The organism is Micromonospora sp. NPDC051196 (assembly GCF_040682415.1).
In the GTDB taxonomy this organism is placed as follows: domain Bacteria; phylum Actinomycetota; class Actinomycetes; order Mycobacteriales; family Micromonosporaceae; genus Micromonospora.
The window spans coordinates 855,966-971,308 of the sequence record NZ_JBFBAY010000001.1; the positions used below are offsets into that span (position 1 = coordinate 855,966).

Annotated in this window: 103 protein-coding genes and 6 pseudogenes (2 of these 109 cut by a window edge); 76 read left to right on the forward strand and 33 right to left on the reverse strand. The window is 70.9% G+C overall.

Annotation, left to right across the window (positions count from 1 at the left end):
• The 5 genes from AB0M35_RS03935 to mutM form a co-directional block, all read left to right on the forward strand.
• Positions 1-154: the 3' portion of a YceD family protein gene (locus tag AB0M35_RS03935; protein WP_363741105.1), read on the forward strand. It extends 410 nt beyond the left edge of the window; only the last 154 of its 564 coding nucleotides appear in the window; its start codon lies off the left edge, out of view; it ends in the stop codon at positions 152-154.
• A 5-nt stretch (positions 155-159) separates the two neighbouring features.
• A complete protein-coding gene (rpmF, locus tag AB0M35_RS03940) occupies positions 160-333 on the forward strand; it encodes a 50S ribosomal protein L32 (protein WP_091435485.1) in 174 nt (57 codons plus the stop codon).
• Between the two features lie 129 nt (positions 334-462).
• The gene (locus AB0M35_RS03945; protein WP_363741908.1) at positions 463-1,413 is read left to right on the forward strand and encodes a phosphate acyltransferase PlsX; all 951 of its coding nucleotides are present in this window, start codon (positions 463-465) and stop codon (positions 1,411-1,413) included.
• Positions 1,410-2,273, forward strand: coding sequence for a ribonuclease III (rnc, locus tag AB0M35_RS03950; RefSeq protein WP_363741107.1), 864 nt, complete (start codon positions 1,410-1,412; stop codon positions 2,271-2,273). The genes AB0M35_RS03945 and rnc overlap by 4 nt, the downstream gene beginning before the upstream one ends.
• The gene (gene mutM, locus AB0M35_RS03955; RefSeq protein ID WP_363741109.1) at positions 2,266-3,123 is read left to right on the forward strand and encodes a bifunctional DNA-formamidopyrimidine glycosylase/DNA-(apurinic or apyrimidinic site) lyase; all 858 of its coding nucleotides are present in this window, start codon (positions 2,266-2,268) and stop codon (positions 3,121-3,123) included. Before rnc ends, mutM begins: the two co-directional genes overlap by 8 nt.
• 58 nt (positions 3,124-3,181) lie before the next feature.
• On the opposite strand, the gene AB0M35_RS03960 is transcribed toward mutM, so the two are convergent.
• Together AB0M35_RS03960 and AB0M35_RS03965 are read right to left on the reverse strand one after the other, a co-directional pair.
• Positions 3,182-4,012 carry an endo alpha-1,4 polygalactosaminidase gene (locus tag AB0M35_RS03960; protein ID WP_363741111.1) on the reverse strand — a complete coding sequence of 277 codons (831 nt, stop codon included), beginning with the start codon at positions 4,010-4,012 and terminating at the stop codon, positions 3,182-3,184.
• 156 nt (positions 4,013-4,168) lie between these two features.
• Positions 4,169-5,524, reverse strand: a complete 1,356-nt coding sequence (locus AB0M35_RS03965; protein WP_363741113.1) for a CAP domain-containing protein — start codon at positions 5,522-5,524, stop codon at positions 4,169-4,171.
• A 370-nt stretch (positions 5,525-5,894) separates the two neighbouring features.
• On the opposite strand from AB0M35_RS03965, the gene AB0M35_RS03970 reads away from it, so the two are divergent.
• The 3 genes from AB0M35_RS03970 (at position 5,895) to AB0M35_RS03980 (ending at position 10,572) form a co-directional block, all read left to right on the forward strand.
• Entirely contained in the window at positions 5,895-6,089 is a 195-nt protein-coding gene (locus tag AB0M35_RS03970) for a hypothetical protein (protein WP_013732083.1), read from the forward strand.
• A 248-nt stretch (positions 6,090-6,337) separates the two neighbouring features.
• The gene (gene smc / locus AB0M35_RS03975) at positions 6,338-9,952 is read left to right on the forward strand and encodes a chromosome segregation protein SMC (protein ID WP_363741115.1); all 3,615 of its coding nucleotides are present in this window, start codon (positions 6,338-6,340) and stop codon (positions 9,950-9,952) included.
• Positions 9,952-10,572 carry an HAD-IA family hydrolase gene (locus tag AB0M35_RS03980; RefSeq protein ID WP_363741117.1) on the forward strand — a complete coding sequence of 207 codons (621 nt, stop codon included), beginning with the start codon at positions 9,952-9,954 and terminating at the stop codon, positions 10,570-10,572. The genes smc and AB0M35_RS03980 overlap by 1 nt, the downstream gene beginning before the upstream one ends.
• A 10-nt stretch (positions 10,573-10,582) precedes the next feature.
• On the opposite strand, the gene AB0M35_RS03985 is transcribed toward AB0M35_RS03980, so the two are convergent.
• The 5 genes from AB0M35_RS03985 to AB0M35_RS04005 all read right to left on the reverse strand — a co-directional run bounded on the left by AB0M35_RS03985 (position 10,583) and on the right by AB0M35_RS04005 (position 15,768).
• The gene (locus AB0M35_RS03985; RefSeq protein WP_363741118.1) at positions 10,583-11,110 is read right to left on the reverse strand and encodes a DinB family protein; all 528 of its coding nucleotides are present in this window, start codon (positions 11,108-11,110) and stop codon (positions 10,583-10,585) included.
• A gap of 108 nt (positions 11,111-11,218) precedes the next feature.
• Complete coding sequence (locus AB0M35_RS03990) at positions 11,219-11,707, reverse strand: universal stress protein (protein WP_363741120.1); 489 nt, start codon at positions 11,705-11,707, stop codon at positions 11,219-11,221.
• A 4-nt stretch (positions 11,708-11,711) separates the two neighbouring features.
• Positions 11,712-13,328 carry an MDR family MFS transporter gene (locus AB0M35_RS03995; RefSeq protein ID WP_363741122.1) on the reverse strand — a complete coding sequence of 539 codons (1,617 nt, stop codon included), beginning with the start codon at positions 13,326-13,328 and terminating at the stop codon, positions 11,712-11,714.
• Positions 13,329-13,517: 189 nt separating this feature from the next.
• Positions 13,518-13,958 carry a MarR family transcriptional regulator gene (locus tag AB0M35_RS04000; RefSeq protein ID WP_363741124.1) on the reverse strand — a complete coding sequence of 147 codons (441 nt, stop codon included), beginning with the start codon at positions 13,956-13,958 and terminating at the stop codon, positions 13,518-13,520.
• Positions 13,959-14,064: 106 nt separating this feature from the next.
• Entirely contained in the window at positions 14,065-15,768 is a 1,704-nt protein-coding gene (locus AB0M35_RS04005; protein WP_363741126.1) for an alkaline phosphatase D family protein, read from the reverse strand.
• 150 nt (positions 15,769-15,918) lie between these two features.
• Between AB0M35_RS04005 and ftsY the strand changes: the two genes are divergently transcribed.
• From ftsY to AB0M35_RS04110, 21 genes and pseudogenes are all read left to right on the forward strand, one after another.
• On the forward strand, positions 15,919-17,109 hold the full coding sequence (gene ftsY / locus AB0M35_RS04010; RefSeq protein ID WP_363741127.1) for a signal recognition particle-docking protein FtsY: 1,191 nt from the start codon (positions 15,919-15,921) through the stop codon (positions 17,107-17,109).
• Between the two features lie 6 nt (positions 17,110-17,115).
• Positions 17,116-17,979, forward strand: coding sequence for an aminoglycoside phosphotransferase family protein (locus AB0M35_RS04015; RefSeq protein WP_363741129.1), 864 nt, complete (start codon positions 17,116-17,118; stop codon positions 17,977-17,979).
• A 218-nt stretch (positions 17,980-18,197) separates the two neighbouring features.
• A complete protein-coding gene (locus AB0M35_RS04020) occupies positions 18,198-19,523 on the forward strand; it encodes an ammonium transporter (RefSeq protein WP_363741131.1) in 1,326 nt (441 codons plus the stop codon).
• Between the two features lie 25 nt (positions 19,524-19,548).
• A complete protein-coding gene (locus tag AB0M35_RS04025) occupies positions 19,549-19,887 on the forward strand; it encodes a P-II family nitrogen regulator (RefSeq protein ID WP_165521895.1) in 339 nt (112 codons plus the stop codon).
• A 37-nt stretch (positions 19,888-19,924) separates the two neighbouring features.
• The gene (locus tag AB0M35_RS04030; RefSeq protein ID WP_363741133.1) at positions 19,925-22,339 is read left to right on the forward strand and encodes a [protein-PII] uridylyltransferase; all 2,415 of its coding nucleotides are present in this window, start codon (positions 19,925-19,927) and stop codon (positions 22,337-22,339) included.
• 183 nt (positions 22,340-22,522) lie between these two features.
• Positions 22,523-24,070, forward strand: a complete 1,548-nt coding sequence (gene ffh / locus AB0M35_RS04035; RefSeq protein WP_363741135.1) for a signal recognition particle protein — start codon at positions 22,523-22,525, stop codon at positions 24,068-24,070.
• Between the two features lie 66 nt (positions 24,071-24,136).
• Complete coding sequence (locus tag AB0M35_RS04040; RefSeq protein WP_363741137.1) at positions 24,137-24,715, forward strand: Uma2 family endonuclease; 579 nt, start codon at positions 24,137-24,139, stop codon at positions 24,713-24,715.
• Positions 24,716-24,733: 18 nt separating this feature from the next.
• Positions 24,734-25,825 carry an amidohydrolase family protein gene (locus AB0M35_RS04045; RefSeq protein ID WP_363741138.1) on the forward strand — a complete coding sequence of 364 codons (1,092 nt, stop codon included), beginning with the start codon at positions 24,734-24,736 and terminating at the stop codon, positions 25,823-25,825.
• A 125-nt stretch (positions 25,826-25,950) separates the two neighbouring features.
• Complete coding sequence (gene proS, locus AB0M35_RS04050; RefSeq protein WP_363741141.1) at positions 25,951-27,357, forward strand: proline--tRNA ligase; 1,407 nt, start codon at positions 25,951-25,953, stop codon at positions 27,355-27,357.
• A 124-nt stretch (positions 27,358-27,481) separates the two neighbouring features.
• Positions 27,482-28,129, forward strand: coding sequence for a DUF402 domain-containing protein (locus tag AB0M35_RS04055; RefSeq protein WP_363741143.1), 648 nt, complete (start codon positions 27,482-27,484; stop codon positions 28,127-28,129).
• Positions 28,130-28,375: 246 nt separating this feature from the next.
• Complete coding sequence (rpsP, locus tag AB0M35_RS04060) at positions 28,376-28,822, forward strand: 30S ribosomal protein S16 (protein ID WP_363741145.1); 447 nt, start codon at positions 28,376-28,378, stop codon at positions 28,820-28,822.
• Positions 28,797-29,057: an RNA-binding protein gene (locus AB0M35_RS04065; RefSeq protein ID WP_175440282.1), complete on the forward strand. Its 261-nt coding sequence runs from the start codon at positions 28,797-28,799 to the stop codon at positions 29,055-29,057. Before rpsP ends, AB0M35_RS04065 begins: the two co-directional genes overlap by 26 nt.
• Positions 29,057-29,620, forward strand: a complete 564-nt coding sequence (gene rimM, locus AB0M35_RS04070) for a ribosome maturation factor RimM (RefSeq protein WP_363741147.1) — start codon at positions 29,057-29,059, stop codon at positions 29,618-29,620. Before AB0M35_RS04065 ends, rimM begins: the two co-directional genes overlap by 1 nt.
• A 19-nt stretch (positions 29,621-29,639) precedes the next feature.
• Entirely contained in the window at positions 29,640-30,413 is a 774-nt protein-coding gene (gene trmD, locus AB0M35_RS04075; RefSeq protein WP_363741148.1) for a tRNA (guanosine(37)-N1)-methyltransferase TrmD, read from the forward strand.
• 144 nt (positions 30,414-30,557) lie between these two features.
• On the forward strand, positions 30,558-30,914 hold the full coding sequence (gene rplS / locus AB0M35_RS04080) for a 50S ribosomal protein L19 (RefSeq protein WP_363741150.1): 357 nt from the start codon (positions 30,558-30,560) through the stop codon (positions 30,912-30,914).
• Between the two features lie 183 nt (positions 30,915-31,097).
• Positions 31,098-31,972 (forward strand): annotated as a pseudogene (lepB, locus tag AB0M35_RS04085) (signal peptidase I).
• A 9-nt stretch (positions 31,973-31,981) separates the two neighbouring features.
• Positions 31,982-32,617 carry a signal peptidase I gene (gene lepB, locus AB0M35_RS04090; RefSeq protein ID WP_363741151.1) on the forward strand — a complete coding sequence of 212 codons (636 nt, stop codon included), beginning with the start codon at positions 31,982-31,984 and terminating at the stop codon, positions 32,615-32,617.
• A gap of 68 nt (positions 32,618-32,685) precedes the next feature.
• Positions 32,686-33,174: an NUDIX domain-containing protein gene (locus AB0M35_RS04095; protein ID WP_363741913.1), complete on the forward strand. Its 489-nt coding sequence runs from the start codon at positions 32,686-32,688 to the stop codon at positions 33,172-33,174.
• Entirely contained in the window at positions 33,168-33,980 is an 813-nt protein-coding gene (locus AB0M35_RS04100; protein ID WP_363741153.1) for a ribonuclease HII, read from the forward strand. The genes AB0M35_RS04095 and AB0M35_RS04100 overlap by 7 nt, the downstream gene beginning before the upstream one ends.
• Positions 33,977-34,300, forward strand: coding sequence for a DUF2469 domain-containing protein (locus AB0M35_RS04105; RefSeq protein ID WP_007075222.1), 324 nt, complete (start codon positions 33,977-33,979; stop codon positions 34,298-34,300). The genes AB0M35_RS04100 and AB0M35_RS04105 overlap by 4 nt, the downstream gene beginning before the upstream one ends.
• Before the next feature lie 183 nt (positions 34,301-34,483).
• Complete coding sequence (locus AB0M35_RS04110; protein ID WP_363741156.1) at positions 34,484-35,194, forward strand: M23 family metallopeptidase; 711 nt, start codon at positions 34,484-34,486, stop codon at positions 35,192-35,194.
• Here the strand turns inward: AB0M35_RS04110 and AB0M35_RS04115 are convergent.
• The 4 genes and pseudogenes from AB0M35_RS04115 to AB0M35_RS04130 form a co-directional block, all read right to left on the reverse strand.
• Positions 35,082-36,263, reverse strand: coding sequence for an aminotransferase class V-fold PLP-dependent enzyme (locus AB0M35_RS04115; RefSeq protein ID WP_363741158.1), 1,182 nt, complete (start codon positions 36,261-36,263; stop codon positions 35,082-35,084). The genes AB0M35_RS04110 and AB0M35_RS04115 overlap by 113 nt on opposite strands.
• 107 nt (positions 36,264-36,370) lie before the next feature.
• Positions 36,371-37,483: a tyrosine recombinase XerC gene (locus AB0M35_RS04120; RefSeq protein WP_363741160.1), complete on the reverse strand. Its 1,113-nt coding sequence runs from the start codon at positions 37,481-37,483 to the stop codon at positions 36,371-36,373.
• Between the two features lie 90 nt (positions 37,484-37,573).
• A pseudogene (locus AB0M35_RS04125) lies at positions 37,574-37,813 on the reverse strand (DNA processing protein DprA); the annotation flags it as partial.
• An 813-nt stretch (positions 37,814-38,626) separates the two neighbouring features.
• Entirely contained in the window at positions 38,627-39,490 is an 864-nt protein-coding gene (locus AB0M35_RS04130) for a hypothetical protein (RefSeq protein WP_363741161.1), read from the reverse strand.
• A gap of 149 nt (positions 39,491-39,639) precedes the next feature.
• Here AB0M35_RS04130 and AB0M35_RS04135 point away from each other — a divergent pair, with 149 nt between their 5' ends.
• The 3 genes from AB0M35_RS04135 (at position 39,640) to AB0M35_RS04145 (ending at position 42,518) form a co-directional block, all read left to right on the forward strand.
• Positions 39,640-40,224, forward strand: a complete 585-nt coding sequence (locus AB0M35_RS04135) for a hypothetical protein (RefSeq protein ID WP_363741163.1) — start codon at positions 39,640-39,642, stop codon at positions 40,222-40,224.
• Between the two features lie 799 nt (positions 40,225-41,023).
• Positions 41,024-42,316, forward strand: coding sequence for a hypothetical protein (locus AB0M35_RS04140; protein ID WP_363741164.1), 1,293 nt, complete (start codon positions 41,024-41,026; stop codon positions 42,314-42,316).
• Positions 42,309-42,518, forward strand: a complete 210-nt coding sequence (locus tag AB0M35_RS04145) for a hypothetical protein (RefSeq protein ID WP_363741166.1) — start codon at positions 42,309-42,311, stop codon at positions 42,516-42,518. The genes AB0M35_RS04140 and AB0M35_RS04145 overlap by 8 nt, the downstream gene beginning before the upstream one ends.
• Positions 42,519-42,905: 387 nt before the next feature.
• Here AB0M35_RS04145 and AB0M35_RS04150 read toward each other — a convergent pair.
• Positions 42,906-43,133, reverse strand: a pseudogene (locus AB0M35_RS04150) (DNA-processing protein DprA); the annotation flags it as partial.
• 819 nt (positions 43,134-43,952) lie between these two features.
• On the opposite strand from AB0M35_RS04150, the gene AB0M35_RS04155 reads away from it, so the two are divergent.
• Positions 43,953-44,216, forward strand: a complete 264-nt coding sequence (locus tag AB0M35_RS04155; protein WP_363741168.1) for a hypothetical protein — start codon at positions 43,953-43,955, stop codon at positions 44,214-44,216.
• Positions 44,217-44,484: 268 nt separating this feature from the next.
• Here AB0M35_RS04155 and dprA read toward each other — a convergent pair whose 3' ends face one another.
• Genes dprA through AB0M35_RS04170 form a run of 3 tightly spaced genes read right to left on the reverse strand, consistent with a single transcriptional unit; the run spans position 44,485 to position 47,533 of the window.
• Positions 44,485-45,660, reverse strand: a complete 1,176-nt coding sequence (gene dprA, locus AB0M35_RS04160; RefSeq protein WP_363741171.1) for a DNA-processing protein DprA — start codon at positions 45,658-45,660, stop codon at positions 44,485-44,487.
• Entirely contained in the window at positions 45,657-47,174 is a 1,518-nt protein-coding gene (locus AB0M35_RS04165) for a YifB family Mg chelatase-like AAA ATPase (protein ID WP_363741173.1), read from the reverse strand. Before AB0M35_RS04165 ends, dprA begins: the two co-directional genes overlap by 4 nt.
• A complete protein-coding gene (locus AB0M35_RS04170) occupies positions 47,174-47,533 on the reverse strand; it encodes a YraN family protein (protein ID WP_363741174.1) in 360 nt (119 codons plus the stop codon). Before AB0M35_RS04170 ends, AB0M35_RS04165 begins: the two co-directional genes overlap by 1 nt.
• 192 nt (positions 47,534-47,725) lie before the next feature.
• Here AB0M35_RS04170 and AB0M35_RS04175 point away from each other — a divergent pair.
• From AB0M35_RS04175 to AB0M35_RS04210, 8 genes and pseudogenes are all read left to right on the forward strand, one after another.
• A pseudogene (locus AB0M35_RS04175) lies at positions 47,726-48,755 on the forward strand (hypothetical protein).
• Between the two features lie 320 nt (positions 48,756-49,075).
• Positions 49,076-49,945: a 30S ribosomal protein S2 gene (gene rpsB, locus AB0M35_RS04180; RefSeq protein ID WP_363741176.1), complete on the forward strand. Its 870-nt coding sequence runs from the start codon at positions 49,076-49,078 to the stop codon at positions 49,943-49,945.
• A 132-nt stretch (positions 49,946-50,077) separates the two neighbouring features.
• Entirely contained in the window at positions 50,078-50,905 is an 828-nt protein-coding gene (tsf, locus tag AB0M35_RS04185) for a translation elongation factor Ts (RefSeq protein WP_363741179.1), read from the forward strand.
• Positions 50,906-51,055: 150 nt separating this feature from the next.
• Positions 51,056-51,823, forward strand: coding sequence for a UMP kinase (gene pyrH, locus AB0M35_RS04190; protein WP_363741181.1), 768 nt, complete (start codon positions 51,056-51,058; stop codon positions 51,821-51,823).
• An 80-nt stretch (positions 51,824-51,903) separates the two neighbouring features.
• Positions 51,904-52,461 carry a ribosome recycling factor gene (gene frr, locus AB0M35_RS04195; RefSeq protein WP_013732119.1) on the forward strand — a complete coding sequence of 186 codons (558 nt, stop codon included), beginning with the start codon at positions 51,904-51,906 and terminating at the stop codon, positions 52,459-52,461.
• Positions 52,462-52,777: 316 nt separating this feature from the next.
• Positions 52,778-54,118, forward strand: a complete 1,341-nt coding sequence (locus tag AB0M35_RS04200) for a phosphatidate cytidylyltransferase (RefSeq protein ID WP_363741916.1) — start codon at positions 52,778-52,780, stop codon at positions 54,116-54,118.
• Positions 54,119-54,222: 104 nt separating this feature from the next.
• Positions 54,223-55,374, forward strand: a complete 1,152-nt coding sequence (gene rlmN / locus AB0M35_RS04205; protein ID WP_363741184.1) for a 23S rRNA (adenine(2503)-C(2))-methyltransferase RlmN — start codon at positions 54,223-54,225, stop codon at positions 55,372-55,374.
• A gap of 31 nt (positions 55,375-55,405) precedes the next feature.
• Entirely contained in the window at positions 55,406-56,545 is a 1,140-nt protein-coding gene (locus tag AB0M35_RS04210; RefSeq protein ID WP_363741185.1) for a DivIVA domain-containing protein, read from the forward strand.
• A gap of 142 nt (positions 56,546-56,687) precedes the next feature.
• Here AB0M35_RS04210 and AB0M35_RS04215 read toward each other — a convergent pair whose 3' ends face one another.
• Complete coding sequence (locus tag AB0M35_RS04215) at positions 56,688-56,909, reverse strand: DUF2631 domain-containing protein (RefSeq protein WP_363741186.1); 222 nt, start codon at positions 56,907-56,909, stop codon at positions 56,688-56,690.
• A 272-nt stretch (positions 56,910-57,181) separates the two neighbouring features.
• On the opposite strand from AB0M35_RS04215, the gene AB0M35_RS04220 reads away from it, so the two are divergent.
• Positions 57,182-58,777: a Rieske 2Fe-2S domain-containing protein gene (locus tag AB0M35_RS04220; protein ID WP_363741188.1), complete on the forward strand. Its 1,596-nt coding sequence runs from the start codon at positions 57,182-57,184 to the stop codon at positions 58,775-58,777.
• A 76-nt stretch (positions 58,778-58,853) separates the two neighbouring features.
• Here AB0M35_RS04220 and AB0M35_RS04225 read toward each other — a convergent pair whose 3' ends face one another.
• Positions 58,854-60,437, reverse strand: coding sequence for an NAD(P)/FAD-dependent oxidoreductase (locus AB0M35_RS04225; protein WP_363741190.1), 1,584 nt, complete (start codon positions 60,435-60,437; stop codon positions 58,854-58,856).
• 186 nt (positions 60,438-60,623) lie between these two features.
• Positions 60,624-61,436, reverse strand: a pseudogene (locus tag AB0M35_RS04230) (YhjD/YihY/BrkB family envelope integrity protein); the annotation flags it as partial.
• Between the two features lie 94 nt (positions 61,437-61,530).
• Between AB0M35_RS04230 and AB0M35_RS04235 the strand changes: the two are divergent.
• The 4 genes from AB0M35_RS04235 to AB0M35_RS04250 all read left to right on the forward strand — a co-directional run bounded on the left by AB0M35_RS04235 (position 61,531) and on the right by AB0M35_RS04250 (position 66,245).
• A complete protein-coding gene (locus tag AB0M35_RS04235; protein ID WP_363741192.1) occupies positions 61,531-62,073 on the forward strand; it encodes a GNAT family N-acetyltransferase in 543 nt (180 codons plus the stop codon).
• A 130-nt stretch (positions 62,074-62,203) separates the two neighbouring features.
• Positions 62,204-64,768, forward strand: a complete 2,565-nt coding sequence (locus AB0M35_RS04240; protein WP_363741194.1) for a M14 family metallopeptidase — start codon at positions 62,204-62,206, stop codon at positions 64,766-64,768.
• 161 nt (positions 64,769-64,929) lie between these two features.
• Entirely contained in the window at positions 64,930-65,478 is a 549-nt protein-coding gene (locus AB0M35_RS04245) for a GNAT family N-acetyltransferase (RefSeq protein ID WP_363741195.1), read from the forward strand.
• Positions 65,479-65,579: 101 nt separating this feature from the next.
• Positions 65,580-66,245, forward strand: a complete 666-nt coding sequence (locus AB0M35_RS04250; RefSeq protein WP_363741197.1) for an endonuclease V — start codon at positions 65,580-65,582, stop codon at positions 66,243-66,245.
• A gap of 32 nt (positions 66,246-66,277) precedes the next feature.
• Here AB0M35_RS04250 and AB0M35_RS04255 read toward each other — a convergent pair whose 3' ends face one another.
• Positions 66,278-66,559: a type II toxin-antitoxin system RelE/ParE family toxin gene (locus AB0M35_RS04255; protein ID WP_363741199.1), complete on the reverse strand. Its 282-nt coding sequence runs from the start codon at positions 66,557-66,559 to the stop codon at positions 66,278-66,280.
• Positions 66,556-66,825, reverse strand: a complete 270-nt coding sequence (locus AB0M35_RS04260; RefSeq protein WP_363741200.1) for a type II toxin-antitoxin system prevent-host-death family antitoxin — start codon at positions 66,823-66,825, stop codon at positions 66,556-66,558. Before AB0M35_RS04260 ends, AB0M35_RS04255 begins: the two co-directional genes overlap by 4 nt.
• A gap of 185 nt (positions 66,826-67,010) precedes the next feature.
• Between AB0M35_RS04260 and dxr the strand changes: the two genes are divergently transcribed.
• The 5 genes from dxr (at position 67,011) to AB0M35_RS04285 (ending at position 75,660) form a co-directional block, all read left to right on the forward strand.
• Entirely contained in the window at positions 67,011-68,222 is a 1,212-nt protein-coding gene (gene dxr, locus AB0M35_RS04265) for a 1-deoxy-D-xylulose-5-phosphate reductoisomerase (protein WP_363741203.1), read from the forward strand.
• On the forward strand, positions 68,222-69,472 hold the full coding sequence (locus AB0M35_RS04270; RefSeq protein WP_363741205.1) for a site-2 protease family protein: 1,251 nt from the start codon (positions 68,222-68,224) through the stop codon (positions 69,470-69,472). The genes dxr and AB0M35_RS04270 overlap by 1 nt, the downstream gene beginning before the upstream one ends.
• 9 nt (positions 69,473-69,481) lie before the next feature.
• Complete coding sequence (gene ispG / locus AB0M35_RS04275) at positions 69,482-70,654, forward strand: flavodoxin-dependent (E)-4-hydroxy-3-methylbut-2-enyl-diphosphate synthase (RefSeq protein ID WP_363741208.1); 1,173 nt, start codon at positions 69,482-69,484, stop codon at positions 70,652-70,654.
• A gap of 279 nt (positions 70,655-70,933) precedes the next feature.
• The gene (locus tag AB0M35_RS04280; RefSeq protein ID WP_363741210.1) at positions 70,934-71,773 is read left to right on the forward strand and encodes a GNAT family N-acetyltransferase; all 840 of its coding nucleotides are present in this window, start codon (positions 70,934-70,936) and stop codon (positions 71,771-71,773) included.
• 143 nt (positions 71,774-71,916) lie between these two features.
• Positions 71,917-75,660, forward strand: a complete 3,744-nt coding sequence (locus tag AB0M35_RS04285; RefSeq protein WP_363741213.1) for an ABC transporter ATP-binding protein — start codon at positions 71,917-71,919, stop codon at positions 75,658-75,660.
• Positions 75,661-75,727: 67 nt separating this feature from the next.
• Here AB0M35_RS04285 and AB0M35_RS04290 read toward each other — a convergent pair whose 3' ends face one another.
• Genes AB0M35_RS04290 through AB0M35_RS04300 form a run of 3 tightly spaced genes read right to left on the reverse strand, consistent with a single transcriptional unit; the run spans position 75,728 to position 78,506 of the window.
• Complete coding sequence (locus tag AB0M35_RS04290) at positions 75,728-76,795, reverse strand: NADH:flavin oxidoreductase/NADH oxidase (protein ID WP_363741216.1); 1,068 nt, start codon at positions 76,793-76,795, stop codon at positions 75,728-75,730.
• Between the two features lie 30 nt (positions 76,796-76,825).
• The gene (locus AB0M35_RS04295) at positions 76,826-77,548 is read right to left on the reverse strand and encodes a DUF998 domain-containing protein (RefSeq protein WP_363741219.1); all 723 of its coding nucleotides are present in this window, start codon (positions 77,546-77,548) and stop codon (positions 76,826-76,828) included.
• A complete protein-coding gene (locus tag AB0M35_RS04300; RefSeq protein ID WP_363741221.1) occupies positions 77,541-78,506 on the reverse strand; it encodes a glutathione S-transferase C-terminal domain-containing protein in 966 nt (321 codons plus the stop codon). The genes AB0M35_RS04295 and AB0M35_RS04300 overlap by 8 nt, the downstream gene beginning before the upstream one ends.
• Before the next feature lie 107 nt (positions 78,507-78,613).
• Between AB0M35_RS04300 and pcaF the strand changes: the two genes are divergently transcribed.
• From pcaF to AB0M35_RS04320, 4 genes are all read left to right on the forward strand, one after another.
• Entirely contained in the window at positions 78,614-79,816 is a 1,203-nt protein-coding gene (gene pcaF / locus AB0M35_RS04305; RefSeq protein ID WP_363741224.1) for a 3-oxoadipyl-CoA thiolase, read from the forward strand.
• A 104-nt stretch (positions 79,817-79,920) separates the two neighbouring features.
• Positions 79,921-80,739, forward strand: a complete 819-nt coding sequence (locus tag AB0M35_RS04310; protein ID WP_363741227.1) for an SAM-dependent methyltransferase — start codon at positions 79,921-79,923, stop codon at positions 80,737-80,739.
• Positions 80,740-80,743: 4 nt separating this feature from the next.
• On the forward strand, positions 80,744-82,906 hold the full coding sequence (locus AB0M35_RS04315; RefSeq protein ID WP_363741229.1) for an EAL domain-containing protein: 2,163 nt from the start codon (positions 80,744-80,746) through the stop codon (positions 82,904-82,906).
• A gap of 77 nt (positions 82,907-82,983) precedes the next feature.
• Positions 82,984-83,484 carry a DUF456 domain-containing protein gene (locus AB0M35_RS04320; RefSeq protein ID WP_363741231.1) on the forward strand — a complete coding sequence of 167 codons (501 nt, stop codon included), beginning with the start codon at positions 82,984-82,986 and terminating at the stop codon, positions 83,482-83,484.
• Positions 83,485-83,712: 228 nt separating this feature from the next.
• Here AB0M35_RS04320 and AB0M35_RS04325 read toward each other — a convergent pair whose 3' ends face one another.
• A complete protein-coding gene (locus tag AB0M35_RS04325; RefSeq protein WP_363741233.1) occupies positions 83,713-84,705 on the reverse strand; it encodes a YafY family protein in 993 nt (330 codons plus the stop codon).
• A 112-nt stretch (positions 84,706-84,817) separates the two neighbouring features.
• Between AB0M35_RS04325 and AB0M35_RS04330 the strand changes: the two genes are divergently transcribed.
• Entirely contained in the window at positions 84,818-85,273 is a 456-nt protein-coding gene (locus AB0M35_RS04330; RefSeq protein WP_363741235.1) for a VOC family protein, read from the forward strand.
• A gap of 4 nt (positions 85,274-85,277) precedes the next feature.
• Here the strand turns inward: AB0M35_RS04330 and AB0M35_RS04335 are convergent, their stop codons facing one another.
• Complete coding sequence (locus AB0M35_RS04335) at positions 85,278-85,733, reverse strand: SRPBCC domain-containing protein (protein ID WP_363741237.1); 456 nt, start codon at positions 85,731-85,733, stop codon at positions 85,278-85,280.
• A 137-nt stretch (positions 85,734-85,870) separates the two neighbouring features.
• On the opposite strand from AB0M35_RS04335, the gene AB0M35_RS04340 reads away from it, so the two are divergent.
• Positions 85,871-86,479 carry a DUF4291 domain-containing protein gene (locus AB0M35_RS04340; RefSeq protein ID WP_363741239.1) on the forward strand — a complete coding sequence of 203 codons (609 nt, stop codon included), beginning with the start codon at positions 85,871-85,873 and terminating at the stop codon, positions 86,477-86,479.
• On the opposite strand, the gene AB0M35_RS04345 is transcribed toward AB0M35_RS04340, so the two are convergent.
• Positions 86,476-88,095 carry a sugar ABC transporter permease gene (locus AB0M35_RS04345; protein ID WP_363741241.1) on the reverse strand — a complete coding sequence of 540 codons (1,620 nt, stop codon included), beginning with the start codon at positions 88,093-88,095 and terminating at the stop codon, positions 86,476-86,478. The genes AB0M35_RS04340 and AB0M35_RS04345 overlap by 4 nt on opposite strands.
• 301 nt (positions 88,096-88,396) lie before the next feature.
• On the opposite strand from AB0M35_RS04345, the gene AB0M35_RS04350 reads away from it, so the two are divergent.
• The 7 genes from AB0M35_RS04350 to AB0M35_RS04380 all read left to right on the forward strand — a co-directional run bounded on the left by AB0M35_RS04350 (position 88,397) and on the right by AB0M35_RS04380 (position 97,587).
• Positions 88,397-89,011 (forward strand): MOSC domain-containing protein, encoded by a 615-nt coding sequence (locus AB0M35_RS04350; RefSeq protein WP_363741243.1) that lies wholly within the window; start codon positions 88,397-88,399, stop codon positions 89,009-89,011.
• Complete coding sequence (locus tag AB0M35_RS04355) at positions 89,008-89,577, forward strand: alpha/beta hydrolase (protein WP_363741245.1); 570 nt, start codon at positions 89,008-89,010, stop codon at positions 89,575-89,577. Before AB0M35_RS04350 ends, AB0M35_RS04355 begins: the two co-directional genes overlap by 4 nt.
• A gap of 185 nt (positions 89,578-89,762) precedes the next feature.
• Positions 89,763-89,939: a flavin reductase gene (locus tag AB0M35_RS04360; RefSeq protein WP_363741247.1), complete on the forward strand. Its 177-nt coding sequence runs from the start codon at positions 89,763-89,765 to the stop codon at positions 89,937-89,939.
• Between the two features lie 106 nt (positions 89,940-90,045).
• Complete coding sequence (locus tag AB0M35_RS04365; protein WP_363741249.1) at positions 90,046-91,410, forward strand: glutamine synthetase family protein; 1,365 nt, start codon at positions 90,046-90,048, stop codon at positions 91,408-91,410.
• A gap of 247 nt (positions 91,411-91,657) precedes the next feature.
• Positions 91,658-93,007, forward strand: a complete 1,350-nt coding sequence (locus AB0M35_RS04370; RefSeq protein ID WP_363741918.1) for an aldehyde dehydrogenase family protein — start codon at positions 91,658-91,660, stop codon at positions 93,005-93,007.
• A gap of 2 nt (positions 93,008-93,009) precedes the next feature.
• The gene (locus AB0M35_RS04375; protein ID WP_363741251.1) at positions 93,010-93,777 is read left to right on the forward strand and encodes a 3-oxoacyl-ACP reductase; all 768 of its coding nucleotides are present in this window, start codon (positions 93,010-93,012) and stop codon (positions 93,775-93,777) included.
• A 159-nt stretch (positions 93,778-93,936) separates the two neighbouring features.
• A complete protein-coding gene (locus AB0M35_RS04380; protein ID WP_363741252.1) occupies positions 93,937-97,587 on the forward strand; it encodes a SpoIIE family protein phosphatase in 3,651 nt (1,216 codons plus the stop codon).
• A gap of 79 nt (positions 97,588-97,666) precedes the next feature.
• Here the strand turns inward: AB0M35_RS04380 and AB0M35_RS04385 are convergent, their stop codons facing one another.
• Positions 97,667-97,981: an STAS domain-containing protein gene (locus AB0M35_RS04385; protein WP_363741255.1), complete on the reverse strand. Its 315-nt coding sequence runs from the start codon at positions 97,979-97,981 to the stop codon at positions 97,667-97,669.
• A 94-nt stretch (positions 97,982-98,075) separates the two neighbouring features.
• Between AB0M35_RS04385 and map the strand changes: the two genes are divergently transcribed.
• Both map and AB0M35_RS04395 read left to right on the forward strand, forming a co-directional pair.
• Positions 98,076-98,933 (forward strand): type I methionyl aminopeptidase, encoded by an 858-nt coding sequence (gene map, locus AB0M35_RS04390; RefSeq protein ID WP_363741258.1) that lies wholly within the window; start codon positions 98,076-98,078, stop codon positions 98,931-98,933.
• The gene (locus tag AB0M35_RS04395; protein ID WP_363741260.1) at positions 98,930-99,646 is read left to right on the forward strand and encodes a VIT1/CCC1 transporter family protein; all 717 of its coding nucleotides are present in this window, start codon (positions 98,930-98,932) and stop codon (positions 99,644-99,646) included. Before map ends, AB0M35_RS04395 begins: the two co-directional genes overlap by 4 nt.
• A gap of 200 nt (positions 99,647-99,846) precedes the next feature.
• Here the strand turns inward: AB0M35_RS04395 and AB0M35_RS04400 are convergent, their stop codons facing one another.
• The 6 genes from AB0M35_RS04400 to AB0M35_RS04425 form a co-directional block, all read right to left on the reverse strand.
• Positions 99,847-100,326 carry a nitroreductase family deazaflavin-dependent oxidoreductase gene (locus tag AB0M35_RS04400; RefSeq protein WP_363741262.1) on the reverse strand — a complete coding sequence of 160 codons (480 nt, stop codon included), beginning with the start codon at positions 100,324-100,326 and terminating at the stop codon, positions 99,847-99,849.
• A 20-nt stretch (positions 100,327-100,346) separates the two neighbouring features.
• Entirely contained in the window at positions 100,347-103,076 is a 2,730-nt protein-coding gene (locus AB0M35_RS04405; protein WP_363741264.1) for an ABC transporter permease, read from the reverse strand.
• The gene (locus tag AB0M35_RS04410) at positions 103,073-103,837 is read right to left on the reverse strand and encodes an ABC transporter ATP-binding protein (protein ID WP_363741920.1); all 765 of its coding nucleotides are present in this window, start codon (positions 103,835-103,837) and stop codon (positions 103,073-103,075) included. Before AB0M35_RS04410 ends, AB0M35_RS04405 begins: the two co-directional genes overlap by 4 nt.
• Positions 103,838-103,875: 38 nt before the next feature.
• Positions 103,876-104,457, reverse strand: a complete 582-nt coding sequence (locus AB0M35_RS04415) for a PadR family transcriptional regulator (protein WP_363741266.1) — start codon at positions 104,455-104,457, stop codon at positions 103,876-103,878.
• Between the two features lie 91 nt (positions 104,458-104,548).
• Entirely contained in the window at positions 104,549-104,989 is a 441-nt protein-coding gene (locus AB0M35_RS04420; protein WP_363741269.1) for a ferritin-like domain-containing protein, read from the reverse strand.
• The gene (locus AB0M35_RS04425) at positions 104,989-105,447 is read right to left on the reverse strand and encodes a hypothetical protein (RefSeq protein ID WP_363741923.1); all 459 of its coding nucleotides are present in this window, start codon (positions 105,445-105,447) and stop codon (positions 104,989-104,991) included. The genes AB0M35_RS04420 and AB0M35_RS04425 overlap by 1 nt, the downstream gene beginning before the upstream one ends.
• 217 nt (positions 105,448-105,664) lie before the next feature.
• Here AB0M35_RS04425 and rimP point away from each other — a divergent pair, with 217 nt between their 5' ends.
• From rimP to AB0M35_RS04475, 10 genes and pseudogenes are all read left to right on the forward strand, one after another.
• Positions 105,665-106,315 carry a ribosome maturation factor RimP gene (gene rimP, locus AB0M35_RS04430; protein ID WP_363741272.1) on the forward strand — a complete coding sequence of 217 codons (651 nt, stop codon included), beginning with the start codon at positions 105,665-105,667 and terminating at the stop codon, positions 106,313-106,315.
• Positions 106,312-107,355 (forward strand): transcription termination factor NusA, encoded by a 1,044-nt coding sequence (nusA, locus tag AB0M35_RS04435; protein ID WP_363741274.1) that lies wholly within the window; start codon positions 106,312-106,314, stop codon positions 107,353-107,355. The genes rimP and nusA overlap by 4 nt, the downstream gene beginning before the upstream one ends.
• Before the next feature lie 16 nt (positions 107,356-107,371).
• Positions 107,372-107,702: pseudogene (locus AB0M35_RS04440) on the forward strand (YlxR family protein).
• Positions 107,703-107,793: 91 nt separating this feature from the next.
• The gene (gene infB, locus AB0M35_RS04445) at positions 107,794-110,793 is read left to right on the forward strand and encodes a translation initiation factor IF-2 (RefSeq protein WP_363741276.1); all 3,000 of its coding nucleotides are present in this window, start codon (positions 107,794-107,796) and stop codon (positions 110,791-110,793) included.
• A 91-nt stretch (positions 110,794-110,884) separates the two neighbouring features.
• Entirely contained in the window at positions 110,885-111,178 is a 294-nt protein-coding gene (locus AB0M35_RS04450; RefSeq protein ID WP_363741278.1) for a DUF503 domain-containing protein, read from the forward strand.
• A gap of 141 nt (positions 111,179-111,319) precedes the next feature.
• The gene (gene rbfA, locus AB0M35_RS04455; RefSeq protein WP_363741280.1) at positions 111,320-111,802 is read left to right on the forward strand and encodes a 30S ribosome-binding factor RbfA; all 483 of its coding nucleotides are present in this window, start codon (positions 111,320-111,322) and stop codon (positions 111,800-111,802) included.
• Positions 111,799-112,986 (forward strand): bifunctional oligoribonuclease/PAP phosphatase NrnA, encoded by a 1,188-nt coding sequence (locus AB0M35_RS04460; RefSeq protein ID WP_363741282.1) that lies wholly within the window; start codon positions 111,799-111,801, stop codon positions 112,984-112,986. The genes rbfA and AB0M35_RS04460 overlap by 4 nt, the downstream gene beginning before the upstream one ends.
• 64 nt (positions 112,987-113,050) lie before the next feature.
• Positions 113,051-113,458: a hypothetical protein gene (locus tag AB0M35_RS04465; protein ID WP_363741925.1), complete on the forward strand. Its 408-nt coding sequence runs from the start codon at positions 113,051-113,053 to the stop codon at positions 113,456-113,458.
• The gene (locus AB0M35_RS04470) at positions 113,458-113,667 is read left to right on the forward strand and encodes a DUF6186 family protein (RefSeq protein ID WP_199180319.1); all 210 of its coding nucleotides are present in this window, start codon (positions 113,458-113,460) and stop codon (positions 113,665-113,667) included. Before AB0M35_RS04465 ends, AB0M35_RS04470 begins: the two co-directional genes overlap by 1 nt.
• A gap of 559 nt (positions 113,668-114,226) precedes the next feature.
• Positions 114,227-115,343, forward strand: the 5' portion of a protein-coding gene (locus tag AB0M35_RS04475; RefSeq protein ID WP_363741284.1) for an MATE family efflux transporter. Its footprint extends 233 nt past the window's final position; only the first 1,117 of its 1,350 coding nucleotides appear in the window; its start codon is at positions 114,227-114,229; the stop codon falls past the right edge of the window.

The following is a 115,343-nucleotide window of genomic DNA, read 5'->3' on the forward strand; positions in this document are numbered from 1 at the left end:
CGCACTGCCGACCAACCCGCTCTGCCGCCAGGACTGCCCGGGCCTGTGCCCCGACTGTGGGGTGCACTGGGACGATCTGCCGGCGGACCACAGCCACCAGCAGGTCGACCCGCGTTGGGCGGGCCTGTCGCAACTGACCCGTACAGAGGAGTAAGAACCGTGGCCGTCCCCAAGCGCAAGATGTCGCGCAGCAACACCCGGTCCCGCCGGGCGAACTGGAAGGCCGCGGCGGTCGCGACCGTGGCCTGCCCGCAGTGCAAGTCCGCCAAGCTGCCGCACGCCGCCTGCTCCGTCTGCGGCACCTACAACGGCCGCCAGGTCCTCGAGGTCTGACCCGGACGCCGCGTGACGTCTCCGACCACGGGTCGGGCGACGCGCACACCCCGGCGAACGCCCGCTGCTCCCGCCGACGCCGGCCGGCTCTCCCCGGCCGGCGTCGCCACGGAGCCGGGCACCGCACGGATCGCCGTTGACCTCCTCGGCGGGGACGACGCTCCCGCCGTCGTGGTGGACGGCGCTCTACGGGCGGTGCGCGCCGACCCCGATCTGCACCTTCTGCTCGTCGGCCCGACCAAGGCAGCCGGCGTGCTGGTCGACGCCCTCGAACCGGCCCAACGGGCCCGGGTCACGCTCCGACCGGCGCGCACCGCCGTCGACCTGACCGACGATCTCACCGCGGCCCGCGCCGAGACCACGGTCCGGGCGGCCGTCGCCGCGATCCGGGCCGGCCAGGCCGACGCGATGGTCTCCGCCGGGTCCACCGGCGCCACCGTCACCGCCGCCGCTCTCGGCCTCGGCCGCTGGCCGCAGATCCGACGGCCGGCACTGGCCGCCACGCTGCCCGGCATCTCCGGGCCGGTCGTACTGCTCGACGTCGGCGGCTCGATGGAACCGAGTCCGGCGACCCTGGCCCGGCACGCCGTGCTCGGCGCCGCGTACGCCGCCATCGCCCACGGCCTCGCCGCCCCCCGAGTCGGACTGCTCTCGGTGGGCACCGAACCCGGTAAGGGCGACCGGTCCCGCCGGCTGGCGGATCCGGCGCTGCGCGCTACGGAACTGCCCGGTGACGCCCGGTACGTGGGCCTGGTGGAGGGGTACGACGTCTGCCTCGGCGCGCGTGCCGATGTGGTGGTCACCGACGGGTTCACCGGTAACGTGCTGCTGAAGGCGGTCGAGGGCGCGTACGCCATGGCTGGCGGGCCACCGCCCGACGGGGGCGCGCCCCGGGCGGCCGCCCTGCTCGGGGTAGCCGGCACTGTGGTGGTCTGTCACGGCGCCGCCCGCCCGGCCGACATCGCTTCCGGCATCGCGCTGGCCGCCCACCTTTGGCGGCGAACTGCCACTGACCGGGTCGCCGAGCTGCTTGCCGCCGACCGCACCGATCGCACCGACACCGAGGTACGCACATCATGAGCAACGACAAGCGACGGCGGCCCTCCATCGGCCACCTCGAAGCAGCGTTCGGCGTGTCACTCGACCCGGACCTGCTGGAGCGGGCCCTGACCCACCGCTCGTACGCGTACGAGAACGGTGGTCTGCCCACCAACGAACGGCTGGAGTTCCTCGGCGACTCGGTACTCGGCGTGGTGATCACCACCGCGCTCTTCCACAACCACCCGGATCTGCCCGAGGGACAGTTGGCCAAGTTGCGGGCCAGCGTGGTGAACATGCGGGCCCTCGCCGACGTGGCCCGCGGTCTGGGCCCGGACGGGCTCGGCCCGTACCTGCTGCTGGGTAAGGGCGAGGAGACCACCGGCGGCCGGGACAAGGCGAGCATCCTCGCCGACACCCTGGAGGCGCTGCTCGGCGCGATCTACCTCCAGTACGGGTTGGACACCGCCGCCATGGTCATTCACCGGCTGTTCGACCCGCTGATGGCCGAATCGGCTGGTCGGGGCGCCGCGCTGGACTGGAAGACCAGCCTTCAGGAGCTGACCGCCGCGCTCGGTCTCGGTGTGCCCGAGTACCGGATCGAGGGCGCCGGACCGGACCACCTGAAGACCTTCACCGCCTGGGTGGTGGTCGCCGGTAACCGCTACGGCGGCGCCGACGGGCGCAGCAAGAAGGAGGCCGAGCAACGGGCCGCGGAGTCGGCCTGGCGGATGCTGACCGCGCAGGCCGAAGCCGATGCCGATGCTGACCGGGCTGAGCAGACGGCGGACGACCAGCCGTCGGTGGCCGGGGTGGCCATCGATCCGGTGGAGATCGCGGCCGTTGACGGGCGTGTCGTCGCGGACGCCGGCCAGCCCGAGGTGCAGGCGCCCCGTGCCTGAGCTGCCCGAGGTGGAGACCGTCCGGCAGGGTCTGGCCCGCTGGGTCACCGGCCGACGGATCGACTCGGTCGAGGTACGCCACCCGCGGGCGGTCCGGCGGCACGTGGCCGGCGGTGTCCACTTCGCCGACGTGCTGGCCGGTCGGACGGTGCTCGACGTGTGCCGGCGCGGCAAGTATCTCTGGCTGCCGCTGGACAGCGGTGACGCGGTGATCGGGCACCTCGGGATGTCCGGGCAACTGCTGCTGCAACCGGCCGCCGCCCCGGACGAGACGCACCTGCGGGTCCGCTTCCGCTTCACCGACGAGGGCCCTGAGCTGCGCTTCGTCGACCAGCGTACGTTCGGTGGGCTGTCGGTCAGCGAGGGCGGCGCGACGCTGCCCTCGGAGATCGCCCACATCGCCCGGGACCCGCTGGATCCGCAGTTCTCCGACGCGGAGTTCGGCACCGCGCTGCGCCGCAGGCGCACCGAGGTCAAGCGCGCCCTGCTCGACCAGACGTTGATCTCCGGAGTGGGCAACATCTACGCCGACGAGGCGCTGTGGCGGGCCGGACTGCACGGCACCCGGCCCACCGACGCGTTGACCGGCCCGGCCGTGCGACGGTTGCTCGGCCACGTACGCGACGTCCTGGGCGAGGCGATCACGGCGGGCGGGACCAGCTTCGACGCGCTGTATGTCAACGTCAACGGTGAGAGCGGCTACTTCGACCGGTCACTGAACGTCTACGGCCGGGAGGGGCAGCCCTGCCGACGGTGCGGGGCGCCGATCCGCCGGGAAGCGTTCATGAACCGGTCGTCGTACAGCTGCCCGCGCTGCCAGCCTCGACCCCGCGCCACGCTGCGCGGCTGAACCATCCCGCGCGGCACGCTGCGGGCCGGGTTGTCGGGTCGGGCCGGGTTGGGCTGGCTCACGGCGACGGACAGGGTGATCGCCAGGCGTCCAGCGTGCGGTTCTTCCGGATGGAGGCGAACCCGTAGCCGACGCTGGTGACACAGAAATCGGTCAGCGCGCCGGTGTACTCGACGTGGAACACCGGCTTGCCGGCATCCACGAAGGGCAGCAGCTTGTCGCACCGCTTCAGCCGGACGCACTCCTCGTCGACCGCGAAGTCGAAGTCCGGCGCCAGCGCGGCGACCTGCCCGAGACTGCCCAGCAGGCCGGGGGAGAGATCCAGCGAACTGGCCAATGCCGCGACCCGGCGGTTGAACTGCAACTGGTCGTCGAAGTCCAGCGCCAGGCCGGGGGACTGGGCGTAACCGTCGGCGTCGGCGAGCAGCACCGCGCCGAAGCCCTTGCCCCGGCAGAGTCGGAACCGGTCGGCCAGCACCGGCCGCAGGGCGTCCCATCGGCGTACGTCCAGCCAGCTGCGGCCGGTACGGGCGGCAGTGGCACCGCGTACCTGCGGTGGGAACCGGGTCGCGTCCGGATCCTGCGGATGGACCGAGCCGACGTGCACCTGGCAGACCAGGCGGCGGTCGAGGGAGCGCAACTCGGCGGTCTGCGCCGCGGTGGTGGTGACCGGATCGAGTACGAACACCTCCGCCTCGACCGTCAGATCCAACGTGCCGTCGAGTTGCCACTGCCACTGCCAGAAACGGGCCGAGGCGGACGGCCAACTGGTCGGCGCGCCGGGTGGGGTCAGATCCGGCCGGCAGGCGGCAAGCGACACGAGCACCGTGAGCGCCAGGCCGGCGGGCAGCACCCGTCGTACCCGTGGCCCGCCCAGCCCGATCCGCATCGCCAGCTCCGCAGGTTGCGCCGGCGGCGTCGCGCCGCCCGAGCCGGTACGCCCTCGGCGTACCTCACCCGCTCAAACGAGCACAGACCCGACAAGGACTCGCGGCCGAACGCGGCGCGGCGCCGGAACGCGACGAGTTCCAGCGCCGCGCCGCACTCAGCGTGGCGCGGCGAAGACCTGGGTCCAGTACGGTCCGTTGCTGCTCGCCACGCCGACGCCGATCTCGGTGAAGGCACAGTTCAGGATGTTCGCCCGGTGTCCAGGGCTGTTCATCCAGGCGTCCATCACCGCAGCGGGCGTCTGCTGGTTCCAGGCCACGTTCTCGCCGTACGTGCGCCAGGCGTACCCGACCCGATCGATTCGGTCGCCCGGGTCGCTGCCGTCGCTGCCGGTGTGCGACATGTTCCGATGGTCGGCCTGGTCCTGGCTGTGCCGCTGGGCCGCGGTCGTCAGCTTGTCGTCGATGCTCAGCGAGTCGCAGCCGGCCTTCGCCCGTTCCGCGTTGACCAGCTCGACGACCTGCGCGGCCTGCGAGGCTGCGGCCCCGGTGGGGGGCGAGGCGGGGGCCGAGGTGGTGGCCGTGGCACCACGGCTCGGGCTGCCCTGGCGCTCGGTGCCCTGCCGGGAGGGCGCGCTGCTGCTGCGCGAGGAGGCGGGCGTCGGCTTTGCGGTTCGACTGGGCGACGGGGAGGGGGTGGCGGCGCTGGGCGAGACGCTCGGGCTCGGGCTCGGGGAGTCGAACGTGTCGATCGGCTCCTCCGCCTCGGGCAGCGCGGGCCCGGTGGCCACCGGACGCTCACCGGCGGTGGTACTGGTCGGCGTCTCGTTCCCGGGCAGTGCGAGGGCCGCTACGCCGATGCTCACCACGAGGGTGGCCGCCGCGGCGGCATCGCCCATCACGAGGGGCCGCGACAGTCGACGGCGGGACGGCCGGGTGTCGGCCACGGGCGCCACGGTCTCCGTCCCGGCCGCGTCGAGACGATCGTCGCCCGGTACGCCATAGGCGCCGGCCCGGTCGGCGTGCCACTGCCCGTCGGCGTACCCCTGTGTGTCCTGGTAACCATGGGTGTCGTGGTAACCCTGGGTCTCGTGGTAGCCCTGGGTGTCGGCGTACTGCTGGGTGTCGTGGTAGCGCTGGGTGTCGTGGTACTGCACGGCCGGGTCGTACCGGTGGTGGTCAGGGGCGGCGTGCCGCGCGGGCCGGTCGACACTGTGCTGGTCGGCCCGCCAGTCGGTGTCCCGGTAGTGCTGGCCGGCCGTGTGCTCGTGGTCGGTGCCGGGTGGGTGGGCCAGCCCCGGGTACGTCGGCTCGGCCGGCTGGTGCGGGCTGTGCGGGCGGAACTGCTCGGTGGGCTGGTCGTGGTACCACCGGTCGGACGAACTCTCCGGTTCGTCACCGAACAGGTACGACGAGCGCGGTGCCGGGCGGTCGGTCAGCCAGGCCGGGTCGTCGGTCGATGGCTCTGAACGCCGGGTGCCGTCCGGGTCGAGTGGGTCGTTCCAGCCGTGCACGCCTGTCGCCTCCACGGGTCGGTTACGGGCCGGGGTGACGCTACGTGGTCGTTCTGAGCAGCAGCAATCCGGCTAAGGAAGAGTTAAGGGGACCCTGTACATCCGGGTGAGGTATTCCGGCGGTTCGGTGCGTAGAGTTGGGGTGTCCGGACAGAGTGTGTCCGCGCCATGTGCAGCCTCCCGCGACGGGCCAGGTCGACGTGGAGATGATCTACGGCCTGCGAGAACTTGACGAAACAGGGGCTGTCGGCTCAATATGGAGATGTCGCCAGTCGCGCCCGGCCGTGCCCAGAAACCGTGGGAATGGTAGTCGCGTACGCAAGGGCGCGCGTTGGCCGGCCTCTCCGGCAGCGCAATTCAAGGAGTCAAAATGGCGAAGGCCCTCTTTGGCCACGTAGGTGCGGCGCCCGACCGGCGCCTGCTCGACGAGGTCACCCGACTGCGTGCCAGGGTTCAATCACTGGAGTTCGAGATCACGCGGCTGCGTGCCGAGAACGATCGGCTCGCGGCGGCTGCGGCGGAGGCGGATGATCTGCTCCGTCTTGCCGAGCCCGCGCTGACCTGATCCACCTGGCCGCCACAACCGAATAGCACCACCGCACAAAGCGCGCCGACACGAAGTGCCGGCGCGCAATTCTGTGCGTAACTGATCGACTTGACCTTCCTGCGCGGAGGTGGAGACCGAACGTCGGTGCCCGCACCGTCGGGTGGGTCGCGTCGCGCGCCGCACCCGGTGCCGGGTTAGTCTGCGGGTTTACCAGGGTCCGCGCAGCCGGGCGACGGTACGGCGGCCACCGGACGAGGATCGAGAAGGTGCATCTCAAGAGCCTGACGGTGAAGGGCTTCAAGTCCTTCGCCTCCGCGACGACGCTGAAGCTGGAGCCGGGTATCACCTGCGTGGTGGGCCCGAACGGCTCCGGCAAGTCCAACGTCGTCGACGCCATCGCGTGGGTGCTCGGCGAGCAGGGCGCGAAGGCGCTGCGGGGCGGCAAGATGGAGGACGTCATCTTCGCCGGCACCGCCGGTCGGGCCCCGCTCGGTCGGGCCGAGGTGACCCTGACCATCGACAACACCGACGGCGCCCTGCCGATCGAGTACACCGAGGTCTCCATCACCCGCCGGATGTTCCGCTCCGGCGAGAGCGAGTACGAGATCAACGGTGACACCTGTCGCCTGCTCGACATCCAGGAACTGCTCTCCGACTCCGGCATCGGCCGGGAGATGCACATCATCGTCGGTCAGGGCCGGCTCGACGGCATGCTGCATGCCAAGCCGGAGGACCGGCGGTCGTTCATCGAGGAGGCGGCCGGCGTCCTCAAGCATCGCAAGCGCAAGGAAAAGGCGCTGCGCAAGCTCGACGCGATGCAGACCAACCTGAACCGGCTCACCGACCTCACCGCCGAGCTGCGCCGCCAACTCAAGCCGCTCGGCCGCCAGGCCGAGGTGGCCCGTCGGGCCGCGGTGATCCAGGCCAGCCTGCGTGACGCTCGACTGCGCCTGCTCGCCGACGACCTCGCCACCCTGCGTACCACGCTGGACAAGGAGATCGCCGACGAGACCGCGTTGCGACACCGGCGCGAGGAGGTGGAGGCCGAGCACACCGAGGTGCAGGCCCGCCTCGGCGAGTTGGAGGAGGCGCTGGCGGCCGACGCGCCGCTGCTGGCCGCCGCCCAGGACACCTGGTACAAGCTCTCCGCATTGCAGGAACGGTTCCGCTCGATCGAGCAGCTCGCGGTGGAGCGGCTGCGGCACCTCAGCGCCACGCCGGACGACGAGCGGCCGGGCCGGGACCCGGATCAGTTGGAGGCCGAGGCCGAACGGGTCCGGGAGCAGGAGGAGGAGCTGCGCGCGGCGCTCACCGACGACCAGATCCGCCTCGCCGAGGCAGTGGAACACCGCCAGGAACTTGAGCGGCAGCTCGCCGCGGCCGAACGGGAACTGGTCGCCGCCGCGAAGGCGATCGCCGACCGGCGCGAAGGGCTGGCCCGACTGACCGGTCAGGTGAACTCGGCTCGGGCCCGGACCACCAGCGCCGGTGAGGAGATCGAGCGGCTCGCCGCCGCGCACGCCGACGCGCTGGCCCGCGCCGAGCGGGCCCAGGCCGACCTGGACGCCGTCGCCGAGCAGTCCACCGAGGCCGACCGCGACAACGCCGACCTGGACGCCCGGCACGCCGAGGCGGTCACCGTCCAGGAGCAGGCGCAGGCGACGGTCCGCACGCTGTCCGACGCCGAACGGGCGGCGGAGAAGGACGCCGCCACCTGGAAGGCCCGCGAGGAGGCACTCGCCCTCGGACTGCGCCGCAAGGACGGTGCCGGTGCGTTGCTGGCCCGCGCCGACCAGGTACCCGGCCTGCTGGGCAGCCTCGCCGGCCTGCTCACGGTCGCCCCCGGTCACGAAGCGGCGCTCGCCGCCGCGCTCGGCGGGCTCGCCGACGCGGTCGCGGTCAGCGGGTTGGACGAGGCGGTCGAAGCGATGCGGCTGCTGAAGATCTCCGACGCCGGCCGTGCCGGCCTGCTGGTCGGCAGCCCGGCCGGTCCGGGAATGTCCGGATCGGCGGACGCACTGCGCCCCAAACTGCCCGACCGCGCGCAGTGGGCCCCCGACCTGGTCGACTGCGATGCGCGGATCCGCCCGGCGGTGCATCGGGCGCTGCGGGACGTGGTGCTGGTCGACGACCTCGCCGCCGCGACGGAGGTGGTCGCCGGTAACTCCGAGTTGCGGGCGGTCACCCGCGAAGGCGACGTCGTCGGGGCGTACGCGGCGGCCGGCGGATCGGCGAAGGCACCCAGCTACATCGAGGTGCAGGCGGCTGTCGAGGAGGCCCGTGCCAATCGACTCGCCGCCGAGGGCACCAGCGCCGATCTGCGCGAACAACTGGTCGAGGCCCGGGCGGCCGTGGCCGAGGCGAAGGAGCGGGTGCAGCATGCCGCCGCGGCGAAGCGGGAGGCGGAAAGTCACCGCAACGCCGCCGCCCGCCGGCTGGCCGAGCTGGGTGCCGCCGCCCGGTCCGCCAAGGCGGAGACCGACCGGTTGGGCGAGTCGCGGGCCCGCGCCGAGGCGGCCCGGGAACGGGACCTGACCGCCCTGGCCGAACTGGAGGAGCGGCTGCGCCTGGCGGAGGCGACCCCGATCGACGCGGAACCCTCCACCGAGGAACGCGACCAGCTCGCCGCGATGGTGCCGCAGGCCCGGCAGAACGAGATGGAGGTCCGGCTCGCGGTGCGTACCGCGGAGGAGCGGGTGGCCTCCATCGCCGGGCGGGCCGACTCGTTGCGCCGACAGGCCGCTGCCGAACGTGCCGCCCGGGAACGGGCGGCGGCGCGGCGGGCGGCGCGGGTCCGTGGCGCGGGCATCGCCCGTGCCGTCGCCGGTGGCGCCCGCGAGGCGTTGACCCGGCTGGCCACCAGCATCGCCCAGGCGGAGGAGCAGCGCGACGCGGTGGCCCGGGCGCGGGCCACCCGCGAGGCGGAACTCCAGGAGGTGCGGGCCGCCGCCAGACGACTGAGCGCGGAACTGGAGCGGCTGACCAGTCAGGTGCACCGTGACGAGGTGGCCCGCGCCGAGCAGCGGCTGCGCATCGAGCAGTTGGAGGCCAAGGCCGCCGAGGACTTCGGGCTGACGGTGGAGACCCTGATCGCCGAGTACGGCCCCAGCCAGCCGGTGCCGCCCACCGAGGCCGAGGTGGCCGCCGCGGAACGCGACGGCCAGCCGGTGCCCGACCCGGTTCGTTACGAGCGGCCGGTGCAGGAGAAGCGGGCCGCCAAGGCCGAACGTGAACTGGCGCTGCTCGGCAAGGTCAACCCGCTCGCGCTGGAGGAGTTCGCCGCGCTGGAGGAGCGGTACAAGTTCCTCTCCGAGCAGTTGGAGGACCTCAAGGCGACCCGGCGTGACCTGCTCACCGTGGTCAAGGACGTCGACGACCGGATCCTGGAGGTCTTCGCCAGCGCCTTCGCCGACACCGCCCGGGAGTTCGAGCAGGTCTTCACCGTCCTGTTCCCCGGTGGGGAGGGGCGGTTGGTGCTCACCGACCCGGACGACCTACTGACCACCGGCGTCGAGGTCGAGGCCCGTCCGCCCGGCAAGAAGATCAAGCGGCTGTCGCTGCTCTCCGGTGGCGAGCGGTCGCTGACCGCGGTGGCGATGCTGGTGGCCATCTTCCGTGCCCGGCCCAGCCCGTTCTACATCATGGACGAGGTCGAGGCGGCGCTCGACGACGTGAACCTGGGTCGGCTGATCACCCTGCTCGCCCAGTTGCGGGAGAAGAGTCAGCTCATCGTCATCACGCACCAGAAACGGACCATGGAGATCGCCGACGCGCTGTACGGCGTGACCATGCGTGGTGGGGTGACCCAGGTGATCAGTCAACGGCTCAACCGGGCCGACGCAGACGACGAGCGGCAGGGCCGCGGCGAGGAGAACGGTTAGTGGCTCGGGAACGCGCGACAGCGCTCCTGGTGGACTTCGACGGCGTACTGCGGCGTTGGGACCCGGCGGTCGCCGCCGGGGTGGAACGGGAGTACGGCCTCTCCACCGGCGTACTCGGCGAGATCGCCATGTCCTGGGGGATGCTCCAGCCGGTGCTGACCGGCCGGGTCAGCCACGCCGAGTGGGTGTCGAGTGTCGCGGACGCGCTGACCCCGTCGGTGGGCGACCCGAGCCGGGCCCGAGCGGCCGTGGAGCAGTGGCAGCGCTACCGCGGCGAGGTCGATCCGCAGGTGCTGGCGTTCATCCGTGAGGTGCGGGCGGCCGGCATCCGGGTCGGCCTGGGCACCAACGCCACCGACCTGCTCGACGCCGACCTGGCCGCGCTGGACCTCACCGAGGAACTCGACGTGGTGGTCAACTCCTCGGTCATCGGTGTCCACAAGCCTGCCAAGGAGTACTTCCAGGCCGCCTGCGTGGCGCTGGAGACCCCGCCGGACCGGGTGCTCTTCGTCGACGACGAGGACCGGGCGATCAACGGGGCCCGGGTGGCCGGGTTGTCGGCGTACCGCTGGAACGGGCCGGACGACCTGCGCTATCTGCGGGCCGCGCTGGCCTGCTGACGGCGGCCGGTCACTCGCCGGTCACCCCGTCGATCGCTTCGCGGATCAGGTCGGCGTGCCCGTTGTGCCGGGCGTACTCCTCGATCATGTGGAGGTAGACCCAGCGCAGGCTGACCTCATGGTTCTTCTCGGCGCGGCGCAGGGTGAAGACCTCGTCCAGGTCGTGGCCGGCGGTGGCCGCGTCGGCGGCCATGGTCTCGGCGCGGAATGCCGCGAAGTCGGCCTCGACGTCGGCGGTGTCCACGGTGTTGAACTCGGCGTCCGGGTCGGCGTCGAAGTCGTACAGCTCTGGTAGGTCCTCGCCGGCGAAACACTGCCGGAACCACGACCGCTCGACGACGGTCATGTGCCGCACCAGACCGAGCAGGGTGAGCGTGGACGACGACACGCTCGCCGTCCGTAGTTGCTGGCCGGTCAGCCCTGCGCACTTGAGCAGCAAAGTGTCACGGTGGTAGTTGAGCCAGCCCTCCAGCATGGTGCGCTCGTCGGCGCGGTAGGGCTCGCTTCGTCGGTCGATCGCCGGTGCTGTCCACGTCATGCCGGTCATCGTGCTGCTCGGGTACGACAAGCGCGAGCGAGTTTGCGGCCTCCGGCGTTAAAAGGGGGCCGCTGTACTACGCCAGGCGTTGACCGGGGGCCCTTCCTTTCAAGGCACGACGACGACGGGCCAGCGGCCGGTGCGGACCAGGCGGGTGGCGACCGAGCCGACCAGGCGGTGCCCGGCCTGCTCGGACGAGCCCACCACGACCAGGTCCGCCCGAACCTCGTCGGCCGCGGCGCACAGTTCGGCGTACGCGTCGCCGCGCCGGCACAGGAAGGTCACCGGTACGCCGAGCTCCTCGGCACTGCGCCGGCACTCCTGGCGCAGGTCCTCGGCCAGTTCGTCATGGCTCTGCTGCACCGTGTCCGCCACGACGTCGGACAACACCGCGGTGTAGGCGGCCGGCGAGCTGACGAAGACCACCACCAGGCGGGCACCCTGTCGGCGGGCCAGCCCGGCGGCGTACGAGGCGGCGCGGAGCGAGGTCCGGGTGCCGTCCACGCCGGCCAGCACCACCCGTGGCCCGTCGGTGCCCCGTTCGAAGGGCACCGGCCGGGCCTGCGGGCCGTACTGCTGACGGTCAGCGGTGTTCATCGGGTCAGTCCCGGGTGCCGGTGCGGATCACGGCGGTCCCACCACCGGCGGCCACCATCGACTCCTGCTCCACCTCGTCGGCGAGCGGGCCGCCGGTGTGCCGCAGCAGCGGTACCTCCTTGATGAACAGGACGGCGATCAGGGCGATCAGTCCGAACGGCGCAGCCGCCAGGAAGATGTCCCCGGCCCCGTGCCCGTACGCGGACTCCACCACGGCCCGGATCGGTGCGGGCAGCACGTGCACGTCCGGCAGCGTCCCACCGCCCCCGGCGGAGCTCGGTACGCCGAGCGCGGCCAGTCCGTCGCTGAGGTAGCGGGCGACGTTGTTGCTGAGCAGGGCACCCAGTGCGCTGACGCCGACCGCGCCGCCGAGGCTGCGGAAGAAGGCCACCACGGAGCTGGCCGCGCCGAGTTCGTGCGGGTCGACCGTGTTCTGCACGGCGAGTACCAGATTCTGCATGGTCATGCCCACGCCCACACCGATCAGTGCCATGTAGACGCTGAGCAGCCAGTACGGGGTGTCTGCCCGCAGCGTACCCATCAACGCGAAGCCGACGGTGAGCAGCGCCGAGCCGGCGACCAGGAAGCGCTTCCAGCGACCCGTGTTGGTGATGATCCGGCCGGCCACGGTGGAGGAGACCAGCAGGCCGAGGATCATCGGCAGGGTCATCAGGCCGGACATGGTGGGGGTGGCCCCACGGCTGATCTGGAAGTACTGGCCGAGGAAGACCGAGGCGCCGAACATGCCCACGCCGACGGCGATGCTGGCCACCACCGAGAGGGTGATGGTGCGGTTGCGGAACAGCCGGGGCGGGATCAGCGGCTCGCTGGCCCGGGTCTCGACCCGGACGGCGGCGGCCCCGAGCAGCAACGCGCCGGTCACCATCACCGCGGTCTGCCAGGACATCCAGTCGTACCGGTTTCCGGCCAGCGACACCCAGATCAGCAGCAGCGACACCGCGGCGGTGATCAGCGTGGCGCCCCACCAGTCAATCTTCACCTTGCGCCGGACGACCGGCAGGTCGAGGGTTCTCTGGAGGACGACCAGGGCGGCCAGGGCGAACGGTACGCCGACGTAGAAGCACCAGCGCCAGCCGAGCCAGGGAGTGTCGACGATCACGCCGCCGATCAGCGGCCCGCCGATGGTGCCGACGGCCATCACCGCGCCGAGGTAGCCGCTGTAGCGGCCCCGTTCGCGTGGCGCGATCATCGTGGCGATGATCACCTGAACCAGCGCGGTGAGACCACCGGCGCCGATGCCCTGGACGACCCGGCAGGCGATCAGTTGACCGGTGGACTGTGAGAGCCCGGCCAGGACCGACCCGAGTACGAAGATCGCAAGGGAAGCCTGGACCAGTACCTTCTTGCTGATCAGGTCGGCGAGCTTGCCCCACAACGGGGTGGTCGCGGTGGTCGCCAGCAGCGTCGAGGTGACCACCCAGGTGTACGCGGACTGACTGCCGTTGAGATCTGTGATGATCCTCGGCAGCGCGTTGCCGACCACCGTTCCGGACAGGATCGCGACGAACATGCCCAGCAGCAGACCCGAGAGGGCCTCCAGGATCTGCCGGTGGCTCATCTGCACGGGGGTCGCTCGGGCGGGGGCGCTCGCCTGAGTCATGGGTGAAGCCTCCAAGCGGAGTGGAAAGTTGCCGTAAGCAACCGTAGGGCTTGGTTGCCTCAAGCAACAACTTTCCTCGGGGGAGGTCTATTCCGCCCCCGCCGCAAGGCCCTCAGCTGGCGTTGTCGCGCCGGAACAGGGATCAATCAGACATAAGTGCTGTTTCGACTCAGGATCGTCGGAACCGGGTCAGCCCCAGGCGTCGTTGAACTGGCGCATCAGGCGGGCGAACTCCTCGACGTCGCGCTGCGGCCAACTCTGTAGCGCCCGGCGGATCTGCCCGAGCCGGGATGCCCGAGCGGCATCGAACCGGCGCTGACCCTCCTCGGTCAGGCTGAGCTGCGCGGCCCGCCGGTCGCTCGGGTCCGGATCCCGGCGTACCAGGCCGAGGGTCTCCAGGCCGTGGATCTGCCGGCTCAACGTGCCCTTGCCGACCCCGAGCCGGGTGGCCAGGTCGGTGAGTCGGATCGCGCCGGAGCGGCGTAGCCAGAGCAGCAGCCCGTACGCGTTCGGCTCCAGATTCGGATGCACCTCGCTGGCGATCTCCCACGAGATGGCCCGACCGCGCCGCAGCAGGGCGGCTAGTTCGTGCTCGATCTCACGCAGACTCTCCGGCAGCTCTTCGTCCACCGCACGAGACTACGAAGCCGGGCCACCTCTTCGCTGGCTGCCCCGCGCTGCGTTGTTAAGAGGGAGCCCTTGTACTACGCCAGGCGTTAACAAGGGGCCCTTCCTTTCACGCGGTCAGGCGGTGGTGGGCGACCTGGCGGAGGAGGCCGTCGCTGGTGGTGCCCTCGATGATCACATCGGCGGTCCGGCTGGCGTGGGTCAGCGTGGCCACCGCGTTGCCGAAGTACGGGCCGGCGAGCTTGCGCCAGCGGACCTGTGGCCGGGGTACCCCGGCGGTGCGGGCCAGCGCTCTGGTCGCCCCGGCCGGTCCGCGGGCCCAGCCGAGTCGCATCAGCGGTCGCATCCCGGCCGGCACCTGGTTGTGGATCGGTGAGCAGGTCAGCTGGTGCACCGGGGTGCGTACGGTCGGGTCGGCGAACCGGACGCGGGCCACGTACGAGTGGTGCACGTCACCGGAGAGCACGTTGATCGACGCCGGGGGCGGGTACGCCGGTCCGGCGCCCTTGCGGTCGTCGGGCCCACCCGGTGTGCCGCCGCCGACGCGGGCGAACAGCGCACCGAGGGCGTCGAATGAGCGGCGGAACGCGCCCCAGTGTTCCAGGTCGAGCCCGCGACGCAGCCGCTCGGCCAGCGCGGCCAGCCACGGCCGGGGCGAGTCGGCCAGCTTCTCGTTCCACGCCTCGACGTGGTGGATGCCGGGCGGCAGCAGCCAGGGCAGGGAGGAGCCGACGACCAGATGGTCGTAGTCACCGTGGACCCGGTCGACGAACCAGGTCCATTCGCCGGGCGGCAGCATCGCCCGTTGACCCGGCTGCAACACCCGGCTGCACCGGGTGTCCAGCATGACCAGGCGGGTGCGGCCCAGGTCGAGCGAGTAGCTCCACTGGTACTGCACCGCGCGCCATCGCTCGGTGTCGTGCGCCAGATCGGCCTCGGTGTCCACCCGCCGGCCGAACTCGCGCAGCACTCCGGTGGCGTCCTCGGCCGTGGTCACCTTGGCGAAGATCGGATCGGCGGCGATCTCGTCGGGGGACAGATTGCCCAGGTGCTGGTACACCCAGTAGGAGGCCAGTCCGCTGGCGATCCGTTCGGCCCACCAGGGCTGCTCGCGCATGCCCTCACGCCAGGATGCCGAGGTGTTCCAGTCGTCGATGATCTCGTGATCATCGAAAATCATCACGCTCGGCACGGTGGAGAACAGCCAACGGATCTCCGGGTCGGCCCAGGACTCCAGGTAGAGCTTCGTGTACTCGTCGAAGCTGACCACCTGATCGCTGGGCGCACCCGCCGGGCGCCGCCGCCGTCGGCGCAGCAGGCGCTTCACCGTCGGTGAGGTCTCGTCGGCGTAGACCTGGTCGCCGAGCAGCACCAGCAGGTCCGGTAGGGCTGCCGGGTCCGGGTCGGCCAGAATCCGCCGGGCGTACGCGTCGAGCGCGTCCGGGGGCAGCTTGCGGGTGGTGGCGTGCTGGGTGGTCTCCCGGCAGGAGCCGAAGAGCAGCCGCACCGGCTGATCCCGGTCGTCGGCGGCGCGGGTGCGGATCACGCTGGGCGGGAAGCGTCCGTCGGGCAGTGGCCAGACCACCCGGTCGTCGACGAACACCTGGTAGGTCGTGGCGCTGTCCGGGGTGAGCCCGTCGACCACCACCAGCGCATAGTGGTGGTCGTACGCGGTGAACGTGTTCGCCGTGCCGGTGGCGCCGCCGGCCGTACGGACGGTGACCACCGCCGGAGCCGTGGTTTCCACCCAGACCGTGGCCCGCGTACCGACTACCCGACGCAGCAGTGGGCCGATGAGCAGCTCGGCGGGCATGTGGGACCTCCAGATGAGAGTGTTTCAACCTCTACTACCCGGCCGGCGGTCGCACCACTGCTGGCTGTGGCCGAGACTACCGCCGTGCCTCGCGGGGTGCGCGGGAGCGGTGGCTGAGACGCGGTCGTCGGCATCTGACAGGATTTCGGCATGAAGGAATACCTCCTCATCGCTCTGGCCCTGCTCGGTGTGCTGATCCTCGGCGGCATCGGGTTGGTCGTGCCGAAGCTGCGCCGGCGGCCGGAACCGCCGCTGCCGCGTACGGAGGTCGATACCCGGACGGAAGAGGACCTCGCCGGTCCGCCGGTGCAGGCACCGGAGGCCGAGTTGTCCACCGGCGTCCTGGTCGAGCCGCCGCCGGTGGTGCAGGCCCCGGTCCCGACCGTCGAGGTGCCCGAGCCGACCGCCGGTCGGTTGGTCCGGCTGCGGTCCCGGCTGTCGCGTTCGCAGAACGCCTTCGGCAAGGGGCTGCTCGGCCTGCTCAGCCGCGACCGGCTCGACGAGGACGTCTGGGAGGAGATCGAGGACAGCCTGATCACCGCCGACGTGGGGGTCGACGCCACCCGCGAGATCGTCGACCGGCTGCGGGAGCGGACCCGGGTGCTGGGCACCCGCTCGGCCGCCGAGCTGCGCGCCCTGCTCGCCGCCGAGCTGGTCAACGCGCTCGACCCGGCGCTGGACCGCTCGCTGCGCACCACACCCAAGGAGGGGGTGCCGGCGGTGCTGCTGGTGGTCGGGGTCAACGGCGCCGGCAAGACCACCACCTGCGGCAAGATCGCCCGAGTGCTCATCGCCGACGGCCGCAGCGTGCTGCTCGGCGCGGCCGACACCTTCCGGGCCGCCGCCGCCGACCAGTTGGAGACCTGGGCCGGGCGGGTCGGCGCGGAGACCATCCGCGGCCCGGAGGGCGCCGACCCGGCCAGCGTCGCGTTCGACGCGGTCCGGCGGGGCATCGACACCGGCGTGGACACCGTGCTCGTGGACACCGCCGGCCGGTTGCAGAACAAGGTCGGCCTGATGGACGAGCTGGGCAAGGTCAAGCGGGTGGTGGAAAAGCACGGCCCGATCGACGAGACCCTGCTCATCCTCGACGCCACCACCGGGCAGAACGGCCTGGAGCAGGCCCGCGTCTTCACCGAGGTGGTCAACGTCACCGGGGTGGTGCTCACCAAGCTCGACGGCACCGCCAAGGGCGGCATCGTGATCGCCGTACAGCGCAAGCTCGGTATCCCGGTGAAGCTGGTCGGCCTGGGCGAGGGCCCGGACGACCTGGCGCCGTTCGATCCTGCGCAGTTCGTCGACGCGCTGCTGGGCACCGAAGCCCCCGGGCCGACCGCGTAACCTCGGGTGACCAGAGACAACCGCGCGTACGCGGGCTGGCGTGACCCGAGCCACCCGTCGCAGCGCCTCGGGAGACCGTACGTGACTTCGCAGGAAATCCCCCTGCACGGCGGGAACGTCAGCACCGTGGTGCGGGTCGGCGACACGGTCCGGCGCAACGCCGGGCCGTGGACGCCGTCGGTGCACGCCCTGCTGCGTCACCTGGAGTACGTCGGGTTCACCGGTGCACCCCGGGCGCTCGGCATGGACGAGCGCAACCGGGAGGTCCTGTCGTACCTGGAGGGGGAGTGCGGGGAGTACCCGCTGGCCCCGCACTGGGTCACCGACGAGGCGCTGGTCACCGTCGCCACCATGCTGCGGATGTTCCACGACGCCCAGTACGGTTTCGCGCCGCCGGCCAACGCGGTGTGGCGTTCGTTCGGGCCGCCGCCACCGGACACCGAGGTCATCTGCCACCACGACGCCGCGCCGCACAACGTGATCTGGCGGCCGGACGGCACCCTCGGGCTGATCGACTTCGATCTCGCCTCACCCGGTGCGCGGATCTACGACGTGGCGTACGCGGCCTGGACCTGGGTGCCGATCTTCTCCGACCGGGACTCGATCACCCTGGGTTGGAAGCATCCGGACCGGCCGCGCCGGTTGCGGCTGTTCGCCGACGCGTACGGGTTGATCCCGCGCGACCGGCACCGGCTGATCCGGACGATCCGCAAGCGGATCGTCGACCATGTCGAGGGCATCCGCCGGATGGCCGCGGCGGGGGAGCCGGCGTTCGTCCGGATCGTGCACAAGGGTCACCTACGTCGGCCGATGCGGGATCTTCGACTGCTCGACTACGAGCGGCATGCCCTGGAGTACGCCCTGCGGTGACCCGTCGGGGGATAGACCGGCACCAAACAGCCGATCCACCCCCGTCGAAGCGTCGAGGTGTGCGACTTTCTTCACACGTCCGAAACAAGCCGTCACGGTCCGGAAACCAGCCGGGGACCTTCGGTGAAACAGCCGGCGATCAGGCTTCCGCGCAACCGGCGTACGGGCGATGCTGCGCGATGCCGGGAGGGAGGGAAAACAACCCGAGAGGAGGCAGCGTGCCGGAGCTAGATTCTGGTGCCACCGCCTGGATTTTGACTTCAGCCGCGCTGGTGTTGCTCATGACGCCCGGCCTGGCGCTGTTCTACGGCGGCATGACGCGATCCAAGTCCGTGCTCAACATGATGATGATGAGCTTCGGTGCGATCGGCCTGGTCAGCCTGTTGTGGGTGTTCTACGGCTACAGCATCGCATTCGGCGATGACATCGGCGGGATCACCGGTGATCTCTCCGCCGCCGGTCTGCGCGGCATGCTGGAGAGCGGCACCGAGGGCGGCATCCCCGACCTGCTGTTCGCCGGTTTCCAGCTGATGTTCGCGGTGATCACCGTCGCTCTGATCAGCGGCGCGATCGCCGACCGGGCCAAGTTCGGCCCGTGGCTGCTCTTCGCCGGCCTGTGGGCCACCCTGGTCTACTTCCCGGTCGCGCACTGGGTCTGGGGCGGCGGCTGGATCATGGAGCTCGGCGTGCTCGACTTCGCCGGTGGTACGGCGGTGCACATCAACGCCGGTGCCGCCGCGCTCGCCCTGGCACTCGTCCTCGGCAAGCGGGTCGGCTGGCCGAAGGACAAGTTCAAGCCGCACAACCTGCCGATGGTGCTGCTCGGTGCGGGTCTGCTGTGGTTCGGTTGGTTCGGTTTCAACGCCGGCTCCGCCGGTGCGGCCAACGGCACCGCCGCCATCTCGCTGATCAACACCCAGGTCGCCACGGCCGCTGCGGTGCTCGGCTGGATCGTGGTGGAGTGGCTCCGCGACGGCAAGCCGACCACCCTGGGTGCGGCCTCCGGCGCGGTTGCCGGTCTGGTCGGCATCACCCCCGCCTGTGCGTTCCTGGAGCCGCTGGGCGCCATCGCCCTCGGCATCATCGCCGGTGCGATCTGCGCGCTCGCGGTCGGCATGAAGTACAAGCTCAAGTACGACGACTCGCTCGACGTGGTCGCCGTGCACATGGTCGGCGGCATCATCGGCTCGCTGCTCATCGGCTTCCTCGCCGTCGAGGTGCTGGCCGGTGAGGGCAACGCCGGTCTGATCTACGGCGGCGGCATCAAGCTGCTGGGCCTCCAGGCGGTCGGTGTGATCGCGGTGCTGGTCTACTCGTTCGTGGTCGCGTACATCATCGGCTTCGCGATCGAGAAGACCATCGGCTTCCGGGCCAGTGCCGAGGCCGAGGTCGAGGGCATCGACAACGCCGAGCACGCGGAGAGCGCGTACGAGTTCAGCTCCACGGGTGGTGGTGGCGGTGCGTTCGCCGCCGCGGGCATCGCTCCCACGGCCGCACCGAAGACCGAGCCCGCCGAACCGGTAAGCGAGAAGGTCGCCGGCTAACGTTCCTGAGATGGAGGGGTTGGACATGAAGCTGGTGACCGCGGTCATCAAGCCGCATCAGTTGGACGCAGTCAAGGAGGCTCTGCACGCTCTGGGCGTGGCCGGGCTGACCGTCAGCGAGGTCCAGGGTTACGGGCGACAGAAGGGGCACACCGAGGTCTACCGGGGTGCCGAGTACACCGTCGAGTTCCTGCCCAAGATCCGGGTGGAGGTGCTGACCGACGAGATCGACGTCGAGAAGATCGTCGACGCCGTCGTCGGTGCCGCCCGGACCGGCAAGATCGGTGACGGCAAGGTGTGGGTGACCGGAGTCGAGGAGGTCGTCCGGGTACGCACCGGCGAGCGCGGCCTCGACGCCCTGTAAAGGACCAACATCGGCGCCCTGTAAAGGACCAACATCGATGACCTCGTTGACCTCTCGGCAAGCCTCGGCTTCGAGCCCTCCGGCACAACCGAAGGTCAACGAGGTCGTCGGCGTACCGGCCGGGATCGGCGCGACGGCGCGGCGAGCCCGGGCGGACGCGTACGACGCCTGGCTGGCCCGGCTGCTGCCGGCCCGGCCGGGTGTCGCGCTGCTCGCGGTCGGTGGGCTGGGTCGGCGGCAGTGCGCCCCCTACGGTGACCTCGACCTGGTGCTGGTGCACTCCGGGGTGGCCGGGATCGACGATCTGGCCGCTGAACTGTGGTATCCGATCTGGGACGCCGGACTGCGGCTGGACCACTCGGTACGCACCGTCGCCGAAGCACTGTCGGTCGCCCAGGACGACGTCAAGGTCGCCACCGGGCTGCTCGACGCCCGCCTCGTCGCCGGTGACCTCGAACTGGCCGACACGCTGATCCACAGCGCCATCGACCACTGGCGGCGCACCGCCGTACGCCAACTCGGCCCGCTGCGGGAGAGCACGGCCGCCCGCTGGCAGGCGCACGGCGAGTTGGCGTTCCTGCTGGAGGGCGACCTCAAGGAGGCGGCCGGGGGCCTGCGCGACATCGGCATCCTGCGCGCCATCGCGATCGCCGGGATCACCGACGCGCTGCGGCCCGCCGTGCACGCCGCGCACCTACGCCTGCTGGACACCCGCGACGCGCTGCATCAGCAGCTCGGCCGGCGGGTGGACCGGCTGCTCGCCCAGGAACGTGCCGGGGTGGCCGCGCTGCTCGGCCTCCGACAGTCCCCACCCGGTGGGGCCGATCCGGCCTCCGGCGAGCCGGACGGGTCGCCGTCGGGCCTCGACACCGCACCACGCGGGCCGCAGCCGGATGCCGAGGCGCGTCGGCCACAGGCCGTTCCCACGCCGCGTGAGCCCGAGGGCGACGGGGACGCGCTGCTACGTCGGATGGCCGGGGACGCCCGTACCGTCAGCCACGCCCTGGACGACGCCTTCCGGGCCGCCGACCGGTTGCGCTCCGGTCGCCGCCGGGGCGCCGACGGACGACCGCTGCGCCGGCCGGTGGCCCGGGACGTGGTCGAGCACGACGGTGAACTGGTGCTGGCCCGTACCGCCATCGGGGCCCGCCCCGACCCCAACCTCTCGCTGCGGGTCGCCGCCGCGGCGGCGGTCACCGGGCTGCCCATCGCCCGGGCCACCTGCGAGTGGCTGGCCACGTACTGCCCGCCGTTGCCCACGCCCTGGTCGGCGGAGGCGCGAGCCGCGCTGACCACCCTGCTGGGTGCCGGTGCGGGGCTGCTGCCCGCCTGGGAGACCTGTGACCGGTACGGGTTGATCGACGGCTGGCTGCCGGAGTGGACCCGACTACGCAGCCTGCCGCAGCACAACCCGGTGCACCGGTTCACCCTCGACCGGCACCTGGTGCAGACCGCCTTCGAGGCCAGCCGGCACACCCGTGACGTGGATCGCCCCGACCTGCTGCTGCTCGGTGCCTTCCTGCACGACATCGGCAAGGGCCTACCGGGTGACCACTCCACGGTCGGCGCCCCGATCGCCGAGACGATCGCCACCCGGATGGGTCTGCCGGCGGCCGAGGCGAAGCTGATCGGCACCCTCGTCCGGCTGCACCTGCTGCTGCCGGAGGTGGCCACCCGCCGCGACCTGGCCGATCCGGTGACCATCGCCGGGGTGGCCGAGGCGATCGGCGACTCCACCACCCTCGACCTGCTGCACGCGCTGGCCCGCGCGGACGCCGCCGCCACCGGGCCGGGCGCCTGGTCGCAATGGAAGGGGCGGCTGATCGCCGAACTCGTCGCCCGGGTGCGCACCACGCTCGACACCGGCGCCGTACCCGAGCCGCCCGCACCGGACCCGGCGCTGGTGGCGGGGCCGCTGCCGGTCGTACACCTGACCGGGGATCGGGTGGCGGTGGCCGCGGCGGACCGGCGGGGCCTGCTCGCCACGGTGGCCGGTTGCCTGGCCCTGCACCGCCTGGAGGTGCTCGCGGCGGACGCCTCGACGGTGGACGGGCGGGCCCTGGTGGAGTGCCGGGTGCAGCCACGCTACGGGCTGCCACCCGAGCCGGTGGCGCTCAGCTCCGACCTGCGTCGGGCGGTAGGTGGCGACGTGTCGGTCACCCAGCGGCTGCGTGGACGGGCCCTGGCCGCACGGGGGGCCGGGGCCGAACCACGGGTGGTCTGGCACCGGGACGCCGCCACCGACGCGGTGCTGCTGGAGTTGCGCGCCGCCGACGCCGCCGGCCTGCTGTACCGGGTGACCAGCGCGCTGGACACGGCCGGCGCCCAGGTCCGGGCGGCCCGGATCGCCACGTTGGGCGGGGACGTGGTGGACGTCTTCTACCTGGTCGGCGGCTGGCCCTCCGACGCCGAACGCACCCGCCTGGAAGCCGCCGTTCTCGCTGCGGTGTAGGTGTAAGGATTAACGCCTCGCGTATAGGAAGGGACCCCTGTCAACCGAGCCGGTGGCCCGGCGCTCGGGAAGGGGAAGGCTGGGCCGGGCCGGGAGAGCGGCGGCGGGCTAGGCTAGCGGTGGGTTGGACGACACCCGCGCGTCCGAACTGTGCCCGCCGAAGACGACAAACGGGATGTTCGCGTGTTTGACACCTTGAGTGACCGCCTCTCCGGGATCTTCACCAAGCTCCGCGGCAAGGGACGCCTCACCGACGCCGACATCGACGCCACCGCGCGCGAGATCCGCCTCGCGCTGCTGGAGGCCGACGTTGCGCTGCCGGTGGTCAAGGGCTTCATCGCGAACGTCAAGGAACGGGCGCGCGGTTCGGAGGTCTCCCAGGCGCTCAACCCGGCCCAGCAGATCATCAAGATCGTCAACGAGGAGCTGGTCGCCGTCCTCGGGGGCGAGGGGCGCCGGCTCCAGTTCGCCAAGCAGCCGCCGACGGTGATCATGCTCGCCGGCCTCCAGGGTTCCGGTAAGACCACCCTCGCCGGCAAGCTGGCCCGCTGGCTCAAGGCCCAGGGCCATCAGCCGCTGCTGGTCGCCGCCGACCTCCAGCGACCCAACGCCGTCGGCCAACTCCAGGTGCTCGGTGGCCGGGCCGGGGTCGAGGTGTACGCCCCGGAGCCCGGCAACGGCGTCGGCGACCCGGTGCAGGTGGCGAAGGCGTCCCTCGAACACGCCCGCCGGGCCGCCCGCGACGTGGTCATCGTCGACACCGCCGGCCGGCTCGGCATCGACGCCGAGATGATGCAGCAGGCCGCCGACATCCGCGACGCGGTCGACCCCGACGAGGTCATCTTCGTCATCGACGCGATGGTCGGCCAGGACGCGGTGCGTACCGCCGAGGCGTTCCGCGACGGTGTCGGCATCACCGGCGTGGTGCTCTCCAAGCTCGACGGCGACGCCCGGGGTGGTGCCGCGCTGTCGGTGCGTGAGGTGACCGGGCAACCGATCCTGTTCGCCTCCACCGGCGAGAAGCTGGAGGACTTCGACGTCTTCCACCCCGACCGGATGGCCAGCCGGATTCTCGGCATGGGCGACGTTCTCACTCTGATCGAGCAGGCCGAGGCGGCCTTCGACACCGATCAGAAGGAGAAGATGACCGCCAAGCTGATGGGCGGTGAGCAGTTCACCCTGGAGGACTTCCTCGACCAGCTCATCGCGGTGCGGCGGATGGGGCCGATCGCCAACGTGCTGGCCATGATGCCCGGCATGGGGCAGGTCAAGGACCAGCTCGCCGAGGTCGACGACAAGCACTTCGACCGGATCACCGCGATCATCCGGTCGATGACCCCGGCCGAGCGCACCAACCCGAAGATCATCAACGGTTCCCGGCGGGCCCGGATCGCCAACGGCTCCGGCGTCACCGTGATGGACGTCAACCAGCTGCTCAACCGCTTCGCCGATGCGCAGAAGATGATGAAGCAGATGGGCGGCATGATGGGCCTGCCGGGCGGGCGGCGCAAGGCCACCAAGAGCCCGAAGAACAAGCGCAAGGGTACGAAGGGTGGCGGTCGGCCGCGTACGGGTGCCGGGATGCCCGGCGGTTTCCCGGGTGGCATGCCGCAGCTTCCGCCGGGCATGAGCCCGGACGACCTGGCGGCCGGTCAGGGCCTCCCGCCGGGCTTCAAGCTCCCGAAGATCGACTTCAACAAGCTCGGCAAGGGTGGTAACCCGCCTCGCTGAGCGTGTCGGTGACGGCGGGTGGTGTTGTTGGCGCTTAGGGTGATGCCGCCCCTGGAAGGAGGAGTCATGACCGTGGCGCCCTTCCTGCCCGAGCGGTCGGAGTGGACGGTAGACGACCTCGACGACCTGCCGAAGGACCTTCCGTACGAACTGATCAACGGAAGGTTGATCGTGCGGTCCCCGACTGCCCTGCACCAAAATCTCTGTGTCGAGATTCTGCTCGCCCTGCGCGTCAACTGCCCGACGGAATACCTGGTCAGCATCGACCTGTCGATGCGGGTCGACCGTCGTAACGAGCCCCGACCCGACGTGGTCGCGATCCGCCGCGAGCACGCCGACCGCTCGCCCGTGCCGGTCGAGGACGCGCTGCTGGCCGTCGAGGTCATCTCGCCCTCGTCGACGTTCCGTGACCTCTACGACAAGGCCCGGGTCTACGCCCGCGCCGGAGTGCGTACGTACTGGGTGGTCGATCCGCTGCACGACAAGATGACCCTGACCGAATACGTGTTGAGTGCCTCTGGTGAGTACGAGGTGGCCGCCCACACCGAGGACCTGTTCGTCACCGAGCGGCCGTGGAAGGTGTCGGTGGACCTGCCGGCGCTGACCGTCCGGCGGGCGGGGCTACTCGCGCGCGACGGGCAGTGATCCGGTAGGACTGTGCGCATGGCTCTGCATGTGCGCGGTGTGCTCCTGCCGGACGACGAGGTCCGGGACCTGTGGCTGGTCGGCGATCGGGTCACCTTTGATCCGGTGCCCGGCGCCGAGACGATCGCCGATCGTGGCTTCATCCTGCCGGGGCTGGTGGACGCGCACTGTCACATCGGCATCGCCCGGGGGGCGACCCCGATCACCTCCCTGGACCAGGCGCGGACGTTGGCGCGTACCGACCGGGACGCCGGGGTGCTGGCGATCCGGGACGCCGGTTCGCCCTTCCCGTACCCGGAGCTTGAGGACGAACCCGACCTGCCCCGGCTGATCCGGGCCGGGCGGCACATCGCACCGCCGAAGCGGTACCTGCGTGACATCGGGGTGGAGGTCGGCGCGGCCGAGGTGGCGGCGACCGTGGCCGAGCAGGCGGCGGCCGGCAACGGCTGGGTCAAGCTGGTCGGGGACTGGATCGACCGGGGGGTCGGTGATCTGGCGCCGGCCTGGGACGCCGACACGATGGCCGCCGCCGTGGCCGCCGCCCATGCCGCCGGGGTACGCGCCGCCGTGCACACCTTCAGCGAGTCGGCCGTGGAGATCATGGTGCGGGCCGGGGTGGACTCGGTCGAGCACGGCACCGGGCTGAGCCTGGACCTGATCGACCTGATGGCCCGGCGGGGCACCGCCCTGATCCCCACGATGATCAACATCCGTACCTTCGGCCACATCGCCGACCAGGCCCGACCCAAGTTCCCCGGGTACGCCGACCACATGATCGCCCTGCGCGACCGTTTCCCCGAGGTGGTGCGCTCGGCGTACGAGGCCGGGGTGCCGATCTTCGTGGGCACCGACGCCGGCGGCGGCATCGACCACGGCCTCGCCGTCGAGGAGATGCTCCTGCTGCACGAACAGGCCGGCATGTCCCGGATGGACGTCCTAGCCGCCGCCTCCTGGCGTGCCCGCGCCTGGCTCGGCCTGTCCGGCCTCACCGAAGGCGGCCTGGCCGATCTCACCGTCTACCCGGCGGACCCCCGCCAGGACCTCAACGCGCTCCGCACCCCCACCCACCTGATCCTCCGCGGCCAGCCCTACCCGCCATCGTCGAGGTGATCAAGAAGTTTGCGTCGGGATCGACTCGTCGGTGACGCAAACTTCTTGATCACGGGAAAGGTGGGCGGGTGAAGGACGGTGGGGGAGGGAAGGGTGGGGTGGGGGTGGGCATAGGATGTGCGGTCATGGCGCGTGTGCTTACTCCCCGGGTCGAGGACTTTCCTCGGTGGTACCAGGACCTCATCGCTAAGGCGAAGCTGGCCGACAACGGGCCGGTGCGGGGGACCATGGTGATCCGACCGGCCGGCTATGCCATCTGGGAGCGGATGCAGGCCGAGATGGACGACCGGATCAAGACGGCCGGCGCGGAGAACGCATACTTCCCGCTGTTCATCCCGGAGAGCTACCTCAAGCGCGAGGCCGAGCACGTCGAGGGCTTCTCGCCGGAGCTGGCGGTGGTCACCCACGGCGGCGGCAAGCAGTTGGCCGAGCCGGTCGTGGTACGTCCCACCAGCGAGACGGTCATCGGCGAGTTCATGGCCAAGTGGATCGACTCGTACCGGGACCTGCCGCTGCTGCTCAACCAGTGGGCCAACGTAGTCCGCTGGGAGCTGCGCCCGCGGATCTTCCTGCGCACCAGCGAGTTCCTCTGGCAGGAGGGGCACACCGCGCACGCCACCCGCGAGGACGCCCGCGCCTACGCCCGCAAGATCCTGCACGAGGCGTACGAGGACCTGATGGTCAACGTGCTCGGCATCCCGGTGGTGGTCGGGCTCAAGACCGCCCGGGAGCGGTTCGCCGGAGCGACCGCCACGTACACCTGCGAAGGCATGATGGGCGACGGCAAGGCGCTCCAGCTCGGCACCAGTCACGAGCTCGGGCAGAACTTCGCCAAGGCGTTCGACATCAGCTACTCCTCGGCCGAGGGCGGCCGGGAGCACGCCTGGACCACCTCCTGGGGCACCTCGACCCGGATGCTCGGCGGCCTGATCATGTGCCACGGCGACGACAACGGCCTGCGGGTGCCGCCGAAGCTGGCGCCGGTGCAGGCGTACATCATGGTGGTCAAGGACGGCGACGGTGTCGGCGAGGCGGCGGCCAAGCTGCGTGACGCGCTGCGCGACGCCGGGGTCCGGGTCGCGCTCGACGACCGCACCGACACCCCCTTCGGCCGTCGGGCCGTCGACGCGGAGCTGCGCGGCTACCCGGTACGCGTCGAGGTCGGCCCGCGCGACCTGGCCGCGGGCAACGCGGTCGTGGTCCGGCGTACGGACGGCTCGAAGGCCCCCACCCCGATCGCAGACGTGGTCGGCGCAGTGCTCGCCGCGCTGGAGGCCGACCAGCAAGCCCTGCACGACCAGGCCCTGGCCTTCCGCCAGTCCCGCACCACCGACGTCGCCACCCTCGACGAGGCGATCGAGGCGGCGGCCACCGGCTGGGCAAGGGTTCCGTGGTCGGCGGTAGGCGTCGAAGGCGAAGCCAAGGCCAACGCCCAGGGCGTCACCGTCCGCTGCCTGGTCCGCGCCGACGGCTCCGTCCCCGACACCGAAGACGAACCCGACCTAACCGCCATCCTCGCCCGCGCCTACTAACCCCCACCCCGCCCGCTCTGCTCGTCGATCTTGCACTTTCTGTCGTGGCAACACCGGAGTAAAGGTGCATTTCGGCGACCAAAAGTGCAAGATCGGCGCGGTTTCGGGGCGGTAGGGTCGGGTCGTGAGGTTTGAGACGGGCCGGTTGGTGGTGCACCGGAATGTGCGGCGGGGGCGGATCGGGTGGGTTCGGCCGGCCCGGGTGGTCAGTGATGACGAGCGTGGGCTGCTGCTGTGGGTGGCTGAGGGCTCGCCGGTGGCGGGCGAGGTGAATGCCGACGGGCTGGGGATGCGGGTGGTTCCGTTCCATGAGTGGATCACCCCGACGTTCCAGTTGTCGCAGGGGCGGTGGAACGGGCCGCCGCTGCTGAAGTTCCTGCCCGCCGGGGCGGCCCACTCCGTCTGGTGGTTCCGCGATCAGCAGGGGCGATTCGCCGGGTGGTACGTCAACCTGGAGGAGAACGGGGTCCGGTGGGATGACGGCGGGCTGGCCGGCGTCGACATCGTGGATCAGGACCTCGACGTGTGGGTCCGCCCCGACCGCAGTTGGGAGTGGAAGGACGAGGGCGAGTTCGTCGAGCGGTTGGCCTTCCCGGAGCACTACTGGGTGACCGACGAGGCGGCCGTACGGGCCGAGGGCAAGCGGGTGATCGCCCTGGCCGAGGCCGGCGAGTTCCCCTTCGACGGCACCTGGTGCGAGTTCACCCCGCCGTCGGAGTGGGTCACCCCGCAGCGACTGCCCGCCGGCTGGGACCGCCCACCCGCGCGTTGAGTATGTGTGTTCTGGGTCACATTGCCATCAGTCTGGGTGACCCGCGCCGGTGGCGATGTGAGGGATCCGGGGTGGATCTGGCAGAATGGCTGGCTGGTATCCGGCGCGTGTCCGGCGCCCTCTAACCCGGACGCGTCGCCAGTCCACCCGAGCTGTCTCCGGCCCAACCCCACTGTGCCGGTTGGCGCTCACCCGTGCACACCGCCCGTACCGGGCCGGTGAGATCGCAACAGGAGCGAAACAACCGTGGCCGTAAAGATCCGGCTCCTGCGGATGGGCAAGATCCGCAACCCGCAGTACCGCATCGTCATCGCCGACTCGCGTACCAAGCGCGACGGCCGGGCGATCGAGTTCGTCGGCATCTACCAGCCGAAGGAAGACCCTTCGGTGATCGAGGTCAAGTCGGAGCGGGTCCAGTACTGGCTGTCCGTCGGCGCCCAGCCGAGCGAGGCGGTGCAGCGGCTGCTGGAGCTCACCGGTGACTGGCAGAAGTTCAAGGGCCTGCCGGCTCCGCCGCCGCTGAAGGTGGCGCCGGAGCGGGCCGACCGCAAGGCGGCCTACGAGGCCGAGGCGAAGGCCGCCGCAGGCGTGGCCGACACCCCGACCAAGCCGGCCAAGAAGGCCGCCAAGGTCGAGGCGGAGGCGCCGAAGGCCGAGGAGCCGGCCGCTGCGGACTCCGGCGAGCAGGCCTGACATGGCACTGCGGCCGGCGTTGGAGCACCTGGTCAAGGGCATCGTCGACCACCCCGATGACGTACGCGTCCGGATGGTCGACTCCCGTCGGGGCAAGCGGCTGGAAGTTCGCGTGCACCCCGAGGACCTGGGCACCGTGATCGGGCGGTCCGGTCGGACCGCCAAGGCACTGCGCCAGGTGATCGGCTCCATCGGTGGGCGCGGCGTGCGCGTCGACATCGTCGATTCGTACTGATGCAGCTCATCGTCGGCAGGATCGGCAAGCCGCACGGCATCCGCGGTGAGGTCACCGTGGAGGTGCGTACGGACGAGCCCGAGACGCGGTTCGCTCCCGGCATGGTGCTGGCCACCATGCCGGGAGCGGTTTCCCGAGGCGGCCAGGAGCCGGCCGTCAGCCCTGGAACGCGGTACGAGGTGCCCGACGAGTTGACCGTCGAGGCCATCCGCTGGCACCAGGGTCGGCTGCTGGTCGCCTTCGAAGGGGTACTGGACCGCGACGTCGCGGAGGCGCTGCGGGGCACCCTGCTCACCGTGGACAGCGCCGACGTGGCTCCGCCGGAGGATCCGGAGGAGTTCCACGATCACCAGTTGGTGGGGTTGGCCGTGGTCACCCCGACCGGGGAGCGCCTCGGCGAGGTGGCCCGGATCGACCACGCTCCCGCCTCGGATCTGCTGGTGCTGCGTCGTCCCGAGGGGCGTACCGCGCTGATTCCGTTCGTCAAGGCGATGGTCCCCGAGGTCGATCTCGCCGGTGGTCGCGTCGTGGTCGATCCGCCTGATGGCCTGCTCGACCTCTGATCCTGCGGAGCACCCCCTGATGCGTGTCGACATCGTGTCGATCTTCCCGGAGTACTTCGCCCCGCTGGACCTGTCGCTGATCGGCAAGGCGCGGGCCAACGGCACGCTGCGGCTGGCCGTACACGATCTGCGTACCTGGACCCATGACGTGCACCGCACGGTCGACGACACCCCGTACGGCGGCGGGCCGGGCATGGTGATGCGGCCCGAGCCGTGGGGTGAGGCGCTGGACGCCCTGGCCGCTGCGCAGCCGGCCGCGCCCCGGCTGCTGGTGCCCTCTCCGGCCGGCGTGCCGTTCACCCAGGCCTTGGCGTACGAACTGGCCGCCGAGCCGCACCTGATCTTCGCCTGCGGCCGGTACGAGGGCATCGACCAGCGGGTACTCGACCATGCGGCGAGCCGGATGCCGGTCACCGAGGTCAGCCTCGGCGACTACGTGCTCTTCGGCGGCGAGGTCGCGGTGCTGGTGATCCTGGAGGCGGTCACCCGGCTGCTGCCCGGGGTGCTCGGCAATGCCGGCTCGCTGGCCGAGGAGTCGCACGCGCACGGGCTGCTGGAGGCGCCGATGTACACGAAGCCGGCGACCTGGCGCGGGCTGGACGTGCCGGAGGTGCTCCGCTCCGGCGACCACGGCCGGATCGCCCGGTGGCGCCGGGACGAGGCGCTGGAGCGTACCGGTCGGCGCCGGCCCGACATGCTCGCCGCGCTCGACCCGCAGCACCTGGACAAACGGGACGTGGCAGCACTCGACCGGGCCGGGTTTCAGGTGCCCGGACGGGATGTGGCAAAGTAGAGGGGTTGCCGCAGTCGTCTGCGCCGTGGACGGCTGCGAGGGTCCCCGACCGGGGTCGGTTCTCGCCGACCATCATCCGGGGATCAGTATCACCCATCCGCGCGCCGATTGACGGTGCGCCGTGAGCCTCACGAGGACGCAGCGATGAACATCCTGGACGCCCTTGACGCCCAGTCGAAGCGCACCGACCTTCCCGACTTCCGTGGCGGTGACACTGTCAAGGTGCACGCCCGGGTGGTCGAGGGTAACCGGTCCCGGGTCCAGATCTTCCAGGGCGTCGTCATCCGCCGCCAGGGTGACGGACTGCGCGAGACCTTCACCGTTCGCAAGCTCAGCTTCGGCGTCGGTGTCGAGCGGACCTACCCGATCAACAGCCCGGCGATCGACCGGATCGAGATCGTGACCCGTGGTGACGTCCGCCGGGCCAAGCTCTACTACCTGCGTGAGCTGCGGGGCAAGAAGGCCAAGATCAAGGAGCTGCGCGAGAAGCAGCCGAGCTGAGCTCGCGCCGCGCCACGCCGCCTACGCTGCGCGTATGTCGTACGGGCCGGGTCGCACTACCCTGGTCGTACGGGCGCAGTAGGGTGGCGACCCGCCGTGCATGGCGGGTGACCTCCACTACCGCCCGGGGAGTCTCGTCGAGACTTCCGGGCGGTAGTCGTTTCTGCGGACCGGGGAGTGGGCGTGGTACAGGCGCTTGACGACAGCGGCTCGGTTGATCCGTGGCGACGACGGTCCCGACGCGGCAAGCCGCAGATGCCCCTCTGGCAGGAGTTGCCGCTGCTGCTCGTCGTCGCCTTCTGTCTCGCGGTGCTGATCCGCACGTTCCTGCTCCAGGCGTTCTTCATCCCCTCCGGGTCGATGGAGGACACCCTGCTCGTCGGCGACCGTGTCCTGGTCAACAAGGTCGTCTACAACCTGCGGGATCCGCAACGCGGCGAGGTGGTGGTCTTCCGGGGCACCGACCGATGGGTGCCGCAGGTGGATGCGGAGCCAGCCGGTGGTTTCGTCGACCGGCTCGGCCGTACCGTCGGTGACCTGGTCGGGCTCAGCCGTCCCGGCGAGAAGGACTTCATCAAGCGCGTCATCGGGCTGCCGGGTGACCGGGTGAGTTGCTGTGACGACCAGGGCCGGTTGCTGGTCAACGGCACCCCACTGGACGAGTCGGCGTACGTGCTGCGCGACTCGCCGCTGGACCTGCCACCCAACCCGCAGGAGTGCCGATCCCGGCGGTTCGAGGAGATCGTGGTCCCGCCCGGCCAGATGTTCGTGCTCGGCGACCACCGTCTCGTCTCGCAGGACGCCCGCTGCCAGGGCACGGTGCCGATCGACAACGTGGTGGGGCGGGCCTTCGCGGTGGTCTGGCCGTCCAGCCGCTGGCATTCCCTGCCGGTGCCCGAGACGTTCGCCGACGTGGCCCCGCCTGTCACGGCCACCGGCGGCGCCGCGCCACCGGTGCGGCCCACGACCGACGGAGGGGTCGTCCTGGTGCTACCGATCGCGGCCACACTCTCCGTTCTCGCGCGTTCCACGCGGTGGCACCGATCCGGGCAACGTAGGCTCCTCCCGTGATTGACGAGCAGACCGACAAGCCACGCCACTCCTTCTGGAAGGAACTACCCATCCTCCTGGGGGTGGCGATCCTCGTCGCGGTACTGGTGCGGGCCTTCGTACTGCAGACCTTCTTCATCCCGTCGCCGTCGATGGAGAACACTCTCAAGATCGATGATCGGGTGCTGGTCAACAAGTTGGTGTACAACTTCCGCACGCCGCACCGGGGCGAGGTGATCGTCTTCAAGGCGCCCGTCGAGTGGAGCGGTAATCCTGCGGGCGAGGACTTCATCAAGCGGGTGATCGGGGTCGGCGGTGACCGGCTGGTCTGCTGCGACGCGCAGGACCGCCTGGTGATCAACGGGGTGCCGCTGGACGAGCCGTACATCTTCTCGTTCGAGGGGCACCGGGACAAGCCGGCGGACCAGGAGTTCGATGTCGTCGTACCGGAGGGTCGGCTCTGGGTGATGGGCGACCATCGCTCCGCCTCCGGCGACTCCCTGGAGCACTACCAGCAGTCCGGGGAGAACATCACCGCAGCCACCATCCCGGAGAAGGACGTCGTGGGGCGGGCCTTCACCGTCTTCTGGCCGTTCAACCGGGCCACTCTGCTCACGGTCCCCGAGGAGTTCGAGGCGGTCCCCACACCCTGACGGTGCGGGCAGTGTCAGGTGGGACGGGGGACGTGGGCGTTGTCGCGGGCGTCTGGCAGTCTGGTGCGGTGACGCACTACACCCCGAGGCGCGCCGCCCGGGTGCTCCTGGTCGACCGGGCCGATCGGTTGCTGCTCTTCCGCGGCTTCGATCCGGTCCACCCCGCTGGTGGACGCTGGTGGTTCACCCCGGGTGGCGGCCTCGACCCAGGGGAGACGTACGTTGACGGCGCGGCGCGTGAACTGGCGGAGGAGACCGGGTTGCGGTTGGCCGTGGCGGAGTTCGGTGAGCCGGTCCACGCCGACGTGACGGAGTTTTCCTTCGACGGGGTGTGGTACCGGCAGGAGCAGCGGTTCTTTCTGGTGCGGGTAGCCGCACACGAGGTCGACACGACCGGATTCAGCGAGGTGGAGCGGGGCAGCGTGGACGGCCACCGCTGGTGGTCGGCGCAGGAGTTGGGCGACACCACCGAGCGGTGCTACCCGCTGGACCTGGCAGCGATCCTGACCCGTGTGTTGACCGGTGCCACGGCTGCGACCGGCGGTGCGGCATGCTGACCCCGCCGCGCACGGTGGTGCGCCGGGAGGCGGGGCTCTACGCGCTGGAGCGGGCCCTGCAACGGCGTGGATTCCGGTATGTCGCTGGCGCCGACGAGGCCGGCCGGGGCGCGTGTGCCGGGCCGCTGGTGGCCGCCGCCGCGGTGCTGCCGGAGGGGCGGCGGGGCGAGATCGACGGGCTGGCCGACTCCAAGCTGCTCACCCCGGCGAGCCGGGAGCGGGTGTACGACGAGGTCGTCGCGCGTGCCCTGGCGTACGCCGTGGTGGTCGTGCCGGCCGAGGAGGTCGACGCCCGAGGGCTGCACGTGTGCAACCTGGCTGCGATGCGCCGGGCGCTGGCCTCGCTGACCGTGCGGCCCGAGTACGTGTTGACCGACGGGTTCGGCGTCGACGGCCTGGACGTGCCCGGTCTCGCGGTGTGGAAGGGTGACCGGGTGGCGGCCTGCGTGGCGGCGGCGAGCGTACTGGCCAAGGTGACCCGAGACCGGATCATGGTTGATCTCGACGCGGTGCACCCCGGCTACGGTTTCGCCGAGCACAAGGGGTACATCACCGCCGATCACACGGCGGCGCTACGTGCACACGGTCCGTGCCGGGAGCACCGGTTCTCCTATGTCAATGTCGCGGCCGTCTCCGGCCTGGAGAGCCGTCCGCCCCGGTCGCGTCGACCGCTTGGCGCAAGCCGGGACGAGCCGATGGAGCGCTCGGGCTTCGCAGGGGGTACCGTCGGCGTGGCGTTGGGCGAGCAGCCTCAGCCTCCGGCGCCGGTGGGGGAAGATGTGGTCATGGAAGGCGGAGTGCGATGAGCGCGGAAGATCTCGAAAAGTACGAGACCGAGATGGAGCTACAGCTCTACCGGGAGTACCGCGACATCGTCCGTCAGTTCTCCTACGTGGTGGAGACCGAGCGGCGGTTCTACCTGGCCAACCAGGTCGACCTGCATGTGCGCAACTCCGACGGCGAGGTCTACTTCGAGGTCGAGATGCACGACGCCTGGGTGTGGGACATGTATCGTCCCGCCCGGTTCGTCAAGAACGTCCGGGTGATGACGTTCAAGGACGTCAACGTCGAGGAACTGGAAAAGCCCGACATCTCTCTGCCCGCCGATTCCGGCTTCGGCGGCTGATTTCCCCGGTCGGACGTCGCCCGGCGGACCCCCACCCGCCCGGATCGGTCCACACTGGATCGACGGTCGTCTGGCCATAGCAGATCAGCTTCGTCGGCACGGGTTGTCCACAGGGTGCTACGTCGTCCACAGGCGACCTGCCTCGGGCGGCGAACTGTGCCAGTGATCGGCACACTCGCCGCCATGGTGACCCGAATCCGCGCGCTCTGCGCCCTTCTGCTCGTGCCACTCGTCGCGTACCCACCGTCGCCCGTGCCGTCGCCGGTGTCGTCGGTGCAGCGGTCATCCTGGCCGACAGCGGCTCCGGCGGTGCTGCCGTCATCGGGGGCCGTGTCGTTGTCGGGCGGGCGGCCGGATACCGCCGGGCGCTACCGGTGGCCGGTCGACGGGCAGCCTCGGCTGGTGCGTCGCTTCGATCCGCCACCCCGCCCCTGGCTGGCCGGTCATCGTGGCGTCGACCTGCTCGCCCCGGCCGGTGCGACGATCCGTGCCGCCGGCGCCGGCACGGTCTCCTACGCCGGCCTGGTCGCCGGCCGCCCGGTGATCTCCGTGACCCACGCCGACGGGCTGCGCACCACGTACGAGCCGGTGGAACCGGTGGTCACGGTCGGCGCGGCGGTGCCGGCGGGCGCCGTCCTGGGTGTTCTCGCGCCTGGGCACGCGGGCTGCCCGCAGGCCGCCTGCCTGCACTGGGGGCTGCGTCGAGGCAGCGACTATCTCGACCCGTTGGCCCTGCTCGGTCTCGGCCGATCCCGCCTGCTGCCGCTCGCCGGGGAGCCGCTCAGCGCTGGTGGAGCAGGGTGGGCAACTGCACGGCGAGCTGGTCGTACTCGTGGGGCGAGTTGTACACCTGGCCGCACAGTCGTAGCCAGCCACGCCCGTCCCAAGTGTTGACCGCGACCTGGGTGGCGAGCCGCTCGGCGATCCGGGCCCGCAGCGCCCGTGCGCCGTCGATGGTGGTGGCGAGGCCCGCCGGCAACGGGATGATCCGCATGGCCACCGTGGGCCCGCCCGGGTCGGGCAGGTCGGCCGGTGGCACGCCGAGCGCGTCCCCCACCACCCGCTGGCCGTACGCGGCCAGTGCCGCGTTGTGCGCACGTACCCGGTCCACGCCGAGCGTACGCAGGACGTAGAGCCCCACCGGGGCGCTCAGCCAGGCGGTGTAGTCCGCCGTCGCCTGCCACTCCATCCGGCCCGGAAAACCCGCCTCCTGTTCCCAGGAGACCACCAGCGGCTCGATCCGCTCCCGCCACGCCGGGGCGACCACGAGGACCGCCGTGCCGCGCGGCGCGTACCCCCATTTGTGCAGGTTGCCGACCCAGAAGTCGGCTCCGATGCTCTGCACGGTCGCCGGCAGCATGCCGGGTGCGTGCGCGGCGTCGACCAGGACCGACACGCCGTGTTCCCGAGCCACTCCGACGATGGCGGCGACCGGAAACACCCGTGCCGTCCCCGAGGTGAGCTGGTCGACCACGAGTAGGCGGGTGCGCCCCGGGCGCAGCCCGGACCGGATGATCTGCACGATCTCCTCGGGGGTGGCGGACAGCGGCACCCGCAGAACCCGATGCGTCGCCCCGGTGCGGCGGCATTCCCGGCGGATGGAGAGGTCGACAGCGCCATAGCCATGGTCGGTGGTGAGCACCTCGTCGTCGGGGCGCAGCCCGAGGGACTGCAACACCACCGCCGCCCCGGTGGTGGCGTTGACGGTCAGGGCGGTGCCGTCCGGGTCGGCACCGAGGAACCCGGCCAGGTGCCGGCGGGCGTGCGTGATCCGGTCGACCAGACCCTCGGTGAAGAAGCGCAGCGGATCGGCCTCCATCTCGTCGCGCAACCGCTGTTGGGCCCGCTGCACGAAGACCGGCACCGCGCCGAACGAACCGTGGTTGAGATGGCTGACCGCCGGATCGAGGGAGAAGAGCAGACGGGCGCCGGTGATCGGTTCAGGCGGCGGCGGGACGCTCACCGGATGATCGTAACGCCGCAGCCGGGCCTCCGTGATGGATCTTGGTATGAAAACGTCCGCCACACGGACGCTTTCGTTGCCATTCGTCAGGCGTGGCGCCGGCGGGGCTAGGCGCGGGGGTGGGCTTGGCGGTATGCGGTGCGTAGCCGGTCGACGGAGACGTGGGTGTAGACCTGCGTGCTGGCCAACGAGGAGTGGCCCAGCAGTTCCTGCACCGCGCGCAGGTCCGCGCCGCCTTCGAGCAGATGTGTGGCGGCCGAGTGGCGCAGCCCGTGCGGGCTGATCCGGGGCAGGCCGGCGGCCTGTGCGTACGCGGCGACGATCCGGCGGGCGGTCGTCGGGTTCAGCCGGCCACCTCGGGCGCCGAGCAGCAGCGCGTCGCGGGAGTCCGGGACCGCCAGCACCGACCGTCCCCGCCGCAGCCACTCGTCGAGGGCACGCTGGGCAGGCAAGCCGTACGGCACCGACCGTTCCCGTCCGCCCTTGCCCCATACCCGGACCACGCGGCGACCATGGTCGACATCGGCGAGATCGATGCCGCACGCCTCGCTGACCCGTACCCCGGTGCCGTAGAGCAACTCCAACAGCGCCCGGTCACGCAACAGCACGGCCTCGGCGACGCGGTCTCCCGCCTCGGCACCGTCCGCCATCTCCATGGCGGAGCCGGCATCGGCGCCCGGGTGGGCGTCAGCGGGTTGGGCGTCGGCCGGGTTTGTGCCGGCGGGTTGGGCGTCGGCCGGGTGGGCGTCGGCGGCGGGACGGGCGCTGATGGTTGCACCGCGGGTCGGAGCCTCGACGAGCAGCGCGGCCTGGTCGGCGCGGAGCACGGTCGGCAGCGTGCGCTGCGGACGGGGACTGGCCAGCGTGGCGGCCACGTCCGTGGGTAGCAGTCCGCCCCGGTGCGCCCAGGCGCTGAAGGTGCGCGCCGCCGCCGCTCGCCGGGCCAGCGACGTCCGGGCCGCTCCCATCGTCCGCTGTTTTGCCAGCCAGCTGCGTACCGTGTCGAGGCTCAGCTCAGCCACCTCCGCGCAGCCCATCCGATGCGCGTGATCCAGCAGGGACACCAGATCGGCGACGTACGCCCGCACCGTGTGGGCCGAGCGGTTGCGGACCGAGGCGAGGTAACGGGCGAACTCGTCCACCGCGTCCCGCAGCGGCTCCGGCAGCGCCGCGTGCACGGCCCGGGTGCCGCGGGTGTTGCGGTCTTCGGTACCCCCCACGCGGCCCAGCCTAAGACGAGGCGGTCGCGCCCGCGAACCTGCCGCGCACCGGTAGTGCAGCTCAACCGCGTGGCCTGCCGGGTGGACAGCTCAGTCGGGACGGCGTGGTGGGACCAGTGCGTAGCCGTCGCTGCGGCGTACCACCAGAGCCAACTCCTCCAGCAGGGACATCTTGCGCAGCACCGTTCGTACGGCCAGGCCGGCTCGCGTCGCGAGGTCGTCCACGCCGATCGTGCCTCGGCGGGGCATCGCCTCCACGATGGCCCTCGCGTCGTCGTCGATCACGTCGGTGGGTCGGTCCGGGCCGCGCGGCACCGGGGCCAGCTCGCCAGCGCCAACATCTACTTTCTGCCGCTCGCATGGCATCGCGCCACCGGATAACATGCTCCTGGCGGCGCAGGGCTGGGCCAATGTCTCCGACTGGCTCGCCATACCCGCTGAAAGGGTGATTCCGTTGCGCTCGGTCTGCCCGCCACCCTGCCAATGGTCTGGATTCCAGATTGTCTTGGCTACCGACGTTCCCAGACAACTGTTCGACTGGCCGTAGCCATGTCAACGTACGCGTCGATCCCCGCGGTCACCTCCGCCGCCTGCCGCGCCGCAGCGGCGGCCGCGGCAAACTGCTCCGCCGCCTCGCGGCGAGCGTCGGCGTCGGCGGCCCTCGCGACCGCCACCTGCTCCCAGACGGCCTGCAGTGCGCAGTGCGCTTCCCTCGACGCAGGACCAGTGGTCGGCCAGCAGCGCCGGATCCAAGCGGCGGGAGACGTTCCAGCATTGGCTCCGGAGCACACGGCCTAGCTCGTCTAGATCGGCCGGTTCAACGGGTTCGGCCGTCTCGGCGAGCAGCTGACGCGGCCGCTCCTCGGCCTCCGCGTCGGTGATGCCCTCGATGGTCTCGTCGACCAGGTCGAAGGCCTCGCCGAACGCCTGGCTGAGCTGCTCGGGATCCTCCGTCGGATACGGGTGGCGTCGTTGATGATCATCGTTCCTCTTCCGGGCCGGGCTGAGGTGGGGCACGGGTGTCTGCTCGGCGGCCCGTTCGCGCTGTAGCGCCTCGGTCAGCCGTAGTCGGGCGTCGTGCAAGCTCTGGCGGATCGCGGCCGGTGAGCTCGTGCCCCTGAGGGCCGGCCGGATGCGGAACCGTCAGTTGTCGTCGAGGTCGGCGAATCGTAGCGCGGCGGCCGCCTCCGCCATCGCCGCGTCGTCGTAGTCCGGCAGCGCCCTCTCCGGCATGTGCACGTCGGCGTCCGGGTCGATGCCCTCGGAGGCGGCGATTAGGTCCAGCAGGAACTCCTCGGCGCCGCGCAGCAGCACTGGGTCCTCGGTCCAGAAGCCGAACTCGAGGCTGCGCCGCGACGACGCCGTGAAGTTCGCCGATCCGATCCACAGCCGCTTCGGCGTGAATGCGGTGACGTCGGCTGGCCCGAAGTCGTCCTCGTCGTGGTTCCAGAGGCGGCCGAGTAGCGCCAGCTTGGCGTGCAGGATCGGCGGCATCGGCCCGTTGGTGCCCGTGCCCTTGCGGAAGCCGATCGTCCGCACGGTGGGGATCACCTCGTCCCGGGGTGGCAGCGACCATCCGGGCCCGATCACCGGGGGCGCGCCGTCGACCAGGGAGGTCAAGTCCTCCAGCCGCGGGAAGTAGCAGACCGGGAGGCCGGGAGTGCGGGCGTTGAGGTAGTCCAAGCGGCGCAGCTTGCGGGGCAGGTCCGGCGGCTGCACGTTCCTGTCCCGGGACTGCTTGCTGACCACCACGCAGGCCGCCTCCAGCTTGGCGAGCTCGACGAGCAGCTCCGGGTCGTCCATCCACATTGTACAGCCCAGCAGCGTCGCTCCAGGCCCGTGGTATTGCTCCCACCGCTGCTGCCGGTGCTCCCGGAAGTCCCGGATGCCCTGCACTAGCCCTGCGAGCACGTCCCGGCCGAAGAAGGCCTGGTTGCCGGCCGGACCGATGTCGAGGACCTGGTCGTACCACTGCTTGAACTCCGGCCGCGCCTCCCCGTTCACCATCACGGCAGGCTAGAACCCGAGCGCTCCGGCCCGCTACCGGGTGGACCGAACCGGGCCGACACCGACGCCCGGCGGAGCCCTGGCGCCAGCAAGCAAGGGAAGTCGCGTTGCACTACCTGCGAGGGCCAGCTGGGTCGTACGCTGCGCGGGTGGGCAAGGGTAAGAAGCCGCAGCCGGCGGTGAGCCGGAGCGCGACCGTGGCGGTATGGCGCGAGGTATTGGGCATCACGGCGGGTGAGAAGCCACCGAAGCAGGCGAGTACGGGCAGCAGGGCCAGTGGCACGAAAACCGCCCGGACCAGGGACCGCAAGACCAAACCCGCCGAGTGGCGAGGCCGCTACACCCCCGACGTGAAGGTCACCGCCGAGCAGGTTCGGGCCGAAACGTGTCCCCGCTGCCTGGCAGGCCCGGGAAAGCCGTGCCGCAACCAGACCGGGGGCGCGGTTTCGGCCGGTCACGCCGCTCGCCGGACATTGGCACAGCGCGTCGAGGTCAAGCGCCTGCGCGGCCGGCGCCACGAGAAGGAGCCCCCGCTGTCGCGCGGCGAACACCAGCAGTTGGTCGCCCGCGCCGAGCGGGCGCGGCAGGAGCGGTCTCCCCGCATCGACCCCGCCACTGGCAAGAAGGCGCTTTCCGTCGATGCCGCCTTCACCCGCGACTACACCGCCCGCCCGGGGAAGCCGCCACGCCAGCAAGGTGGTGCTGGCGGCGGGAAGCTGGCCAGCGCCACCTAGAGGCCGCCCGAATTGGTGCGCCAGACGACGTCGTGTAGGCCGGATACCGTGGCCGCCATGGGTTCCGCGCACGCCCCGGACCCGCCGCGGTCTGCCAAAGAGAACGCCGACCAGGCCCGGTGGTTCGCCATCAGCCTCGACGACGCCAGCCGGAACGGGTCGCCGCGGTGACCACGGTGTTCGTGAAGACGTGGCACGCGGACCTGAACCGGCTGGCGGCGACGCGGGCGGTGTGCCGGCGCCGCGACGCCGAGGGGCCGAGGACGGATGGCGGGAGGCCGACCTCCTGGACCGCGCGCTGAACATGGCCCGCGGCGCCGGTGCCGTCAACGATGATCAAGCACGCGGCCGGCTGCCGAGTTCTAGCGGCTGTCCCTGCGCCGGGGTCCGCTGCTGGTCGGCCAGGTCGACGACCATATGTGCGAGCCGTGCCAGCGCGGCAATTCCGGAAGATCAGCGTCGGCGGGGCCGCCAAGGGCTACGGGATCGGCGCCCGTCGTGCTTAAGCGCCACGGCGGCACCTGGACCTCGCCTCGTACACCACCATCCAGTACGACACCGCTGGCACGTGTTGGAGCATGATTGCCCTGCCGACGGGTGGGTCCTTCACAGAGACCCGCGACGGCGGGTGCGAGCACATGAAGAGCGACCGCCGAAGCTGACCAGCATGTTTGCCCTGCTCAGCGACCCGCTCGAAAGAAGTTGGGGAGCTTGGCCAAGATTTTTTGCGAGTTCGGGCCGGTCTCGCGGCTGAGAGATAGAGAGTCCAGTACCAGCCCGACGAGGAGTACGAGCAACCATGACCGCGCACGACCACGACCCGAGTAGCCTGGCCGGGGATCGGCAGAGCCACGAGCCAGCGCCGAGTAGCATCCCGACCGGTACCGCGGAGAAGAACGACATCCGGTTGCTGCCGGCGCGGCAGTCGGTCGCCCGCCGGGAGTTCACCCGTGTCAGTTCGGCCGAGATCAAGGCGATCGTGGCCGCTTCGCGGCTGCTCGCCCGACACGAGAAGACGATCAAGAGCGTGATGTCCGCGTCGGGTGCGGTGGCGCGGGTCGCCGAGATCGCCAACCAACCCACCGCGATGCAAGCCATGGAGATTGCCGCCGCGCCGGCGACGTCCCGCGCCGTCGAGATCGCCACCGCCCCCGCCGCGATGCGGGCCGTCGAGGTCGCCCGCGAGCAGCTGACCTCACCCGCGACGAACGTGCTCGCCTCCATCCAGAACGGGCCGCAGTTCACCTTCGCGCTGTCGTCGTCCGCCCAGATCCACAGCCTCGTGGCAGGCATGACCTCCCAGTTGGCCACGATGGCTGACGTCATGCCCTCTCTGACCGCATTAGAGGCCTTCCGCACACAAAACTACCTGCAGGTCATGTCCCGGACGCGTGACCTGTGGTCCATGCCTGACGTGCTGGGCGACCTGTTCCGCGACTGGCGGCGGATCGCCGAGTTGCAGGGCCCGGACCGGACGATGGCAAGCCAGGCGTACGCCGCAGCGCTGCGCACGCGTGAGACCATCCTCCGGAAGCCGGACTCCCAGGCGGCGGTCGTCGAGTTCGGAATGATGTGGCTGGGCTTCCGCAGCATGCCTCAGACCCGGATCGACGCGACCGTGGCGGCACTGCTCGACGACGACTGGCTGGACACCAACGAGACGGACTTCCCGACCGTGATGCGGCTACGGGTCAATGAGCAGCACGAAGTGCACCGGCCGATCTGGGAACGGCAAATCAAGGGCCGGCTGATCGACTCGCTCGACAAGCCGGTTCTCCTGAACCCTATGGCCGAACCGTTCCCCCTGATCGACGTCATCCCGGGTGTGGAGGCGGTGGAGCAGCAGGTCCTCGCCGACGTCGGCGGATGGGACGATCCGCGCATCGGCCGGGTGCTGAGCCGGCTCAACGACGACGAACGAGCCGTCGCGGCGGCGTTCGCGCAGAACCCCGACGCCTCCTGGCGAGTGGCCGCGAGGATGAGCGGCCGGGACGAGCAGTTCGGCATGCGAGTGCAGCGCAAGCTGAAGCGCGAGGGCGAGCGGATCTCCGCCCGCCTCACCGCTGCTGGTGCAGGTGACCACCGTGGCTGACCTGTCGACCGGGCCGCGCGACACCGAGCCGTTGCTGAGTGTGCGCGCCGCCGTGGTGCTCCTGCTCGCCGTCCTGACCGGCGTGGCGGCCGGTGTTCTGATCTACCTGGCCGGGCGACCGCCGGCCGCCGCCGTCCTCGCCGGCGGCGCGGCCGCCGGCGGCGCGATGACCCTGTTCCATAACATAATCGGGTGCCGGTGACCACACACCGTCGCTTCACCTGGCCCTGTAACGAAATTTCCGCAGGCCAGTGCGGGGTGCTTTGCCAGCAGGGCAGCCAGTTAAGTGGTCGGATACGCGAAGTTTGTGTGTGACGCACAAACGGCTGCTAGCCTGGTTCGTGAAGGAGGCCCTCTCGGGGATCCCGCAGCCGCCTTAGGGCCCGCTCACGCGGGCCCTTCGTGCGTCTGGCGGACGGCCGGGAATCAGCACCGGGAGTGGTACCGGCAGGAGTCGACCCACGACCACCGCCGTTGGTTGACGGCCGCCTCACAGGCGTCAGGGTGCCACTGGTCATCCACAGGAACCGGAACGCCACAATGTGCTGTCCAGCCTGCAACAACGACCACTGGATACAGAACCCCCGTCGCCGCCGGAGACGACCGTCCAGTCCCGGTCGGCCAGGCCGTAGCCCAGTTCCCGGGCGACGTGCAGACCGTACGGCGTGGCGGCTCGTGCCCCCACCACGGCCACGGACCGGTCCAGCGCCTCGGCCAGCGGCCACGGTCCGCGTACCCAGAAGCAGAGCGGTGGGGCGGTCTCCCGGTCGACCCGGCGGCGCGCGTCGGAGAGCCGAAGCTTGCGGAGTTCTTCGACCGTGCCGGGCCTTATGGGCGGGCGGCTGGGGTCGTCCGGAGCAGAACAGCAACAGCCTTCACACAACTCCGATGACGTTTCTCGGCTGGTTCCGAAGGGAGCCCTACGTGAAGTGGCCCCGGATGGACATCGGTTGCCCGTTTCCAGCAGGACATCTTCGGCAAGCGGTGACCATGTCTTTTGTAAACGGCGCATCCTCAGCACGCTGGTGTCGGTGGAGTAAGTGAATCTTCTCGACATCGGAGCGCTGCTCATCATGCAGGCGGGCAGCAACTTCATCCCCGGGAGAAAGTGGCCCTCCTCAACCGAAGGTGGAATGCCCTGTCCGCTGCGTTGGACGGCCCCTCATCCCCGCAGGTGTCGACCCGGAGACGGCTTCAGATTGACGTGACCAGTGGGTATGACTCTCTGGTAGCGACTGACTCCGTGTAGCCCACACGGGCGTGTTTGTCCAGCGGTCGTGTTGGCCCCACCATTCACGCGACGACGGAGAACCCTGGCCTTAACGTCAGATGTGGACGGCGCGATCAACCGACACAGGCCATGAACTGGCCAGATGTGAGCGGTTGTCTCTTCAGCCCTGCCCAGACCTGGGGTGGGGAGCCGTCTGATCCGAATCGGGTGGTACGCCCACCACGCGGCGGTGTACCACCCGCGCGGCTCGCGGAGCCCTGTCCGGCGTCTCGGTAGTGTCTAGCTACTGAACGGCGCGGCCTGTGGCTCGAAATCAAGGCGGCGGGTTCCCGGGGATGGCCGTCCCCGGGGCCGCCTTGACGGGTCGCGCCTCACAACGTCATGCGGTGACAGAGAGGAGAGCGCATGGAACCCAACAACAAGGTAGCCCTTGCACCTACCAAGTTCCAGCCCAACGCGACGAACAACACGGACAATGCCCAGCTCGCGGGGCTGCTGGTCGTGGCGGGTCTGGGTATCGCGGCCGTGGTTTACGTGGTCAAGATCAGCCCTGATCTCGCCAACGTGGCCCCGGCGGGCATCACCGCGATCAGCGGGATCGTACTGGCCGCCATCGGTGCCATCACCGTGGCGATCCGCAAGCGGCGGACCCGGACGGGCCGCTCCTAGCTCCGGGAGCCGGGGCCGGAGTTCATCTCTGGCCCCGGCTTCACCCACGTTCTGATCAACTACCCACCCTTCACGCAACTTTTCTGCCACCTCTTATCCTTTGCCAGGGATCGCCCGGAATCCGGGGCTTCAGGCGTCAGACTGCATGACGAAGTTGAACGCCGTGATCATCAAGGCAAGCGTTCCGCCGAACGCCGCGCGGTGGCGCCCGCGAACCTGCCGCGCACCGGTAGTGCAGCTCAACCGCGTGGCCTGCCGGGTGGACAGCTCAGTCGGGACGGCGTGGTGGGACCAGTGCGTAGCCGTCGCTGCGGCGTACCACCAGAGCCAACTCCTCCAGCAGGGACATCTTGCGCAGCACCGTTCGTACGGCCAGGCCGGCTCGCGTCGCGAGGTCGTCCACGCCGATCGTGCCCCGCCGGGGCATCGCCTCCACGATGGCCCTCGCGTCGTCGTCGATCACGTCGGTGGGTCGGTCCGGGCCGCGTGGCACCGGGGCCAGCTCACCGATCCGGCCCACCTCCTCAAGCACCTGGGCGAGACCGGTCACCAGGCGAGTCTGCGGTTCCTCGCGCAGCATCTCGTGTGCGCCGACGGACATCGCCGAGGTGACCGGACCGGGCACCACCATCGCCGGCCGGTTCAGGGCGAGGGCTCGCCTGGTGGTCTGGGTCGCGCCGCTGCGTGCCGCCGCCTCCACCAGCACGGTGCCCTTCGTGCCGGCTGCGATCACCCGGTTGCGGATCAGGAAACGGGGACGAAGCGGCTCGGCGGCCGGCGGCCATTCGCTCACCAGCAGGCCGGAATCGGCGATCCGGTCGAACAACGCCGTGTTGCCCATCGGATAGGGGCGGTCCACGCCGCAGGCGAGCACCGCGACGGTCCGGCCACCCGCGCTCAGCGCGCCCCGGTGTGCGGCGGCATCGATGCCGAACGCGCCACCGGAGACGACCGTCCAGCCCCGTTCCGCCAGACCGTAGCCCAGGTCCCGGGCGACATGCAGACCGTACGGAGTGGCGGCCCGTGCCCCCACCACGGCCACCGACCGATCCAGTGTCTCGGCCAGCGGCCACGGCCCGCGTACCCAGAAGCAGAGCGGCGGGGCGGTCTCCCGGTCGACCCGACGGCGCGCGTCCGACAGGCGAAGGTTGCGTAGCTGCTCGACCGTGTCGGGCCAATCGTCGTCGCCGGGCACCACGACGCGGGCGCCGAGCCGTTCGCCGCGTTCGAGTGCCTCGGCGGCGATGGCCCGGGCGTCCCCGGCCCGGCTGCGCGCCGCCACGCTGTCGCGCAGCTCCTCCTGCGGTGCTCCGCCGTCGAGCAGCAGGTCCAGAGCGGCCACCGGACCGAGTTCGGCGACCAGCCCGTACACCGATCGGGTTCCCGGCTCGGCCAGCCAGGTCAACGCCACCCGGGCCAGCGTTGTCTCGTCGTACGTGCTCATGTGCCCTCTCCTGTCCTGAGGTGGATGGCCTCGCCGACGTCGTGCCGGTCCGGGCGTGCTCGCCCGTCGAGGTCGGCGATCGTCCAGGCGAGCCGGATGACCCGGTCGAAGCCGCGGGCGGAGAGCGACCCCGAGTCGAGCCGGGCCCGTAGCTCGGCGGTGTCCGAAGCCGGCAACTGCCACGGCGGCCGGCGCAGCTGCGGGCCGGGCACTTCGGCGTTGAGTCGGCGGCCCAACGCCGACCAGCGGCTCGCCGCCGCCGTGCGGGCGGCGACCACCCGGGCCGCCACCACCGCGGAGGACTCCTGCGTGCCCGGCTCCAGCAACTCGGCGGCGCGCATCGGCAGCAGTCGTACCTGTAGGTCGATTCGGTCGAGCAGCGGACCGGAGAGCCGGCCCAGGTAGCGGCGGCGGGCCTGCGGCGGACACTCGCAACGGTCGTCGCCGGCCGGGTTGGCGCACGGGCACGGATTGGCTGCGATCACCAACTGGGCCTGGGCCGGATACTCGGCGCCGCCCCGGCTGCGGGCCAACAGCACCCGGCCGCGCTCCAGGGGTTGGCGTAACGCCTCCAGGGCGGCGCGGCTGAACTCCGGAGCCTCGTCGAGAAAGAGGACCCCACGGTGGGCCAGGGAGATCGCGCCGGGCCGGGCCAGACCTGCCCCGCCGCCGACGATTGAGGGGATGGTCGCGGTGTGGTGCGGTGCCTGGAACGGCGGGCGGCGGAGCAGCCCACCCTCCGCCGGCAACAGCCCGGCGATCGAGTGCAGCGCGGTCACCTCCAGCGCGGCGTCGTCGTCCAGCTCCGGCAGGATCGACGGCAGACGTTCGGCGAGCATCGTCTTGCCGGCTCCCGGTGGACCGATCAGCGCCAGGTGGTGGCCGCCGGCGGCAGCCACCTCCAAGGCGCGTCGGCCGAGCCCTTGCCCGGCCACCTCAACCAGGTCGGGACCGGACGTGGCCGGTGGCGATACGTGGGTCGGCGGCTCGATCAGCGGCGCACCGTCGCGGACGAACGCGATCAGCCGGTGCAGGGTGTCCACGCCGCGTACCCGCAGCCCGGGCACCACGGCGGCCTCCGCACTGTTGGCAGCCGGAACGATCACCCGCGCGACACCGGCCCGCGCTGCCGCGGCCACCATCGGCAGTACGCCCCGCACCGGGCGGACCGTCCCGTCCAGGCCCAGTTCGCCCAGGATCACCACGCCGTCCAGCGGTGCCAGCGGCAACTCGCCGGAGCCACCGAGCAGCGCCACCGCGATCGCGAGGTCGAATGCCGAGCCGAACTTGGGCAGGGTGGCCGGCAGCAGGTTGAGGGTGATCCGGCGGTTCGGCCAGTGCTGGCCCGAGTTGACCACCGCGGCGCGGACCCGGTCACGAGCCTCGTGCAGCGCGGTGTCCGGCAGCCCGGAGATGACCACACCGGGCAGGCCCGGCGCGAGATCCGCCTCGACCTCCACCAGGTGACCGGTGACGCCGACCAGGCCGACACAGAGCACCCGGGCGTAGCTCATCAGAAGGCTCCCTTGAGGTGCTCGACGTGGGCCCGGCCGGCGCGCGGCAGCAGGACCGAGACGACGTCGAAGCGGATCTCGTCGGCGGTGGTGCCGGTTGCCGCCAACCACGCGGCGGCGAGCCGACGCAGGCGGCGTGCCTTGCGCCCCACCACCGCCTCGGCCGGGGTGCCGAAATCGCGGTTGCGGCGGGTCTTCACCTCGCAGATGGCGAGCACCGGACCGTCCCAGGCAATGATGTCGATCTCTCCGGAGGGGCAGCGCCAGTTCCGGGCCACCGGGCGCAGCCCTGCCTCGATCAGGTGTCGGACGGCACATCGCTCCCCGTACTCGCCGACCGCCTGGTTCCGCTTGGTCATGACCGGCACCCTGCCGGTATCGGGTGCGTCGAGGTGCCCCCACCGGGGCGGCCTGTGGACGACCGGAGGTGCTGTGGACAGACGGACGATCATGCCCTCGGTGTGCTAAGGCGATCGGGGTGACGAATCCGGTCGTTACTCTGCGTACCTGGTCGAATTGCCCTTCCCGCCGCTGGCCAGGGCCGGGGCGGAATGGCGGTCGGCTGGTCGGTCGCATACGGTGCCGGGCGTGGACGGACGACGTAGCTTTGCCGATGATCAGGAGTCGCGCTGGTATCCAGGCGATCGCGACCGCGGTTACGGCGACCCGGACTGGCGTGGCACAGCGGAGGCGCGGTACCTCGGCGACGAGCCGTCGCCGGTGCTCCCCGAACAACGGGTCGACGACGACCGGTACGACACCTCGACGCGGCGCTTCGGCGGGGACCTGCTCGCCGACGCCCCCGCCGAGCCCGAGCGCTACCGGGCCTCGCGCGCCCGACGGGCCGAATCGACCGACCCGGACATCTCCGGTGAGTTGCCCACCGAACGTCCGGGTCGACGCGCCGCCCGAGAGGAGGGTTCACCGGCCGGCGGAGATCCGCTGCTGAGTGACCCGACACATGCCGCGCCGCTGGTGGGCGAGCCGGCCTCGTTCACGCCGCAGGTGGGCGAACCGGCCTCGTTCGCGCCGCAGGTGGGCGAGCCGGCCCGGTCCGCGCCGCTGGCCGGTTACCCGATCGTGGAGGCCAAGCGGGGGACAGAGACGGTGAGTCCCCTTGAGCAGCCGACCGGGCCGATGCCGCCGGTGGTGCCCCGGGACCTGCCGGGCGGGGAGGCCGGGTACCCGCAGACGGCTGGGGACGCCGGCTACCAGCCGGCCGCCGGTGAGGTCGGGTATCCGGCGTCGGGTGTACCGGCAGCGCAGCCGAGCGGTGACGGCGTCTACCGAACCCGCCGGCCGGTGCTCGCCGTACTGTTCGCCGTGCTGGTTGTGATCTTCGAGGTGCCGGCGCTGAGGGTGTTGCTGCACGGGGTGACCGCGGACCCGGTGTCCGCCGCTGACGTGCTGGTGGGCACCTTCCTGGTGGCCGGCCTGCCGATCTTCGCGACCGGTCTGTACGGGCTGCGGACCACCGGGTTCTCGCTGACAGATGGGGCGCGTGGCTGGCTACGACCGCCGACGGCCTATCTGACCGTCGGGTTGGCGCTCTTCCTCGCTGCGGCGCTGGCCGCCGGCTGAACCGCCCGCACGCCGCTCGCCGCCGGCCGAACGCTCGCCGGCGTCGCTCGGCAGTTGTTAAGAGAGGCCCTTCCTCTACACGCGGCGTTGATAGGGTGCCCTTCCTTGCACCCGGAGGTCGGGCGGTGGGGAAGGGGCGTACACTGGTCGACTGGCGACCGCCTCGCGCGGTCGACCTCGCGTGCCCTCCTCACGAACCGTCGTGCGGCGGCGGCCTCCCTGGTCCCGATCCTGTCGGGCCCATCCTGGCCGACGACCGGGCACCAGGCCACTCGGCCGCCGGCCGAGCGGACAACCAGGGACCCCAAGGAGTACGAACCATGGCCGTCGTGACCATGCGTCAGCTGCTGGAAAGTGGTGTTCACTTCGGGCACCAGACCCGGCGCTGGAACCCGAAGATGAAGCGCTTCATCTTCACCGAGCGCAATGGCATCTACATCATCGACCTGCGCCAGACCCTCGACTACATCGAGAAGGCGTACGAGTTCGTGCGTAACACGGTGGCCGAGGGCGGCAGCATCCTGTTCGTCGGCACCAAGAAGCAGGCCCAGGAGGCGATCGCCGAGCAGGCGACCCGGGTCGGCCAGCCGTACGTCAACCACCGCTGGCTCGGCGGCATGCTGACCAACTTCCAGACGGTGTACAAGCGGCTGCAGCGGATGAAGGAGCTGGAGGCCCTCGGTGACCTCAGCGGCACCGCCGCCGGCTACACCAAGAAGGAGACCCTGCAGCTCTCCCGCGAGAAGATCAAGCTCACCAAGACCCTCGGTGGTCTGCGGGACATGCAGAAGCTCCCGGCCGCGGTCTGGATCGTCGACACCAAGAAGGAGCACATCGCCGTCGACGAGGCCCGCAAGCTGGGCATCCCGGTGATCGCCGTGCTCGACACCAACTGCGACCCGGACGAGGTCGACTTCCCGATCCCGGGTAACGACGACGCGATCCGTTCGGCCGAGCTGCTGACCAGGGTCGTGGCCGCCGCCGTCGCCGACGGCCTGATCGCCCGTTCCGGCCGTCGCCGTGGTGGCGACGAGAAGCCGGAGGCGGGTGTCGCCACCGACGAGCCGCTGGCCGAGTGGGAGCGCGAGCTGCTCGAGGAGCCCAAGAAGGCCGACGAGGAGCCCGCGGCCGAGCCGGCCCCGGCCGAGCAGGCTCCCGCCGAGCAGCCGGCGGCCGTTTCCGGTCAGTGATCCCGCCGCCGTCCGGTCACCGTCGGTTTGCTGATGGTGACCGGCGGCGACCAGGTCGGCACGAACTGCCCGAATCCGGGTAACCGGCACCTCAGACCATCCCATCGCAATCTCAACACCGAAGAGAGAGCCATGTCCCAGATCACCGCCGCGGACGTCAAGAAGCTCCGCGACCTGACCGGCGCCGGCATGATGGACAGCAAGAAGGCCCTGACCGAGGCCGAGGGCGACTTCGACAAGGCCGTCGAGATCCTGCGCGTCAAGGGCGCCAAGGATGTCGGCAAGCGGGCCGGTCGTACCGCCGCCAACGGGCTGATCGCCCACGCCGGCCAGGCCATGCTCGAGCTCAACTGCGAGACCGACTTCGTCGCCAAGAACGACGCCTTCATCGCCCTGGCCCAGCAGTTGGTCGAGCACGGTGAGCGTTCCGGCGTGAGCAACGCCGAGGAGCTGCTGGCCAGCGAGATCGACGGCCGTCCGGTCGCCGACCTGGTCCAGGAGCAGTCCGCCAAGATCGGCGAGAAGCTGGTGCTGAACCGCTTCGCCAAGCTCGACGGCACGGTCGCGGTCTACCTGCACCGCAAGGCCCAGGACCTGCCCCCGGCGGTCGGCGTGATGGTGCAGTACACCGGCAAGACCGACGAGGCCGGCGACGCCGACGCCCGTGGTGCGGCCATGCAGATCGCCGCGATGCGCCCGCAGTACCTCACCCGCAACGAGGTGCCGGCCGAGGTCGTCGAGTCCGAGCGGCGTATCGCCGAGCAGACCGCCCGCGAGGAGAACAAGCCCGAGGCGGCGCTGCCGAAGATCGTCGAGGGTCGGGTGAACTCCTTCTTCAAGGACTTCGTCCTGCTGGAGCAGTCGTCGGTCACCGACAACAAGAAGACGGTGAAGCAGGTGCTGGCCGAGGCCGGCATCGAGATCACCCGCTTCGTGCGGTTCGAGGTCGGCCAGGCCTGAGCCGCCGCCGGGCGCGTCGCGCCCGTGGGTTGAGCAACGACACGACGAGGAGGCCGCCGGTGTACGCGACAGGCACCGCGGCCTCCTCGTCCCATAAGGTCGGCAGCGGCAGATACGCACCTGGTGCACCGGTGGGGGAAGGACGGGCGGATGACGCAGGTTGTGAGTGACCGGACGCTGGCGGCAGAGGACCCGACGGCACCGCCGCCCGGCCGCTCCCGTCGGGTCGTGTTGAAGCTCTCCGGTGAGGTGTTCGGCGGTGGCGCGATCGGCGTCGACCCGGACGTCGTACAGGCCATCGCCCGGCAGATCGCCACCGTGGTACGGCGCGGGGTGCAGGTCTCCGTGGTGGTGGGCGGCGGCAACTTCTTCCGCGGCGCGGAGCTTCAGAAGCGGGGCATGGACCGGGCCCGGGCGGACTACATGGGCATGCTCGGCACCGTGATGAACTGCCTCGCGTTGCAGGACTTCCTGGAGAAGGAGGGCATCGAGACCCGGGTGCAGAGTGCCATCACGATGGCCCAGGTCGCCGAGCCGTACATTCCGCTGCGCGCGATCCGGCACCTGGAGAAGGGCCGGGTGGTCATCTTCGGCGCCGGGGCGGGCATGCCGTACTTCTCCACGGACACGGTGGCCGCCCAGCGCGCGTTGGAGATCCACGCGGACGTGGTGCTGATGAGCAAGAACGGCGTGGACGGGGTGTACAGCGCCGACCCGCGGGTCGACCCGACCGCCAGCAAGTTCGACTCGATCACCTTCTCCGAGGTGCTGCGCCGCAACCTGCGGGTCGCCGATGCCGCAGCCTTCAGCCTCTGCATGGAGAACGGCCTGCCGATGCTGGTCTTCGGCGCGCAGGGAGACGACACCATCGTCCGGGCGGTGGGCGGCGACAAGATCGGCACGCTGATCACCACCTGAAGCGACCGTCGACCTGACCTCGGCGGTCCCGGTGACCCGACAAGCCCCACGACGAGCACAAGAAGGAGGCGAGGAGAGCGGTGATCGACGACACCCTCCTCGAGGCCGAGGAGAAGATGGAGCGTGCGGTCGAGCACGCCAAGGAGGAGTTCGGTGCCATCCGCACCGGCCGTGCCACTCCGGCCATGTTCTCCAAGATCATCATCGACTACTACGGCAGCCCGACGCCGCTGACCCAGATGGCGTCGGTGGCCATCCCCGAGCCGCGGATGGCCATCATCAAGCCGTACGACAACTCGCAGATCAATGCCATGGAAAAGGCGATCCGCGACTCGGACCTCGGGGTCAACCCGAACAACGAGGGCAACCAGCTGCGCATCCTGCTTCCGCAGATGACCGAGGAGCGCCGCCGCGACATGATCAAGGTCGCGCGCCACAAGGGTGAGGAAGCCAAGGTCGCCATCCGCAACATCCGCCGCAAGGGCAAGGAAGAGCTGGACCGGCTCGTCAAGGACGGCGAGGTCGGCGAGGACGACGGCCGTCGCGCGGAAAAGGAACTGGACGACCTCACCCAGCGCTACGTCGCGCACGTCGACGAACTGGTCAAGCACAAGGAGACCGAACTCCTGGAGGTCTGACCCTCCACCCGCTCCCGGGCCCTGCGCCCACCCCCCACCCACCTTGCCCCGCCCCCGTCAGGTTGGTCCTGAGGTGGTCACCGCGTTGTCCGTGGTGGCGACAACCTCATGACCAACACGGCGGGGGTCGAGGGTGCGGGTGGGTACTGGTGCGGGCTGTGGGGCGGACAGGTGCAGTAGGCTCGGCACGATTCCCGGTGACCCAGCGGGTCAACCGACCGGCCGGCAAAATCAGACGGAGCGCCTCGCGCGGGTAGGGGATGGTAGTGGTTGTGCGTCAAGTGGTGGATTCCGTCCCGCTCTCGTCTGGTGCGTGATGTCCCACCTCGACCCCTACGGTGGCGCCGAGGCCCGTGGCTGGGATCGGCCGGACCAGCCCACCCAACTGCCCTGGCCTGACCCGGACCTCGCTCCCGGCCCCTGGCCCGGCGACCTGCACGCCGGCGGAGCTACCGACCGGGGTGCTCCGGCAGGCGCCGGCTTCGGTGTCCCCGGCCATGAGGACGCCCCCACGGCCCAGATCGAGGCGGTACGCGGCGGTGCCGACCTCCTCGACCACGACGACGCCCCGACCGGGCAGATCGAGCGGGTGCGTGCCGGGATCGGCCTCGATCACGAGGACGCCCCGACCGCCCAGTTCGCCCCGGTGCACGCCGGCGATGAACCGGACCCGGACGAGCCGTCGTCGGGAAAGCGCCACCGTGGCCGACGCCGCGCCGGCGCCGGACGACCAGCCAACCAGCAACCAGCAACCAGCTTCGGCCAGCAGCCGGCGGCGAGCCCTGGCCAACCGGCGCCGAGCGTCGGCCTACCGGCGAGCCCCGGTCAACAGCCGGCACCGAGCCGCGCCGGCCGGAACCTGCCGGCGGCCATCTCGGTCGGGGTGTGTCTGGGCGCTGTGGTTCTGCTCCCGCTGTTCCTCTACACGCCTTCCTTCCTTCTGGTGCTCGCCGCCGCATTCGGTGTGGGCATCTGGGAGATGTCCCGTGCGGTACGGCGTGCCGGTGCCGTGGTGCCACTGATACCACTGATCGTCGGTGGGGTGCTGACGGTCACCATCGGCTGGTTCGGTGGATTGGACGCGCTCCTGCTGGGGCTGCTCGTCACGGTCGCGGGCACGCTCGTCTGGCGGCTCGGGGACGGTACGACCAACTTCCGGCGGGACATGACCGCCGCCACGCTGATCGCGGTGTACGTGCCCTTCCTCGGCGGCTTCGCCGCCCTGCTCGCGTCGTCCCCCGACGACGGCCCGCTGCGGGTGTTGGTGACCCTGGTCGCCGTGGTGCTCTCCGACACCGGCGGATACGCCGCTGGCGCAAACTTCGGTAAGCATCCGATGGCGCCGACGATCAGCCCCAAGAAGTCCTGGGAGGGTTTCGTCGGATCGGTCAGTGCCGCGGCGCTGGGCAGCGCCCTGCTGCTCTGGCTGCTGTTCGACGTGGCCCCATGGTGGGGTGCCGTGTTCGGGGTGGCGGTGTCGGGTGCCGCCGTCCTCGGTGATCTCGCCGAATCCATGATCAAGCGGGATCTCGGCGTGAAGGACATGAGCAATCTGCTGCCCGGGCACGGCGGCCTGATGGATCGCCTCGACTCGGTCCTGTTCGCCGTGCCGACGGCGTACCTCCTGCTCGTGGTCCTCGTCCCGGCGGTGAGCTGAGGCATGGATCACGCCGGCCGGACCTGGTCGCGTACGTGGGCGGAGCCGATCCGAACCCTCCGGACGGATGCGTTTCACGCCGGGCGTGCCAGACTGGACGGGCCATGACGAGTCTGCCCCTGATCCCGGTCGACCCGGACGCGCCCGGCGCGCGCCGGGCGTCGATGCCACCGCAACATCTCGCCGACCTCGACCTGTCCGGACGGAAAGCCCTGGTCACCGGCTTGGGTGAGCCGGCGTTCCGGGCCCGGCAGATCTCCACTCACTACTTCGGCCGGCTGGTACGCGACCCGGCGCAGATGACCGACCTACCGGCGGCGTCCCGCGATCGGCTGGCCGAGCAGCTGCTGCCCCGGCTGCTCAATCCGGTCCGCGAGTTGGCGTGCGACGACGGGGCGACCCGCAAGGCGCTCTGGCGCCTGCACGACGGTTCGCTGGTGGAGAGCGTGCTGATGGGATACCCGGATCGGGTGACCGTCTGCATCTCCAGCCAGGCTGGCTGCGGGATGGCCTGCCCGTTCTGTGCCACCGGCCAGGCCGGTCTGACTCGTAACCTCTCCACCGCCGAGATCGTCGACCAGGCCGTCTATCTGGCCGGGGTGGCCGCCTCCGGTGCGGTGGCGGGGTCACCGGCGCGGTTGTCACACGTGGTCTTCATGGGCATGGGCGAGCCGCTGGCGAACTACAACCGGGTGGTGGCCGCGATCCGGCGGCTGGTCGCACCGGCGCCGGAGGGGCTCGGGTTGTCCCAGCGGCACATCACCGTCTCCACGGTTGGCCTGGTGCCGGCCATCCACCGACTGGCCAGCGAAGACCTCTCGGTGACCCTTGCGTTGTCGCTGCATGCCCCCGATGATGAGCTTCGCGACGAACTTGTGCCGGTCAACCAGCGTTGGAAGGTGTCCGAGGTGCTGGACGCCGCCTGGGCCTACGCGGCTCGCACGGGGCGTCGTGTGTCGATCGAATACGCGATGATCAAGGACGTGAACGACCAGCCGTGGCGAGCCGATCTGCTCGGGCGGCTGCTGGCCGGCAAGCTGGCCCACGTGAACCTGATCCCGCTCAATCCGACTCCGGGTAGCCGCTGGGACGCCAGCCCGAAGCCGGTGGAGCGGGAGTTCGTCCGGCGGTTGCGCGACGCCGGGGTGTCCACCACCGTACGGGACACCCGAGGTCGTGAGATCGACGGGGCGTGTGGGCAGCTGGCCGCCGCGGAGGACATGGGCACCGACCCGGCCGGAAACCTGTCGGCGTGACCGGGCGTGGCGAACGAGACCAGGAGACATAGTGGCGAGTCAGGGTCAGCGTTTCCGGCGTAAGGCGCTCCGCCGGGGATACAAGGTTGACGAGGTGGACGCCTTCCTGGACCGGGTCGAGGCGACCCTCGCCGGCCAGCCGGTGGGAGCCCCGGTGGCCTCGCAGGAAGTCCACGACGTCGTCTTCCGGGTTCGCTTCAACGGCTACGACGAGTGGCAGGTCGACCTGCACCTCGACCGGGTCGAGCGGCAGCTGGCCGAACTGGAGGAGCGTGGCGCGGGCCGGGCCGGTGGCGAGTCCCGGATGAGCCCGCCGGACCGGATGGGTCCGCCCATGCGGGAGGACCGGGGCATGTCTCCGATGCCGCAGCCGCCGATGCCGCCTCGGTCGATGCCGGCGCAGGCCGGGCCGTACGGTCGATACGACGAGCCCACCGGCGCCTTCGCCGGCGGGTACGACGCACCCCGCGGCGGTTACGACGCGCCGCGCGGTCCGGGCGGGCCGATGGGACCGGGCGCACCAATGGGCCCCCCTGGCGGCCCGATGGGTCATGGTGCCCCGCCGCGCGGCCTGCCTGCCGGGCCGGGCGGCTACGGTCCGCCGGACGGGCCCGGCGGCTACGGTCCCCCCGATGGGCCTGGCGGCTACGGTCCGCCCGATGGGCCGGGTGGCTACGGTCCCCCCGATGGGCCGGGCGGTTACGGCCCTCCGGACGAGTCGCGCTTCGACGGCTTCGAGGCGGGCCGACGTGCCCGTCCCGACATGACTGCGGAGATCCGAATGCCGGATCGCGACCCGCGTCGCGGTCCGGCAGGACCGCCCGCAGTGCCGCAACAGGCACTCGGCGGCCCGTCGATGGCGGGACCGCCGGCAATGGCCGGGCCCTCGATGGGTGGTCCGCCGATGGCCGGCCCTCCCGGCAGCGATCTTTACCGGGTGGACCAGATCCGGCGCAGTTTCCAGGCGCGTCGCTTCGGTAGCGGGTACGACCCCGACCAGGTCGACCGGTTCTTCGACAGCCTCCTCGGCGGGATGGCCGGGCGTAATCCGATGCCGGTGAACCCGAAGGATCTGGACACGCTGCGCTTCGGGCTGGTGCAGGGTGGCTACTTCGAGGCAGAGGTCGACGCCGCACTGAAGAACGTGCAGGACATTCTTTTCGGCCGCTGACCGGCGCCGACGAGTTGGGCCCGCCTCCGGCATCATCGGAGGCGGGCCCAACTCGTGTTTGCCGGACGGTGAACGTCTCGGCCCCTGGTCGTCAGGTCGCACGGTCCAGCGTCGGAGCTGGCCGCGCCGGGGTGCGGCCGGGTCAGGAACGCAGACCGTTGCGGCGCAGCACGATGTCGCCGAGCACGATGAGCAGCAGGAACGCGGCCAGGCCGATCAGCCAGATGTCCTCGACCCTGCCCTCGTGGTTGCCGCAGAGCATCGCCAGCAGCGCGACCGCGGTGAGGATCGCGCCGATCCGCCCGGACTTGCGGTGCCCAGGCTTGTGCTGGTCTGGCGACGTTACCGGCTCGCTTCCTGCCACTGGTCGGTCCTTCCCTCGCGATCGGATCTCCGGTTAGTCTGGCACGCCCCGTGTCGGCCCTGGCGTAGGGTCCGGCCGATAGAGAAAAGTGGATCACCGGCGCCGGCGGCCAGGCCGCCACGAAAGCGGCCGGTCGACAGGCGAACGCCCGGGTCGATCGGCCTGTCTTGGCCGGGCCGGACGGGACTACCGGCGTCGCGGGACGGCGAGCACACTGCCTCCGGTAGCGTTTTGGCGTACGCCTTGATTTGTCTTCTTGAGGGGGAACTGCGGTGCGAGTGACCGGTACCGGGCACGCGAGCATGCGGATCGACACGAACGCGGGCAGCATCCTGTGCGACCCGTGGGTCAACCCGGCCTACTTCGCCTCCTGGTTCCCGTTCCCGGACAATTCCCTGCTCGACTGGGAGACCCTCGGCGACGTCGACTACTTGTACGTCTCCCACCTGCACCGGGATCACTTCGACGCGGCGCACCTCAAGCGGTACGTGTCGAAGAAGGCCACCGTGCTGCTGCCCGAGTTCCCCACCTCGGAGATGGAGGACGAGTTCCGCGAGCTGGGCTTCACGAAGTTCCTGAAGACCCGCAACGAGGAGGTCGTCGAGCTCGACGGCGGCCTGAAGATCATGATTCAGGCGTTGACCAGCCCCACCGACGGCCCGATCGGTGACTCGTCGCTGTGGGTGGAGTACGACGGGGTCCGGCTGCTCAACCAGAACGACGCCCGCCCCACCGACCTGAGCACCTTCGCCGAACTGGGCCACGTGCACGCGCACATGCTTCAGTTCTCCGGGGCGATCTGGTACCCGATGGTCTACGAGCTGCCGCAGTCGGCGAAGACCGCGTTCGGCAAGCAGAAGCGGGACCGGCAGTTCGACCGCACCTGGCGCTACATCGACGACCTGAAGGCCGACCACGTCTTCCCGATCGCCGGCCCGCCCTGCTTCCTCGACGACGAGCTGTGGCAGTTCAACGACATCTTCGACGACGAGGGGAACATCTTCCCCGACCAGTCGGTCTTCCTGGCCGAGTACGCCAAGGTCGGCGGCACCAACGGCATCGTGCTGCTGCCCGGCAGCGTCTCCGAGATCACCACCGAAGGCGCGACGACGACCCACCCGCAGCCGGTGGAGGAGTTCTTCGCCAACAAGGTGGCCCATCTGGAGGAGATGCGCGAGCGCAAGCGCCCGATCATCGAGGCGGAGAAGGCCTCCTGGCGGCACCCGGAGATCGACGTGCTGAAGGAGTTGAAGCAGCGCATCGAGCCGCTGCTCGACGAGTCGATCTACCTGGCCAAGGGGGTGGGTGGGCCGGTCCGCTTCGACCTGGTCGGCACTGACAGCTCAGGCGGGGAGACCATTGAATCAATAGTGGTGGACTTCCCGGGCAAGCAGGTGCGCCCGTACGCCGACGAGAAGGTGCGGTACCGGTTCCGTACCGAGCGGGCGCTGATCGAGCACCTGCTGCACATCGGTGAGGTGGACTGGGTCAACTCGCTCTTCCTGTCCTGCCGGTTCTCCGCCGCCCGGATCGGCCAGTACAACGAGTTCGTGTACGCCTTCTTCAAGTGCCTGTCCAGCGAGCGTCTCCAGTACGCCGAGGGCTGGTACGACGAGCACGAGCGGGCCGTCGACGCCGAGGACATCACCATCGGCGACTGGGTGGTGCAGCGCCGCTGCCCGCACCTGAAGGCGGACCTGAGCCGGTTCGGCATCGTCGACGGCGACCAGTTGACCTGCCAGCTGCACGGCTGGCGCTTCGACCTGCCTAGCGGGCGTTGCCTGACCAGCGTCGGGCACAAGGTCCGCGCACACCGTGTCGGCGAGGAGGCCGAGGTCGCGGAGGCGGCCCCCTCGTCGTCGAGCTGAGCTGCGGACGCGCGGCTGGTTTCGTTAATAAGGGGCCCCTTCCTCGCACCCTCAGCGCGGCACCCTCAGCGCGGCCTCAGCGGCCGAGGTCGGCGAGGATGCGTTGGGCGGCGTTGTGGCCGGCGGCGCCGATCACGCTGCCCGCCGGGTGGCAACCGGCGCTGCCCGCGTACACCCCGTCGACGCCGGTGGCGTACGGCATCCGGTCGGCGAACGAGACGGTGTTGTCGACGTGGTGGATGTGCCCGCCGGTGATGCCGAAGTGCGCCTCGATGCCGGGTGGGGGCAGCGGCACCGCGTCGGCGATCAGATCGCCGGTGCCGGGGGCGTACCGCTCGCAGATGGCCACCAGTTGGTCGACGTAGCCGGGCAGTGCGGCGTCCCAGGTGGTGCCGGCCAACTCGTACGGCACCGACTGGACGAACAGCGCCGACGAGTGGTGCCCGGCCGGGTCGGCCAGCGACGGGTCGACGGTGGTGTGCAGGTACCACTCGATGGTCGGCTCCGCCGGCAGCCGACCGGCCCGTACGTCGGCCCACATCGCCCGCAGCGCGGCCATCGGTGACTCGCCGCCGCCGGTGGTCAGCGACGCGGAGCCGGGCAGCAGGTGGATGGTGGAGCCGAACGGGTTCGGTGCGTCCTGCGGCAGGCAGGAGAACCGCGGCAGGTCGCGCAGGGCCAAATTGAGTTTGAGCGTGGTGCCGGTCCGCCGGACTGCCGCCATCCGTTCGGTGAGCGCGGCAGGCAGCGCGCCGTCGGGCAACAGCCCCATCAGCCGGTACGGGTCGCAGGCACCGAGCACCACCTCGGCGGCGATCTCCTGCCCGTCGGCGAGCACCACGCCACTGGCGGCACCGGAGTCCAGGGTGATCGCGGTGACCGGAGCGCCGGTGACGATCCGGGCGCCGGAGGCTCGGGCCGCGTTGGCGAAGGTACGCGAGACGGTGCCCATGCCGCCCTCGACGATCATCCAGGTGCCACCGGCACCGGGCAGCCGGCACATGTTGTGCACCAGGAAGTTGTGGCCGGTGCCGGGGTCGTCGGGCCCGGCGTTGAGCCCGGACAGGCCGTCGGTGACCGCGTACATGCTGACCAGCAGTTCGGAGCGGAACTCGAAGCGGGCCAGGTAGTCGGCGACCGAACCACGGACCAGGTCGACGAAGACCTGTTGCAACTCGGGGCGGATGTAGCGCTGTGCCGTCTCCTCGACGGTGAGCGGTTCGGCCAGCCAGGCCGGCGCGAGATCGGCCCGCAGCGCGGCCAGTTCGGCTTGCAGGGCGTCGTCGGCGGCCACGTCGGCGGGGGAGAAGAACTCGGCGAGCTGCGCGCGGGTGGCCGCAGTATCGGTGCCGAACAGCAGGTACGGCGACCCGACCCCACCCGGCGTAGGCAGGAAATAATGCGGGTCGCGCCGCAACACCGGAATCCGTACGTCGAGCGCCGCCAGCAGCTCCGGCGGCATCAACCCCAGCAGATACGACCCGGTGGAATGCCGCAGCCCCGGCACCCGGGGAAAGGGATTCTCGGTGCGCGTCGCCCCACCGATCACCTCGGCGCTCTCCACCACCAACACATCGAGCCCTGCCCGCGCCAACAGGATCGCGGAAACCAGCCCGTTGTGCCCCGCCCCGATCACCACCACATCGACCCGCCCCACCATCCCCCCACCCTAACCCGCCCCCACCCCGCCCTCACCCCGCCGTTGCCCAGATTGATCATGAGGTTGGCGGCGCTTGGAAGATCCACAACTGCCGTCAACCTCATGATCAACGCGGGGTGGGGTGGGTGGGGTGGGTGGGTGGGGTGGGTGGGGTGGGTGGGGTGGGGTGGGGTGGTTTCGGTGGGTGCGCCAGTGGGTGAGGGCTAGGGTGGCCGAGTAGCCGGCCAGGACGATGACGTGGAAGACGTAGAGCCACAGGAGGATGGCGACGGCGGCACCCACCTCGACAAGACCGCCGAAGGGGAGGCCCAGGTCGAGCGGGAGCGAGGCGAACAGCACGAAGCCGTGCAGGAAGCCGGAGAGGTTCGCTGCGGTGAAAGACCCCACCGCCAGGGCCGACAGCCAGTCCGGCGACGCCGGCCCGACCACCCGGAAGACCCAGAGCAGCACCGGCGTGAGCACCAGCCACACCGCCAGGAAGGAAAGCACCACACCGAGTGCACCGGCCCAACCACCCTGGCGGACCAGCCCGGTGGTGGTCGGCAGCGCCAGCAGGATGGCCAGCAGCAGCGCCGGTGCCGGCGCGAGCAGCGGCAGCAGCAGCACCCGACCGCGCCAGCCGATCAGGTGTTCGTCGGTGCGGGGCGCGGCCACCGAGACGAACGCCCGGCGCAGCCCTTCGCCATACAGCGAGGCGGGCAGCACCGCGGCCAGCGCGAGCCACGGCGTCAGACCCACCCCGGCCTCGACCAGGGCGGCCACCGCGTGCGGCGCACCGATCGCGTCCGGCAGTGCCTCCACGGCGTACGCGGTGAGCCGCCGCACCCGGTCGGCTCCCGCCAGCAGCGCGGTCAGCCAGATCGCCAGCAGGGCCACCGGCACCACGGCTATCGCACCGTAGAACGTGATCGCGGCGGCGTGCAGCGACAGATCCCGCCCGCGTACCGGCCGGAACGCGGCCTGGGTGATCCGCCGTGTCCGCCGCCATGCTTCACCCATCCCGCCCCTGTTCCCCGTAACGGCTCCGGCCACGCCTGACCGCCGTCCGTGTGGTCGCGTCGAGGGGTTCGCGGCGACGTTAGGATCGCCAGCCATGACCGTAGCCACCACTGACCGGCTCGTACTGCGGGAGTGGACCGACGCGCCGGCCGACCTCGCCCGGATCTTCGACATCTACTCGCGAGAAGACGTCATGCGTTGGCTCGGCGGGGGTGCGGGACGGCTACTCGAACCCGGCCAGGCCGCCGAGCGGGTCGCCACCTGGCGGCAGCGCTACGCCCCGTACGCCGGGCGGTACGGACTCTGGGCGATCGAGGTGCGCGACATCGGGACGGTGGTCGGCAGCGTACTGCTCAAGCCGTTGCCCGGGGCCGACGGCAACACCCCGACCGATGACATCGAGGTGGGCTGGCATCTGCACCCCGACTCCTGGGGCAACGGCTATGCCACCGAGGCGGCCCGGGCCGTGCTGGCCCGCGAGTTCGCCACCGGAAACCGCGAGGTGTACGCCGTGGTGACACCGGGCAACGAGCGGTCCATGGCGGTCTGCCGGCGGCTCGGCATGTCCTATGTGGGCCGGCGCACCGACTGGTACGGCGGCACCGAGGTGGAGACCTTCGTCCTGACCGACGCATAGGTCGCCGGGAGCGCTTCCGCCGGTCCGGCTATCGACTTGCGGTGTCTTCGCTGGTAGAACAGCCATTCAACGGCGCTGGCGATCAAGAGTCGCCCACCTTGCGCCCCACTCCTCGAAGCGAGGTATCTGCGTGGCTGTACGACGACCACTGATAGCCCTGTTCGCTGCGGCGCTCCTGTTCGGATCGGGATCCGCCGCCGTGGCGGCACCCCCCGACCCGGCAGAGCGCGGCCCGGCCGCTGCCTCGCCGCGCGGCCAGTCCGACACCGAACTGCCCTTCGGTGTCGGCCCCGGCCAGCGCGGACGCTCCGCCGACGCCCCGGGCCGGCAGCCAAGCCAGCCGGCGCCGACGGCGAAACTGCCGGGCAAGCCGCGCAACGATGTCATCGCCGACGTGCCGGTGGAGCTGACCGACGCGTCGATCCCGCTCAACCTCATCCCGTACCACGACATCCCCGCGGCGCTGCGCAACCTGCAACGCAGCAACCGGATCAACGTGGAGGTGATCGGCCAGTCCGTGCTCGGCCGGGACCTGCACCTGGTGGTGGCCACCGCACCGATGAGCGACGCCCAGTGGAAGACCTGGCAGCAGCTGTCGGACCTGCGGATCAGCGACCCGCACGCGGCGCAGGCCAAGCTCGCCGCCGGTGCGTACGCCAACTGGCGCACCCCGCTGTTCGTCAACAACAACATCCACGGCAACGAGTGGGAAGGCACCGACGCCAGCCTCCAGATCCTGCAGGACCTGGCCTTCTCCACCGACCCGGCGATCGTGGACATGCTCAACAAGCACGTCTTCGCCTTCGTGGTCACCAACAACCCGGACGGTCGGGTCGCGGCGACCCGGGCCAACGCCAACGGCTTCGACATGAACCGTGACTACATCACGGCCTCGCAGCCGGAGGTCCGCGCGGTGCGGGCCCAGTTGGTCCGCTACAGCCCGCTGACCATGCTGGACATCCACGGGTACGTCAACTGCACGCTGATCGAGCCGACCACCGGCCCGCACGGCGACAACTACGAGTACGACCTGTACATCAAGCACGCGCTGCGCAACGGGCTGTCCATGGAGCGGGCCGTTCTCGCCACCGGCGAGACCCGGGCCAGCTGCGCCAACTCGGACGGCACCCGGCGCAACGACATCCCGTTCCGGGACCGCACCCAGGGCTGGGACGACTGGCCGCCGATCTTCACCCCGATGTACGCGATGTACCACGGTGCCATCGGGCACACCATCGAGGTGCCACTGAACCCCCGGGGCAACCTGACCGTCGCCGAGCGCCACGAGCGCACCCGGATCAACACCGCCGTTGCCGCCGCCACCATCCGGGGCAACTTCGAGTACGCCACGCAGAACCGCGAAGAGTTGCTCGCCAACCAGCTGGAATGGTTCCGCCGTGGCGTCGACGGTGAGTCGACCCGGCCGATCGACGACCCGCTGGCCATCTCGCTGGCCCGTGGCGACAACATCAAGACGCACCTGCAGGACTTCGCCCGTGCGTACGTCATCCCGGCCGGCAAGGACCAGCGCAGCGCCACCGCGGCGGCCCGGCTGGTGCAGTTCATGCTCGACAACGACCTTGAGGTGCAGCGCGCCTGGCGGCCGTTCAAGCTGGGCGGCACGCACTACGAGGCCGGCACCTACGTCGTCGACATGCGTCAGGCCAAGCGGGGCCTGGTCAGCACCCTGCTCGGGGTCGGGCGGGACGTGACCAACGACTTCAACGCGATGTACGACATCTCGGCCTGGAGCCACGGTCACCTCTGGGGGGCCACCGTGCAGCAAGTGGACGGCAACGTCACCCTGGACGACAAGGCGCTGCGCACGGTGACCGAGGCCCGCGCCACCGGTTCCGTGCCGCCGGGCAAGCAGGCGAACTACGGCCTGGTCGTCGACTCCGTGGCCGGCATCCAGGCCGTCAACCGACTGCTCAACGACGGGGTACGGCTGTCCCGGACCGCCGACGGCACCTTCGTGGTGCCCGGTGACCTGTCCGTCGTCCGGCAGGTCGCCGAGGCGTACGGGGTGGAGTTCATCCGGCTGACCCCGCCGCAGGTCCGTAACACCACCGGAGTGTCGAAGACCCGGCTCGGTGTCGCGGCCAACGGTGGTGAGATCTTCGCCCTGCAACAGATGGGCTTCCAGCCGATCTCGGTGACGCACACCGCATTCAACAACGGCACCCTGTCCTTCGCCGACTTCGACGCCTTCTTCGTCTCGACGACGGCGTTCAACCCGTTGAGCCTCAACGCCACCCAGGCCGCCGCGTTCAACCAGTGGCTGGCGAACGGCGGCACCATCGTCGGGCGCGGGTCCAGCGGCAAGCAGTTCAACGACCGCGCCGGCCTGCTCGACGTGACCATCGCGGCGGGACGCAGCGACGCCAACGGCATCGTCAAGGTGGTCAACGACCCGGCTTCGCCGATCACCGGTAACGCGCTGCCGACCGCGTTCGTCGACGCGCCGCAGTACTTCACCCGGGTCGGTGACGGCGTACGCGTCGACCAGCGCCTGGCCGCCGAGGGCTTCTTCCTCGCCGGGCACTGGGGTGGCCAGGAGGCCGCCGCCGGTCACGCGGTCGTGGTCAGTGGCGTGGCGAAGGGGGCGAACGTGACCCTGTTCGGCACCGAGCCGCTGTTCCGGGCCCACCCGGAGGGCATGTACCCGCAGGTCGCCGCCGCCCTGTGGTGGTGAACTGACCAGCTCGGGTGATCGTTGCCCCGGCCGGTGCTCGATGCATCGGCCGGGGCAACTTCATGCTCCACAGCTGATCGGGGTGCCAAGGTCTACCTGGATCGCCCGTCGTGTTCCGAATGGTGTTGCGACGAGGTCGGCGGTAATTACGATCATGGTTCATGACGATCGTGACCACCGAGCGGCTACTCGTGCGGGACTGGACCGACGGCCCGGCGGACCTGGCCCGGCTGTTCGAGATCTACTCCCGGCCGGAGATCGCTCAGTGGCTCGGTGCCGCATCGAGGTTGCCGTTGACGGACCCGGCACAGGCGGCCGAGTTGTTGGTGAGGTGGCATCGACGACACGCGGCGTACGGTGAGCGGTACGGCCTTTGGGCGATCGAGGTGCGCGAGACCGGCGTGGTGGTCGGCACGGTGATGATCAAGCCGCTGCCGGGGCGCGACGAGCAGGTGCTCACCGATGACATCGAGGTGGGCTGGCACCTGCACCCGGAGGCATGGGGCAACGGGTACGCCACGGAAGCCGCTCGCGCCTGCATGGAACGGGAATTCGCCACCGGGACACCGCTGATCCATGCGGTGGTCGACCCGGGTAACACCGCGTCGATGGCGGTGGCCCGTCGGCTCGGCATGACACCCGTCGGTCGCCGCCGTGACTGGTACGGCGGTGAGGAGTTGGAGACCTTCGTCCTGGCCCGCCCGGCGTGACCCGACCACCCGACCCCGGTGAGCAGCCCGCGCCCCCTGCGTCGGTGGCTCCCGCAGTGGTTCCTGTGCCGGTGGCTCCTGCGTTGGTAGCTCCTGCCTTGGTGGCTCCTGCGACGGTGGCGGAGGCCGAGGGCATCCAGGAACAGTTGCGGCAGCGTCTCGACCTGCACGAACACCTGACCACCGCGCCACGACTCGTGGCTGGCGTCGATGTCTCGTACGACAAATCGTCGCCGCGTGTCACGGCCGCCGCGGTGGTCTTCGACCTGGCCACCGGCGTCGAGGTGGAGTCGGCCGTCGTGCCCGGCGAGGTGACGTTTCCGTACGTTCCCGGGCTGCTGGCGTTTCGCGAGGTGCCGATCCTGCTGACGGCGCTCGACCGGCTCGCGGCCCCTCCCGACCTGGTGGTGTGCGACGGGTACGGCATCGCCCATCCCCGACGCTTCGGCCTGGCCTGTCACCTGGGCGTGGTTACCGGGCTGCCGACCTTCGGGGTGGCGAAGACCCCGTTCGTCGCCGGGTACGACGAGCCGGGAGAGTGCCGGGGCGACTGGTCGCCGCTGCGGGCCGACGGCGAGGTGCTGGGCCGGGTGCTGCGTACGCAGACCGGCGTCAAGCCGGTGTTCGTGTCGGTGGGCCACCGCACCACCCTGGACCAGGCGACCACGCTGACCCTCGACCTGAGCCCGCGCTACCGCCTCCCGGACGTCATCCGCCGAGCCGACTTCCTCTCCCGCGAAGCCCTCCGCCACGCGCAGCCCGGTTGATCGGCGGCGGCTCACCGCGTCTGCCTGGCGCCTCAGAGCAGGTCGTAGACGTCGCTGCGGTGGCCGAGGTGGACTACGAGCACGATCAGCTCTTGGTCGCGGACGGTGTAGATGATGCGGTACGCGCCGACGCGGATGCGGAGGAGATTGGGGTGGCCGGTTAGGGCCTTGACGCCGGCTGGGCGGGGTTCGGTGGCTAGGTCGGCGATGGCGGTGACGAGGCGGGCCTGCACGGGGCGGTCGAGCTTGCGCAGCAGTTTGGCAGCGGCTCGGTCGACCTGGACGGTGTAGGCGGGCGAAGTCGGGCTGGTCACAGGCCGAGCTCGTCGCGCAGGTCGGTCAGCGGTAGCGGGGTGTCGCCGGATTCGATGCGGGTCAGGGCATCGCGGGCGGCGGCGACATCGCTGGCGTCTTCGGCGCGCTCGATTGCCTCGGCGACCTCGGCTGGGACGATGGCGGCCAAGCGTTGCCCCCGGCGGGTGACGTAGGTGATCCTCCCGGCGTAGTGAGCGCGGGAGACGACGTCCGCGAGGCTGTCGCGGGCGTCTGAGATCGGGAGTTCGGCTGCCGGTTCACTCACGCGCCCGATTGTACGACTCGTACGACTCGTACGGGCAGAACTCAGGTCATAAGATCACCAGTCCGGACGGAGTTCCGGCCCAGCGACTGAGGGCGGTTTTGTCGAAGTCGATGATTGTCAGGTGGCCGAGGCGTTAATAAGGTGCCCTTCCTTGCGCTGGGGCGGCGTGGGGAACAATGGGCGGCGTGAGTTCCCCCCGCGATCTTGTGTTGTTGGGTTGTACCGGATCGATCGGTACCCAGGCCATCGACATTGTGCGGCGCAATCCGGACCGGTTCCGGGTGGTGGCGCTGGGTGCCGGTGGCGGCAATGTCGGCCTGCTCGCCGCGCAGGCGCTCGAACTCGGCGTCGAGGCGGTGGGGGTGGCGAAGGCGTCCGCCGCCCAGGACCTTCAGTTGGCGTTCTACGCCGAGGCGAGTCGGCGGGGCTGGGCCTCCGGCGAGTTCAAGCTGCCCAAGATCGTCGCCGGGCCGGACGCGATGACCGAGTTGGCGCAGTGGCCGTGTGACGTCGTACTCAACGGGGTGGTGGGGTCGCTCGGGTTGGCGCCGACGCTGGCCGCGCTGCGCGCCGGGCGTACCCTCGCGTTGGCCAACAAGGAGTCGCTGGTGGCCGGCGGCTCTCTGGTCAAGGCTGCGGTGACGCGGCCGGAGCAGATCGTCCCGGTGGACTCGGAGCACTCGGCGCTCGCCCAGTGCCTGCGCGGTGGCAGCCGGGGTGAGGTACGCCGGCTGATCGTCACCGCCAGTGGTGGGCCGTTCCGGGGTAAGCGGCGCGACGAGTTGACCTCCGTCACGCCCGAGCAGGCCCTGGCGCACCCGACCTGGAACATGGGGCCGGTGGTCACGATCAACTCGGCGACCATGGTCAACAAGGCGCTGGAGGTGATCGAGGCGCACGAGCTGTTCGACGTGCCGTACGCCGACATCACCGTGATGGTGCACCCGCAGTCGGTGATCCACTCGATGGTGGAGTTCGTCGACGGGTCCACGCTTGCCCAGGCCAGCCCGCCGGACATGCGATTGCCGATCGCCCTGGGTCTGGGCTGGCCGGAGCGGGTCGCCGAGGCCGCCGCCGCGGTCGACTGGACTGCCGCACACACCTGGGAGTTCGCGCCGCTGGACGACACCGCGTTCCCGGCGGTGGCGTTGGCCAAGGCGGCCGGCGAGGCCGGACGCTGCCGACCGGCGATCTACAACGCGGCCAACGAGGAGTGCGTCGCGGCGTTCGTCGCCGGGCGCCTGCCCTTCCTCGGCATCGTCGACACGTTACAGCGGGTGTTGGAGGGAGCTCCCGATTTCGGTGAACCGGGTAACGTCGAGGACGTACTCGAAGCCGAGTCGTGGGCCCGCGCGCACGCGCAGGAGATCATCGCTGCTGCGGTGGAAGGAGCTTGATGTCGTTCGCGTTCGGGGTGGCGCTGTTCGCCCTCGGCATCCTCGTTTCGGTGAGCCTGCACGAGGCCGGCCACATGCTCACCGCCAAGGCCTTCGGCATGAAGGTCACCCGCTACTTCGTCGGCTTCGGCCCGACGATCTTCTCCTTCAAGCGGGGCGAGACCGAGTACGGCCTCAAGGGCATCCCGCTCGGTGGCTTCTGCAAGATCGTCGGCATGACGCCGCAGGACGACGACGTCGAGCCCGGCGACGAGAAGCGGGCCATGTGGCGCTACCCGGTGTGGAAGCGGACCATCGTGATGTCCGCCGGGTCGATCACCCACTTCGGGTTGGCGATCTTCGCGGCCTGGTTGGCGGCGATGACCTTCGGCCTGCCCAACCCCGACTTCCCGCGTGACGAGCAGCAGATCCGCGCCGAACCCGCCGTGATCGCCATCCAGGACTGCGTCCTGCCGGACACCACCTACCGGGAGTGCGCCGCGGGCGACGCGGCCAGCCCCGCCGGGGCGGCCGGGCTGCGCAACGGCGATCGGATCACCTCGATCAACGGCACCCCGATCAACAACTACGGCGAGTTGCTGACCACGCTGCGGGCCACCACCCCGGGCAGCGCCGCCACCATCGGGTACGAGCGCGACGGCCAGCCCGGCACCACCGAGACCACGCTGGCCACCACCAAGCGCCCGCCGATCGACAACCCGGACGGCCCGGTCACCGAGGTCTCCGCGCTCGGCGTCGGCCTCGTCCTGAGCACCCCGGGTCTGGTCTCCTACGGTCCGGTGGAGGCCGTCGGCGCGACCAGCACCTTCATCGGCGACATGGCGGTGGCCACCGCCCAGGCGTTGCAGCGCCTCCCGGAGAAGATCCCCGCGCTCTGGACCGCCATCACCGGCGGCGAACGCGACATCGACACCCCGATCAGCGTGGTCGGCGCCAGCGTGCTCGGCGGCGAGGCCGTCGCCAACAACGCATGGGAAATCTTCATCATGCTGTTCATCTCGCTGAACTTCTTCATCGGGGTGTTCAACCTGCTGCCGCTGCTGCCGCTGGACGGCGGGCACATCGCCATCGCCTGGTTCGAGCGGGCCCGCTCCTGGGTGTACGCGCGGCTGCGCCGCCCCGACCCGGGCCGCGTCGACTACTTCAAACTGATGCCCTTCACGTACGTGGTGATCCTGATCGGTGGTGTGTTCACCCTGCTCACGATCACTGCGGACGTCGTCAACCCGATCACCCTCTTCCCAAGGTGAGTGCCTGAAGTGACCGCTGTCAGCCTCGGTATCCCTGCCGTACCGCCGCCGCCGCTCGCCCCCCGCCGGGCGAGCCGCCAGATCATGGTCGGTTCGGTACCGGTCGGTGGTGGCGCGCCGGTCTCCGTGCAGTCGATGACCACCACCCTGACCGCCGACGTCAACGCCACTCTCCAGCAGATCGCCGAGTTGACCGCCTCCGGCTGCCAGATCGTCCGGGTCGCGGTGCCCAGCCAGGACGACGTGGAGGCGCTGCCGGCGATCGCCCGCAAGTCGCAGATCCCGGTCATCGCCGACATCCACTTCCAGCCGAAGTACGTCTTCGCCGCGATCGACGCCGGCTGCGCGGCGGTGCGGGTGAACCCCGGCAACATCCGGCAGTTCGACGACAAGGTCAAGGAGATCGCGGCAGCGGCCTCCGCCGCCGGTACGCCGATCCGGATCGGGGTCAACGCCGGTTCACTGGACAAGCGGCTGCTCGCCAAGTACGGCAAGGCCACCGCCGAGGCGCTGGTCGAGTCGGCGCTGTGGGAGTGCTCGCTGTTCGAGGAGCACGGCTTCCGGGACATCAAGATCTCGGTCAAGCACAACGACCCGGTGGTGATGATCCGGGCGTACCGACAGCTCGCCGAGCAGTGCGACTACCCGCTGCACCTGGGCGTCACCGAGGCCGGGCCGGCCTTCCAGGGCACCATCAAGTCGGCGGTCGCCTTCGGGGCGCTGCTGGCCGAGGGGATCGGCGACACGATCCGGGTGTCGCTGTCCGCGCCGCCGGTCGAGGAGATCAAGGTCGGCGCCCAGATCCTGGAGTCCCTCGGGCTGCGCGAGCGCGGCCTGGAGATCGTCTCCTGCCCGTCCTGCGGCCGGGCGCAGGTGGACGTCTACAAGCTTGCCGAAGAGGTCACCGCCGGCCTGGAGGGGCTGCCGGTGCCGCTGCGGGTGGCCGTGATGGGCTGCGTGGTCAACGGTCCCGGCGAGGCCCGGGAGGCCGACCTGGGGGTGGCCTCCGGCAACGGCAAGGGGCAGATCTTCGTGAAGGGCCAGGTCATCAAGACGGTGCCCGAGGGGCAGATCGTGGAGACCCTCATCGAGGAGGCACTGCGGCTGGCCGACGAGATGGGCGCCGAGCTGCCCGAGGACCTGCGCGGCCTGCTCCCTGGCGCCACCGTCAGCGTGTACTGACCCACCCCACACCCCGCGTCACACCTGGTGGGCTGGGCGTGTGCCCGCCCGCATCTTGGCGGGGTGGGTCGGCGCGGCGGGATGTCGCCCATGATCGTGCTCGATGTGGGATCGAGTGGCTTGTGCTCGTGACGAGGCCACTCGATCTGTGATCGAGCGCGATCTTGAGTGAGAAATGCGGCGTCGGGTGCCCTCAGCCGGAGCTGAGCCGACGCTGACTGTGCCGGTGACGGTCACCGTCCGCCAACACGACTCGGGCGGATCTGGCAGGCTGTAACCGTGCTGACGGCGCCGGTACGGCAATTGGGGGAGTCGGAGCGTCGCGCGGTGGAGCGACTGCTCGATCTCGACCCGTACGCGGGCGCGCAGGTCGCGGAGCGGGTCGCCGCGCGCGGGCTGGCGTGGTGGCGGGCCGAGGGACGGGTGCTCGGTTACGGCTCCCGCCGGCAGCTCGAATCGGTGTGCTGGCTGGGCGGCAACCTGACCCCGGTGCTGGCCACCCGACAGGCGACGGCCGCCTTCGCCGACCTGCTCGCCGGTGAGGACCGCATCTGCTCGTCGATCGTGGGGCGGGCCGACGCGGTGCTGGAGTTGTGGGACCGCCTCTCCGACAGTTGGGGACCGGCCCGGGACGTACGCCCCAACCAGCCGCTGCTGGCCACCGAGGCGCTGCCCAGGGTGCCCGCCGATCCGCACGTACGCCTGGTCCGTGGCGCCGAACTCGACCAGCTCTTTCCAGCGGCCGTGGCGATGTACACCGAGGAGGTCGGCGTCTCGCCGCTGGCTGAGGACGGTGGGCGCGGGTACCGTCGCCGGGTCACCGACATGATCCGCGCCGGTCGGGCGTACGCCCGGTTCGTCGACGGCCGGGTGGTCTTCAAGGCGGAACTCGCGGTGGTCACCCGGCACACCGCGCAGGTCCAGGGGGTCTGGGTGGCGCCCGAATGGCGCGGCCGGGGAATCGCGACCGCAGCGATGGCGGCGGTGGTACGCGACGCGCTCACCCGGGTCGCCCCGACGGTCAGCCTCTACGTCAACGATTTCAACCTGCCCGCCCGGCGGGTCTACGAGCGCTGCGGGTTCCGCCCGGTCGGCACGCTGGCGACCGTGCTGTTCTGACTCCCGAAGCGAATTCGAGCAGCTCAGCGCGGGCCGGCCGGTGCTTGCCGGCACGTGTGCCGACTCACCTGAAAATGCGTTGAGCCGTACCGGTCCAGCACAGCAGGCTGGAACCTCCGCCAACAAAACGGAGGAAGTGACCCATGCGTCTGCTTCGTGATCTGTGGGCCACCTCCCCCCGTCGGATGATCCTGGTGGTCGTCCTGATCGTGCTCGGCGGCACCGGCCAGGCGGCCACCGCCGCGCTGGCCGGGCCGGTGCTGGTGAACCGCTCCGTCGGACTCTTCATCCTGCTGTCGATCGCCCTGGTCGCCGCCGCGTTCAGCGACCTGGTGGTCAGCCTGGTGATGGCCGGGGTGACCGCCGACTGGTCCGCCGACCTGCGCCGCCGGCTGTGCCGGGTGGCGCTGGGGCAACCCGTGCCCACCCTGGAGACGACACCGGTCGGGGAGATGCTCGACCGTATCGACGGCGACGTCTACGACGTGGCCTCCGGAGTACGTGGTCCCGGTGTGCGGCTGACTCAGGCGTTGGCGGTGGGCCTGCTGTCCACCCTGGTCGGGTTCACCGTCTGGTGGCCGGCCGGGGTCGGCATGCTGCTGGTGAGCATCCTGCTCGCGGTCACCCTGCGGCGGCCCGCAGGACGGATCGCCCCGGCCCGGATGAAGGAGGAGGCAGCCTGGTCGGACCTGGCGGCGGTGATGGAGGAATCCATCCACGGCCAGGACGACGTACGCACCAGCCTGGCCCGGCCGTACGTGCTGAGCCTGTACGCCCGCCGGGCGGCCGAGGTGCTCCGCCGTGGGCTGCTGGTCTGGCGGATGTCGGCGGGGGTGAACACCGTTGCGGCCGGGGTGACCCGCATCGGCATCGCCCTGGTGGTGCTGGGCGGGGTGTGGGCGTTGAGCACCGGCCGGGTGGACGCCGCCCGGCTGACGGCGATCTGGCTGCTCGCGCTCTCCCTGGGAATGACCGTCGAACACGTCAGCCGGATGGTGCCCGAGGTGCAGTACGCTCTCGGCGCCTGGGGGCGGGTGCAGCTGCTCCAGAACGCCGAACAGGAGCCCACCGGCGGCGACTCACCGCTCGACGGGGACCTGGTCATCCGCGACCTGACCTTCCACTACCCGGCCGGCTCGGACACCGGTCGGGGCCCGGCGCTGCGGAACATCGATCTCACCTTCACCCGAGGCCGGTCGTACGCGTTGGTCGGGCGGACCGGCTCGGGCAAGTCGACGCTGGCCAAGGTGCTCACCCGGGCCGTCGACGTGCCACCCGGCACGGTGCTGCTCGGCGGGCGGGACGTGCTCGACCTGGACGTGGAACAGCTGCGCCGGTGGATCGCGGTGGTGCCGCAGCGTACCGAGATCCTGGCCGGCACCCTCGCCGAGAACGTGGCGCTGTTCGACCCCGAACTGCTCGACGCCGCCGGGCGGGCCCTGCACGAGCTGGGCCTGGCCGGCTGGATCGCCGAGCTGCCCGCCGGCCTGGACACCCGCCTCGGCGAGGGCGGGCACGTGCTCTCGGCCGGGCAGGAGCAACTGGTCGCGTTCGCCCGGATCCTGGTCCGCGACCCGCACGTGGTGATCCTCGACGAGGCCACCGCCCGGCTCGACCCGGTCACCGAGGCACGGGTGCAGCAGGCCACATCGCGGCTGCTGCGCGACCGGATCGGCATCGTCATCGCGCACCGGCTCTCCTCCGTACGCCAGTGCGACGAGGTGGTGGTGCTGGCCGACGGCGCGGTGGTGGAAGCCGTCCCGTTGGCCAGTTCGCGCCGCTTCGCCGAGCTACTCGCGGCCAGCCACGCGGGCGCGTACGGCGACGGAGCCGCCCTGCTGGTCGAGCCGGGTGCCGGTCGGGCGTACAGCGAACCGGTACTGATCGGCGCCGCCTCGGCGGGGTCGGCCGGCGGTGCGGTCATCGACGTCCCCGCCGCACCCGGCAACGAGCGGGCCGCCCGGCTGGCCTCCGACGGCCAGCTTGGCCCGTTGCCGGGCGTCGAGCGTCCCGGCGCGTCGGAGCGTCCGCAGCGGGCACTCCGAGCAGGCGACGACGATCTCGGCCTGCTGCCCCTGGCTGCCGAGCGTTCCGGCGACGATCCGGCCCCGATCGTCGGACCCGAGCCGGTCGAGCCGATCGACGGGCGCCAGGTCGGCGGGCGTACGGGCGGCGGGGGTGAGCTGCCGGGCGTCGAGCGCCGACCGGCCTCCCGGACGCAGACCATGCGGGAGATCCTGCGGCTCTGCCTCAACGATCCCCGCTACGGCGTGGCAGCCATCGGCGTCTTCGCCGTACTGGCCGTGCTCGGTCTGGACGGGCCGGTGCTGGCCTGGCTCTGGGCCGACGTGGTCGACGGGACCGGCGATCCCTGGCTGCCCGCGTTCGGTATCGCGGCCGGCCTGATCGTCGCCATTCCCGCCGCCTACTGGACCCACCTATGGTTCCCGGCCTGGTGGGTTCGGCAGGTGCTGCGGATCAGCACCCGTCTGGTGTACGGACAGACCGGCCCCCGCCGGATCAGCAGACACACCCCGGCCGAGGTGGTGGCCCAGGGCGGTGACACCGAACGGGTCGTGCAACTGGCCGACAACGTGCTGGACCAGACGGTCGCGGTGGTCCTGCTGGTGGTGATGACCGTGGTCACCGGCAGCGTGGTGCCGGGGCTGTTCTTCCTCGGCACGATGGTGCTGTCCGGGCTGGCCGCCACGGCGTTCGGACCGCGACTGGAGCGCGCGGCACGCGACACCGTGGCCGCGCGGGCAGCGTTCGCCACCGCGCTGGTGTCCAGCCTGTCGGCGGCCCGGACGGTGAAACTCGCCGGGGCCACCCGGCCGGTGCTGACCCACCTGGCCGACCTCGACACGGTGCGCAGCGACCGGCAGCGCCGGGAGATCGCCGTGCAGGTGTGGGCTCGGTCCACTCCGGCACTGGCCAGCGGTCTGCTGCCGATCGGCGTCTGGGCGCTCTACCTGGCCGGGGGCCTGTCCGCCGGAGCAGCACTGGTCGCGGTCGCCACGCTGGGCGCGGCGCGCTGGTTCGCGTGGACCACCGCGTCGCTGGTCTCGCAGGTGCCGTCGGCTCGGGTGTGGACACGCCGGACGGCGGAGATGGCCGGCATCGAGGCGTACTCGGCCCGGATTCCCGGGGTCGATCTCGTGGCGGGGACGGCGCCCGCCCCGTCGGCGGCTCCGCGTACCCCGCTGCGCCGGCTGGAGCTGGCCGGTTTCGGCGTACGGCACACCGACGGCACCGTGGCGGTACGCGATGTCGACCTGACCGTGGAGCGTGGTCAGCTCGTCCTGGTCGTCGGCCCGGTCGGCTCGGGCAAGTCCTCGCTGTTGCGGGCCCTGGCCGGGATCGCCCCGCACACCGGGCGGCTGACCTGGAACGGTGATTCGGTCACCGAGCCGGAGTTGTTCCTGCGTCCCAATCAGGTCGGCTATGTCGGCCAGTTGCCCCGGGTGCTCTCCGGCACGGTCGCCGACAACATCACCCTCGGCCACTCGGTCGACGCCGGGCAGGCGGTGGCCACGGCTCAACTGGAGCACGACCTGGCGGCCACCGGTAGCGGGCTCGGGCTGCTCATCGGGCACAAGGGCACCCGGCTCTCCGGTGGGCAACTACAGCGCCTGGCGCTGGCCCGGGCGTTGGCACCGCGTACCGAACTGCTGGTCGCCGACGACGTCTCCTCCGCGTTGGACGTCACCACCGAGCTGGCGCTGTGGCAGGCGCTGCGCGAACACGGCGTGACCGTGGTCGGATCCACGTCGAAGCGGGCCGCGCTGGTGCGGGCCGACCATGTCGTGGTGCTCACCGACGGCGTGGTGGCGGCCCAGGGGCCGTGGCGCGACCTGGAACAGCGTTGGGGACACCTGGCGGGCTGAGCCTTCGCCGGCCCGGGGGCCGCAGTCCGGCGTGGACGGCGGCCCCCGGGCGGCGGTCGGCTGGGCTTCAGACCGCCCGCTGGTACGGCTTGGGCCAGGTGGCGTCGGCGCCGAGCTTGGCGGCAGCCTGGTGCGGCCAGTACGGGTTTCGTAGCAGCTCCCGGCCGAGCAGCACCAGGTCGGCCTCGCCGTCGGCGACGATCGCCTCGGCCTGCTCCGGTTCGACGATCAGACCGACCGCGCCGGTCGGCACCCGCGCCTCCCGGCGAACCTGGGCAGCCAGTGGCACCTGGTAACCACGGCCGATCGGGATCGTGGCGCTCGGTGACGCCCCGCCCGAGGAGCAGTCGACCAGGTCGACCCCGGCCGCGGCCAGCTCGATGGCGAGCGCCACGCTGTCGTCGATCGTCCAGCCACCCTCGACCCAGTCGGTGGCCGAGATCCGGGCCAGCACCGGCACGTCCTCGCCGACGGCGGCGCGGACCGCGCGGGCGACCTCCAGGGTCAGCCGCATCCGCCCGGCCCGATCCCCGCCCCAGCCGTCGGTACGCCGGTTGGTCAGTGGAGACAGGAACTCGTGCAGCAGATAGCCGTGCGCGGCGTGCACCTCCACGGCGGCGAAGCCGGCAGCCACCGCCCGGCCGGCGGCCACGGCGAACGCCTCCACCACGGCGGCGATGCCCGCCTCATCCAGGGCGGTGGGTATCCGGTACTCCGGTAGGAACGGTTCGTCGGTCGGCCCGACCGGCATCCACCCGCCCTCGGCGTCGGCTACCCCGCCCCGGCGCGGATCCCAGGGCCGGTAGGTCGACGCCTTGAATCCCGCATGTGCGAGCTGCACGCCGGGCACCGCGCCCTGGTCGGCCAGGAACCGGGTCACCGGGCGCCAGGCGTCGACGTGCTGATCCGACCAGATCCCGGTGTCCTGCGGGCTGATCCGTCCCTCGGGCAGCACGGCGGTCGCCTCGGTCATCACCAGGCCAGCGCCGCCGACCGCCCGGGTGCCGAGATGCACCAGGTGCCAGCCGTTGGGCAGCCCGTCAGGGCCGGCACTGTACTGGCACATGGGCGCAAGCGCGATCCGGTTCGGCAGGGTCACCGCGCGCAGCGTCAGCGGTGTGAACAACGCACTCATCACCCCATCCTCTCGCGGCCGGCGAATGCGCTACCCAGGCGGCCGGCCACGGTGTGCTGGGGCACGTTCCGACGAGTGGTGCCGTCCGGCGGGCGCCGCCCCGGTCGCCAGGATCACGGCGGTGACCACGCCCCAGGCGACTATCACCAGCAGCAGCACCCGTTCCAGCACTCCGGCCAGCGATCCCCGTCCGACGAGCAGCATGGCGAGGGCGACCGCACCCGCCAGCGGCAGGGCCGCCGCCACGGAGATCGTGGCGGTTCGGCGCAGGGGCTGCTGCGCCGTGCGGGAGAGGATGATCGCGATCATGGCGAGGACCGTGGCGGCCGCAGCGGCCACGCTCGCCGCGCCGTGCACCAGATCCGCCACGGTGGGCGTCTCGAACGGCGGCAGTGGGCAGCCGGAGCTACAGGTGACCGCGCCGGACAGGCCGGTGGCCAACCCGCCCGCGACGAGCAGCGCCACCGCGACCCGCAACGCCTTGTCGCGCTGTCCCGCCGGGCGGTCCTGGTGCGTTCGAGGGTGACCGTGGGGCGCGGCGTGGTCGCGTAGCGCGGCGGCGAGCAGCAGGAGCGCGGCACCCAGGGCGAACACCCCGAGCCGGTAGGTCCAGGCGTACCCGCTGCCGGCCACGCCGGCCTCGCTGACGTACCCGGTCAGTCCGGGACCGGGACCGGCGACCACGGCGAGGGTCGCCGCAGCTGTGCCGGCGAGCACGCAGACCGCCGCGCCCGTGGCACGGGGCTCAGCCACGTCCGTGCGGCGTCGTCCAGCCGTGCAGGTCCGGGCCGAGCGGCACGATGCCGGTCGGGTTGATCTCGGCGTGGGTGGCGTAGTAGTGCCGCTTGATGTGGTCGAAGTCGACCGTCTCCCCGAAACCGGGGGTGCTGAACAGATCCCGGGCGTACGCCCACAGCACCGGCATTTCGGTGAGCTTCTGCCGGTTGCACTTGAAATGCCCGTGGTACGCCACGTCGAAGCGGACCAGCGTGGTGAACAGCCGTACGTCCGCCTCGGTGATCGTGTCGCCCATCAGGTACCGCTGATCGGCCAGCCGCTCCGACAGCACGTCCAACCGGGCGAACAGTGCCGTGAACGCCTCGTCGTACGCCTGCTGGGACGTCGCGAAGCCGCACCGGTAGACACCGTTGTTGACGTCGCGGTGAATCTCGGCCATCAGCCGGTCCATCTCCGGACGCAGCTCGACCGGGTAGAGATCAGGTGCGTCCGGTGCGTGCAGCCGCCGCCACTCGGTGGACAGGTCCAGGGTGAGCTGCGGATAGTCGTTGGTGACCACCCGCCCGGTGACGGTGTCGACCAGCGCCGGCACGGTGACCCGGCCGGTGTAGTCGGCATCGGTGGCCAGATAGGCCTCGGACAGGAAGCCGACGCCCAGCACCGGGTCGAAGGCGTCCGGGTCGAGGGTGAACCGCCAGCCGCGCTCGTCCCGGATCGGGTCGACGGTGCCCAGCGAGATGGCGTCGCCCAGCCCCAGCAGATTGCGTACGATCAGCGCCCGATGCGCCCAGGGGCAGGCCCGGCACCAGATCAGCCGGTACCGGCCGGGCTCCAGCGGCCAGCGGTCCTGCTCGTCCGGGCCGCCGCCGGGCGGCGAACTGGAGTGCGGGGTGACCCGCCCGGTGAACCGGTTGGGTTGGCGGACGAACGCGCCGGCCTCGCTGGTTTCCGCGCTGAATTGGGCTCGTGCCATGCCGACAAACCTATCCGGACTCGCCGGCGATATCCTGGCCGCTGGGCGTCCCCGTAGATCCGGTGGATGCTCCCGACCCCCACCTTCCCACCCCCGAAGGACTCGCGATGACCGTGGCTTACCTGGTGGCCGGTGTCCGCACCCCGATCGGCCGGTACGCTGGCGCGCTCTCCGGCGTACGCCCCGACGACCTGGCCGCGCACGTGATCCGCGAACTGGTCGCCCGGCACCCGTCGGTGGACTGGTCCCGGACCGACGACGTGGTGCTCGGCTGCGCCAACCAGGCCGGCGAGGACAACCGCAACGTGGCCCGGATGGCGGCGCTGCTCGGCGGGCTGCCCGAGCAGGTCTCCGGCAGCACGGTCAACCGGCTCTGCGGCTCCGGTCTCGACGCGCTGGCCACTGCCGCGCGGGCGATCGTCGCCGGGGAGGCCGATCTGGTCGTCGCGGGCGGGGTGGAGAGCATGAGTCGGGCTCCCTTCGTCATGCCGAAGGCCACCAGCGCCTTCTCCCGCGCCGCCGAGATGTACGACACCACGATCGGCTGGCGGCTGGTCAACCCGCTGATGGAGCAGGGCTGGGGGGTCGACTCGATGCCGGAGACGGCGGAGAACGTCGCCGTCGAGTTCGGCGTCGACCGGCTAGCCCAGGACGAGTTCGCGTACCGCTCGCAGTTGCGTGCCGCGAAGGCGCAGGCCGACGGCCGGCTGGCCGAGGAGATCGTGCCGGTGACCGTGCCGGCCGGTCGACGCGAGACGCGGCTGGTCGAGGTCGATGAGCATCCCCGGCAGACCTCGTTGGAGAAGCTCGGCGCGTTGCCCACCCCGTTCCGTACCGGCGGCACGGTGACCGCCGGCAACTCCTCCGGGGTCAACGACGGCGCGGTGGCGCTGCTGGTCGCCTCGCAGCGGGCCGTCGCGGAGTACGGCCTGACCCCGCTGGCCCGGGTCGTCGGGACGGCGACGGCCGGGGTACCGCCACGGATCATGGGCATCGGCCCGGTCCCGGCGACCCGACGGCTGCTCGACCGGCAGGGGCTGACCCTGGCCGACCTCGACGTGATCGAGTTGAACGAGGCGTTCGCCGCCCAGTCCGTCGCCGTGCTGCGGGAGTTGGGCCTGCCCGAGGACGCCGAGCACGTCAACCCGAACGGCGGCGCCATCGCGCTGGGCCACCCGCTCGGTGCCAGCGGTGCCCGGCTCGCGCTCACCGCCGCGCTGGAGTTGCGCCGCCGGGGCGGTCGGCGGGCCCTGGCCACCATGTGCGTCGGCGTCGGGCAGGGCATCTCGCTGCTGCTGGAGGCCGCCTGACCGGTCGGTCGCGGGGAAAGGCGTTTGTGGATCTCCCGAGGTGCGGCACGCGGGCCTAGAGTGGTCAGCGTTACTTGATCCGTGGCGAGGACTTGGGGTAACCAGTGCAGCAGCCGGACGAGCCGCCCATCGAGATCGACCTTTCCCGGCCCAGCGCGGCCCGGGTGTACGACTATTTCCTGGGCGGCGCCCACAACTTCGAGATCGACCGGCAGTTGGCCGACCAGATCGCGGCCATGACGCCGAATCTGCCGGCGACCATGCGGGCGGGTCGGGAGTTCCTGCGCCGGGCCGTACGGGTGTTGCTCGACGCCGGCATCGACCAGTTCCTGGACATCGGCTCGGGCATCCCCACCGTCGGCAACGTGCACGAGGTCGCCCAGGCCGCGAACCCGAAGGCCCGGGTGGTCTACGTCGACATCGACCCGGTGGCGGTGGCGCACAGTCGGGAGCTGCTTGCCGGCAACGAGTTGACCGGCGTCATCCACGCCGACCTGCGCGACCCGGAGCGGATCCTGGCCGAGGCCCGCACGTTGCAGCTGCTCGACTTCGATCGGCCGCTGGGCATCCTGCTGGCCGGTGTGGTGCACTTCGTTCCCGACGCCGACCGCCCCGCCGACATCCTGGCCGCCCTGCGTGCCGCCGCCGCACCCGGCAGCCATCTGGTGATCTCGCACTCCACCTTCGAGGACCAGCCGCAGGAGATGCTGGACGCGCAGCGGCTGTCGGCACGTACCAGCACCGAGATCACGCTCCGCTCCCGGGCCGAGATCACCGCCTTTTTCGGGGACTGGACGATCCTCGAACCGGGGGTGGTGCACATGGAGTTGTGGCGCCCTGACTCGCCCTCCGACATGGCTGCCGACGCGCAGCGCTTCGGTGCCTTCGGCGCGGTAGCTCGCCACGACCGCACAGCGGGGTGAGCTGATGTCGGCCGTCGGCGCCTCCGGAGGGCATGCCGTCGACCCGGCCGGCGCGCACAGCTATGCGACCGAGTGGGCGCAGGCGGTACGCCGGCTCGGCTTCGTACCGATGAGCGCGGCCGACACCCAGCGGCTGCTGCTGTCGTACACTCTGCGGCTGGCCGAGGCGTTGCTGCACGCCGAGGAGGCGACGTCGTCGGAGGAGGAGGCGGCGCCCGAGGCGGTGGCGGCGGAGGTGGGGCAGGCCCTGGTCGAGGCGCACCTGATTGAGCCGGGCGTGATCGAGTGGTCGGTGCGCTCGCTGGCCGACCGGTTGCCCGACCAGGTGCTGGGCGGGGCGACCGGGCTCGACGACCGGATAGCGGCGATGCAGGGCGGCCTCGCGGCCGGCTTCGCGCAGGCGCTGCGCAATCGCACCTTCGCCCAGCAGGAGCGGATCGCGCGGTCCGCGTGGCAGGCCCGGGACAGTGTCGAGCAGGCGTTGCGTGACAGCGAGGCCCGATTCCGGGCGGTCTTCCGTGGGGCGGCGATCGGCATCGGCATCGCCGACGTGGACGGGCAGATCATCGACGTCAACCAGCCCTTCGCCGACATGCTCGGCTATTCCATCGAGGAGCTGCGGCAGCTCAACGTGGCGGCACTGTTTCACCGGGACGACGCACCCGGAATGTGGGAGTTGTACCGGGAACTGGTCGAGGGCAAACACGATTCCGTACGCGTCGAGAAGCGTTACCACCGCAAGGACGGCAGCTCCGTCTGGACGGACCTGGCGGTTTCCCTGATCCGGCACGACGACGGCCGCCCTCGGTTCACCGTCGCCGTGGCGGAGGACATCACCCAACGGTACGAACTCCAGCGCCGGCTGCGTTTCCAGGCGCTGCACGACCCGCTCACCGAACTACCCAACCGCACACTGTTCTTCGAGACGCTGAGTCGCCTGCTGGACTCCTCGGGTCGGGTCGGAGTCTGCTTTCTCGACCTCGACGGGTTCAAGGCGATCAACGACAGCCTCGGGCACGACCTCGGCGACCGGCTGCTCATGACGATCGCCCGGCGGCTGGCCGGCTGCGTTGCCGAGCACGGCTATCTGGTCGCCCGGATGGGCGGTGACGAGTTCGTCATCCTGGTCGACGGCGACGCCGGGATCGACGACATGATCGCGGTGGCCGAGTTGGCGCTGGCCACGGTCTCGGCACCGGTGTTCATCGGCGATCAGCAGCTCATGGTCTCGGCCAGCGTCGGCATCGTCGACTCGGATCTGGTCGGCACCAGTGTCTCCGAGCTGATGAAGGCCGCCGACACCACGCTGTACTGGGCCAAGGCGGAGGGGCGGGGCCGGTGGGCGGTGTACGACCCGGAGCGCAGTGCCCGGGACATCGCCCGGTCGGCCCTGGTCGCCGGACTGCCCGTGGCCCTGGATCGGGACGAGTTCGTGCTGCACTACCAGCCGATCGTGTCGTTGCTGGACGGTCGGATGCTGGCGGTCGAGGCGCTGGTCCGCTGGCAGCACCCTGAACTGGGGTTGATCGGTCCGGACCGGTTCATCGGGCTGGCCGAGGAGACCGGCCTGATCGTCCGGCTCGGCGAGTGGGTGCTGCGGCAGGCCTGCCGGGACGCCCAGCGGTGGCACGTCGATTTCCCCGAGGCGCAATTGGTGGTGAGCGTCAACCTGGCCGCCCGCCAGGCCGACGCCCCGGTGATCGTGGACACCGTGGCTGACGCCCTGGCCAGCAGCGGGTTGCCGGCGGACCTGCTGCAACTGGAGTTGACCGAGAGCGCCGTGATGGGCTCCGGGGGCGAGCCGTTGCAGACGCTGTACCGGCTGGCCGCGCTCGGCGTACGGCTGGCCGTCGACGACTTCGGCACCGGTTACTCGAACCTGGCGTACCTGCGTCGACTGCCGGTCACCTGCCTGAAGCTGGCCGCGCCGTTCGTCGAGGGCATCCGGGGTGACGAGCCGGATGCCGCCGATCACCGTGACGAGCGGATCGTCGACGCCCTGGTGCGGCTGGCCCACGCGCTGGAACTCTGGGTGACCGCCGAGGCGGTGGAGACCGAGGCCCAGGCCGAGCGGCTGCGGGCGCTACGCTGCGACTCCGCGCAGGGCCGCCTGTTCGGCCCACCGGCACCCGCCGACACCATCTCCACCCGCCTGGCCGGCGGGTAAGGAAGGGCACCTTATCAACGCCTGCGGTAGAGGAAGGGCCCTTTTCAACAGATGAAGCGATCGGATCGGGAGCCGACGTGAGCCTGACAGAGACCGGCGCCGTGGTGTCCGTGATCACTGCGCTGGCCATCCTCGCCGGGCTGGCCGGGGTGGTGGTGCCCGGCCTGCCGGCACTGCCGCTGTGCTGGGGCGGCGTACTCGTGTGGGCGCTGTTCGGCGAGGCCGGCGCCGGCCGCTGGGTGGTGCTCGCGGCGGCCACCGTGGTCGCCCTGGGCGGCACCGTGGTCAAGTACGCGTGGCCCGGCCGGAACTTGAAACGGGCCGGCGTACCCACCGCCACGCTGCTCGTCGGGGCGCTGCTCGGCCTGGTCGGCTTCTTCGTCATCCCCATCGTCGGGCTGGTCATCGGTTTCGTCGGCGGCATCTTTCTGATGGAACGGCTGAGGCTGGGCGACACCGGGCTGGCCTGGCCGGCGACCAAGCAGGCGGTCGCCGCAGCCGGCCTGGCGATGCTGATCGAGTTCCTCGCCGGAGTGGTGATCGGCGCGCTCTGGGTGGCCGGCCTGGTGCTGACCTGATCGTCCGGGTCACTGACGACCGGGCGGCGCGGGGCGGAGCCAGGGTAGGGCGTGACGCCGTACCCGAGAGAGAGGTGACGCTGCCCCGCGCCGCCGCGGCTGCCGGGCCGTTCCGAGGGCCCGGTCGGCCCGTCGCGATCGGGCCTGGTCACAAGCCCAAGAATGGGGTACGCCGAAGCGTCCGGCAACGCAATTGCGCTCCACGGGTCGGCAGCAGCGCGCACCCGATCAAGAAGCTGAGTCGGAGGTCAGGCCGGAGGTGATCCTGGCGAAGCGGCGGGCCAGGTGACCGAAGGCGTCGGCGAGTTCAGCGGGGCCGACAACGTCGATCTCGGTGTCGTACCGGGCGATGGCGGCGGCCAGGCTGGGCCAGGACCAGGAGCCGAGGGTGAGCCGGCAGCGGTGCGTGTCGAGTTCCTCGACGATTCCGTCGCGGGTGTAGCGGGCCACGGTGGTGGCCGGCAGGTCGAGGATCACGGTGCCCTGGCAGGGCCAGCCGACGGTGCCGTCGTCGGCGCCGCGGAAGCTGCTGGTTACGAAGGTGGTCACGTCGCCACCGGGTAGTTCCCTGGGCGTGAAGCGGGGTCCGTTGGGGATGCGCAGGGTGATTCGGTCGGCGCGGAAGGTGCGCCAGTCCGACCGGTCGAGGTCCCACGCGACGAGGTACCAACGTCCGTCCCAGGTGAGTACGTGGTGTGGCTCGACCTTGCGCGGGGGCCTGTCCGCCGTCCCGGGGCCGTAGTCGAAGCGCAGGATCTCGTGGGTTTGCACGGCGGAGCTGATTGCCAGGAGGGTGTCGGCGTCGACCGGGGCGGCCGGTCGAGTGGCGGGCCGTTCGACGGCGGTGATCTGAAGGGCGTTGACGCGGTGCCGGAGTCGGGACGGCATGACCTGCCGGACGGTGGTCAACGCACGTGCTGCCGCTTCCCCGGTGCCGTCGCCCAGGGTGGTGGCGGCGATCTGTAGCGCGATGGTGAGGGCGACGGCCTGCTCGTCGTCGAACAGCAGGGGAGGTAGTTCGGTGCCGGCGTTGAGTCGGTAACCCCCGTCGGGACCCTTGGTGGCGGCGATGGGGTAGCCGAGCTCACGCAGCCGGTCGACGTCACGGCGCACGGTCCGCAGGCTGATGTCGAGCCGCTCGGCCAGCAGCGTGCCCGGCCAGTCGCGGCGCGTCTGCAACAGCGACAGCAGGGCCAGCAGCCGGCCCGAGGTTTTCGGCATGTCGCCGAAGCTACTCGCAGTAGGTGACACAACCTGTCACCTACGTCGTCGAACCTTGGTGATGACGCCGGCCGAACACTCGTGGCCGGCGCACTTTCATCAGGGAGCCTTCATGAGCATCACCACCACGGCCCACCTCAACTTCCGGGGCAACGCCCGGGAGGCGCTGGAGTTCTACCACTCGGTGTTCGGCGGCGCGATCATGGTCATCACGTACGGTGATTTCGGGATGCCGAAGGAGTTGCCCGACGCCGGCAAGGTCGTCTGGGGTCAGGTCGCGGCCGACGACGGCTTCCGCGTCATGGCCTACGACGTGCCCGGTCAGGCCGGTGCGGGCAGCGCGCCGGCGTCCTCCACCCGGCGCGAGAACGGCATGACGCTGACCGGCGAGCCGTTCTTCCTGTCCGTGCGAGGCGAGACCGTCGAAGAGGTCGGCGTGCTGTGGGAGAAGTTGGCCGATGGTGCCACGGTCGTCGAGGCGTACGGCCCGACGCAGTGGGCACCGGCGTTCGGGATGCTGACCGACCGTTTCGGGATCACCTGGATCCTCGACGTCGCCGCCCAGTAGGTTGTCAGCTCACCGACCTCGCCTGATCTTCAAGCCGTTCCAGGAGTTGCCGAGAGCCTTCAACGGCCTGGAATTCCTCGACATGCTTGCGCTTGTCTTCCGCCGTGGTGAAGCGCGCCTTCAAGGTCACCTGCGTGGTGTCGCCGGTGCCCACCATGTCGAAAACGGACTGGAAGGCGGCCAAGCCGAATTGGACTGAGCCTACGTTGGTGTAGACGAGCTGTCGGTAGGGTGCGACGGAATCGAAGATGTACAGGTTTTGGTAGTCGGTCCCGTCGGGCCCGTGCATCGTCACGTCGAAGCGTCCGCCCTCGCGGACGTCGAGTTCCTTGACGGTGCTGCGGAAGCCCGCCGGGCCCCACCATCTCGCAATCTTCGCGGAGTCATTCCAGGCCGCCCAGACGGCGGCGACGGGCGCCGCTATCTGCCTGGTCGCGACGATCGTGTATGAGTCATCCACTCCGCTTCCCCCGTTCATTGAAAGCGCCCGAGCGTCCGAGGCGCAACCAAAGTATCCGACAGGAGGGTCTCCGACCGGAGCGGGGACGCGTGGAATCTCGGTGGTGCGATCGAGTGCCGATCGGTGAGGATCTGAGGGTGTCCGTTCCCGCTCGTCAGATCCGCGCCCGTTACTCGGCTGACACCATCACCGTCTACCAGGCGTACTCCCCGCAGATTGCGTTGCCGGCAGTGGCTGCCGGCCGTTTCGTGGCCCCCTTCAAACGGGAGCGGATGACGTGGATCAAGCCGTCTTTCCTGTGGATGATGTACCGCTGTGGCTGGGCCGGCAAGCCAGGGCAGGAACGCGTACTGTCCATCGACATCACCCGGGAGGGATTCGAGTGGGCGCTCGCGCGGGCCTGCCTGAGTCACTACGACCGTGACCTGCACGGCGACCAGGCGACCTGGTCACGCCAGTTGAAGACCAGCCCGGTGCGGGTGCAGTGGGATCCGGAACGGTCCCTGCATCTTCAGGCGCTGCCGTACCGGTCGTTGCAGGTCGGCCTCTCCGGCGAAGCTGTCGACAGGTACGTCGACGAGTGGATCGTCGCCGTCACGGACATCACCCCCACTGTGCACCAGATCCGGGATCTGCTGCGCGGCGGCGACGACCGCGCGGCAGCGGCGCACCTGCCGGTCGAGCAGGTCTACCCGCTACCAACTCAGGTCGCCGCCAACCTCGTTGCCGGCCCGCGCGGGGACTAACGGCCGACCCGGACCGTCAGCCGGTCAAGGTACGTCACCTGTAGCCACACCAGCGTGGCCAGGAACAGCAGAATCATCGGTAGCGGGAGAACCGCCCCGAGCGCCAGGTCGTCGGCCGGGATCCGTCCCGTGGTGGCCTGCATCATGGCCTCCAGCGGCGCCGGTCGGGCCGTCGGTGACTGCGTCGCGATCATCGGCCAGAGCACCTGTCCGGCGGCGACCAGCCAGGTGACCAGCCCGACCAGCACGACCATCGGCACCGACGGGGCGACCATGCTGCGTCCGAACCCGCCACCTGCCCGCCACCGGGGCTCCAGCCCTCGGAACAGCACAGTGAACAGGAACAATGCTGGGATGCTCACCCACCCCGGCGGCATCGCCCCGAGGAAGGTGTCGATCTGCTCGAAGTCGCGGGTCCGCAGGTAAGACTCGATGGCCAGCGGCCCGGTGCCGACAAACAGCCACGGCGCGAACGGCAGGAGGAGCAACTCGCTGAACCGGCCGAGCGGGCGCATGCCCCCGATGGCGAAGCCGCCGGCCACCGCGACAGCAACCGTGACCACCGCCGACAGCAGTGTCGGCAGCCACGTCGAGACCAGCATGTCGCTCAGGCTGACGGCCCGAATCGGCGCCATGTCGTTGGTGAACCGCAAGGCCCGACGCAACCACGGCCACGCTACCCACAGCATCAGGCCGACGAAGAACGCGCCCGCAACTGCCAGTCCGATCCCGGCCCGACGACTGCCGGCCGCCGCCTGGCCCGGACCGGTCTTGACAACGCCGTCCGGGTGCTTGTCGCGGGCGACGGCCTCGTCGACCACCTCGATCCGGGCTCGGGTTGCCAGCAGCAGCGCCGTCGCGGCCAAGCCCAGCAACGCCAGGGGGATCAGCAGCAGCACCGCTCCGGCCGAACCACCCCCGAGGTCCATCCTGCTCAACGCGATGGTGACGACGTGCGTCAGCGGTACGCGAAACACGCCCGTCAGCAACGGCGCGGTGAAGGTCTGCAACGCAGCCGCGATGATCCCGAACACCAGCAGACCGGCGACAGTCAACGCCGCCGGCAGTGCGTCGCGGCGGTGAGCGCGACCGCGGAGCGTACCGAGGAAGGCCGTGGTGGCGACCGCCACGACCAACCCGGCGCTACCGACTGCGGCCAGCTCCACCAGCGTCGCGTACTGACGGCCCGCAGTGGGCTCCATCCGGTCGAGGCGCCAACCGACGAGCAGCGCCGCGGGCGCATACCCGGCGACCGGAACGGTGACCAGGGCTCGGAAAGCCAGCCTGGCCCGCCGTCCCGCCCGGTCGGCGAGCAGTGCCAGCAACGGCGCGACCAACAGGGCCAGGGCCAGTGGGATCAGTGCCAGTAGCAGGGACCAGCCGAAATCACCGAGAATCCCCTGCGTGAAGCGCGCCTGGTAGTTGGCGCCACCCACACTCTCCGGCGAGCGGAACAGGTCGTCACGGGTCGTCGAGCGCCACACCGCCTGCACGGTGGGCAGCAGGTACGACCAGGCGAGGGCGAGCAGCGCGGGTAGCAGCAAGACGAATCCCACGCCGATCCGGGTACCGCTGCCCGGTGTGGGACGGGCCGCCGTCATCGGGGGTGCTGCCATGCTCATGGTGTTCCTCACCTCGTCGGTCTCTGGCCGGGCCCGACGATAGGGGTCGCGATCAAGCCGACGCCATCCCTTCCCGACGGCGCACATCGTCGATGTCGCCGCCATTGAGTACGGGTACCCCGTCACCGCTGAGTACGGATACTCAGCGGGTAGGTCCGCGCTCTCTTGCGTACTGCCGTCAGCAGGCCGGCGACCAGTGGCGGGCCCCGGAGCACCTCGGCGATGATCTGCCACGCTGAATCCCGTGCGTCGAAACTGTTGGACGACGCGCAGGTGCGTGGAGCACAGTCGGAGCATGAACAATTCCATCGGCGTGCGTCATCGCTCCATGGACGAGATCATGGAAGGACTGCACCTCGTGCGGCAGTCCCCGCAGGGCATCGGCACCCTGGCGTTGGCCGTACGCCGGCCGGCCGTTGATGTCCGCGAGGTGCTGTCCCTGGCGGAACTGGACACCGACGCCGGTTTGCTGGGCGACAGCTGGAGTCAACGACCCAGCTCGCGAACGCCCGACCGGTCACCGCACCCCGACATGCAGCTGAACGTCATCAACTCCCGTTTCGTCGAACTGATCGCCGGTCCCGATCGTGACGCCTGGGCGCTCGCCGGGGATCAGCTCTATGTCGATCTCGACCTGAGCGTCGACGCCTTGCCGGCCGGTTCACGCCTGGCAATCGGCGACCAGGCTGTCATCGAGGTGACCGATCAGCCTCACAACGGTTGTGCCAAATTCGCCGCACGCTTCGGACGCGACGCCCACAAAATGGTCTGGACCGAGGAAGGCCAGCGACTACGGCTGCGTGGCCTCAACGCCCGAGTGCTCGTCGGCGCGACGATCGGGGTCGGCGACACCGTACGGCAACTGTGCGCCGTCGCCGGCCGGTCTGCCAGCGAGGACCTCACGACGTGACTGCCGCTGATCAACCCGACCGCTGCCTTGTCGTACCCGGTCGAGGAGTTCCCTTCCCCGACCACTGGTCGCGCAGCTGGGTCAGGGACAATCCGCCCTACCAATGGGCGCCCGAACCGACCGGGCCACCGTACGTCGCCGCAGAGCGCGCCGCAGCGTTGCACGCTGCCGTCAGCGCCGACAGCAAGCCGGCGATCCTCGTGGCGCACAGCGCGGGATGCCTGACCGTCGCCGTCTGGGCCAGCCAGCACGTCGGTCCTGTCCGTGCTGCCCTGCTGGTCACGCCGCCGTACCTGGATCCGGACTGGACTCCTGACCCCGACGAGATCGTCGATGTCTTCATCGGCCACGTGCCACGCGAGCCACTGCCCTTCCGCTCGATCCTGGTCGCCAGCCGCAACGACCCACATGCCACCTTCGAGCAGTTCGAAGCGTACGCGCGAGACTGGGGCTCAGAACTGTTTGACGCGGGCGCGGTCGGGCACCTGGACTCCAAGACCGGGTTCGGCGCATGGCCCGAGGGTGAGCGCCTGGTCCGATCATTGACCCAGTCCGTACTGCCGTAACAACGCTGTCGGTATCGGCTGCGGTCAGCCCACGGGGCCGATCTGCTTGGCGAGATCGACGAAGGACTGCCACGCCACCGGCGTGAGGTGGAGGGTGCCGCGGGAGAGCGCCTCGTTCCGCACGATCTCCCATGTCTTGGCCAGGTTAGCGACGGGGCGGCCCCTCCACAGTCGAGGAGGTCGACATGTCTGCTCGTTCGCGCCTGCTGGTCGAGTACCGCAAGGACCGGCTCGGGCTGCTGCTCCACCTGGGCGGGCTGATGGTCCAGGCCCGGGATCAGCTCGCCCAACTCAATCCCGATCACGTCCCGGATCTGTACGACCGCTTTCTCGGCTGGGCGCGGCGCCGCGACCGGCGGTGAGCCGTGGCGATGTCGGTTTGTCGGGGGCGGGGATCGGGGTACGAGCGGAGCGGCCCATTGACGGTCATCGGCTCGGCCGGTAGACCTTGGTGATGGAGGCTCGCGGATGAGGAAAGCCCCGCTCACGCTGGAACAACTGCGGGTCGCCGTCGCCGAGGGTGAGATTGACACGGTGGCGTTGGCGCTGGTCGACATGCAGGGCCGGTTGCAGGGCAAACGGTTCCACGCGCCGTACTTCCTCGATCAGGTGGTCGCCCACGGCAGCGAGGGGTGCAACTATCTGCTCGCCGTCGACGTCGACATGAACACCGTCGACGGGTACGCGATGTCGAGTTGGGAACGCGGCTACGGCGACTTCGTGATGAAGCCGGACTTCGACACGCTGCGCCGGGTGCCGTGGCAGCCCGGCACCGCCATGCTCCTGGCCGATCTGGAGTGGCCCGACGGCGCCGGTCCGGTGGCCGCCTCGCCCCGGCAGATCCTGCGTGGCCAGCTGGATCGCCTGGCCGCGCACGGGCTGACCGCGTACGCCGGCACCGAGTTGGAGTTCGTGCTGTTCCGTGACTCGTACGAGCAGGCGCAGCGGCGCGGTTACCGCGACCTGACGCCGGCCAACCAGTACAACGTGGACTATTCGCTGTTGGGCACCGCGCGGGTGGAGCCGCTGCTGCGCCGCATCCGCAACCAGATGGCCGGCGCGGGGCTCACCCCGGAGAGCGCGAAGGGCGAGTGCAACCTCGGCCAGCACGAGATCGCCTTCCGGTACGACGAGGCGGTGGCCTGCGCCGACCACCACGTGATCTACAAGAACGGGGCGAAGGAGATCGCCGCCCAGGAGGGCATGTCGATCACCTTCATGGCCAAGCCGAACGCCCGGGAGGGCAACTCCTGCCACATCCACTTCTCGTTGCGTGACGGCTCCGGCGGCTCGGCGATGCTCGGCGACGGCCCGGCGCACCTGAGTGTCACCGGGCAACGGGTGCTCGCCGGGCTGCTCGCCACCATGCGTGAGCTGAGCCTGTTCTTCGCGCCCAATATCAACTCCTACAAGCGGTACCAGCCGGGGTCGTTCGCGCCGACCGCGCTGCGCTGGGGCACCGACAACCGCACCTGTGCGCTGCGGCTGGTGGGGCACGGTCAGGGGATGCGGGTGGAGAACCGGGTGCCGGGCGCTGACGTGAATCCCTATCTGGCGATCGCCGCGCTGGTGGCGGGCGCGGTGCACGGGATCGAGCAGGAACTGGACCTGGAACAGGAGTGCCCCGGCAACGCGTACGACGACGCGGGTGCCGAGCGGGTCCCCAGCACCCTCCGCGACGCGCTGACCCTTTGGGAGTCCTCCACCGTGGCCCGCGAAGCCTTCGGCGCGGAGGTGGTCGCCCACTACGCCAACATGGCCCGTATCGAACTGTCCGCCTTCGACGCCGCCGTCACCGACTGGGAACTCGCCCGTGGCTTCGAACGCCTCTGACCCGCACCCCTCCCCTCCGCCGCGATCTTGCACTTTGTGTCGCTGCTTTACAGTGATTTGCGGCTTTCATCCCGACCAAAAGTGCAAGATCGACGGGCCGGGGCGGGGTGGGGCGGGCCGGGGCGGGGCGGGCCGGGGCGGGGCGGGGTGGGGTGGGGCGGGGTGGGGTGGGGCGGGGCGAGGTGCGCGGGTTGAGTGGGTGAGCGTCCTGGGTTGGGGTGGGGTGTGAGAGAGGGTGGGCGTGGGGGTGGTTTGGGATCCGGCTCGGGGGGTGGTGTTGGGGGAGGTTGCGGGGTGTTCGGTGGGGGAGGTGGATGCGGCGGTTGAGCGGGCGGGGGAGGCGTTCGAACGGTGGCGGGGGGTGGCGCCGGGGGAGCGGGCGCGGATGCTGCGGCGGTTCGCATCGGTGGTGGATGCGCATCTGGAGGAACTTGCGGGGCTGGAGGTGCGCAATGCCGGGCACACCATCGGCAATGCTCGCTGGGAGGCGGGCAACGTCCGGGACGTGCTCGACTACTACGCGGGCGCACCGGAGCGGCTGACCGGACGGCAGATCCCGGTGCCGGGTGGGCTGAACGTCACCTTTCACGAACCGCTCGGTGTGGTCGGGGTGATCGTGCCCTGGAACTTCCCGATGCCCATCGCCGCGTGGGGCTTCGCCCCGGCCCTGGCCGCCGGTAACACGGTGGTGCTCAAACCCGCCGAGCTGACCCCGCTGACCGCGCTGCGCCTGGCCGAGTTGGCGCTGGAGGCGGGCCTGCCCGAGGGTGTGTTCACCGTACTGCCGGGTCGAGGTGATGTGGTCGGCGAACGGTTCGTGACCCATCCGGCCGTACGCAAGATCTGCTTCACCGGCTCCACCGAGGTCGGCACCCGGATCATGGCCGGCTGCGCGGCGCAGGTGAAGCGGCTGACCCTGGAGTTGGGCGGCAAGTCGGCGAACCTGGTCTTCGCCGACGCCGACCTGGAACGGGCGGCGGCCACCGCACCGTACGCGGTCTTCGACAACGCCGGCCAGGACTGCTGCGCCCGATCCCGGATCCTGGTGCAGCGGCCGGTCTACGACCGTTTCCTCGAACTGCTCGAACCGGCGGTGCGAGCCTTCCGGGTCGGCGATCCGGCCGCCGAAGAGACCGAGATGGGCCCGTTGATCTCGGCCGGACACCGGGACCGGGTCGCCGACCACGTCGACGGCGCCCGGGTGGCCTTCACCGGCAGTTGCCCCACCGGCCCCGGCTACTGGTACGCCCCGACGGTGCTGCTCGCCGAATCGCCCGCCGACCCACACTGGCGCGCGGAGATCTTCGGCCCGGTGGTCTCGGTGCTCCCGTTCGACGACGAGGCGGACGCGATCCGGCTGGCCAACGACACCGAGTACGGCCTGTCCGGCTCGATCTGGACCCGGGACGTGGGCCGGGCGTTGCGGGTGGCCCGTGCGGTGGAGTCCGGCAACCTGAGCGTGAACTCACATTCCTCGGTGCGGTACTGGACCCCGTTCGGCGGCATGAAGCGCTCCGGGCTGGGTCGGGAGTTGGGCCCCGACGCACTGCACGCCTTCACCGACGTCAAGAACGTGTTCATCAGTTCGGAGGAGTGAGCATGCCGGGACGGTTGCAGGACCGGGTCGCCGTGGTGACCGGAGCGGCCAGCGGAATCGGGTTGGCCACGGTGCGGCGGTTCGCCGCCGAGGGGGCCCGCGTGGTCTGCGTCGACATCGACGCCGAGGCTGGTCGGCGGGCCGCCGAAGAGGTGGACGGCACCTTCGTCGCGGCCGACGTGGCCGACGAGCCGGCGGTTCGGTCCCTCTTCGACGGGGTGGTCGAGCGGTACGGACGGGTGGACATCGCGTTCAACAATGCCGGCATCTCCCCGCCTGACGACGACTCGATCCTGGAGACCGGCCTGGACGCTTGGGAACGGGTGCTGAGGGTCAACACCACGAGCGTCTACCTCTGCTGCAAGCACGTGATCCCGCACATGCGCCGGCAAGGTCGAGGATCGATCATCAACACCGCCTCCTTCGTGGCGCTGATGGGCGCCGCGACGTCGCAGATCGCGTACACCGCGAGCAAGGGTGGTGTCTTGGCGCTCACCCGGGAGCTGGGTGTGCAGTTCGCCCGGGAGGGCATCCGGGTCAACGCCCTGTGTCCCGGGCCGGTGGCCACCCCGTTGCTGCGGGAGTTGTTCGCGGCTGATCCGGAGCGGGCCGCGCGCCGGCTGGTGCACGTGCCGATGGGGCGGTTCGGTGAGCCGAGCGAGATCGCCGCCGCGGTGGCGTTCCTGGCCAGCGACGACGCTTCGTTCATGACCGCCGCACAGTTCGTGGTGGACGGCGGGATCACCGGAGCGTACGTCACCCCACTGTGATCACCTGCGTGCGGAGGGCCATCGGCCTCGTCGGCGTGCTCAGCCGGACGGCGCTGTGCAGCGTCTGATGGTGATGATGCGTTACGTTGCTGGTCCGTCGGGGTAGAAGGCGGGACGCGGCAAGATGATCGGAGCGCGTGTGGACGGCCGGGAGGCTGCATGAACTCGGCCCAGGGGGGTGTAGGCGGAAGCCATTCGTCCGGGACGACCGGCCGGATTCCGCCACTTCTCGCGGCGGCGTTCGCCGGGGGCGGCGAAATGGGACGGCTGCTGCGCGACCACGACTGGTCGACCAGCCCGCTGGGCGCCCCGGAGCAATGGCCTGAATCCCTGGGAAACGCGCTGAGCACCATGCTTGCCTCCAAAGCGCAGATCGCCATGTTCTGGGGCGAGGATCTGCGCACCTTCTACAACGACGCGTACCGACCGACCATCGGCGACAAGCATCCCCGCGTACTCGGGCAGCCGGCCCGCGAGCACTGGGCGGAGACCTGGGACGTGTTGGGCCCGCTGCTGGCCGGGGTGCTGCGCGACGGCGAGGCGTACCAGGCTCAGGACCATCATTTTCTGCTCGACCGGCACGGCTTCGTCGAGGACGTCTACTTCGACGTCTCCTACGACCCGATCCGTGGTGCCGACGGGTCGATCAACGGCGTGCTCTGCATCTGTAGCGAGACGACCGGCCGGGTGCTCGGTGAACGCCGGCTGCGTGCCCTGGCCGAACTCGGATCGGAGTTGGCCGACCCGGGCAGCATCGAGGACCTCGGCCGGGCCGTCACCGCCGTACTCGACCGGCATCGCGCGGATGTGCCGTTCGGGCTGCTCTATCTCGACGCCGGAGACGGGCACCTGTACCGGGCGGGGATCAGCGGTGTCGACAGCGCGCCCCTCGACCCACCCGGCCGGCTGGTCGAGGTGGCGATGAGCGGTGTCGCCGAGATGGTGCCCACGGTCGACCTGCTCGGCCGGGTGCCCGCCGGAGCCGCCGACGAGGTGGTGGTGCTGCCCATCAGCGCGACCAACGAGCCCGCCGGTGTGCTGGTGCTCGGCATGGCTCGCCGGCTGCCGTTCACCGACGACTACCGCACCTTCTGCGAGTTGGTCGCCGCCCAGATCTCCCGCGCGGTCGGCAAACAGCGGGCGTACGAGCAGCAACGGGCCCGGGCCGCCGAACTGGCCGCGCTGGACCTGGCGAAGACCAACTTCTTCGCCAACGTCAGCCACGAGTTCCGTACGCCGCTGACGCTCGTGCTCGGCCCGCTGGAGGAGATGCTCGCCGATCCCGCGCTGCCGACGGCGTACATCCAGCGGCTCACCGTGATGCACCGCAACGGGCTGCGACTGCTGAAGCTGGTCAACACCGTGCTGGACTTCTCCCGCCTGGAGTCGGGCCGGCTGGCCGCCCACTACGAGCCGACCGACCTGGCCGACTACACCAGCAGGTTGGCCAGCACCTTCCGCTCGGCCACCGAGCGCACCGGGGTGCGCCTGGCGGTGGACTGTCCGCCGTTGCCCGAGCCGGTCTACGTCGACCAGGACATGTGGGAAAAGATCGTCCTCAATCTGGTCTCCAACGCCGTGAAGTTCACCTTCGAAGGCGAGATCCAGATCCGGGTCCGGCCGGTCGGCGGGTCAGCCCGGCTGGAGGTCACGGACACCGGCGTGGGCATCCACCCCGACGAACTGCCGCACGTGTTCGAACGGTTCCACCGGGTGCCGGGGGTGCGCTCGCGCAGCCACGAGGGCACCGGGATCGGGCTCGCGCTGGTCCGCGAACTGGTCGAGATGCACGGCGGGCAGGTCAGCGCGAGCAGTCAGGTCGACAAGGGCAGCACCTTCGCGGTCACCATCCCGTTCGGCGTCGCGCATTTGCCTGCCGATCGGGTGGCCGACGCCGATCACACCGAGCGCGAGCCGCGGCAGGCTTCGCTCTTCATGGCGGAATCGGCTCGGTGGACCAGTGACGCCACTGCCGTAGCTGCGTCCGGACCGGCCCCCGCCGGGTCGCAGGGCCGCATCCTGGTCGTCGACGACAACCCCGACCTGCGGGAACATGTGGCCCGGCTGCTCGCACCGAGTTGGGAGGTGGTGGCGGCCACCGACGGTGTCGAGGCCCTGCGACTGGCCACCGAGGTCGCCTTCGACCTGGTGCTCACCGACGTGATGATGCCTCGGCTGGACGGATTCGGCCTGGTCGCCGCGCTGCGCGCGGATCCCCGGACCCGGTACGTCCCGATCGTGCTGCTCTCCGCCCGAGCCGGTTCGGCGGAGGAGGTGGCCGGGCTGTCGGTCGGCGCCGACGACTACCTGACCAAGCCTTTCTCCGGGCAGGAGTTGATTGCCCGGGTCCGCGCCAACGTGGAACTCGGCCAGTTGCGCGGCCAGATCATCCGGCGGCTGCGCGCCCTCGCCGATGCCGCGGTCGCGGTGAACACCGCCCGATCCACTGCCGATGTGCTCCAGGTCGCGGCCCGGCACGCCCTCAGCCTCGCCGAGGCCGTCCGGGTGGTGATCGCCGCCGGCGGGGCACGCTACGAGGCCGACAGCGGCGGTACCGCGCCGGTCGACCCGTCGTTCGTGCTGCCGTTGACCGGCGTCGCCGGTCGGCAACTCGGTGAACTGCGGGTGTGGCGGCCGTCCGTGGAGGGCATCGGCACCGACGAGGCCGCGTTGACCCAACTCGCCCGGTTGGTCGGCGTCCGACTTGAGAACGCCCAGCTCTACGAGGCCGAGCACCGGATCGCCACCACCCTGCAACACAGCCTGTTGCCCCGTACGCTGCCGCAACTGCCCGGCGCCGTGGTGGCCAGCCGCTACCTGCCGGGTAGCGCCGACGTCGAGGTCGGCGGCGACTGGTACGACGTGGTCGCCCGGGACGACGACGAACTCGTCCTGGTGATCGGTGACGTGGTCGGCAAGGGTGTGCCGGCCGCGGCGGCGATGGGCCAGCTGCGCAACGCGCTGCGTGCGTACGTCCTGGAGGGCTTCGATCCGGGCGAGTCGCTGACCCGGCTGAACCGGTTGGTGGACTCCACCGAGTCACGCTCGTTCGCCACGGTCTTCTGCCTTTGGTTCAGCCCGCGCACCGGTCAGCTGCGCTATGCCAGCGCCGGGCACCCGTCCCCCCTGGTGATCCGAGGAGGCGATGTGGCGTTCCTGCACGACCGGGCCCTCGGACCGCCGGTCGGGGCCATCCCCGGCGCAGGGTACGAGACGGTCTCCGGCGAACTGCGGGCCGGTGACCGTCTGCTGCTCTACACCGACGGGTTGATCGAGGATCGGCACGTCGCCATCGATGTGGCCCTGGCCCAGCTGCGGGCCGACGCCGCCCGGCCGGGCGAACACGTGGCGGACCTGGTCGACGCGGTGGTCAACCGGGTGGCCGATCGGCCACGCCGCGACGACGTGGCCGTGCTCGCCCTGGAGGCGACCGAACTCAACCGGTTCGCGCTGCGGCTGCCCGCCGACCCGACCCGGCTGAGCCTGCTGCGTAAGCGACTGGAGGACTTCCTCGTCGCGCACAAGGTGAGCGAGACCGACCTGTTCGACCTCACCGTGGCGGTCTCCGAGGCGGCGGCGAACGCGATCGAGCATCCGGTCGACCCGGTGGAGCCGGTGATCGAGATCGAGGTGTCGGTGCAGAATCGGGAGGTGGTGGCGACGGTACGGGACACCGGCCGGTGGCGGGAGTCGGCCGGTTCGGGTTTCCGGGGGCGAGGTCTGTCGCTGATCCGGGCACTCGGCGAGCTGTCGGTCGACCACACCCCGCAGGGGACACAGGTCACCCTGCGTCGGCAGTTGGGGGAGTGAACCAGCCCGAGCCGGGGACTGGGCCAGTCTGAGTCGGGGACTGGGCCAGCCTGAGTCGGATCAGCCCTAACCCGGTTGGTCAGTCCGGCGCCAGCCAGGGTTGCCCGCCCAACCCGGCGATTTCGAGGACCCGGCTCACCTGCCGAGACGGCAACACGGTCAGGGCGTCCGGATAGTGCCCGGCGAGCCGCACCACCGCGTGGATGGCCGCCGAGTCGAAGAAGGTGACCGCGCGCAGGTCGAGCGTCACCCGGACGGCCGGCTCGCGCAGCGCAGCCTGGAGCATGGTGTCGGCGGTGGCCATGTCGACCTCGCCCGTGACCACCACACGGAGGTGATCATCGTCGGTCTCCGCGACGGCGGAGAAGACGGGAGATGCGCTCCCTTGATCCACGCAGACACCTTGACACAGCGGCCCTGGTGTGGCAACAACCGCAGGCCCCGGACAGTGGTGGGGGTCACCGAGTGCTCGGCGATAGGCTTGCCGCATGACCGTCCGTGCCCCGCTGACCCCAGGCAGGCTCTCCCCGTGGCGGCCGGTGCCCGCCCATGTCGCCCGACCGGAGTACGTCGGTAAGAAGGCGCCCCGGCCGTGGCAGGGGTCCCACGTACAGACACCGGAGACCATCGAGAAGATGCGGGTCGCCGGGCGGATCGCTGCTCAGGCGGTGCAACTCGCCGGGGAGCACTGCAAGCCCGGTGTCACCACCGACGAGATCGACCGGGTGGTGCACGAGTTCCTGATCGATCATGGCGCCTACCCGTCGACACTGGGCTACAAGGGCTTCCCGAAGTCCTGCTGCACCAGCCTCAACGAGGTGATCTGCCACGGCATCCCCGACTCGACCGTGCTGGCCGACGGCGACATCATCAACGTCGACGTCACCGCGTACATCGGCGGTGTGCACGGCGACACCAACGCCACCTTCTGTGTCGGCGAGGTCAGCGAGGAGGCTCGGCTGCTGGTCGAGCGGACCCACGAGGCGATGATGCGGGGCATCAAGGCGGTCGCCCCGGGCCGCCAGATCAACGTCATCGGCCGGGTCATCGAGTCGTACGCGAAGCGGTTCGGTTACGGCGTGGTCCGCGACTTCACCGGCCACGGCATCGGTGAGGCGTTCCACAGCGGGCTCTACGTGCCGCACTACGACAGCCCTCGGCCCACCGACGTGATGGAGCCGGGCATGACCTTCACCATCGAGCCCATGATCACTCTCGGCACCTACCAGTACGACCTCTGGGACGACGGCTGGACTGTGGTCACCAAGGACCGGAAGTGGACCGCCCAGTTCGAGCACACCATCCTGGTGACCGAGGACGGCCACGAGATCCTGACCTTGCCGTGACCGAGACCCCGGCGGCGCTTCGGGAGCCGCATCACGCCGACGTCTCCGGTGGCTGGCTACGGCCGGCCGTCTTCGGGGCGATGGACGGCCTGGTCACCAACATCGCCCTGATCGCGGGCGTCGGCGGCGGTGGGGTGTCGCCGCGCAACATCGTGCTGACCGGCGCCGCCGGTCTGGTCGCTGGCGCGATCTCGATGGCGCTCGGCGAGTACACCAGCGTCCGGTCGGCCAACGAGCAGATCGCCGCCGAGGTGGCCAAGGAACGGCGCGAACTGGAACGCAACCCCGAGGCCGAGGCCAGGGAACTGGCCGAGATCTGGGTCAACCGAGGGCTGCCGGCCGATCTCGCCCGGCAGGTGGCCGAGACGATCCGCCAGAACCCGGAGATCGCCCTGCGCGTGCACGTGCAGGAGGAACTGGGCGTCAACCCGGACGAACAGCCGAATCCGTGGACGGCGGCATTCTCGTCGTTCCTCTGCTTCTCCGTCGGCGCGCTGGTGCCGCTGCTGCCGTACCTGCTGGGTGCGACCAGCCTGGCGCTGGCCCTGGCCGTCGGCGGGATCGGCCTCTTCGTCGCTGGCGCGCTCGTCTCCCGGCTCACCAACCGCCGCTGGTGGACCGGCGGCCTCCGCCAACTGCTCCTGGGCGCCGCCGCAGCAGCAGCGACCTACGCCATCGGCGCCCTCATCGGCGTCCAAGGCACCCTCACCTAACCTCACCCCTTACCCCCACCCGCCTCCCCTCCCCACACCCCCTCCCCGCAGCACCGGCCGCAGACCGACCACGCCGCCGATCTTGCACTTTCTGTCGGGACGAAAGCCGCCAAAGCCGCATCCCGGCGACCAAAAGTGCAAGATCGCCGGGGCGGGGTGGGGTGGGGTGGGGGTGGGGGTGGGGGTGGGGGTGGGGGTGGTTAGGAGGGGGGTGGGGTGGTGGGGGTTAGGCGGAAGATGCGGATTTGGCGTCCGCCGGCTCGTTCGACGTACGCCTGGTAGGCGGGCCACTCGTCGAGCAGGAGCCGCCACAGGCGGTCGCGTTCGGCGCCGGTGGCCAGTTCGGCGCGGACCGGGATCCGGCGTCCCGCCACGTCGACCTCGGCCTCGGGGTTGGCGAGCAGGTTCAGCGACCAGGCCGGTTGTTGGGTCTGCCCCCAGTTGGACCCGATCACCACGTACGCGGCACCGTCGGGGATGTACAGCAGTGGGTTGCTGCGGGGCTTGCCGGAGCGGCGGCCGGTCGTGGTGATCACCAGGGACGGCACGAGCCCCAGCGCCACCACCCGGCCCCGGGTGAGTCGCCCGATGACCCGGTCGGCGGGCACGAGCAGGCGCATGGCGGCACCGAACCAACGATGCCGTCCGAGTCGGCGGGCGAGGGAACCCAGTGTGGACATCCGCACAGTGTGCCGTACGTTCAGTCCAGTCGTCGCTCCACCGGAAGCCGGGGCCGGGTGAACAGTGCCGCCCCGAGCATTGCCACCAGCGGGACGGCGACCAGTACGCCAAGCGTGAGCCAGGGCACGACGAGCGGATACGGCGGCTCGATCGGCCAACTGTCCGCGTACCGCTCGTTGGTGAAGAACAGGATGATCATCGCCGCGCCGAGGCCGGCGATGATGCCCAACGCCGAGCCGAGTACGGCGATCACGCCGGCCTGACACAGCGAGAGCAGTCGGCGTACGCCCGGACTGGCGCCGACCGCGGCGAGGGTGGACAGGTCGGCGCGTCCCTCCGCCGCCGCCAGACCGGTGGCGATGCCGGCGGCGCCCACCGTCACCACCGCGGAGACCCCGGCCAGCAGGAGCAGAATCCGCACGGTGTGGCTTTGACCGCTTCTGTCGCGGGTCTCCACGCCGAGTGACCCGAGTGGACGGATCGCGCTCGTGAACCGCTCGCGGCGGTCCGGATCGGTTGTCGCGTCGATCGCCCAGCCGACCCGGCCGGTCACTACCCCGAACCGGTCGGCCAGGGCCGGGGAGAGCAGTAGCCACTTTCCACCGAGCTCGGTGTGCAGCGCGTGGCCGGGCACCGTCACAGGCAGGGTGTGGCCGCCCAGGGGGCCGCCGGAGCCCTCCTGGTACTGCAGTTCCAGTCGGCCGTCCACCACATAGCGCGGGTCGGTCACCACCGCCCCGCCGGCCCGCAGCACGGCGGTGGCGGCGGCCACCTCCTCCGGCCCGGCGCCGGTGAGGATGGGCAACGCCGAGCCGTCGTCGACGGCCACCTGGAAGTACGGGCCGTAGTAGTCGTCGGGCGGGCCCTGGCAGCGGTGGTCCGCGCGGGCCCGGAGCTGGTTGGCTTCGCTGAGTGGCTGGTCGACCCGCCACGGGCAGGCGCGCTCGGTCGGCAGCGCCGGAGTTATCTGACATTCGTCGTGCTCGGGCAGGCAGCCGGTCGAGATCAGCGGTGCGATCGACCGGGCGTCGAGGTGCTCACGAGCCGGTCCGGTGATCTCGGCGAGCGTGGGCGCAGAATCATCGCCGGGCATGCCGTTGGCCCAGACCAGCACGCTGCCCTCCGGTAGCAGCGGCCGGAAACGCTCCTCGTCGCGCGCCTGCTCACTGGCGAGGAAGAGGCCGAGGGCGACGCTGCCGGCGACCGCGGCCATCACCGCGGAGATGGCGGGTGCGGCGGAGGAACGGTTGCGGCTGGCGTCGCGTAGCGCGATCCGGGGCGCGAGCGGCAGGAACCGGCCGGTCCGGGCCACCATCCCGACCAGCGCCGGAGTGGCGAAGACCAGCCCGAGTTCACCGATCAGCAGCCCGGCGAGAATGATCGACTGTACGGTCACCACCGCGCCGAGCGCGGCCACGCCGGCCCCACCGGCGGCCAGCAGCACGCCGATGACCAGCCAACGGCGCGGATGCACCGGCGGAGTTCTCCGGCCGGCGAGCCCCGCCACCACGTCCTGCCGGGCGGCGGCCCAGGCCGGGGCCAGCGCCGCCAGCACCCCGGCGAGCACCGCCACCAGCCCGATCACGACGAGAGCTGCGGGCCAGACCCGGTATCCGCCGAAACGGTGCTGGACGACGAACTCCTCGACCAGCGGCCGGGTGGCGAACGCCACGCCGATGCCGAGCGCGATCCCGATCGCGGCACCGACACAGCCGAGGACCACGCCGTCGGCCAGCACCACCCGGCGTAGCTGGGCGGCGTCACCGCCAGCCACCGCGACCAGCGCGAGATCCCGCCGCCTTCGCCGTACCCCCACGGCGAACGCCGGCCCGACCAGCAACACCACCTCCAGCAGACCGAGCCCCGCGACCACCAGCCCGATGCCGAGCTCATCGCTTGCCCTGATCCCGCCGTACCCCTCGCTGTCGACCACTGTCGGCGGTGGCGTGTCTATCCGGGTCGTGACCACCACGCCCTGCTCGTTGAGCTGGCGGAAGAGTTCGGCGGTGACCGGACCGGGCAGGTCGGCCAGGAAAGTCGGCTGGGTGAACGGCTCGGCCGGTGGCGATCCGGTGGGGTGCAGGATCACCGAAGGGTTCAAGTGCCCGGGGAACTCGACCACGCCGACGACTGTCCAGCTGCTTCTGCCGTCGCCGGCTTGGATCTGATCACCGAGGTCGACGTCGAGTTGGCGCGCGGTGGCCCGGTTGACCGCGATCTCGTCGGCACCGGTCGGCACCCGACCGGCGTGGACCCGGACCAGCCCGCGCCCGAGCGGATCGGTCAGGTCGATCACTGTCGCGTTCAGATGATCGCGGATGCGGTCACCGTCTCGGACGGTGAACGGTACCCAGTGCGTCACCGCCAGGACCCGGCTGCCGGTGGGTAGGAACGCGGCCACCTCGTCGGCGCTGACCCGCCCGACGTCCTTGAGCTCCTCGTGGGTCGGCCACCAGTTGTTGCCGTCGGCGCTCTGCGTGATCGGGCCTCGGCCGACCATGCGTAGCTCCGCGTCCGCACCGGCCAACTGGCGATCCAGCCGCTCGGTAGGGGTGAGCCGCGACATGTCCACGCTGACCGCGACGAAGGTGAGCGCCAGCACCGGCAAGATGATCATGCCAAGCACCAGGGCGGTACGCCCACGGGCCCGTTTCGCCTCCCGCCGGGCGATCCGCAACGCGGCTCGCCAGGACCCGATGAACTCGGCTGACGGCGCCTGACCGAGGTGCGGGCGTCTCTCGTCGCTCACCGGCCGCTGCCGGAAAGCAGGGCCTCGATGCCGACCAACGGGGCGGTCGAGTCGACTGCCACGCCGTCACGCAGGAACACCACCCGGTCCGCCCAGCCGGCGTGTCGCGCCTCGTGGGTGACCAGCACGCCGGCGGCACCCGCGTCGACCCGGCGGCGCAGCAGCCGCAGTACCGCCTCACCGGTCTGCGAGTCCAGCGCTCCGGTCGGCTCGTCGGCAAGGACCAGTCGGCGTTCGCCGACCAACGCCCGGGCGATCGCCACCCGCTGCTGCTGGCCGCCGGAGAGTTGGTCCGGGAACCGGTCGCCCAGCTCCGACATGCCCACCTCGGTCAGCGCGTCCAGCGCCAGCCGGCGGGCCCGGCGTACGCCGGTGCCGTCGAGTTCGAGGGGCAGCGCGACGTTCTCCACCGCGGTCAGGCTGCCGATCAGGTTGAGGTTCTGGAAGATGTAGCCGATCCGCCGTCGCCGCAACCGGGCCAGGCCGCTGCGGTCCAGCGCATGCAGCGACTGGCCCTCGACATGCACCTCACCGGCGGTCGGGCTGTCCAGTCCGCCGGCCAGGGTGAGCAGGGTGGACTTGCCGGAGCCGGACGGGCCCATCACGGCGACCAGTTCACCGGGGCGCACGACCAGGCTGACTCCGCGCAGGGCGTGCACGGCGGCCGGACCGTTGCCGTGGGTGCGATGCACGTCACGTAGCTCCAGCACCGCGTCGCGTGTGACGCCGCCGTCAGTTCCCGCGCCCGGTGGCGGGGAGATGTGCTCGGAAAGGGCCGGTACCGGCTCGTTCGCCGCACTCACCGTCGTGCCTCCTCACCCCTGTGGCCCACCGCCTCGGAGTTGGACGCTGGGCCGGAAGCCGGGGGGCGGTGCCGTGCCAGGCTGGTTTCACAGTGGTCGAGCCAACGCACCTCGGCCTCGGCCTGGAACATCATCGCGTCCAGCACCAGACGCCAGGGCAGATCCTCCGGCCGGTCGCTGGCGTACTTCAACCGGGTCAACTCCTGCAATGTACGCATGGTGGCGGTGCGCTGGTTCTGCACCACCGTGCGGACGTCCACCCCCGGTGTGGTCAACGCCAGCGCCAACTTGATCGCCAGCTCGTCGCGGGGGCGGTCGGTGCGGCTGATCGGGGTGGCGAACCACAGCGCCAGGTCCGCCCGCCCGGCGTCGGTGATCTCGTACGGCCGCTGCCCGGCCTCGCTTTCCGGCAGGGATCGGACGAGGCCGTCACGTTCCAGCCGGGACAGCGTCGTGTAGACCTGCCCGATGTTCAGCGGCCAGGTCGAGCCGGTCGACTCCTCGAAGGCGGCCCGCAGCTGGTAGCCGTACATCTGGCCGCGTTCGAGCAGGGCGAGCAGACCGTGGCGGATGGACATGTAGCGGAGTATGCATACCTGGTATGCCGGACCGCAACCGCAGGGCTACTCGGATACTCGCGTTCCGGCCCCGCGCCGGCGGGGCGGTGCTTCAGCCGGGGCGGCCGGGAAAGGCCACGGTCAGCGGGCTGATCCCGGCGGTACGCCGCCACCGGGTCGCCCGTACCGCGTACTCGATCAGGGCGGTCAGTGCCCGGTCCCGTTCCGCACCCGCGCTGGTGGGCAGTACCGCCCGCCAGAACGCCGCGGTGCGCTCCTCCACCTCGACGGCGAGCCGGAGCGCGCTGGCCCGGTCGGTCACCGGGAACGGCAGCGCGTACCCGGGCCGGTCCGGCGGGACGTCGGCTCCGCCGGTACTCAACTGCAACACCAGCGCGTCACGTCGGCTGCGGTGCGCGGCCTCCGCCTCGACGGCGGCCTTGCGTTCGGCGTCGGCGAGGCGTACCCCGATCGGGCCGTACGCCCAGATCGCCGCGTATTCGGCGGTGAGCGCGGCGGCGAGCGGCTCCTCGGCGCCGGTCGGTGCGGTCATCACTTGAGCGCCTCCAGGTGGGTGGCCCGCGCGGCGGCGATCGAGCCGAGCAGCGCGGCCCGCTCACCGGGCGCCGCGGCGCAGGCCGCGGTCGCCGAGTCCCGGCCGGCACGTTCGGCCTTGCGCAGCGCGGCCAGGGTGGCGGTCCGGTCCGTCGGTGGTTCGGGTGACGGCGGTCCGGCCGAACCGGGCGGGGGCGCCGACGGAAGGGTCGTGCCGGTCACCCGGGCGAGTTCTGTGGCGTGCGCCTCATGCGTCTCGGCCAGTGGGACGAGGCGGGCGGCCAGGTCGGGATGGGCATCGCCGGCGGCGCGCAGCCCGGCCGCGAGACGCAGCGACTCGTCGATCAGTGGGGCGAGCGGGTCCGGCCGTGGTGGCTCGTCACGGTCGAGGAAGCCACATCCACTCAGCGGCGCGGCGGCCCCGCCGAGCGCCAGCAACGCGCCGACCCGCAGCACCGCGCGTCGGGGAAGCGGGGATCCGTCCCGCCGAGTCGTTCTGCCCATCACCACCGGACAAGTCAACACCATCACCACGGCCCGTGTACGGCAGTGGCGTCGGTGCGCCGCCCGGGCCCTCTGCGGGCGGGCGCGTTACGCTCTGCGCAGCCACCGGCGCGTCCGCTCCGGTGGCGTGCCGGCATGGCAGTCGGCGAGCAGTGAAAGGGTCGGACAGATGACGCAGCGTGGCCGTGCCACCAGAACAGCGGGACGACCCCGCGGCGGCCCGGCTCCGCGAGGCGGCCAGGTTCCCCGAGGTGACCTCGCCGCCCGTCGGGAGCGGCTACGCGCGGTGATCGCACCCGTGATCGACGGTGCCGGCTACGACCTGGAGGACCTGTCCGTGTCCCGGGCCGGCCGTCGGCACGTGGTTCGGGTGATCGTCGATGCCGACGGCGGGATCAACCTGGACGCGGTGGCCGACGTCTCCCGGGCGGTCTCGGCGGCGCTGGACGCGGCCGAGGAGACCGGTGGCGACATCGTCGCCGGGGAATACCAGCTGGAGGTCAGCTCCCCGGGCGTGGACCGCCCGCTGACCCTGCCCCGGCACTGGCGGCGCAACGTCGGCCGACTGGCCCGGGTGACCGTCCGGAGCGCGGGGGAGTCCGGCGCCCGACCGGCGGGTGACCGACAGGTCACCGGGCGGGTGCTCGCCGCGGACGACGAATGTGTGGTGCTGGAGATCGACGGTGCGCGTGCCCAGTGGCCGCACACCGATCTCGGCCCCGGCCGGGTGCAGGTCGAATTCAGCCGCCTCGACGAACTGCCCGAACCTGAAGACGTCGACGACGATGACGATGACGATGTGGAGGACGAGGAGAGGTGAACATCGACCTCGCGGCGCTGCGCGCACTCGAGCGCGAGCGGGAGATCCCGTTCGACACGATCCTCGCGGCGATCGAGACCGCGCTGCTGACCGCGTACCGGCACACCGAGGGTGCCCAGTCGCACGCCCGGGTGGAGATCGACCGTAAGAACGGCGCGGCCCTGGTCTACGCCCAGGAGATGGATCCGGAGGGCGCCGTCGTACGGGAGTGGGACGACACTCCGCACGACTTCGGCCGGATCGCCGCCATGACCGCCAAGCAGGTGATCCTCCAGCGGCTGCGGGAGGCCACCGACGAGGTGCACTTCGGTGAGTACGTCGGTCGCGACGGTGACCTGGTGACCGGGGTCGTGCAGGCGCACGAGGCGCGGGCCGAGAAGGGCATCGTCACCGTCGACCTGGGCAAGCTGGAGGGTGTCCTGCCGCAGTCCGAGCAGGTGCCCGGGGAGCGGTACACCCACGGTGAGCGGATCCGGTGCGTGGTGGTGCACGTGACCAAGGGCATGCGTGGGCCGCAGATCACGCTGTCCCGTACGCATCCGAACCTGGTGAAGAAGCTCTTCGCCCTGGAGGTGCCGGAGATCGCCGACGGCACCGTCGAGATCAGTGCGATCGCCCGTGAGGCAGGTCACCGTACGAAGATCGCGGTGCGCTCCACCGCCTCCGGTGTCAACCCCAAGGGCGCCTGCATCGGCCCGATGGGTCAGCGAGTCCGGGCGGTGATGAGCGAGTTGCACGGCGAGAAGATCGACATCATCGACTGGTCGGACGACCCGGCCACCTTCGTCGGCAACGCGCTCTCGCCGGCCAAGGCCCTGCGGGTCGAGGTGGTCGACCTGGCGAACCGGGCGGCACGGGTGACCGTTCCGGACTTCCAGCTGTCGCTCGCGATCGGGCGGGAAGGGCAGAATGCCCGGCTTGCTGCTCGGCTGACCGGTTGGCGGATCGACATCCGGTCGGACGCCGAGCAGGCTGGCGCTGCCGGTCGGACTGGAGTCGATCAGGTCCGGGAACCGGGCGGCGCGGTCTCGGGCAGCTAGGGGTAGACTTCCACCAGTGGCACGACGCACGCAGCCGGAGCGCACCTGTGTGGGCTGCCGACAGCGTGCGCCGGCCAATGAATTACTGCGGATCGTCGCGATCGACGACGAGGCTGGTCACAGTCTCCGGCCCGATCCGTCCCGCAGACTGCCGGGTCGGGGAGCGAGCATGCACCCGGATCCGGCCTGCTTCGCGCAGGCAGTGCGGCGCCGCGCCTTCGGGCGTGCGCTGCGCCTCGCCGGGGCTCCTGACGACGGAGCCCTCGCGGAGTACCTGACGCGTCAACCACCACGTCCGGCCACCCGGTCGGGCGAGGTTCGCTAGCAAGGTAGGACGACCAGCATGAGCACACGATGAAGTCCCAGAAATGACCAGGCTTCAAGTGCACGAGTGAGGTCTGCGGGTGCTGCCCGCACGACCTCGGAGTGAGGAGTGCAGTGGCAGGTAAGGCCCGCGTACACGAGCTTGCAAAGGAGCTCGGGGTCGAAAGCAAGACCGTTCTCGCCAAGTTGAAGGAAATGGGCGAGTTCGTGAAGTCCGCGTCGAGCACCGTCGAGGCGCCGGTCGCCCGGCGGCTGCGTAGCGCCTTCGTCGCCTCCGGTGGAGCTGGTGCTCCGGCGGCTGCGCCGTCGGCCGCGCCGGCTCCAGCGGCACCGACCCCGTCGCCGACCCCCGGCGAGCCCCGGATCACCGCCAAGCCGACGCCACCTCGGCGTCCGGCGGCTCCCGGGCCCAAGCCGAAGGCCCCGGTGCCCGGTCCGCCGCCGCCGGCGGCCCCGGTCGCCAAGCCGGCGAGCGCTCACGACATCGAGGTGGCCGCCGCCGAGGCGCGTGCGGCTGCGCTGAAGGCTGAGCAGGAGGCTGCGGTCAAGGCCGCGCAGGCCGCCCGCCAGCAGCAGCGTGACAACGTCCGCCGGGAACCCCCGGCGGAAGGGACCGCCCGTCCGGGTCCCGGTCCCCGTCCCGGCCCCGGCAACATGCCGCCCCGTCCGGGTTCCCCGGCTGCGGGCCGTCCTGGTGGTCCGACCCCCGGCCCTGGTGGCCGGCAGGGCCGTCCGCCGGCGCGGGGCGCCGGTAACAACCCGTTCGGCATCCAGGGCAGCCAGCAGCAGCGTCCGCCGGCCGCCGGTGCCGGTGGGCCCCGTCCGAGCCCGGCGTCCATGCCGCCGCGGCCGAGCCCGGCGTCCATGCCGCCGCGGCCCAGCCCGGCGTCGATGCCGAGCCAGCGTCCCGGTCGTCCGGGTGGTCCTGGCGCCGGTCGTCCCGGTGGTGGCGGCGGTGCCGGTCGTCCCGGTGGCGGTGGCGGCGGTGGTGGCTACCGTGGCGGTCCCGGTGGTGGCGGCGGTGGCGGTGGCTACCGTGGCGGCCCCGGTGGCGGTGGTGGTGCCGGTGGCGGTGGCTACCGTGGCGGCCCCGGCGGTGGCGCCGGTGCCGGTGGCGGATTCCGCCCAGGTGCGCCGGCCGGTGGCGGTGGGCGTCCGGGTGGTGGCGGCCGTGGCCGTGGCGGCGGTGCCGCCGGTGCCTTCGGGCGTCCGGGTGGTAAGCCGACCCGTGGTCGCAAGTCCAAGAAGCAGCGCAGACAGGAGTTCGACAACCTGTCGGCTCCGACCATGAGCTCGGGTGCTCCCCGGGGTCAGGGGCAGATGGTCCGGCTCTCCCGGGGCGCCTCGCTGTCGGACTTCGCCGACAAGATCAACGCCAACCCGGGTTCGCTGGTCCAGGAGATGTTCAACCTGGGCGAGATGGTCACCGCGACCCAGTCGTGCTCCGACGACACCCTGCTGCTGCTGGGTGAGCACCTTGGCTTCAACGTGCAGATCGTCAGCCCGGAGGACGAGGATCGCGAGCTGCTCGCGCAGTTCAACATCGACCTCGACGCCGAGGTGGCGGAGGACCGCCTGGTCAGCCGTGCGCCGGTGGTGACCGTCATGGGTCACGTCGACCACGGTAAGACCAAGCTGCTCGACGCGATCCGTAAGGCGAACGTGGTGGCCGGCGAGGCGGGTGGCATCACCCAGCACATCGGCGCCTACCAGGTCCACGTCCCGCACGAGGGCGAGGACCGGGCGGTCACCTTCATCGACACCCCGGGTCACGAGGCGTTCACCGCCATGCGTGCCCGTGGTGCCCAGGTCACCGACATCGTGATCCTGGTGGTGGCGGCCGACGACGGCGTGATGCCGCAGACCATCGAGGCGCTCAACCACGCCAAGGCGGCGGATGTGCCGATCGTGGTCGCGGTCAACAAGGTCGACAAGCCGGAGGCCAACCCGGACAAGGTCCGCCAGCAGCTGACCGAGTACGGCCTGGTCGCCGAGGAGTACGGCGGCGACACCATGTTCGTCAACGTGGCCGCGAAGCCCGGCATCGGCATCGAGGACCTCCTCGAAGCGGTGCTGCTCACCGCCGACGCGTCGCTGGAGCTGACCGCTCCGATCGACGGGCCGGCGCAGGGTGTGGCCATCGAGGCGCACCTGGACAAGGGCCGTGGTGCGGTGGCGACGGTGCTGGTGCAGAAGGGCACCCTGCGGGCCGGCGACTCGATCGTCGCCGGTGGGGCGCACGGCCGGGTCCGGGCAATGCTCGACGAGAACGGCAACCAGGTCACCGAGGCGGGTCCGGCGCGTCCGGTCATGGTGCTCGGTCTGACCGCGGTGCCGGGCGCGGGCGACACCTTCCTGGCTGCGGCGGACGACCGCACGGTGCGGCAGATCGCCGAGCAGCGCCAGGCGCGGCGGCGGGCGGCGGCGTTCGCCAACTCCCGTGGCCGGGCCACCCTTGAGACGCTCATGGAGCAGCTCAAGGAGGGCGAGAAGACGTCGCTCAACCTCATCCTCAAGGGTGACGTCTCCGGTTCGGTGGAGGCCCTGGAGGACGCGCTGTTCAACCTCGACATCCCCGAGGAGGTCCAGCTCAAGGTCCTCGACCGGGGCGTCGGCGCGATCACGGAGAGCAACGTCATGCTCGCCAGCGCCTCGTCCGAGCCGGTCACGATCATCGGCTTCAACGTGCGGGCCTCGAACAAGGTCCGCGAGATGGCCGACCGCGAGGGCGTGGAGATCCGGTACTACACCGTCATCTACCAGGCCATCGAGGAGATCGAGGCGGCGCTCAAGGGCCTGCTCAAGCCGGAGTACGAGGAGGTCGAGCTCGGCACCGCGGAGATCCGCGACGTCTTCCGCTCGTCCAAGATCGGCAACATCTCCGGTTGCATCGTCCGGTCGGGTGTCATCCGGCGTAACGCGAAGGCGCGCCTGCTGCGCGACGGCACGGTCGTGGCGGACAACCTCACGATCAGCTCGCTCAAGCGGTTCAAGGACGACGCGACGGAGGTCCGCGAGGGCTTCGAGTGCGGTCTGACCCTGGGTGGTTACAACAACGTCCAGGTCGGCGACGTGATCGAGACCTTCGAGATGCGGGAGAAGGTTCGCGCCTGATCCTGCGGTGACGCACTGATCAAGGGGTTTACGCCGATCGGCGTAAACCCCTTGATCATGCGGGGTGGGGTGCGGGTAGTGTCCGCAGACGATGTACACCGCAACCGCAGTATTCGACCTGCTGCTGCCGGGTGACTCCCGGTCGCTGAAGGCTAAGAGATCGTACGTACGGCCGATTCTGGCGGCGCTGCGCCGCTTCGAGGTCTCGGCCGCCGAGGTGGGCGCGCTCGACCTGCACGGGCGAGCGGAGATAGGTGTGGCGGTGGTGGCCGCTGAGGCGGCCCACGCCCGCGAGGTACTTGATTCCTGCGAACGTCTGGTGGCCGGTCGACCGGAGATCGAACTGCTGTCGGTACGTCGCCGGCTGCACGGCGCGGACGACTGACCCTACGGTGATCGGGGCATCGGCCGCCCGCGCGGCGGCCGATACGGCGCGGGTAGGGTTCGAGGTGTTAGGGCCGGCCCGGCCCGGTGACGTCGGCGTCAACCGGTCCGGTCGGTAGCGGCACACCGTGGAGGTGGCGAGATGACGGATCCGGCCAAGGTACGCCGGCACGCGGAGCGGGTGCGTGAGCTGGTCGCGTCGGTGGTGCGGAGCCAGATCAAGGACCCGCGGCTCGGCATGATCACCATCACCGACGCGCGGATCACCGCCGACCTCCGCGACGCCACTGTCTTCTACACGGTGCTCGGCGACGCGGCGGCCCAGGCGGGCACCGCAGCCGCACTGGACAGTGCCAAGGGCATGCTGCGCAGCACGGTGGGCAAGGCGCTGGGCCTACGCCACTCGCCGACGCTGACCTTCGTCCTGGACGATGTGCAGGACCAGGTCAAGCACATCGATGATCTGCTTGCCGCGGCCCGTAACGCCGACGCCGAGGTGCAGCGCCTCGCGGCCCGGGCCGAGTACGCCGGTGAAGCTCAGCCGTACCGCCTGGACGACGACGAGGACTCCGAGGACTCCGAGGACGGCGACGTCGACGATGCCCGGGGCGGGGACCGGCGGTGACCGCCCCGTCCGGCGGCGCCATGACCGAGGTGGATCCGACTGTCACGCCGCCGGGACCGGCTCGGGCTGGCGTCGGCGGCTCCCCGCCGGACCGGCTGGCATCTTCCGATTCAGCTCTGGACCGGCCGGCGGGCGCTTCTCCCGGCTCGGCGCCGGTCGGCCCCGCAGAGGCCGACTGGGTAGCGGCGGTGGCAGCTGTACGCCGGCTGCCACCCGACGGTCGGGTGTTGCTGATCTGCCACGTCAACCCGGACGGCGACGCGCTGGGCAGCATGCTCGGCTTCGGGCTCGGACTGCGCCGGCTCGGTGTGGGGCGGCTACAAGCGACCTTCCCCGGCCCACCGGAGGTTCCCGAGCCGTTCCGAGGGCTGCCCGGCCTGGAGTTGCTGGTGCCGGCGACGGAGGCGGACCCGGAGCCGGATCTGGTCATCTGCTTCGACGCGGCGAGCGAGTCGCGGCTCGGTGAACTGGCCGATCGGCTGACCGGCGCGGGCACCGCACTGGTACTCGATCATCACGCCTCGAACGCCGGCTTCGGTGACGTCAACCTGGTCGACCCGGGTGCTGCGGCGACCTCGGTGGTCGCGGAGGAACTGCTGGCCCGGCTCGGCGTCCCACTCGACGCCGGCATCGCCGAATGCCTGTACGTGGCGTTGAGCACCGACACCGGCTCGTTCCGGTTCGACGCGACGACCGTGGCGGTGCACGAGATGGCGGCCCGGCTGTTGGCCACCGGCATCCGCCCCGGTGAGATCTCTCGGCGGATCTTCGACAACCGTCCGTTCGGCGCGGTGCGTCTCTTCGGTGAGGTGCTCGGCCGGGCCCGGTTGGAGCCCGCCGCCGCTGCCGGGAACGGCCTGGTCTGGACCTACGCGACGCTTGACGACCTGGCGCGGCACGACCAACAACCGTACGTGTTGGAGGCCCTGATCGATCCGGTCCGGTGCACTGCGGAGGCCGACGTGAGCTGTGTGGTCAAGCAGACCGGGCCGGCCGAGTGGGCGGTGTCCCTGCGCAGCAAGGGCGCGATCGACGTCAGTCGGGTTGCCGTTGCGCTGGGCGGCGGCGGGCATCGCCTTGCCGCCGGCTTCACCGGACGTGGGACCGTCGACGAGGTGATTGCTCGGATCCGGACGGAACTGGACGTACCAGTGGTGGAAGGCCGCATCGACCAGCAACGGTGACATCCGGGCCGATACCAGGGGTGTTGACCTTTCCGTACCTGGACAGGATCGGGAGAATCGGATGATGGAGCAGCCCCACGACCTCACCGTCGAGGCCCCTCGTACCTGGGAGCGCCCGGTCGTCAGTGTGCCGGTGCTCGTCGCTCTCTCCCTGGTCGGCGGTCGTTTCCCGTCCTTCTCCACGGAGGCCAACCTCTATGTCTTCGGGGCCGGCGGCGTACTGATCTGGCTCGGGCTGTCGAACCGGGTGCCGCGCCGGCCGGCGCCGCAGCGGCTGAGTTCGGGTGCGGTCTGGTGGACGCTGCCGGTCCTGGTGTTCGGCGTCTTCGAGGGAGCGACGTTCTTCTCGGCGGCCGGTGAGGACTTCCCCACCTTCTCCCTGCTGGCGGACCCGCTGTTGGAGGATCGGCTGGTGCGTTCCGCCGGCTGGCTGGTGTGGCTGTCGGCGTTCTGGGGGTTGGCGCGGCGATGATGCGGGCAGTGGCGATCGGTGGATTCCTGGTCGGCCTGGCGCTGTTCGGGCTGGTCGAGTGGTTGGCCCGCCGGGAGGGCTCGCGGATTCCGACCCTCGGCGAGGTCTGCGCGTACGTGATGCGCTACGAGGTGGGTCCCGTCCCGGTCGGGCGGATTGGGCTGTTCGGCTTCTGGTGGTGGGTCGGCTGGCATTTCCTGGCCCGGTGACGGGATCTGAGTCGTCCAGATGCCGGGAACCGCGGGCAACATGTGGACCTGAACGATAACTTGGGTATCGGCCGACGCCACTTTCGGTGCAGGTCAGGATGGCGGAGCTATACCCTGTGACGCTTTCCTCCAGGGTCGACCGACCCGGGCCGTACGTCGTCTGTCCACCGCTTCGGCGACCCCGGAGCACGTGGCCCGACGCCTCAGTTACACCGCCCGTGACGCGCCGCCGCGTTCGGCGGCGCGCGCCCTGGAAGGGGTTCGCCATGCCCGCCAAGCCCAAGCCCGAGACCACCGACGAGGCCCGCGAGCAGGCCCGCCGCGCCCTGCAGACCTCCATGGACACCCGTCAGTGACGGTACGCGACCGGCGGTGACGCCGAGCCGTTTCGTGCGTACGGCGTCACCGCCCGGCTGTTCGCCTGCCCCCTGTGTCTTCGACCCTGGCGCCCGCGCCGCCGGTTTTCGCGCTGCCCGCCCGACGGTGTGACGCGATCCGCCAAAGGTAAGCAGCACATCTGCCTTGCCTCCTTACACATCGCATGCCACCATCGGCGGCGATGAGCCAGCCCACCCAACCCGTCGACCGTGTCGCCTCGCCGCGCCGGATCGCCGCGCTCGCCCTGCCGGCCCTCGTGGTCCTCGCCGCCGAGCCGCTCTACGTCCTGGTGGACACCGCTGTCGTCGGACATCTGGGCCGGGTTCCGTTGGCGGCCGTCGCCGTCGGTGGCACCGTGATGACCCTCACCGCCTGGGTGGGCACCGTCGTCGCGTACGGCACCACCGGGCGCGCCGCCCGCCGCTTCGGTGCCGGGGACCGGGCTGCCGCAGTGGCCGAGGGTGTCCAAGCCTCGTGGCTCGCGCTCGCCCTGGGCGTGCTGGTCGCAGTCGGCATGCAGATCGGTGGCCCGGCGCTCACCGGTGCCCTGGCCGGTGGTGGTGACGTCGGCAGGGCCGCCGGTGAGTGGCTGCGCATCGCCGCGTTCGGCGCACCCGGGCTGCTGCTCGCCGCCGCCGGCAACGGCTGGCTGCGTGGTGTGCAGGACACCCGCCGGCCGCTGTGGTTCGTGGTCGGACCGAACCTGCTCTCCGCGGTGCTCTGCCCGGTGCTCGTCTATCCCGTGGGTATGGGCCTCAACGGCTCCGCGGTGGCGAATGTGATCGCGCAGACCCTCTCCGGCGTGCTCTTCGCCGCAGCGCTGGTCGCCGAGCGGGTGGCCCTGCGCCCGCACCCACGGGTCATCGGCCAGCAACTCGTGCTCAGCCGGGACCTCCTGATCCGGGGCTTGGCGTTCCAGGCCAGCTTCCTGTCCGCGACGGCCGTGGCCGCCCGGATCGGCGCCGCCTCGGTCGGTGCCCACCAGATCGCGGTACAGCTCTGGTTCTTCGCGGCGCTGGTCCTCGACGCGCTGGCCATCGCCGCGCAGGCGCTGGTCGGCGCCGCCCTCGGTGCCGGCGACGCCGAGGCGGCCCGCGCGTTGGCCAAGCGGATCGGCCGGTTCGGTGCGGTCTGCGGGGCGGCGTTCGCCGTGCTGGCCGCGGCCGGCACGGGCGTCGTACCGACCTGGTTCAGCGCCGACCCGGCGGTACACGAGCAGGCGTTGGTGGCCTGGCCCTGGTTCGTCGTCATGCTGCCGCTGGCGGGGGTGGTGTTCGCCCTCGACGGTGTCCTGATCG

Bases quoted from the DNA above. Each gene is read 5' to 3' on its own strand.
- trmD (WP_363741148.1), top strand. From the start codon at position 29,640: ATGCGTGTCGACATCGTGTCGATCTTCCCGGAGTACTTCGCCCCGCTG.
- AB0M35_RS04155 (WP_363741168.1), top strand. From the start codon at position 43,953: ATGGAACCCAACAACAAGGTAGCCCTTGCACCTACCAAGTTCCAGCCC.
- rnc (WP_363741107.1), top strand. From the start codon at position 1,410: ATGAGCAACGACAAGCGACGGCGGCCCTCCATCGGCCACCTCGAAGCA.
- AB0M35_RS04165 (WP_363741173.1), bottom strand. From the start codon at position 47,174: ATGAGCTACGCCCGGGTGCTCTGTGTCGGCCTGGTCGGCGTCACCGGT.
- AB0M35_RS03960 (WP_363741111.1), bottom strand. From the start codon at position 4,012: ATGCGGATCGGGCTGGGCGGGCCACGGGTACGACGGGTGCTGCCCGCC.
- AB0M35_RS04315 (WP_363741229.1), top strand. From the start codon at position 80,744: ATGTCGGCCGTCGGCGCCTCCGGAGGGCATGCCGTCGACCCGGCCGGC.
- AB0M35_RS04325 (WP_363741233.1), bottom strand. From the start codon at position 84,705: ATGCCGAAAACCTCGGGCCGGCTGCTGGCCCTGCTGTCGCTGTTGCAG.
- rpsB (WP_363741176.1), top strand. From the start codon at position 49,076: ATGGCCGTCGTGACCATGCGTCAGCTGCTGGAAAGTGGTGTTCACTTC.
- rbfA (WP_363741280.1), top strand. From the start codon at position 111,320: ATGACGGATCCGGCCAAGGTACGCCGGCACGCGGAGCGGGTGCGTGAG.
- pcaF (WP_363741224.1), top strand. From the start codon at position 78,614: ATGACCGTGGCTTACCTGGTGGCCGGTGTCCGCACCCCGATCGGCCGG.
- AB0M35_RS04375 (WP_363741251.1), top strand. From the start codon at position 93,010: ATGCCGGGACGGTTGCAGGACCGGGTCGCCGTGGTGACCGGAGCGGCC.
- AB0M35_RS03985 (WP_363741118.1), bottom strand. From the start codon at position 11,110: ATGACGTGGACAGCACCGGCGATCGACCGACGAAGCGAGCCCTACCGC.
- AB0M35_RS04360 (WP_363741247.1), top strand. From the start codon at position 89,763: ATGTCTGCTCGTTCGCGCCTGCTGGTCGAGTACCGCAAGGACCGGCTC.
- AB0M35_RS03990 (WP_363741120.1), bottom strand. From the start codon at position 11,707: ATGAACACCGCTGACCGTCAGCAGTACGGCCCGCAGGCCCGGCCGGTG.
- AB0M35_RS04105 (WP_007075222.1), top strand. From the start codon at position 33,977: ATGAGCGCGGAAGATCTCGAAAAGTACGAGACCGAGATGGAGCTACAG.
- AB0M35_RS04235 (WP_363741192.1), top strand. From the start codon at position 61,531: ATGACCGTAGCCACCACTGACCGGCTCGTACTGCGGGAGTGGACCGAC.
- AB0M35_RS04380 (WP_363741252.1), top strand. From the start codon at position 93,937: ATGAACTCGGCCCAGGGGGGTGTAGGCGGAAGCCATTCGTCCGGGACG.
- AB0M35_RS04300 (WP_363741221.1), bottom strand. From the start codon at position 78,506: ATGGCACGAGCCCAATTCAGCGCGGAAACCAGCGAGGCCGGCGCGTTC.
- AB0M35_RS04420 (WP_363741269.1), bottom strand. From the start codon at position 104,989: ATGACCGCACCGACCGGCGCCGAGGAGCCGCTCGCCGCCGCGCTCACC.
- AB0M35_RS04130 (WP_363741161.1), bottom strand. From the start codon at position 39,490: ATGGTGAACGGGGAGGCGCGGCCGGAGTTCAAGCAGTGGTACGACCAG.
- AB0M35_RS04110 (WP_363741156.1), top strand. From the start codon at position 34,484: ATGGTGACCCGAATCCGCGCGCTCTGCGCCCTTCTGCTCGTGCCACTC.
- rimP (WP_363741272.1), top strand. From the start codon at position 105,665: ATGACGCAGCGTGGCCGTGCCACCAGAACAGCGGGACGACCCCGCGGC.
- AB0M35_RS04005 (WP_363741126.1), bottom strand. From the start codon at position 15,768: ATGCCCGCCGAGCTGCTCATCGGCCCACTGCTGCGTCGGGTAGTCGGT.
- AB0M35_RS04345 (WP_363741241.1), bottom strand. From the start codon at position 88,095: ATGGCAGCACCCCCGATGACGGCGGCCCGTCCCACACCGGGCAGCGGT.
- AB0M35_RS03995 (WP_363741122.1), bottom strand. From the start codon at position 13,328: ATGACTCAGGCGAGCGCCCCCGCCCGAGCGACCCCCGTGCAGATGAGC.
- AB0M35_RS04290 (WP_363741216.1), bottom strand. From the start codon at position 76,795: ATGAGTGCGTTGTTCACACCGCTGACGCTGCGCGCGGTGACCCTGCCG.
- AB0M35_RS04350 (WP_363741243.1), top strand. From the start codon at position 88,397: ATGAACAATTCCATCGGCGTGCGTCATCGCTCCATGGACGAGATCATG.
- AB0M35_RS04365 (WP_363741249.1), top strand. From the start codon at position 90,046: ATGAGGAAAGCCCCGCTCACGCTGGAACAACTGCGGGTCGCCGTCGCC.
- AB0M35_RS04045 (WP_363741138.1), top strand. From the start codon at position 24,734: ATGGCTCTGCATGTGCGCGGTGTGCTCCTGCCGGACGACGAGGTCCGG.
- AB0M35_RS04330 (WP_363741235.1), top strand. From the start codon at position 84,818: ATGAGCATCACCACCACGGCCCACCTCAACTTCCGGGGCAACGCCCGG.
- AB0M35_RS04470 (WP_199180319.1), top strand. From the start codon at position 113,458: ATGCGGGCAGTGGCGATCGGTGGATTCCTGGTCGGCCTGGCGCTGTTC.
- rlmN (WP_363741184.1), top strand. From the start codon at position 54,223: ATGACGAGTCTGCCCCTGATCCCGGTCGACCCGGACGCGCCCGGCGCG.
- AB0M35_RS04200 (WP_363741916.1), top strand. From the start codon at position 52,778: ATGTCCCACCTCGACCCCTACGGTGGCGCCGAGGCCCGTGGCTGGGAT.
- AB0M35_RS04245 (WP_363741195.1), top strand. From the start codon at position 64,930: ATGACGATCGTGACCACCGAGCGGCTACTCGTGCGGGACTGGACCGAC.
- AB0M35_RS04225 (WP_363741190.1), bottom strand. From the start codon at position 60,437: ATGGTGGGGCGGGTCGATGTGGTGGTGATCGGGGCGGGGCACAACGGG.
- pyrH (WP_363741181.1), top strand. From the start codon at position 51,056: ATGACGCAGGTTGTGAGTGACCGGACGCTGGCGGCAGAGGACCCGACG.
- rimM (WP_363741147.1), top strand. From the start codon at position 29,057: ATGCAGCTCATCGTCGGCAGGATCGGCAAGCCGCACGGCATCCGCGGT.
- proS (WP_363741141.1), top strand. From the start codon at position 25,951: ATGGCGCGTGTGCTTACTCCCCGGGTCGAGGACTTTCCTCGGTGGTAC.
- AB0M35_RS04025 (WP_165521895.1), top strand. From the start codon at position 19,549: ATGAAGCTGGTGACCGCGGTCATCAAGCCGCATCAGTTGGACGCAGTC.
- rplS (WP_363741150.1), top strand. From the start codon at position 30,558: ATGAACATCCTGGACGCCCTTGACGCCCAGTCGAAGCGCACCGACCTT.
- AB0M35_RS04450 (WP_363741278.1), top strand. From the start codon at position 110,885: ATGTACACCGCAACCGCAGTATTCGACCTGCTGCTGCCGGGTGACTCC.
- ftsY (WP_363741127.1), top strand. From the start codon at position 15,919: ATGAAGGAATACCTCCTCATCGCTCTGGCCCTGCTCGGTGTGCTGATC.
- AB0M35_RS03970 (WP_013732083.1), top strand. From the start codon at position 5,895: ATGGCGAAGGCCCTCTTTGGCCACGTAGGTGCGGCGCCCGACCGGCGC.
- AB0M35_RS04040 (WP_363741137.1), top strand. From the start codon at position 24,137: ATGACCGTGGCGCCCTTCCTGCCCGAGCGGTCGGAGTGGACGGTAGAC.
- AB0M35_RS04415 (WP_363741266.1), bottom strand. From the start codon at position 104,457: ATGTCCATCCGCCACGGTCTGCTCGCCCTGCTCGAACGCGGCCAGATG.
- AB0M35_RS04465 (WP_363741925.1), top strand. From the start codon at position 113,051: ATGGAGCAGCCCCACGACCTCACCGTCGAGGCCCCTCGTACCTGGGAG.
- AB0M35_RS04100 (WP_363741153.1), top strand. From the start codon at position 33,168: ATGCTGACCCCGCCGCGCACGGTGGTGCGCCGGGAGGCGGGGCTCTAC.
- AB0M35_RS04140 (WP_363741164.1), top strand. From the start codon at position 41,024: ATGACCGCGCACGACCACGACCCGAGTAGCCTGGCCGGGGATCGGCAG.
- tsf (WP_363741179.1), top strand. From the start codon at position 50,078: ATGTCCCAGATCACCGCCGCGGACGTCAAGAAGCTCCGCGACCTGACC.
- AB0M35_RS04400 (WP_363741262.1), bottom strand. From the start codon at position 100,326: ATGTCCACACTGGGTTCCCTCGCCCGCCGACTCGGACGGCATCGTTGG.
- dprA (WP_363741171.1), bottom strand. From the start codon at position 45,660: ATGAGCACGTACGACGAGACAACGCTGGCCCGGGTGGCGTTGACCTGG.
- map (WP_363741258.1), top strand. From the start codon at position 98,076: ATGACCGTCCGTGCCCCGCTGACCCCAGGCAGGCTCTCCCCGTGGCGG.
- AB0M35_RS04270 (WP_363741205.1), top strand. From the start codon at position 68,222: ATGTCGTTCGCGTTCGGGGTGGCGCTGTTCGCCCTCGGCATCCTCGTT.
- AB0M35_RS04030 (WP_363741133.1), top strand. From the start codon at position 19,925: ATGACCTCGTTGACCTCTCGGCAAGCCTCGGCTTCGAGCCCTCCGGCA.
- AB0M35_RS04170 (WP_363741174.1), bottom strand. From the start codon at position 47,533: ATGACCAAGCGGAACCAGGCGGTCGGCGAGTACGGGGAGCGATGTGCC.
- AB0M35_RS04285 (WP_363741213.1), top strand. From the start codon at position 71,917: ATGCGTCTGCTTCGTGATCTGTGGGCCACCTCCCCCCGTCGGATGATC.